The 111,442-nt window shown below is 43.3% G+C and carries 132 protein-coding genes, 1 tRNA gene, 6 pseudogenes and 2 riboswitches (2 of these 141 cut by a window edge); of the genes and pseudogenes, 46 read left to right on the top strand and 93 right to left on the bottom strand.

Going from position 1 to position 111,442, the window contains the following annotated elements; translation table 11 throughout:
* The 27 genes from P3L57_RS06895 to P3L57_RS06765 form a co-directional block, all read right to left on the bottom strand.
* Positions 1–451, bottom strand: partial view of a baseplate J/gp47 family protein gene (locus tag P3L57_RS06895; protein WP_044156236.1) — the start only. Its footprint begins 596 nt before the window's first position; 451 of the gene's 1,047 nt are visible here — the first part of the coding sequence; its start codon is at positions 449–451; the stop codon falls past the left edge of the window.
* Positions 444–869 carry a DUF2634 domain-containing protein gene (locus tag P3L57_RS06890; protein WP_024121077.1) on the bottom strand — a complete coding sequence of 142 codons (426 nt, stop codon included), beginning with the start codon at positions 867–869 and terminating at the stop codon, positions 444–446. Before P3L57_RS06890 ends, P3L57_RS06895 begins: the two co-directional genes overlap by 8 nt.
* A 59-nt stretch (positions 870–928) precedes the next feature.
* Positions 929–1,195: a DUF2577 family protein gene (locus P3L57_RS06885; RefSeq protein WP_024121076.1), complete on the bottom strand. Its 267-nt coding sequence runs from the start codon at positions 1,193–1,195 to the stop codon at positions 929–931.
* Positions 1,195–2,172: an XkdQ/YqbQ family protein gene (locus tag P3L57_RS06880; RefSeq protein ID WP_069486428.1), complete on the bottom strand. Its 978-nt coding sequence runs from the start codon at positions 2,170–2,172 to the stop codon at positions 1,195–1,197. The genes P3L57_RS06885 and P3L57_RS06880 overlap by 1 nt, the downstream gene beginning before the upstream one ends.
* A 15-nt stretch (positions 2,173–2,187) precedes the next feature.
* Positions 2,188–2,847: a LysM peptidoglycan-binding domain-containing protein gene (locus P3L57_RS06875; protein ID WP_044156239.1), complete on the bottom strand. Its 660-nt coding sequence runs from the start codon at positions 2,845–2,847 to the stop codon at positions 2,188–2,190.
* Complete coding sequence (locus tag P3L57_RS06870; protein WP_069486427.1) at positions 2,840–7,153, bottom strand: transglycosylase SLT domain-containing protein; 4,314 nt, start codon at positions 7,151–7,153, stop codon at positions 2,840–2,842. Before P3L57_RS06870 ends, P3L57_RS06875 begins: the two co-directional genes overlap by 8 nt.
* A 10-nt stretch (positions 7,154–7,163) precedes the next feature.
* Positions 7,164–7,301: a hypothetical protein gene (locus P3L57_RS06865; RefSeq protein WP_072566146.1), complete on the bottom strand. Its 138-nt coding sequence runs from the start codon at positions 7,299–7,301 to the stop codon at positions 7,164–7,166.
* A 41-nt stretch (positions 7,302–7,342) separates the two neighbouring features.
* Positions 7,343–7,789, bottom strand: a complete 447-nt coding sequence (locus tag P3L57_RS06860) for a phage tail assembly chaperone (RefSeq protein WP_014663652.1) — start codon at positions 7,787–7,789, stop codon at positions 7,343–7,345.
* Between the two features lie 89 nt (positions 7,790–7,878).
* Positions 7,879–8,322 carry a phage tail tube protein gene (locus tag P3L57_RS06855; protein ID WP_003220592.1) on the bottom strand — a complete coding sequence of 148 codons (444 nt, stop codon included), beginning with the start codon at positions 8,320–8,322 and terminating at the stop codon, positions 7,879–7,881.
* A 1-nt stretch (position 8,323) separates the two neighbouring features.
* A complete protein-coding gene (locus P3L57_RS06850; RefSeq protein WP_069486426.1) occupies positions 8,324–9,724 on the bottom strand; it encodes a phage tail sheath family protein in 1,401 nt (466 codons plus the stop codon).
* The gene (locus tag P3L57_RS06845; RefSeq protein WP_044156764.1) at positions 9,724–9,942 is read right to left on the bottom strand and encodes a YqzN/YkzM domain-containing protein; all 219 of its coding nucleotides are present in this window, start codon (positions 9,940–9,942) and stop codon (positions 9,724–9,726) included. Before P3L57_RS06845 ends, P3L57_RS06850 begins: the two co-directional genes overlap by 1 nt.
* Positions 9,939–10,379 carry a phage tail terminator family protein gene (locus tag P3L57_RS06840; RefSeq protein WP_059292947.1) on the bottom strand — a complete coding sequence of 147 codons (441 nt, stop codon included), beginning with the start codon at positions 10,377–10,379 and terminating at the stop codon, positions 9,939–9,941. Before P3L57_RS06840 ends, P3L57_RS06845 begins: the two co-directional genes overlap by 4 nt.
* A 12-nt stretch (positions 10,380–10,391) precedes the next feature.
* Positions 10,392–10,880, bottom strand: coding sequence for an HK97 gp10 family phage protein (locus tag P3L57_RS06835; protein ID WP_044156244.1), 489 nt, complete (start codon positions 10,878–10,880; stop codon positions 10,392–10,394).
* Entirely contained in the window at positions 10,877–11,233 is a 357-nt protein-coding gene (locus tag P3L57_RS06830) for a YqbH/XkdH family protein (protein ID WP_059336111.1), read from the bottom strand. Before P3L57_RS06830 ends, P3L57_RS06835 begins: the two co-directional genes overlap by 4 nt.
* Positions 11,230–11,613, bottom strand: a complete 384-nt coding sequence (gene yqbG / locus P3L57_RS06825; protein ID WP_059336112.1) for a protein YqbG — start codon at positions 11,611–11,613, stop codon at positions 11,230–11,232. Before yqbG ends, P3L57_RS06830 begins: the two co-directional genes overlap by 4 nt.
* 23 nt (positions 11,614–11,636) lie before the next feature.
* Positions 11,637–12,572, bottom strand: a complete 936-nt coding sequence (locus tag P3L57_RS06820) for a phage major capsid family protein (RefSeq protein WP_059336113.1) — start codon at positions 12,570–12,572, stop codon at positions 11,637–11,639.
* Between the two features lie 24 nt (positions 12,573–12,596).
* Complete coding sequence (locus P3L57_RS06815; protein WP_024121065.1) at positions 12,597–13,424, bottom strand: XkdF-like putative serine protease domain-containing protein; 828 nt, start codon at positions 13,422–13,424, stop codon at positions 12,597–12,599.
* Positions 13,425–13,443: 19 nt separating this feature from the next.
* The gene (locus P3L57_RS06810; protein WP_069486425.1) at positions 13,444–14,934 is read right to left on the bottom strand and encodes a phage portal protein; all 1,491 of its coding nucleotides are present in this window, start codon (positions 14,932–14,934) and stop codon (positions 13,444–13,446) included.
* A complete protein-coding gene (locus P3L57_RS06805; protein ID WP_044156252.1) occupies positions 14,935–16,236 on the bottom strand; it encodes a PBSX family phage terminase large subunit in 1,302 nt (433 codons plus the stop codon).
* Positions 16,233–17,024, bottom strand: a complete 792-nt coding sequence (locus P3L57_RS06800; RefSeq protein ID WP_044156253.1) for a terminase small subunit — start codon at positions 17,022–17,024, stop codon at positions 16,233–16,235. The genes P3L57_RS06805 and P3L57_RS06800 overlap by 4 nt, the downstream gene beginning before the upstream one ends.
* A 117-nt stretch (positions 17,025–17,141) precedes the next feature.
* Positions 17,142–17,651: a sigma-70 family RNA polymerase sigma factor gene (locus tag P3L57_RS06795; RefSeq protein ID WP_069486424.1), complete on the bottom strand. Its 510-nt coding sequence runs from the start codon at positions 17,649–17,651 to the stop codon at positions 17,142–17,144.
* Between the two features lie 116 nt (positions 17,652–17,767).
* Positions 17,768–17,974 carry an XtrA/YqaO family protein gene (locus P3L57_RS06790; protein ID WP_024121060.1) on the bottom strand — a complete coding sequence of 69 codons (207 nt, stop codon included), beginning with the start codon at positions 17,972–17,974 and terminating at the stop codon, positions 17,768–17,770.
* Positions 17,961–18,311: a phage portal protein gene (locus P3L57_RS06785; RefSeq protein WP_233403427.1), complete on the bottom strand. Its 351-nt coding sequence runs from the start codon at positions 18,309–18,311 to the stop codon at positions 17,961–17,963. The genes P3L57_RS06790 and P3L57_RS06785 overlap by 14 nt, the downstream gene beginning before the upstream one ends.
* 93 nt (positions 18,312–18,404) lie before the next feature.
* Positions 18,405–18,572 (bottom strand): hypothetical protein, encoded by a 168-nt coding sequence (locus P3L57_RS06780; RefSeq protein WP_024121058.1) that lies wholly within the window; start codon positions 18,570–18,572, stop codon positions 18,405–18,407.
* Positions 18,572–19,372 (bottom strand): ATP-binding protein, encoded by an 801-nt coding sequence (locus tag P3L57_RS06775; protein ID WP_083244455.1) that lies wholly within the window; start codon positions 19,370–19,372, stop codon positions 18,572–18,574. The genes P3L57_RS06780 and P3L57_RS06775 overlap by 1 nt, the downstream gene beginning before the upstream one ends.
* Positions 19,272–20,108, bottom strand: a complete 837-nt coding sequence (locus tag P3L57_RS06770) for a phage portal protein (protein ID WP_069486422.1) — start codon at positions 20,106–20,108, stop codon at positions 19,272–19,274. Before P3L57_RS06770 ends, P3L57_RS06775 begins: the two co-directional genes overlap by 101 nt.
* Positions 20,095–20,274, bottom strand: coding sequence for a hypothetical protein (locus P3L57_RS06765; protein ID WP_044156262.1), 180 nt, complete (start codon positions 20,272–20,274; stop codon positions 20,095–20,097). Before P3L57_RS06765 ends, P3L57_RS06770 begins: the two co-directional genes overlap by 14 nt.
* A 178-nt stretch (positions 20,275–20,452) precedes the next feature.
* Here P3L57_RS06765 and xre point away from each other — a divergent pair, with 178 nt between their 5' ends.
* Both xre and P3L57_RS06755 read left to right on the top strand, forming a co-directional pair.
* Positions 20,453–20,794 (top strand): HTH-type transcriptional regulator Xre, encoded by a 342-nt coding sequence (gene xre, locus P3L57_RS06760; RefSeq protein ID WP_024121054.1) that lies wholly within the window; start codon positions 20,453–20,455, stop codon positions 20,792–20,794.
* 161 nt (positions 20,795–20,955) lie between these two features.
* Positions 20,956–21,552 (top strand): ImmA/IrrE family metallo-endopeptidase, encoded by a 597-nt coding sequence (locus P3L57_RS06755; RefSeq protein WP_059292958.1) that lies wholly within the window; start codon positions 20,956–20,958, stop codon positions 21,550–21,552.
* 44 nt (positions 21,553–21,596) lie between these two features.
* Here P3L57_RS06755 and P3L57_RS06750 read toward each other — a convergent pair whose 3' ends face one another.
* Together P3L57_RS06750 and P3L57_RS06745 are read right to left on the bottom strand one after the other, a co-directional pair.
* Positions 21,597–22,433, bottom strand: a complete 837-nt coding sequence (locus tag P3L57_RS06750; RefSeq protein ID WP_059292959.1) for a manganese catalase — start codon at positions 22,431–22,433, stop codon at positions 21,597–21,599.
* 66 nt (positions 22,434–22,499) lie between these two features.
* Positions 22,500–23,111 (bottom strand): poly-gamma-glutamate hydrolase family protein, encoded by a 612-nt coding sequence (locus tag P3L57_RS06745; RefSeq protein ID WP_069486421.1) that lies wholly within the window; start codon positions 23,109–23,111, stop codon positions 22,500–22,502.
* A gap of 407 nt (positions 23,112–23,518) precedes the next feature.
* On the opposite strand from P3L57_RS06745, the gene P3L57_RS06740 reads away from it, so the two are divergent.
* Positions 23,519–23,746, top strand: coding sequence for a hypothetical protein (locus P3L57_RS06740; protein WP_024121050.1), 228 nt, complete (start codon positions 23,519–23,521; stop codon positions 23,744–23,746).
* 247 nt (positions 23,747–23,993) lie between these two features.
* On the opposite strand, the gene P3L57_RS06735 is transcribed toward P3L57_RS06740, so the two are convergent.
* Complete coding sequence (locus tag P3L57_RS06735; protein WP_069486419.1) at positions 23,994–24,941, bottom strand: N-acetylmuramoyl-L-alanine amidase; 948 nt, start codon at positions 24,939–24,941, stop codon at positions 23,994–23,996.
* Between the two features lie 109 nt (positions 24,942–25,050).
* Here P3L57_RS06735 and P3L57_RS06730 point away from each other — a divergent pair, with 109 nt between their 5' ends.
* A complete protein-coding gene (locus P3L57_RS06730; RefSeq protein ID WP_044156268.1) occupies positions 25,051–25,305 on the top strand; it encodes a YciI family protein in 255 nt (84 codons plus the stop codon).
* Positions 25,306–25,346: 41 nt separating this feature from the next.
* On the opposite strand, the gene phrA is transcribed toward P3L57_RS06730, so the two are convergent.
* Together phrA and rapA are read right to left on the bottom strand one after the other, a co-directional pair.
* Complete coding sequence (gene phrA / locus P3L57_RS06725) at positions 25,347–25,481, bottom strand: phosphatase RapA inhibitor PhrA (RefSeq protein ID WP_044156269.1); 135 nt, start codon at positions 25,479–25,481, stop codon at positions 25,347–25,349.
* Complete coding sequence (gene rapA / locus P3L57_RS06720) at positions 25,471–26,607, bottom strand: response regulator aspartate phosphatase RapA (protein WP_082687929.1); 1,137 nt, start codon at positions 26,605–26,607, stop codon at positions 25,471–25,473. Before rapA ends, phrA begins: the two co-directional genes overlap by 11 nt.
* 203 nt (positions 26,608–26,810) lie before the next feature.
* On the opposite strand from rapA, the gene P3L57_RS06715 reads away from it, so the two are divergent.
* Both P3L57_RS06715 and P3L57_RS06710 read left to right on the top strand, forming a co-directional pair.
* Positions 26,811–27,275 carry a DinB family protein gene (locus P3L57_RS06715; protein WP_059292963.1) on the top strand — a complete coding sequence of 155 codons (465 nt, stop codon included), beginning with the start codon at positions 26,811–26,813 and terminating at the stop codon, positions 27,273–27,275.
* Positions 27,276–27,612: 337 nt separating this feature from the next.
* The gene (locus P3L57_RS06710; protein WP_059352771.1) at positions 27,613–28,377 is read left to right on the top strand and encodes a sulfite exporter TauE/SafE family protein; all 765 of its coding nucleotides are present in this window, start codon (positions 27,613–27,615) and stop codon (positions 28,375–28,377) included.
* A 38-nt stretch (positions 28,378–28,415) separates the two neighbouring features.
* Here the strand turns inward: P3L57_RS06710 and P3L57_RS06705 are convergent, their stop codons facing one another.
* The 13 genes from P3L57_RS06705 to P3L57_RS06645 form a co-directional block, all read right to left on the bottom strand.
* Positions 28,416–29,909, bottom strand: a complete 1,494-nt coding sequence (locus P3L57_RS06705; protein ID WP_069486418.1) for a UxaA family hydrolase — start codon at positions 29,907–29,909, stop codon at positions 28,416–28,418.
* Complete coding sequence (locus P3L57_RS06700; RefSeq protein ID WP_069486417.1) at positions 29,906–31,345, bottom strand: tagaturonate reductase; 1,440 nt, start codon at positions 31,343–31,345, stop codon at positions 29,906–29,908. The genes P3L57_RS06705 and P3L57_RS06700 overlap by 4 nt, the downstream gene beginning before the upstream one ends.
* Before the next feature lie 78 nt (positions 31,346–31,423).
* Positions 31,424–32,425: a LacI family DNA-binding transcriptional regulator gene (locus tag P3L57_RS06695; RefSeq protein ID WP_069486416.1), complete on the bottom strand. Its 1,002-nt coding sequence runs from the start codon at positions 32,423–32,425 to the stop codon at positions 31,424–31,426.
* Between the two features lie 87 nt (positions 32,426–32,512).
* Entirely contained in the window at positions 32,513–33,781 is a 1,269-nt protein-coding gene (locus tag P3L57_RS06690) for an MFS transporter (protein WP_059292967.1), read from the bottom strand.
* 45 nt (positions 33,782–33,826) lie between these two features.
* Entirely contained in the window at positions 33,827–34,663 is an 837-nt protein-coding gene (locus P3L57_RS06685) for an SDR family oxidoreductase (protein ID WP_069486415.1), read from the bottom strand.
* Positions 34,632–35,738, bottom strand: a complete 1,107-nt coding sequence (gene uxuA, locus P3L57_RS06680; protein ID WP_069486414.1) for a mannonate dehydratase — start codon at positions 35,736–35,738, stop codon at positions 34,632–34,634. The genes P3L57_RS06685 and uxuA overlap by 32 nt, the downstream gene beginning before the upstream one ends.
* A gap of 23 nt (positions 35,739–35,761) precedes the next feature.
* Positions 35,762–36,781: a zinc-binding alcohol dehydrogenase family protein gene (locus tag P3L57_RS06675; RefSeq protein WP_059352764.1), complete on the bottom strand. Its 1,020-nt coding sequence runs from the start codon at positions 36,779–36,781 to the stop codon at positions 35,762–35,764.
* Positions 36,782–36,785: 4 nt separating this feature from the next.
* A complete protein-coding gene (gene allD, locus P3L57_RS06670) occupies positions 36,786–37,799 on the bottom strand; it encodes an ureidoglycolate dehydrogenase (RefSeq protein ID WP_069486413.1) in 1,014 nt (337 codons plus the stop codon).
* A 105-nt stretch (positions 37,800–37,904) separates the two neighbouring features.
* Complete coding sequence (locus tag P3L57_RS06665; RefSeq protein WP_069486412.1) at positions 37,905–39,284, bottom strand: MFS transporter; 1,380 nt, start codon at positions 39,282–39,284, stop codon at positions 37,905–37,907.
* A 72-nt stretch (positions 39,285–39,356) separates the two neighbouring features.
* The gene (uxaC, locus tag P3L57_RS06660; protein WP_059292973.1) at positions 39,357–40,778 is read right to left on the bottom strand and encodes a glucuronate isomerase; all 1,422 of its coding nucleotides are present in this window, start codon (positions 40,776–40,778) and stop codon (positions 39,357–39,359) included.
* A 200-nt stretch (positions 40,779–40,978) separates the two neighbouring features.
* Positions 40,979–42,157 (bottom strand): NAD(P)/FAD-dependent oxidoreductase, encoded by a 1,179-nt coding sequence (locus P3L57_RS06655; RefSeq protein ID WP_044156288.1) that lies wholly within the window; start codon positions 42,155–42,157, stop codon positions 40,979–40,981.
* A 39-nt stretch (positions 42,158–42,196) separates the two neighbouring features.
* Positions 42,197–42,613, bottom strand: a complete 417-nt coding sequence (locus P3L57_RS06650; protein ID WP_010333866.1) for a helical membrane plugin domain-containing protein — start codon at positions 42,611–42,613, stop codon at positions 42,197–42,199.
* A 374-nt stretch (positions 42,614–42,987) separates the two neighbouring features.
* A complete protein-coding gene (locus P3L57_RS06645; protein WP_437434725.1) occupies positions 42,988–43,500 on the bottom strand; it encodes a cupin domain-containing protein in 513 nt (170 codons plus the stop codon).
* Between the two features lie 129 nt (positions 43,501–43,629).
* On the opposite strand from P3L57_RS06645, the gene P3L57_RS06640 reads away from it, so the two are divergent.
* The 3 genes from P3L57_RS06640 (at position 43,630) to P3L57_RS06630 (ending at position 46,227) form a co-directional block, all read left to right on the top strand.
* Positions 43,630–44,601, top strand: coding sequence for a DMT family transporter (locus tag P3L57_RS06640; RefSeq protein WP_069486410.1), 972 nt, complete (start codon positions 43,630–43,632; stop codon positions 44,599–44,601).
* Positions 44,602–44,722: 121 nt separating this feature from the next.
* Complete coding sequence (locus P3L57_RS06635) at positions 44,723–45,475, top strand: ABC transporter ATP-binding protein (RefSeq protein ID WP_069486409.1); 753 nt, start codon at positions 44,723–44,725, stop codon at positions 45,473–45,475.
* On the top strand, positions 45,475–46,227 hold the full coding sequence (locus P3L57_RS06630) for an ABC transporter permease (RefSeq protein WP_044156294.1): 753 nt from the start codon (positions 45,475–45,477) through the stop codon (positions 46,225–46,227). The genes P3L57_RS06635 and P3L57_RS06630 overlap by 1 nt, the downstream gene beginning before the upstream one ends.
* A gap of 78 nt (positions 46,228–46,305) precedes the next feature.
* Here the strand turns inward: P3L57_RS06630 and P3L57_RS06625 are convergent, their stop codons facing one another.
* Positions 46,306–47,124 (bottom strand): uroporphyrinogen-III synthase, encoded by an 819-nt coding sequence (locus P3L57_RS06625; protein WP_044156295.1) that lies wholly within the window; start codon positions 47,122–47,124, stop codon positions 46,306–46,308.
* A gap of 178 nt (positions 47,125–47,302) precedes the next feature.
* Between P3L57_RS06625 and P3L57_RS06620 the strand changes: the two genes are divergently transcribed.
* A complete protein-coding gene (locus P3L57_RS06620) occupies positions 47,303–47,488 on the top strand; it encodes a DUF8096 family protein (protein ID WP_010333860.1) in 186 nt (61 codons plus the stop codon).
* Positions 47,489–47,555: 67 nt separating this feature from the next.
* Here the strand turns inward: P3L57_RS06620 and P3L57_RS06615 are convergent, their stop codons facing one another.
* From P3L57_RS06615 to yjiB, 3 genes are all read right to left on the bottom strand, one after another.
* Positions 47,556–48,095 (bottom strand): AAA family ATPase, encoded by a 540-nt coding sequence (locus tag P3L57_RS06615; protein WP_059336135.1) that lies wholly within the window; start codon positions 48,093–48,095, stop codon positions 47,556–47,558.
* Positions 48,096–48,158: 63 nt separating this feature from the next.
* Entirely contained in the window at positions 48,159–49,337 is a 1,179-nt protein-coding gene (locus P3L57_RS06610; RefSeq protein WP_059292980.1) for a macrolide family glycosyltransferase, read from the bottom strand.
* A 23-nt stretch (positions 49,338–49,360) separates the two neighbouring features.
* Entirely contained in the window at positions 49,361–50,551 is a 1,191-nt protein-coding gene (gene yjiB / locus P3L57_RS06605; protein ID WP_044156299.1) for a monooxygenase YjiB, read from the bottom strand.
* Between the two features lie 389 nt (positions 50,552–50,940).
* Between yjiB and P3L57_RS06600 the strand changes: the two genes are divergently transcribed.
* Complete coding sequence (locus P3L57_RS06600) at positions 50,941–51,219, top strand: hypothetical protein (RefSeq protein ID WP_024121023.1); 279 nt, start codon at positions 50,941–50,943, stop codon at positions 51,217–51,219.
* A gap of 31 nt (positions 51,220–51,250) precedes the next feature.
* On the opposite strand, the gene P3L57_RS06595 is transcribed toward P3L57_RS06600, so the two are convergent.
* The 4 genes from P3L57_RS06595 to fdhF form a co-directional block, all read right to left on the bottom strand.
* Positions 51,251–51,868, bottom strand: coding sequence for an NUDIX hydrolase (locus tag P3L57_RS06595; protein WP_059292982.1), 618 nt, complete (start codon positions 51,866–51,868; stop codon positions 51,251–51,253).
* Between the two features lie 90 nt (positions 51,869–51,958).
* Positions 51,959–52,546: a DUF4352 domain-containing protein gene (locus P3L57_RS06590; RefSeq protein ID WP_044156301.1), complete on the bottom strand. Its 588-nt coding sequence runs from the start codon at positions 52,544–52,546 to the stop codon at positions 51,959–51,961.
* A 289-nt stretch (positions 52,547–52,835) separates the two neighbouring features.
* Complete coding sequence (locus P3L57_RS06585) at positions 52,836–53,396, bottom strand: helical membrane plugin domain-containing protein (RefSeq protein WP_059292983.1); 561 nt, start codon at positions 53,394–53,396, stop codon at positions 52,836–52,838.
* Positions 53,389–56,346, bottom strand: a complete 2,958-nt coding sequence (gene fdhF / locus P3L57_RS06580; protein ID WP_069486408.1) for a formate dehydrogenase subunit alpha — start codon at positions 56,344–56,346, stop codon at positions 53,389–53,391. Before fdhF ends, P3L57_RS06585 begins: the two co-directional genes overlap by 8 nt.
* Before the next feature lie 146 nt (positions 56,347–56,492).
* Here fdhF and P3L57_RS06575 point away from each other — a divergent pair, with 146 nt between their 5' ends.
* On the top strand, positions 56,493–57,059 hold the full coding sequence (locus P3L57_RS06575; RefSeq protein WP_059336140.1) for a YjgB family protein: 567 nt from the start codon (positions 56,493–56,495) through the stop codon (positions 57,057–57,059).
* 101 nt (positions 57,060–57,160) lie between these two features.
* Positions 57,161–57,553 carry a ribosomal maturation YjgA family protein gene (locus P3L57_RS06570; RefSeq protein WP_059292986.1) on the top strand — a complete coding sequence of 131 codons (393 nt, stop codon included), beginning with the start codon at positions 57,161–57,163 and terminating at the stop codon, positions 57,551–57,553.
* 14 nt (positions 57,554–57,567) lie between these two features.
* On the opposite strand, the gene P3L57_RS06565 is transcribed toward P3L57_RS06570, so the two are convergent.
* Positions 57,568–58,467 carry a DUF2268 domain-containing putative Zn-dependent protease gene (locus P3L57_RS06565; protein ID WP_044156308.1) on the bottom strand — a complete coding sequence of 300 codons (900 nt, stop codon included), beginning with the start codon at positions 58,465–58,467 and terminating at the stop codon, positions 57,568–57,570.
* Positions 58,468–58,592: 125 nt separating this feature from the next.
* Here P3L57_RS06565 and P3L57_RS06560 point away from each other — a divergent pair, with 125 nt between their 5' ends.
* The gene (locus P3L57_RS06560; RefSeq protein ID WP_010333849.1) at positions 58,593–58,760 is read left to right on the top strand and encodes a YjfB family protein; all 168 of its coding nucleotides are present in this window, start codon (positions 58,593–58,595) and stop codon (positions 58,758–58,760) included.
* A 127-nt stretch (positions 58,761–58,887) separates the two neighbouring features.
* Positions 58,888–59,361, top strand: coding sequence for a YjfA family protein (locus tag P3L57_RS06555; RefSeq protein WP_044156310.1), 474 nt, complete (start codon positions 58,888–58,890; stop codon positions 59,359–59,361).
* Positions 59,362–59,411: 50 nt separating this feature from the next.
* On the opposite strand, the gene P3L57_RS06550 is transcribed toward P3L57_RS06555, so the two are convergent.
* Entirely contained in the window at positions 59,412–60,812 is a 1,401-nt protein-coding gene (locus P3L57_RS06550) for a polysaccharide deacetylase family protein (RefSeq protein ID WP_059292987.1), read from the bottom strand.
* Between the two features lie 276 nt (positions 60,813–61,088).
* Here P3L57_RS06550 and P3L57_RS06545 point away from each other — a divergent pair, with 276 nt between their 5' ends.
* From P3L57_RS06545 to P3L57_RS06530, 4 genes are all read left to right on the top strand, one after another.
* Positions 61,089–61,313, top strand: a complete 225-nt coding sequence (locus P3L57_RS06545; protein WP_059292988.1) for a hypothetical protein — start codon at positions 61,089–61,091, stop codon at positions 61,311–61,313.
* A 125-nt stretch (positions 61,314–61,438) separates the two neighbouring features.
* Positions 61,439–62,428, top strand: a complete 990-nt coding sequence (cyoE, locus tag P3L57_RS06540; RefSeq protein WP_083244454.1) for a heme o synthase — start codon at positions 61,439–61,441, stop codon at positions 62,426–62,428.
* Positions 62,429–62,890: 462 nt separating this feature from the next.
* On the top strand, positions 62,891–63,199 hold the full coding sequence (locus tag P3L57_RS06535) for a YjdJ family protein (RefSeq protein WP_069486406.1): 309 nt from the start codon (positions 62,891–62,893) through the stop codon (positions 63,197–63,199).
* A gap of 328 nt (positions 63,200–63,527) precedes the next feature.
* Entirely contained in the window at positions 63,528–63,722 is a 195-nt protein-coding gene (locus P3L57_RS06530) for a DUF4177 domain-containing protein (RefSeq protein WP_024121010.1), read from the top strand.
* A gap of 182 nt (positions 63,723–63,904) precedes the next feature.
* Here P3L57_RS06530 and P3L57_RS06525 read toward each other — a convergent pair whose 3' ends face one another.
* Both P3L57_RS06525 and P3L57_RS06520 read right to left on the bottom strand, forming a co-directional pair.
* The gene (locus P3L57_RS06525; RefSeq protein ID WP_044156322.1) at positions 63,905–64,672 is read right to left on the bottom strand and encodes a MerR family transcriptional regulator; all 768 of its coding nucleotides are present in this window, start codon (positions 64,670–64,672) and stop codon (positions 63,905–63,907) included.
* A 125-nt stretch (positions 64,673–64,797) separates the two neighbouring features.
* The gene (locus P3L57_RS06520; RefSeq protein ID WP_254665037.1) at positions 64,798–65,073 is read right to left on the bottom strand and encodes a hypothetical protein; all 276 of its coding nucleotides are present in this window, start codon (positions 65,071–65,073) and stop codon (positions 64,798–64,800) included.
* 157 nt (positions 65,074–65,230) lie between these two features.
* Between P3L57_RS06520 and P3L57_RS06515 the strand changes: the two genes are divergently transcribed.
* The gene (locus P3L57_RS06515) at positions 65,231–65,737 is read left to right on the top strand and encodes a GNAT family N-acetyltransferase (protein ID WP_069486404.1); all 507 of its coding nucleotides are present in this window, start codon (positions 65,231–65,233) and stop codon (positions 65,735–65,737) included.
* Positions 65,738–65,788: 51 nt separating this feature from the next.
* Here P3L57_RS06515 and P3L57_RS06510 read toward each other — a convergent pair whose 3' ends face one another.
* The 4 genes from P3L57_RS06510 to csn form a co-directional block, all read right to left on the bottom strand.
* Entirely contained in the window at positions 65,789–66,202 is a 414-nt protein-coding gene (locus tag P3L57_RS06510) for a YjdF family protein (RefSeq protein WP_069486403.1), read from the bottom strand.
* A gap of 434 nt (positions 66,203–66,636) precedes the next feature.
* The gene (locus tag P3L57_RS06505) at positions 66,637–66,924 is read right to left on the bottom strand and encodes a YozQ family protein (RefSeq protein ID WP_024121001.1); all 288 of its coding nucleotides are present in this window, start codon (positions 66,922–66,924) and stop codon (positions 66,637–66,639) included.
* A gap of 88 nt (positions 66,925–67,012) precedes the next feature.
* Positions 67,013–67,135 (bottom strand): hypothetical protein, encoded by a 123-nt coding sequence (locus P3L57_RS06500; protein WP_059292995.1) that lies wholly within the window; start codon positions 67,133–67,135, stop codon positions 67,013–67,015.
* 515 nt (positions 67,136–67,650) lie between these two features.
* Positions 67,651–68,487, bottom strand: a complete 837-nt coding sequence (gene csn, locus P3L57_RS06495) for a chitosanase (protein WP_069486402.1) — start codon at positions 68,485–68,487, stop codon at positions 67,651–67,653.
* 126 nt (positions 68,488–68,613) lie between these two features.
* Here csn and P3L57_RS06490 point away from each other — a divergent pair.
* Positions 68,614–68,817 (top strand): annotated as a pseudogene (locus tag P3L57_RS06490) (NPP1 family protein); the annotation flags it as partial.
* 427 nt (positions 68,818–69,244) lie between these two features.
* Here the strand turns inward: P3L57_RS06490 and P3L57_RS06485 are convergent.
* Positions 69,245–69,511 (bottom strand): hypothetical protein, encoded by a 267-nt coding sequence (locus tag P3L57_RS06485; RefSeq protein WP_024120997.1) that lies wholly within the window; start codon positions 69,509–69,511, stop codon positions 69,245–69,247.
* Positions 69,512–69,854: 343 nt separating this feature from the next.
* Positions 69,855–70,295 (bottom strand): DUF805 domain-containing protein, encoded by a 441-nt coding sequence (locus P3L57_RS06480; RefSeq protein ID WP_044156329.1) that lies wholly within the window; start codon positions 70,293–70,295, stop codon positions 69,855–69,857.
* Positions 70,296–70,562: 267 nt separating this feature from the next.
* Here P3L57_RS06480 and P3L57_RS06475 point away from each other — a divergent pair, with 267 nt between their 5' ends.
* Both P3L57_RS06475 and cotU read left to right on the top strand, forming a co-directional pair.
* On the top strand, positions 70,563–70,958 hold the full coding sequence (locus P3L57_RS06475) for a hypothetical protein (RefSeq protein WP_044156330.1): 396 nt from the start codon (positions 70,563–70,565) through the stop codon (positions 70,956–70,958).
* Between the two features lie 412 nt (positions 70,959–71,370).
* Positions 71,371–71,643, top strand: coding sequence for a spore coat protein CotU (cotU, locus tag P3L57_RS06470; RefSeq protein WP_044156331.1), 273 nt, complete (start codon positions 71,371–71,373; stop codon positions 71,641–71,643).
* Positions 71,644–71,980: 337 nt separating this feature from the next.
* On the opposite strand, the pseudogene P3L57_RS06465 reads toward cotU, so the two are convergent.
* Positions 71,981–72,300 (bottom strand): annotated as a pseudogene (locus P3L57_RS06465) (putative quinol monooxygenase).
* A gap of 246 nt (positions 72,301–72,546) precedes the next feature.
* Here P3L57_RS06465 and P3L57_RS06460 point away from each other — a divergent pair.
* The 3 genes and pseudogenes from P3L57_RS06460 to P3L57_RS06450 all read left to right on the top strand — a co-directional run bounded on the left by P3L57_RS06460 (position 72,547) and on the right by P3L57_RS06450 (position 74,594).
* Positions 72,547–72,900: a response regulator aspartate phosphatase gene (locus tag P3L57_RS06460; RefSeq protein ID WP_277617513.1), complete on the top strand. Its 354-nt coding sequence runs from the start codon at positions 72,547–72,549 to the stop codon at positions 72,898–72,900.
* Between the two features lie 134 nt (positions 72,901–73,034).
* Complete coding sequence (locus tag P3L57_RS06455) at positions 73,035–73,709, top strand: tetratricopeptide repeat protein (RefSeq protein ID WP_277617512.1); 675 nt, start codon at positions 73,035–73,037, stop codon at positions 73,707–73,709.
* Between the two features lie 561 nt (positions 73,710–74,270).
* Positions 74,271–74,594: pseudogene (locus P3L57_RS06450) on the top strand (YolD-like family protein).
* Between the two features lie 82 nt (positions 74,595–74,676).
* Here P3L57_RS06450 and P3L57_RS06445 read toward each other — a convergent pair.
* The 4 genes from P3L57_RS06445 to P3L57_RS06430 all read right to left on the bottom strand — a co-directional run bounded on the left by P3L57_RS06445 (position 74,677) and on the right by P3L57_RS06430 (position 76,968).
* Positions 74,677–75,159, bottom strand: a complete 483-nt coding sequence (locus P3L57_RS06445; RefSeq protein ID WP_264798409.1) for a hypothetical protein — start codon at positions 75,157–75,159, stop codon at positions 74,677–74,679.
* Positions 75,105–75,497, bottom strand: a complete 393-nt coding sequence (locus P3L57_RS06440; RefSeq protein WP_069486398.1) for a hypothetical protein — start codon at positions 75,495–75,497, stop codon at positions 75,105–75,107. Before P3L57_RS06440 ends, P3L57_RS06445 begins: the two co-directional genes overlap by 55 nt.
* A gap of 19 nt (positions 75,498–75,516) precedes the next feature.
* Complete coding sequence (locus tag P3L57_RS06435) at positions 75,517–76,491, bottom strand: hypothetical protein (protein WP_069486397.1); 975 nt, start codon at positions 76,489–76,491, stop codon at positions 75,517–75,519.
* Between the two features lie 231 nt (positions 76,492–76,722).
* Positions 76,723–76,968, bottom strand: coding sequence for a helix-turn-helix domain-containing protein (locus tag P3L57_RS06430; RefSeq protein WP_069486396.1), 246 nt, complete (start codon positions 76,966–76,968; stop codon positions 76,723–76,725).
* A 484-nt stretch (positions 76,969–77,452) separates the two neighbouring features.
* Here P3L57_RS06430 and P3L57_RS06425 point away from each other — a divergent pair, with 484 nt between their 5' ends.
* A complete protein-coding gene (locus P3L57_RS06425) occupies positions 77,453–77,842 on the top strand; it encodes a hypothetical protein (protein WP_069486395.1) in 390 nt (129 codons plus the stop codon).
* A 55-nt stretch (positions 77,843–77,897) separates the two neighbouring features.
* Here P3L57_RS06425 and P3L57_RS20725 read toward each other — a convergent pair.
* The 3 genes and pseudogenes from P3L57_RS20725 to P3L57_RS06415 form a co-directional block, all read right to left on the bottom strand.
* A pseudogene (locus P3L57_RS20725) lies at positions 77,898–77,978 on the bottom strand (N-acetylmuramoyl-L-alanine amidase); the annotation flags it as partial.
* Positions 77,979–78,527: 549 nt separating this feature from the next.
* Positions 78,528–78,641, bottom strand: a pseudogene (locus P3L57_RS06420) (peptidoglycan-binding domain-containing protein); the annotation flags it as partial.
* 207 nt (positions 78,642–78,848) lie between these two features.
* Complete coding sequence (locus P3L57_RS06415) at positions 78,849–79,976, bottom strand: Rap family tetratricopeptide repeat protein (RefSeq protein WP_003224692.1); 1,128 nt, start codon at positions 79,974–79,976, stop codon at positions 78,849–78,851.
* 238 nt (positions 79,977–80,214) lie between these two features.
* Here P3L57_RS06415 and P3L57_RS06410 point away from each other — a divergent pair, with 238 nt between their 5' ends.
* From P3L57_RS06410 to P3L57_RS06395, 4 genes and pseudogenes are all read left to right on the top strand, one after another.
* Positions 80,215–82,005, top strand: coding sequence for a T7SS effector LXG polymorphic toxin (locus P3L57_RS06410; RefSeq protein ID WP_069486394.1), 1,791 nt, complete (start codon positions 80,215–80,217; stop codon positions 82,003–82,005).
* Positions 82,006–82,016: 11 nt separating this feature from the next.
* Positions 82,017–82,409 (top strand): CDI toxin immunity protein, encoded by a 393-nt coding sequence (locus P3L57_RS06405; protein ID WP_059336153.1) that lies wholly within the window; start codon positions 82,017–82,019, stop codon positions 82,407–82,409.
* A 33-nt stretch (positions 82,410–82,442) separates the two neighbouring features.
* A pseudogene (locus P3L57_RS06400) lies at positions 82,443–82,752 on the top strand (hypothetical protein).
* A gap of 53 nt (positions 82,753–82,805) precedes the next feature.
* Positions 82,806–83,105, top strand: a complete 300-nt coding sequence (locus tag P3L57_RS06395) for a contact-dependent growth inhibition system immunity protein (RefSeq protein WP_059293009.1) — start codon at positions 82,806–82,808, stop codon at positions 83,103–83,105.
* 158 nt (positions 83,106–83,263) lie between these two features.
* Here the strand turns inward: P3L57_RS06395 and P3L57_RS06390 are convergent.
* Positions 83,264–83,336: transfer RNA gene (locus P3L57_RS06390), tRNA-Val, on the bottom strand.
* 173 nt (positions 83,337–83,509) lie between these two features.
* Here P3L57_RS06390 and P3L57_RS06385 point away from each other — a divergent pair.
* Positions 83,510–84,700: a DUF819 family protein gene (locus tag P3L57_RS06385; RefSeq protein ID WP_069486393.1), complete on the top strand. Its 1,191-nt coding sequence runs from the start codon at positions 83,510–83,512 to the stop codon at positions 84,698–84,700.
* Between the two features lie 72 nt (positions 84,701–84,772).
* Positions 84,773–85,318: a GNAT family N-acetyltransferase gene (locus P3L57_RS06380; RefSeq protein WP_069486392.1), complete on the top strand. Its 546-nt coding sequence runs from the start codon at positions 84,773–84,775 to the stop codon at positions 85,316–85,318.
* A gap of 31 nt (positions 85,319–85,349) precedes the next feature.
* On the opposite strand, the gene metC is transcribed toward P3L57_RS06380, so the two are convergent.
* Together metC and metI are read right to left on the bottom strand one after the other, a co-directional pair.
* Positions 85,350–86,522 (bottom strand): cystathionine beta-lyase, encoded by a 1,173-nt coding sequence (gene metC / locus P3L57_RS06375; protein ID WP_059293016.1) that lies wholly within the window; start codon positions 86,520–86,522, stop codon positions 85,350–85,352.
* Positions 86,515–87,636 carry a cystathionine gamma-synthase/O-acetylhomoserine thiolyase gene (gene metI, locus P3L57_RS06370; protein ID WP_069486624.1) on the bottom strand — a complete coding sequence of 374 codons (1,122 nt, stop codon included), beginning with the start codon at positions 87,634–87,636 and terminating at the stop codon, positions 86,515–86,517. The genes metC and metI overlap by 8 nt, the downstream gene beginning before the upstream one ends.
* A gap of 68 nt (positions 87,637–87,704) precedes the next feature.
* Positions 87,705–87,825: riboswitch (SAM riboswitch) on the bottom strand.
* 166 nt (positions 87,826–87,991) lie between these two features.
* Between metI and P3L57_RS06365 the strand changes: the two genes are divergently transcribed.
* Genes P3L57_RS06365 through P3L57_RS06355 form a run of 3 tightly spaced genes read left to right on the top strand, consistent with a single transcriptional unit; the run spans position 87,992 to position 89,685 of the window.
* A complete protein-coding gene (locus P3L57_RS06365) occupies positions 87,992–88,714 on the top strand; it encodes an esterase family protein (protein ID WP_059293017.1) in 723 nt (240 codons plus the stop codon).
* Between the two features lie 28 nt (positions 88,715–88,742).
* Entirely contained in the window at positions 88,743–89,258 is a 516-nt protein-coding gene (locus tag P3L57_RS06360) for a YjcG family protein (RefSeq protein WP_010333788.1), read from the top strand.
* Between the two features lie 4 nt (positions 89,259–89,262).
* Positions 89,263–89,685 carry a GNAT family N-acetyltransferase gene (locus P3L57_RS06355; protein ID WP_059336248.1) on the top strand — a complete coding sequence of 141 codons (423 nt, stop codon included), beginning with the start codon at positions 89,263–89,265 and terminating at the stop codon, positions 89,683–89,685.
* A gap of 71 nt (positions 89,686–89,756) precedes the next feature.
* On the opposite strand, the gene P3L57_RS06350 is transcribed toward P3L57_RS06355, so the two are convergent.
* Positions 89,757–90,011, bottom strand: a complete 255-nt coding sequence (locus P3L57_RS06350) for a hypothetical protein (RefSeq protein ID WP_024120952.1) — start codon at positions 90,009–90,011, stop codon at positions 89,757–89,759.
* A 115-nt stretch (positions 90,012–90,126) separates the two neighbouring features.
* Here P3L57_RS06350 and P3L57_RS06345 point away from each other — a divergent pair, with 115 nt between their 5' ends.
* A complete protein-coding gene (locus tag P3L57_RS06345; protein ID WP_069486391.1) occupies positions 90,127–92,406 on the top strand; it encodes an ATP-dependent helicase in 2,280 nt (759 codons plus the stop codon).
* Positions 92,407–92,471: 65 nt separating this feature from the next.
* Here P3L57_RS06345 and spoVIF read toward each other — a convergent pair whose 3' ends face one another.
* The 4 genes from spoVIF to P3L57_RS06325 form a co-directional block, all read right to left on the bottom strand.
* Positions 92,472–92,726 (bottom strand): sporulation-specific transcription regulator SpoVIF, encoded by a 255-nt coding sequence (spoVIF, locus tag P3L57_RS06340; protein WP_010333784.1) that lies wholly within the window; start codon positions 92,724–92,726, stop codon positions 92,472–92,474.
* A gap of 164 nt (positions 92,727–92,890) precedes the next feature.
* A complete protein-coding gene (locus P3L57_RS06335; protein WP_010333783.1) occupies positions 92,891–93,031 on the bottom strand; it encodes a YjcZ family sporulation protein in 141 nt (46 codons plus the stop codon).
* An 81-nt stretch (positions 93,032–93,112) separates the two neighbouring features.
* Entirely contained in the window at positions 93,113–93,319 is a 207-nt protein-coding gene (locus tag P3L57_RS06330; protein WP_059352740.1) for a hypothetical protein, read from the bottom strand.
* A 284-nt stretch (positions 93,320–93,603) separates the two neighbouring features.
* Complete coding sequence (locus P3L57_RS06325; protein WP_044156358.1) at positions 93,604–93,960, bottom strand: DUF1360 domain-containing protein; 357 nt, start codon at positions 93,958–93,960, stop codon at positions 93,604–93,606.
* A 155-nt stretch (positions 93,961–94,115) separates the two neighbouring features.
* Here P3L57_RS06325 and cotV point away from each other — a divergent pair, with 155 nt between their 5' ends.
* The 5 genes from cotV (at position 94,116) to cotZ (ending at position 96,693) form a co-directional block, all read left to right on the top strand.
* On the top strand, positions 94,116–94,502 hold the full coding sequence (cotV, locus tag P3L57_RS06320) for a spore coat protein CotV (protein WP_014476456.1): 387 nt from the start codon (positions 94,116–94,118) through the stop codon (positions 94,500–94,502).
* A gap of 40 nt (positions 94,503–94,542) precedes the next feature.
* Positions 94,543–94,872, top strand: coding sequence for a spore coat protein CotW (gene cotW / locus P3L57_RS06315; RefSeq protein WP_069486390.1), 330 nt, complete (start codon positions 94,543–94,545; stop codon positions 94,870–94,872).
* An 88-nt stretch (positions 94,873–94,960) separates the two neighbouring features.
* Complete coding sequence (cotX, locus tag P3L57_RS06310) at positions 94,961–95,476, top strand: spore coat protein CotX (RefSeq protein ID WP_069486389.1); 516 nt, start codon at positions 94,961–94,963, stop codon at positions 95,474–95,476.
* Positions 95,477–95,625: 149 nt separating this feature from the next.
* The gene (cotY, locus tag P3L57_RS06305) at positions 95,626–96,114 is read left to right on the top strand and encodes a spore coat protein CotY (protein ID WP_003239243.1); all 489 of its coding nucleotides are present in this window, start codon (positions 95,626–95,628) and stop codon (positions 96,112–96,114) included.
* Between the two features lie 129 nt (positions 96,115–96,243).
* Positions 96,244–96,693 (top strand): spore coat protein CotZ, encoded by a 450-nt coding sequence (gene cotZ, locus P3L57_RS06300; protein ID WP_024120943.1) that lies wholly within the window; start codon positions 96,244–96,246, stop codon positions 96,691–96,693.
* A gap of 86 nt (positions 96,694–96,779) precedes the next feature.
* On the opposite strand, the gene cotO is transcribed toward cotZ, so the two are convergent.
* The 10 genes from cotO to P3L57_RS06250 all read right to left on the bottom strand — a co-directional run bounded on the left by cotO (position 96,780) and on the right by P3L57_RS06250 (position 105,819).
* The gene (cotO, locus tag P3L57_RS06295) at positions 96,780–97,505 is read right to left on the bottom strand and encodes a spore coat protein CotO (protein ID WP_083244453.1); all 726 of its coding nucleotides are present in this window, start codon (positions 97,503–97,505) and stop codon (positions 96,780–96,782) included.
* Between the two features lie 100 nt (positions 97,506–97,605).
* Positions 97,606–98,382, bottom strand: a complete 777-nt coding sequence (fabI, locus tag P3L57_RS06290) for an enoyl-ACP reductase FabI (protein WP_059336253.1) — start codon at positions 98,380–98,382, stop codon at positions 97,606–97,608.
* 136 nt (positions 98,383–98,518) lie between these two features.
* The gene (gene thiD / locus P3L57_RS06285) at positions 98,519–99,334 is read right to left on the bottom strand and encodes a bifunctional hydroxymethylpyrimidine kinase/phosphomethylpyrimidine kinase (protein WP_069486388.1); all 816 of its coding nucleotides are present in this window, start codon (positions 99,332–99,334) and stop codon (positions 98,519–98,521) included.
* An 18-nt stretch (positions 99,335–99,352) separates the two neighbouring features.
* Positions 99,353–100,363, bottom strand: coding sequence for a thiazole biosynthesis adenylyltransferase ThiF (gene thiF, locus P3L57_RS06280; protein ID WP_069486387.1), 1,011 nt, complete (start codon positions 100,361–100,363; stop codon positions 99,353–99,355).
* Positions 100,360–101,130, bottom strand: coding sequence for a thiazole synthase (thiG, locus tag P3L57_RS06275; protein ID WP_083244452.1), 771 nt, complete (start codon positions 101,128–101,130; stop codon positions 100,360–100,362). The genes thiF and thiG overlap by 4 nt, the downstream gene beginning before the upstream one ends.
* Positions 101,127–101,327 carry a sulfur carrier protein ThiS gene (gene thiS / locus P3L57_RS06270; RefSeq protein WP_081638285.1) on the bottom strand — a complete coding sequence of 67 codons (201 nt, stop codon included), beginning with the start codon at positions 101,325–101,327 and terminating at the stop codon, positions 101,127–101,129. Before thiS ends, thiG begins: the two co-directional genes overlap by 4 nt.
* Positions 101,327–102,436 carry a glycine oxidase ThiO gene (gene thiO, locus P3L57_RS06265; protein ID WP_069486385.1) on the bottom strand — a complete coding sequence of 370 codons (1,110 nt, stop codon included), beginning with the start codon at positions 102,434–102,436 and terminating at the stop codon, positions 101,327–101,329. Before thiO ends, thiS begins: the two co-directional genes overlap by 1 nt.
* Complete coding sequence (gene tenI, locus P3L57_RS06260) at positions 102,420–103,037, bottom strand: thiazole tautomerase TenI (RefSeq protein ID WP_044156370.1); 618 nt, start codon at positions 103,035–103,037, stop codon at positions 102,420–102,422. The genes thiO and tenI overlap by 17 nt, the downstream gene beginning before the upstream one ends.
* Positions 103,015–103,722 carry a thiaminase II gene (gene tenA, locus P3L57_RS06255; protein ID WP_069486384.1) on the bottom strand — a complete coding sequence of 236 codons (708 nt, stop codon included), beginning with the start codon at positions 103,720–103,722 and terminating at the stop codon, positions 103,015–103,017. The genes tenI and tenA overlap by 23 nt, the downstream gene beginning before the upstream one ends.
* A gap of 81 nt (positions 103,723–103,803) precedes the next feature.
* A riboswitch (TPP riboswitch) is annotated at positions 103,804–103,912 on the bottom strand.
* Positions 103,913–103,974: 62 nt separating this feature from the next.
* Positions 103,975–105,819, bottom strand: coding sequence for a monovalent cation:proton antiporter family protein (locus tag P3L57_RS06250; protein WP_044156372.1), 1,845 nt, complete (start codon positions 105,817–105,819; stop codon positions 103,975–103,977).
* A 183-nt stretch (positions 105,820–106,002) separates the two neighbouring features.
* Between P3L57_RS06250 and prpE the strand changes: the two genes are divergently transcribed.
* On the top strand, positions 106,003–106,740 hold the full coding sequence (prpE, locus tag P3L57_RS06245) for a bis(5'-nucleosyl)-tetraphosphatase PrpE (protein ID WP_059336261.1): 738 nt from the start codon (positions 106,003–106,005) through the stop codon (positions 106,738–106,740).
* Positions 106,741–106,757: 17 nt separating this feature from the next.
* On the opposite strand, the gene P3L57_RS06240 is transcribed toward prpE, so the two are convergent.
* The 4 genes from P3L57_RS06240 to P3L57_RS06225 are packed head-to-tail and all read right to left on the bottom strand — an operon-like array spanning position 106,758 to position 109,524.
* Positions 106,758–107,657 carry an RluA family pseudouridine synthase gene (locus P3L57_RS06240; RefSeq protein ID WP_069486382.1) on the bottom strand — a complete coding sequence of 300 codons (900 nt, stop codon included), beginning with the start codon at positions 107,655–107,657 and terminating at the stop codon, positions 106,758–106,760.
* Positions 107,658–107,671: 14 nt separating this feature from the next.
* On the bottom strand, positions 107,672–108,472 hold the full coding sequence (locus P3L57_RS06235) for an NAD kinase (RefSeq protein ID WP_010333761.1): 801 nt from the start codon (positions 108,470–108,472) through the stop codon (positions 107,672–107,674).
* A gap of 19 nt (positions 108,473–108,491) precedes the next feature.
* A complete protein-coding gene (gene yjbM, locus P3L57_RS06230; RefSeq protein ID WP_024120930.1) occupies positions 108,492–109,127 on the bottom strand; it encodes a GTP diphosphokinase in 636 nt (211 codons plus the stop codon).
* A 28-nt stretch (positions 109,128–109,155) separates the two neighbouring features.
* A complete protein-coding gene (locus P3L57_RS06225; protein ID WP_024120929.1) occupies positions 109,156–109,524 on the bottom strand; it encodes a UPF0738 family protein in 369 nt (122 codons plus the stop codon).
* A 123-nt stretch (positions 109,525–109,647) separates the two neighbouring features.
* Here P3L57_RS06225 and P3L57_RS06220 point away from each other — a divergent pair, with 123 nt between their 5' ends.
* From P3L57_RS06220 to P3L57_RS06210, 3 genes are all read left to right on the top strand, one after another.
* Positions 109,648–110,220 (top strand): CYTH domain-containing protein, encoded by a 573-nt coding sequence (locus P3L57_RS06220; protein WP_024120928.1) that lies wholly within the window; start codon positions 109,648–109,650, stop codon positions 110,218–110,220.
* A gap of 14 nt (positions 110,221–110,234) precedes the next feature.
* Positions 110,235–110,966, top strand: coding sequence for a bifunctional muramidase/murein lytic transglycosylase (locus P3L57_RS06215; RefSeq protein ID WP_264798362.1), 732 nt, complete (start codon positions 110,235–110,237; stop codon positions 110,964–110,966).
* A gap of 256 nt (positions 110,967–111,222) precedes the next feature.
* Positions 111,223–111,442 carry the 5' portion of a globin domain-containing protein gene (locus P3L57_RS06210; protein WP_010333756.1) on the top strand. 179 nt of this gene lie beyond the right edge of the window, so the window shows 220 of its 399 coding nt (coding positions 1–220); the start codon lies at positions 111,223–111,225; its stop codon lies off the right edge, out of view.

The following is a 111,442-nucleotide window of genomic DNA, read 5'->3' as shown; positions in this document are numbered from 1 at the left end:
GAATCTCTTTGACAATCGCTTTTTCCAATCCCGGGATGGTATCCAGTGACAACAGATTGCGTCCGGTCAGATTGGCGTTTCCTGCTTCTCCCGGCGTTTCACAGACAAGTGTCCCGTCTCCTGTATATTGAAAATAAAGATTGTCCACATAGAAGCGGGAGCCTTCAGGAATTCTGACGCCAGCTGTGAACTCCCCTGCTCTCACGGCCTTTGTGGCAGCTGTCCGTTCAATCCCCGCTTCCGCAGCGCGCCGGTCCAAAAACTCTCCTTGCGCAGTATCAGAAAACACAAGCTCAAGCACGGTATCAAGCCATATATACGACTTCGCAAGCTCGGCTGCCGCCGGGGCTAATGCGTTATAAATAACACTGCCTTCTCTCGTGTCAATATCTGCGGAGATGCTGTTCAGCATACGCTCCATAATATCTTCAAAGGTCTGGTCCTCAAACATCTTCGCCAATCACCTCCTCAATCTCAAGCGATCCTTCATCTGTCTCGACTACAAAGGAAACATGAAATGCATCGCCTTGTTTTTCTATCTCAAAGTCTGTTACAGCGGAAATCCGGTCATCATAAACAAGTGCCTCCTCTATGAGCCTAGGAATCTCCATTTTTTTGTAGGCATCAGTCGTCTCATGATCTGTAAGCACGTCCTGAAGCTCATTTCCGACATTATGGCTGTAAACTGAATACGCATATCGTTCAGTTTGTAAGGCGATATACACAAACTGTCTGATTGCTTCAAGCCCGGTAATCAGCTCATTTGTAATTCTTCCGTTTTCAAAATCTATTTTGTAGGTTTGCGAGGTTTCAATGACTTCGCCGTCATCTTCAATATCCTCAAACTCCACTTCTGGTGTCAGGGCCATGATGCCCACTCCTTTTATACATGCTAAATAAAAAACCACTTCGTCCGAAGCGGTTTTGTTTACAGTTTATCTAAAATAAAAAACGATTGTCCGCCTGTCAGAGCTGCAGTCATGACGCGATCCCCCAGCTCGAGTGCATCATCTCCTCCGGACTGCATCCGTTTTGGAATGATGAGGGCGTCAGCCGGTATAATCAGTTTGCTGTTTTCTTTTAATTTGATTTCAACAGGAGAAACCGAAACCACCTCAGCTGGGAGCAGCTCCACCGGAGATTCAGCATCAACCGCACCGACGGCCAAATGTTTGATGGCTTCACTCAGTCTCATCAGGAAACCCCTTCCGGCATCGTATTCTTTTCGACAACATCAATGGTCATCGTATGTTTCGTTCCTTTAAACTCATGCCGGTCTGTATCTACCCAGTAGATTTTCTTAATCCCTGCCTCCGGAATGGATATATAGACAGGCAAGCCGCTCTGCACTTCTGGAATGCCGATGGCCTGAATATTTTTCAGTTCTTTTTTTACGCCCTTTTTTTCAGCAAGGCGTACGTCAGCCCTCTGCTGAAGCTGCGCCTGGTTAATTTCGTCTGTTACGGTCTCCGTATATTGAAGCACGCCGTATTTGTTTAAGCCTGAACTGTCCTTGGCAGACACTTTATACGTCTTATTATCCTTCTGGCGGCGCAGCACGACTCGTGTAGCGGTATCATTTATAGACGTGCTGTATTGGTAGCCCGTAATATTGACGCCGGTTTCCAGCACCCATACCTCCGACGGATCTGGCCAAGCGCGCAGACCGAGCTTTCCTTTTTCTGAATACAGCTGATAATTCCGTCCCGTCTGGCTCTTTGTCTGTTTTAAAGCCTTCAATATGATGTCGTACAGGCTCGTATCATTTTTAATCACAAGGCTTTTGATCGTATGACTTGTGTTCGCAATAGAGGTTGTCGGAATTTGAAAATCATTGGCGATCCTCCTGATCATCTGGTCAGCACGCTGATTGGAAAACACGTACACATCCTGATTTTTGACCAGATATTGCAGCATATCGTACGCACTGAAGGCAAGCGTATGTTCATCAGGCGTTCGGGCGAAGACGATCCCGCGGAAAAGCTCTTTTCCCTTCCACTTAAACAAAACGGTATCTCCTTCTGTGACGCTGTAATATTTCTGGTCGCCCTGTTTAATGACGATGGTCGCTTCTATGGACCGCGGCGCTTGATATCGGTGCCCCTCCAGCGACACGCTTTCCGCTACCAGCTCAAGCCATTCTGTATCTTTAATGACGAACAATTCTATCATCATACATCACCTGCTTCATTGCGGTATCTTTAATTTTTGACCGGGAAAAATCCAGTGGCCCGGCTGCCTGATATTTCGTTTGCTTCGTTTAATCATTGCTGTTTTATTGGCGTTCCAAATTTTGCGCCATTGCGTACTGTTCCCGTAAAATCGGCCGGCAATGTCCCAAAGCGTGTCTCCCTTTTTCACTGTATAGGTTTTCGGAGAGGCCTTTGACGGACGTTTTGCCTTTGTTTTTTTCTTTTGCTTGATTTTTCGGGGGGAAGCGGTTTTGTATTCTTTTAATTGAATATCAAACGAGCGATCACCGATATCCTGCTGGCCTTCGCTATAGGAAAAACCTTCAACACTGCAAGTCAGGTTCACTTTAGTTCCCGTAATCAAAAACTGGACCGGTTTTTTGGCCTTCATCCATTTTTCAATTTTTGTTATCGCGTTTTCCGGCGACGGGAAGTTTTGATATTCAGCTATCGGGCTGTATTTCTTCGGAAAAAACGAAGAGAACGAAATTTCTTTCGCTCCCTGTTCGTCAATAAATGTAAGGTCACCGAACTTAGCTACTTTAACCGTCTCATTCTGAACCGTATTTGAAATATTCAGCTGGTCGGGAAGTACGGGGAGCCGCAGCTTGTCCTTCCCTTGTGAAATCCAAAATTCATATACGGATTTAGTCAAATGCAACGACTCCCTTCGTTCCAATATTGATATCCTTTTGCAGTTCGTCTATAAGCGCCTGCTTGATTTTCGCTGCAAGACTTTCGGCGTCTTGTCCATTATGGAAGTGCTGGTCACCATTAAATTGAATATAAATTTCTTTTGATCCGGATACCGCTGTCGTTGGCCGGCTTGCCGAAGTAACAGCGGAGACTTGGCCTGAAGAAAGCTCAGACTGCTGGGATTGAGACGGATCTGTCACTTCCATACCCAGAGCTTGCGCTGCTCTCTGAAGGAGGTAGCGGCCGCGTATGCCTCGCTCCTCCGGAATGATCCATTCCCGCTTGTTTCCTTCACCGACACGGGCGATTTGTTCTTTTGTGATCAGTCCGCCGTTGGCATAACCAACATAGGGACCGCCACGTTTCAGGCTTTTAATGCCAGGTACATTATCAATTGAGCCGTATCTGCTTTTGATATAGCCGATAGCGGCAGCAGCGTTGTGAATCGGATTTTTGATGTTACCCATGCCCGGTGCTTTATGAGCATTAAATGTAGTCGGGACTGTCTGCATGAGTCCTTGTGATGGATTTCCCGCCTTCGCGTTGCTATCCCACAGGTTAATAGAGTTCGGGTTGCCTCCTGATTCATACTGAGCAATCGTCATCAATCCTGGAAGCCAGCTTAAAGGTGTCTTTGTGGCCATCATTGCAGCCATAAGCCACTGCTTCACATTTCCCCCTACTGCACCCATTCCGGAATAAGCAGCTGCAAGTGAACCGGCTTGCTTTTCAGCGTATTTTTTCACATCGACAGAATCCAATCCTTTTACTACCCCGACAGATGCAAAGCGACCGAGACTCATCATAACTCGAGAAGGCGAATGGATATCTAATTCTTCACGGAAAGCCGTCTCAACTTTTTTCGCGAGTTCCTTGGCGGCTTCATGGACTTCACTTGCCTTTGAAGTCATGCCTGAAACAAAATTCCCGATCATGCCGGTTCCCCAGCCGTTTGATGATTCTTTAGATCGCAAAAACGGCTTATTCACATGTGTATTTACATATTGATCAGTACCGGTTTGGGAACTATTTTGTCCTGAAGTAAATCCTTTGATTGTACTGCTTCCCCATGAGGAGGATTTGTTTACAGTAGCTTGGAACGGTGTTTTGACTTTTGATTGTAAAAAGCCGTCTGTTCCGGTTGCTGTGCTGTTCTGACCATTAGCATAACCATTGACCACCTGTTTTCCGTAATTCGGAGAGTAGGAAATCAAATTATTCATAGGCTGACCAACGTTTTTCTGTTTCCAAGTGGACATCGAAACAACTTTATCCTCAATACCTTGATCAAAACCCCGAGTGAACTGTTGGCCGAAAGAAGAAGCCTGTTCATTAAGACTCGAAGTATCAACTGTAGGAGATACTGTAGCAGTGACTGATGCTGCGCCGGCTAATGGAGAAACTGCTGATTCTCCGCCTGCGGATGAAGCAGAAGCCATGTCGTCAACAACACTCATCCCCAGTTTTGAAGCTGCCTGAGAAAGAAGCATTTTACCACGGCCTTTGTTGTTATCAACAGGGATCACAAACTCTTTACCCGCTTCACCAATCCATGAAATGGTTGGTTTCGTAATATAGCCGCCCGTCGCGTTCGTTTCAGTTTCAAGAACGCTTTTTTGTTTAGGAAAAATACTTGTTGGCGCTGATGACTGAGACTGGACAAGACCAGCAATTCCTCCTCCACCGCTAGAATTTTTACCAGATGAAGACTTACCGGATTTCTTTGTTGTTAATCCAGTAGCTTCCTCACCTCTCCCTATAAGATTGCCTATGATCTCCCCTCCGGCGTCAGCTAATCCTTTTAGCTTAATGACCCACCAGAAGGTATCTTCAAACTTCGTCTTAATTCCGTCAGCTATTCCCCCTAACGGATCACCCACATTTTTTTGGAACCAATCCTCAATACCTTTCCAAGCGTCTTTAACTGCTGTTATAGCTGACTCAAATTTTTCCGAAATGGATTTTTTGGCATCTTCCACTTTTGAGACAATTGGGTTCCAAACATTTTCACTGAACCATGTCGAAACTGCACTCCACTTGTCAGATATCCACGTCCATGCTTCGTTAAGTTTTGTCCAAATCCAGTTTGCTGCATTAGTGACAGCATCACTTACCGGCGTCCACACATTTTCCATAAACCAAGTTGAGACTGTAGACCATAATTCTGAAATAAAAGTCCATGCTTCGTTGATCTTCGTCCAAATCCAATTTGCTACGTTACTAACAGCTGTACTGATTGGGTTCCAGACATTGTCATAAAACCAAGTTGCCACCTGAAGCCATTTTAATTGGATCCAGATTCGCGCATAATCAATATGTGCTTGGATCCATCCGGCAACAGTTGCCACTGCATTACTAATCGGATTCCAGACATTATCCATGAACCAAGTTGATACAGTGGACCATGTGTCTGAGATCCAAGTCCAGGCGTCATTTATTTTTGTCCAAATCCAATCAGCAGCATCAGTGACACCGTCAACTAATGGATTCCAGACATTATCCATGAACCAAGTTGAAACAATCTTCCAAAGAGCTTGGATACCATCCCAGGCAAATAAAAAGGCACCTACTACTAAATTTATGATCGGAACTGCCGTGTTATAAATAGGTGTCCACACGTTATCCACAAACCAGGATGATACGTCATTCCAGGTATCAGTTAGCCATTTCTTAGCATCCTCGAATTTGTCAGTGATCTTATCAATCTTATCTCCGGCCCAATCACTAACAGGGGTCCAGACATTATCCATAAACCAATCCGAAAAATCAGACCAAGTATCCTCGATCCAATCGACGGCATTTCCTGCACCGTCTACAATTCCATCCCATGCTTTTGAAGCGCCGCCATCATCAAACCATTTGCCAATAGAGGATCCTAAATCAGAACCCCCTATACCGCCTGCAATACTACCGACAACGCCGCCAACAGCAGTGCCGACAACAGGGACAACAGAACCAATAGCGGCTCCCGCGGCTCCGCCTGCCGCAGCTCCACCAAGATTCCCGGCGAAAGAACCAACTTTCTCACCTGCATTTTCTTTGTTCATCCCGAGCAAATCGGTTGCCGCTAATGCTGTTCCCAAAAGGGGGATACCTTTCGCGAATTTCCCCAAACCTTTTAAAGGCTTTAAAACTTTCCCCCATTTTGATGAGTCGGTGGCAGTGGACCTCATGCTTCCGAGCCAGTTTCTGAACTTAGAACCAGAATTCCTTCCGCTTGTGGCATTTTCTCCTGATGCACCGCTCTGACGTCTTCGTAATACCTCGCCTGGAACTCTCAGTGTTCGTCCTGAAGTCCTTGCACTTGTCGGACTTTTTCTTTTTTTATATCTTTTGTTGGTTTTGCTTCCAGAGCTATTACCTCCGCACCCACAGCAGCAGCAACAGCATCTCTGCCCGGTGTTGCGTTTATCAACTTTCTCGTTACTCTGCGTATTCCCAGGCGCATGATTTGGGGTATTTTCTTCATTATCATTTTTTTTAAACCAAGGAATTTTTTCAAATAACGAGTCAAGAATCTTTTCTATCACTTTATCTTTAAAAGCTGTTCCGAAGTCTTCTAATGTTTGCATAAACCAGTTCTTTTTCTCTTCCGGTTTCTTCTCGTTGATCTTATCAGCAGTTAATTTTTCTTTAGCGATAATATTAACTGTATATGTTTTTTCAAAATCTTTTAAAAGGGCTGTAATTCGATTAACGGTTTTTGTTATTTCATCAATCACTTTTAATTTAACTGTATATGTTTTTTCAAAATCTCCTAAAAGGGCTGTAATTCGATTAACGGTTTTTGTTATTTCATCAATCACTTTTAATTTAACTGAATACCCGTTTTTAAGGTTCTTTTGCAAATATCCCAATATTCGTTTTGTAGCTGGGGTGATTTGATTATTGACGAAAAGACCGACTGAAAACTGATTTCCGCTCAACATTTTTCTTATTTTTTTATAAGCATCTGTTACATGTTCAATTAGATTTACAGTAATGTTTCTTTCTTTCGGAAGCCGTTTCAGCTTATGCTCAATAACATTAAGCCCGGCAGTAGCCTGATCATCAAGAACCACTTTAACTTCAAGTGATTTTGCGAATTTCAAAACAATATAGTCATTGATCTTCCTCAATCTGTAAAAGGCTTGGTCCTCTGCCTTAATACTGATTTTGATTTGTCGATTAATGGTTTTCACCTTTTTTTCGACCATTTGGAACCCTTTATGAATTCGTTTTAACTTTTTAGAAACTTTATCTTCCAGGTCAAAACGAGCTGTCAATTTAGCGATATTATGTACCTCCTTTCCTCGATTCTTTTTCCATTAATTCAAGCTTATACCCAATCAGCCCATACAACAGCGCCTTAAAGTTTCTGGGCGCTTCATACAGTTCTAATAAATCTGATGGAGAATAATGAAGCTCGTGCATCGCATAATAGAGATACACGGCTTCTTTATGCCCATCTTTTATTAGTTTTTTGCTTCTTCTTCCAGGTCTTCTAATTCATCTTCGAATCCATTAATCTCAATTGCTTTGTTGAGCCAGTTTGCGTATTCGCCTCCTACAGACAGGACACGTTTCGCTACTTCTACCGGGTCGGCCGTTTTGTAAGCTTCTCGAAGATCTTTTGAACGGAAGTCTGGATAAACTGTCGATTCCACTGCGATTCGGGCATAAAAGCGCTGGCTGTCTAAATCTTTTACACGGCCTCTGCCTTTTACATTTTTATAAGTTGTTGTTTCTTTCTCCAGTTCGTCAATGCGCTCTGTCGTGATCGCTTTGAAAATAAATGGTACGATATTTCCTTTTTTATCAACAAAACGTTTAGAGATCGGCACTTTGATTTCTTCGGCTTCGATTGTTTTTCCCGGCATAAAAAAGGAAAGATCATATACGTTTTCGTTCTTCTCGCTCATGTAAAAAACTCCCTTATCTTTAAATTGATTTCATCATTTAAAAACAGACCTTTCTGAGAAAGGTCTGCTTATGGCTTGTTCAGTTTTGATTAAAACGTGTCAGAAAGCTTTTCAGGCACGTCGAAGTCTTCAAATGTAAACGGAACTTCTTCCTCTAATGCTTCTGAATCGACATCGAGGCTGGCGATTTTTGCGGAGTCGAAGTTTACGTCGTAAAGCGTGACTCTTTCTGTTCCTCTTCCGGAAGATTTATCATCTAACACAGCCTGCAGGGTGAAATAAGGATCGCTGCCTTTTTTGACGTAGTCCATCATAAGGATTACAAATTTTGATGTGACTTTGTAGAACGTCGCTGTGCCTGTTCCGTTTGCGCCTGTTGTTTTATGGCCTGTCATGCGGCGGCCCATAATATTTACTTCAGACTTGTTTTTCTCCACATTTGCTTCAAATGTTTTGATATGCGCCATTTCTTCGCCATCGAGAAATAAGCGTCCTTCTTTACCTGAAATCGTGTTTTGTGCTTTTAATGCCATATTAGTTTACCTCCACATTAAAGTAGAATTTTTCTGCTGCGTCGACAGGCTGTACAGCGAGGTCAATCAAGAAGCCGTCACGGTCTTCATTCATTGAAATGGTGATATCTTGATCAGAATCAAAACCGGTAATGCCGCCCGCATCCTGAAGTGTTGTCATGTATTGCGTAATCATCGTTTTCACATACTGAAGCCCGTCTTCAGAGGCCGGGATGTCGCTTCCGCTTCCCTTTCTTGATTTGATTAATGCTTTCAGCTCGCGTGTTAAATCGTTATTGACGGCGTCGAGTACACGGACGATTTTGTTTTTCGCAAACTTCTTGTTTTTCTCAGCCGTAAACGTGACAAGTGAGTTAATGTCTTTTTCTACGCTTACCGATTTATCGCGGGCGTCAAATGTGAATAAAAATTCGCCTTTGCCTAAGCGTTCCACAATCGCGTCGTGGTCAAGGCGGTTTAAGACATCAACGGCGCCTTCATACTCCACAAATGTCAGCGATTGGTTAAAGGTTGCTCCCGCACTTGCGCCGGCTACCCACGCCGTCGCTTTGTCCGGTGTCACTTCTGTTCCATCTTCCAGCAGCACACCTTCTGTCACGTTGATGATGCCTTCATAGTCACCGCTATAATTGGCTGTTACCCCTTGGACTTTTTGCCCTTGTCCGTCACGCAGACGCTTAATGAATGCGGCAAAGGTCGCCTTCAGCTGATCTCCTTCTGCAACCGGCAAAGCGATGACATCAAAGCTCTCCGTTTCAGCCGCAGCCAAGAAATCAGTATAGTCTGAGTTGACCGGCGCTTTATCCGTACCGCCGGATAAACGGATTCCCGCAGATGCGTTCAGCGTCTCGGCAACCGCGTCTCCCTCTGATCCAGTCAGCGGAATTGAAGAGGAAAGATCTCCTGTTCCGGTAAATGTCACATAGCCGTTTGCTGTTAATTCTTCAGCTTTTTTGACAGTCTGTTTATCCACTTCTGATTCATCCATATACGTTGTGACATCAAATGAGGCTGCATCCAGTACATTTTCATTAATGCGGATGATGATGTCATTCCCTTTTGATCCGCCGTATAGAGCAGTCGCTTTAACACCTTCGGCAATATCGGCAGATGCTCTGACGCCTTCAGTGAGGCGGTACATCAATACCGTTTTCGCGTTTTTCTTCGCTTCACGCAACAGTAATAAAGATGGATCGTCGATGCTGAGACCCACTTTTTTGTTTAAATCCTCCACGCTTGAAATGGAGACGAATGTTTTCGCTTCGCCCCAGCTTGATGCGACCGGAAGTGCGACCGTCCCCCGTTCACCAAGTGACACCCGTTCCTGTGCCGTCGTTTTAAAATTGAAATAAATGCCTGCACGGTCCTTTTCTTTTCCTGCTGTAAATGTTCCGCCATTCATTATTGCATGACCTCCTTAGTTAAAAATGTTTGGATCAATTGACTTGCCTCTGATTTCGTCAGGCGTGTTTTGTCCACGCCAAATAAAGCCCCCTGAAGGATCTCCGGCTTAACGCCGAACAGTTCCTTTGCGTGCTTGATCAAATCCGCTGTATCAAAAAGAGCTTCCCGGCTCTCTGTATGTACAGCCTTCGCTTTTTTCTGCTTTGCCACCGCTATTTCACCCCGCTGTTCATATCGATATCCTGTAAGACAGGCTGTTCTGTTTTGTGATAATAATATCGGCTGCTCCACCTGATCACCATGACCGCCTCGCCCCTGTCTCCCACCCTTGTCTCAATTCGGGTGATGCGAAGCATATCCCCTGTCTTCTCACCGGATTCACTAAGCAGCGGAACTATATTTCTCGCTTCTCTGATGGCATCCGCGAGCCTGTCCGCTTCATCCAGCGCCTGCACGGAGTCAAGATGAAACAGCTTCACATTGAGACTGTAGGTTTTTTTAAACGTGGAGACTGTATCTGTTTCTTCAAAAACAGATGGCGCAGGGACATATAAAGACGGCACTTGAAAATGATCAGGCAGCTCGCTTTCATAAATGGGAACAGACCACTGGCTGTACAAAAAAGCCATGATCGATCCTGTTTCGCTGTTCATCCCGCTCCTCCTTTACATCTTTTTCAGCCACTGGCGCAATTTATGTTCCATTGATTTTGCAAACAGCTGTTCATATAGAAGCAGTGCATGCTCCCAATAGCTCGTGCCGGGTATCCATTTTTTCTTGAGTGCCATGCCTGTGGAAGAAGCCGGATCATAGTTAAACCGTGAGCCTTGAAAATGCCCCGGCACCCATCTCACATCGTCCGCTTTCGACGTCCAGTGGCCGTCATTGAGAAAAGAAGCATATTCAAGCTGGGTCCCGACCTCAAGTGAGAGTCCGCCGCTTTGTATCTTCCAGAGGTTGTCCTCTGAGCCTTTCTGAAAGGAGCTGAGCAGTTTTTCTGTATCTATCGTTTGCGTGCTGATGAGTTCAGATTGTACGATCTCCAGAAAATCTTGCCCGCACTCTTCAAGCCACCGGGACGCCTCGCGGGAAAAACCGCCGGATGCCGCTCCTTTTAACGATGCGTTCAGCTGTTTAAGTCCCGCTATCTTCATAGACTTTCATCTCTGACAGCGATGACTTCCCAATGATGGTGTCTGATCTTTTTTGGCAGCTTCAGAATATAGCTGTTGTGTTGCCAAATGATTTTGTCGTTCATCCGGATATCCGCAGAGCCTGGAAAATGGACAAGAAAGCTGTGATACACGGTTTGATCAGGCTCCTCCTGAATCAGCTGCTGCGTTTTTTCTGTAAAGTAGCAAGGGACATTTTCTTCATCGGGTGTATTCGGATATGAAAATACCGGCTGAAGCTTGTCCGCCGGAATTCCGAATCGTCCCGCCGGCGGCGGCTGCGCTTTTTCATGATAAATATTACAGCGATGAATCAGCATCTGCTGATAACTCATAACGACCGCACCTTCAATCTGGCGGACTCCGGAACATAGTCCGGTGCGATAAACTCTTCCAGCAAATGATATACATCGGGCTTTTGAATGCCGGCTTCACCTGAAACCGTGTAGGAGTAATCCCCCATTTTCTCAGACTGATAGCTTGATGCGGCTGATTCGTCGCTGTTTACTAGCGCAAAGTATTGGGCGAGCTTCAGCAAAGCTAATCTCGCCTTTTCAGGGAGTGGGTCGTAGATGCTGTCTGTAAAGCTGTGCCCTGTAATGAGGGCCGCTTCCGATTCCGCCTCGATGATATCCTGCGCCAGCAGTTCTTCCGGCCTGTTTTTCACCTGGTCATAGACCGAATAGGCGGCAACGTCCGTCGGTTCGATGAGCATATAAGCTGGCCACCCCATTTCAATTATTCTTTTACGTTAATTAATTTAGCGCAGGCATCCTCTTCCTCGAACTTGCTGTCCAGCTTCGCCGTTAAGACAATGATGAACTTACGGGAGCGGATATCCTTGTCGACTTCAATTCGAATATTGCGTGAGAAGCCGAGAATGATATTTTTCGGATGTGTCAGAATGATATCGGACGCATCATATTGCGCGTCTCCCTCTCCGACTGCGTACGGCTGAATATTGGATACCCCTTTTACCGGTACGCCGAATGCTGTGGACAAGCCGCCCTGAACAGCCTGGTCCCCAAGATTTGTCTGACGGTCCGCCACGCGGTCCTTCCATTCAACTTCTAAGCCGTGCGACGTATAGAATCTGAATTCCTGAGGGATGCGCAAATATTTCGGCGGAACAGCCTTTAAACCTTTTTTAAATGTCGCTCTCGACAGTTCTTCACCGTTCATATCGACGATGTGGGACACTGCTTGTTTACGGATGCCGTCCAGCTGCGCCAGGTATGGATCTGCTGATGCAGTATCTCCGTTTACGATCAGCTCTTCAATATCAACTGCCGCGCGCTCTGCTAAAATTTGCATGATCGTTTGCTGCAGTCCGCCTTTTTCAATATTGTTTTCGAGCGTGTCGTACGTAATGTTAATTTCCGCAATGACTTCCTTTGTGTTCAGCTGGACAGTGCTTGTCGTCGGAACCGCCAGCTCGTCTGTTGTCAGCGCCTTTCCTTCTTGAGCCGCGCGCAAAATACGCTGGCCGAAGCCGATTTTCTCAAATTTTTGCGAATCGTTTTCCATTTGAATCACGCGGGATTCACTGAAAATCGTCGGCGTGTTTTGCACCATGCGGATAAAAGCTGATGCTTGTGCAGGGTTCATGAGCCCGCCGCTTTTTAAAGCAGAAAGCGACATTTCCGCTTTCCGAATGATCTCTTGATTTCTCAATTGATTTCCTCCTCTTTGACTGGTTTACAGCAGTCCGCTCCAGATTGATTTTTTGACTTGCTCTGTATTGCCGGCCGCATCGTCCGCCGTCTGTTTAGAGGCTCCCCGAGCTTTTTCCAGAGCCTCAATGCGTTCGATCAGCGGGGCAATCATGTCCTCAACGAGCTTCTTCAGGCGCTCGTCATCTCCCGTCTGCTCCGGTTTTTCCTCTGTTTCTGTGTTTTTTTCAATTGTCTCCAGCCGTTTGAGCAACGGATACAGCGCATGCTCGATTGATTCCCTCATGTCTTCTTTCCTCATTTCTTCAGTCTCCTTTCCTGTTTTGTCGGCCAGCAGCTGCTTGAACACGCTTAGGAATCCGGCTTTTTCAACCGGTTCTTCTTCATATACATCAGCAGTACCCGCCATGCTGTAGCCGGTGATGATGCCGGCTTTGATTTGTTCCCACACCTCATCTGACGCTCTTGTCACAAGCACCCACGAGCCCTTTGTAATCCGTTTTGTTCCGATGATAAAATCATCGGGCGCCACATAGGATTCAACGACCACGCCTGTGCCGCCTTCAAAGCTGTGATTGATATCAATCTCCCGCGCGTCTGCAAGAAAGCCATGCGCTGCTTTTTCAATTTCTTCTGCGGTCATATAGTCGCCGTGGGCATCTGGAACATCAGGCTCATACACAATTCCGTATACGAGCTTTTGTTCATCCTGCTCGCTTTTCGTAAACAGCCGAACCTTTTTTTCAAATGACGGAGGTTCGGCTGACTTTGTAAAGAAAAATTCTGTCTGGTTTGCCGCCTTGTCCACATAGCTGACAAAGCTGATTTTGGCATTTTTCAATTCCCGCGCCACCTGCTTGATTCACCTCCCTTCAGGACGTTTTGATAGCTTCGATGCTGTCCTTCAGCTCCTGCAGAAGTGCTGTCAGATTCGTCTTTTCAGCATCCTGTCCGGCAGGGCGTTTGTAAATGTCCTCCGGCCACTCCTCAAGCGTTTTGCCGAGCACCCGTCCGGCAAGGTCTCGTAAATCATTTGGAGAAACGGCTCCAGCTGTAATAAAAGGACCGAGCACTTTCGCAATCTCAAGCGGATCACGAAAGTCCGGTCCTTTTAATGTCAGCCTCACATCATGAAGATTCAGCTCCGGCAAAAGCAGTGTGTTCAATTTGTTGACAAGCGTTTTCCGCTCTGGCTGAAACACCTGCTCCTCCGTAATTTTTCTCGCTGTATCAGCCGTAGCCCGGTTGTATTCCTGAGCTTCTCCCGTATAAAGCGGCGGCAGACGGAAAGCAGAGCGCAGCTTATTTCTGCTTTTTTCATCATATTCAAGAAACAAGGCGTCGTTTTGCAGGATTTCCGCAAGGGATTTGATTTCCACAGAAACCGGCGTGATATCTTCACCGCCGTGAAGGTCCTTCTCCTTCGCGATGCCTTCCGCCTCAATCAGAAGAAATTTATGGGCGTTTTCCACACCTTCAAGGTCATTCATATACTCCTGCAGTTCCCGGTAAGAAGCTTCAGACAGCATCCCGTTTTCCACCGTAATCGCAGCGGGTACGTGACGCCCCTGCTTAAAATACATAAAATTGAGCTCTTCCGCTTTCCGGGCGCCGTATAAATTGACGATATTGCCTACCCAGCGGGGCACGCCGTATACGCCGCTTCCGATTTTAAGATGGATCACTTCGTTTGCTTGGTGCTTTTCAGCCAGTGTGCTGACATATTCGCCCGTGCGCATGTCCAGTTTTCGAGGATCGCCGTATTCTTTGAAAAATACTTTTTTTCCATTGATCATCTGCACAAATTTCCGAAACCGTTTTTGCCTTTTGATTCTCTTCACTTTTCCGTTTTCTTCATACATAAAAGATACTTCCACAGGCTCGCCGGCTCCGCATACGCGCATATATTTCACATCCAAATATTCAATGCCGGCCGGTTTTCCCATCCCGTCGCGAAGCACTTCCATAAAGCCGTTTCCGGTTTTTTCCCTGTCTTCAATGGCATAGCCTAAAATCATTTCAGCAGATTCATCAAAGTGAAGGCATTTGTAAAAGGCTTCAAGTCTGGCCCAGTCTTTTTCCGCTTTTTTCTTTTTCGCCTGGTCAACATCAGTGGCGTTGACATCAAACGTGTACTCCACATCAAAACCGAAACCGGTAATATTCACTCTGTACGCATCAATGCATTGCTGAAGAATGGTTGAGTATTCAGCAATTGTTTTAAGCTCGGTGATATTGTAGGGCGGAGCGATGATATCCTCTCCATACAAATCAGAAAAGTCGTCTTCATAAATTTGCTTTGTCTGAGGAGCAGATGCATTGGCTTTTAAAACCGTTGCTCTGACTGTTTGATTGTGCGGCATTTATGACCTCCTCCTTTCTCGGTTCGGACGGATTCGTTTTTGCGCTGTTTCCTTCACATCTGCGACCTCATAATCATCAAGCGCATACCAAATAGCAGAAAGCGTATGCGGATCGATCGTGAATTCATCCTCAACCAGCGCACCGTTTTTATCTTTGGCATACGTCAGTGTCTTGAGCTCATAGATGACATTTTCACAGCGGTCCGAACAGAAAATTTTTTTGAAGCGTTTGACCTTTTTGGTGTATTGAAGCCTGGAGCCGGGAAACTTCCTGGCTCCGACCATCCGAAAACCCTGCTGGCGGAAATATTGAATGCTCTTCGGCTCAGCGGAGTCGGCTTTGATCATTTCCTGTGTTTTAGCCAATTCCCGCAGCTCCTCAGCCGTCTTGTCATCTGTCATTTTGTTTTTATAATACTCCCAATAAATGTAGAGATATTTCTTATCAGGATCGACGGCGAGACGGACGACAGCATTGTAGGATTCTTCAAAACCAAAATCCATGCCTGTGCGAAGGATCGGCTGGCTGATGGCCGCAATTCGTTCTTCGATACGGTCGTGCGGAAGCACCTCAAATTGCGGCAGCACCCTGATTCCATTGACGCCGAACCTGCCTTTACGGGCAATTCGGTATAAGTCAGGATCATATTCCTTCAGTCCGTCAAGCTGCTTGATATAGCTTTCGGGGAGGAAGAGGTTGTCGTTTGCCGTGGAATGATGGTAATACGTATCTCTCCTGACAAGTGTCCGCTTTTCGTAAAGCTCGCTGTCATCCAGCACAAACCGCTGATTGCGTTCATCCCGAAAAAAATGCCGGTACGTCCAATTGGAGGTGCCGACGGGATTGGTGGTGCAAATCATGTGCAGCTTCAGCTCAGGGTGGCGAAGACGGCCGATTAATTCCTTAAAGCCTTCATACTTCACCTCAGAGCACTCTTCAATCCATATTAATGAAATGTTGTGTACAGATTTCAGCTTCGCCGGGTTGTCCATCCCTTTGAACATGATCCGGCTGCCGTTTTGAAACCGCAGCTGAAGCGGGGAAGAAAGTGCTGCGGCTGCCTTCGTGAGACCAAGCTCTTCAATCACCTCTTCAAATAAAGCGAAGGTCGAATCCCGGTGGGTATCGAACACCTCGCGTATGACGAGCGCCGTACGCTTTTCCTTCAACAGCTTTAACACGATTTTCAGCGCCGTATGATAGCTTTTTGATGAGCCGTAGCCGCCGACGAGAAACTGGTACGTCTGCTCCCAATTGAACACGTAATCTTCAAAATGAGGATTGATTTCTTTTACAATCATGCCTTGTCCTCTTTTCGTTTGATCATGATTTCAATTGGCTCGCGGCCGTCATCAGTTTTTTCCGCTTTTTGTTTCGCGAGCTTTAACTTCTCATTTTCTATTTTTTGTTTAAATTGATCCGGAAACAAATCAAAGTATAATGACAGCTTTTCAAGTGCTTTCATCTTATCGGCAAGCTTAATGGCGATGCCTTCCTTGCCGAGCTTTGCCTCCGTGACAATCGTGCCGTCAACGAGACCGGAGTCTTTGACGTCGACAAAGCTGATTTCCTTCATGATCGGGTTATCATCTTCATCAAACAGCGGTCCCGACTTTCCGACGGCCTGCACCTCTTTTTTGCCAAAGGTCACATAATCCGTGATATCGGCGAACGCGATTTTGACATATACCTGCAAAACGTCCATCGCTTCAATAAACACTTCATTCACCATTTCTTTTTTTATCCGCCTGATTTCAGCGGCAACCTTTTCATTCTTTAACAGCCTGCAGCCCGTCACATGGGCGCTGTCCGGAGAATAGCCCGCATTGATCGCTGACTGTGTCGCATTGAAGCTTTTTACGTAGTACAGGCAGAACAGCCGCTGCCGTTCATTTAATTCATCGTTTTCTATGCGGCGCTGCTTATGTCCGTTTTCAGAAAACAAGGCTTCTTTCCATCCGTCCTGTTTTTTCCAGATGCCGATTGTTTTCGCCGAAACGCCGATTGTGTCTGCAATGGCCCGGTTTGTGATATTTCCTTGATGGTGCTGATAGATTGCTAATGCTTGTTCTCTCTGTTGTGTTTTCATGCTACGGCATCACCGCCACCTCCAGCATGGATTTCTATTCATAAAAGCGGCCGGTTATGCCGGCCGCTTATGTGTCATGCTCTTTTCACTTATAGGTGGCAAACGTATGACAAGCATTCAGGCAAGCGATCGGTTCATTTCCTCCTGCTGTCTTTGCATCTTTAATAAAGCCCGTTTGATTGTTGTCTGCACAGTTGATTTTTTGACGCCAAGAAGATCGGCAATGCGTTCATAAGAAAAGCACTCCACCTTGTGCAGCAAAAACATTTCTTTCTCCCTATCCGTTAAAAGGGATAAAGCTTCTCGGATTCTCTCTCTGTCTTCCTCAGATACCTGTCCGTCCGGCTCAAACATCATATCGCAAGAAAATGATTCTATGATTCTTGGATCTTTGATCATCAGCCGCTGATACGCATCACGCCGGTCAATCGCCCGTCTGATACCGGGCTGTCTTCCTTTTTCAAGCCATTCTGTTACATATTCAAGGTCTGTGATGATGTTTCTGATAATCTTTTTATCCTTTATGTCCTCAGCTGAGAGCACTGATTCATCTGCTTCAGCGAGCGGTTTATATTGTGTTCTTGTTTGTTTTAATGTGCGTTTATATTCAAATAATAAGTCTAGCATTCTATGATTCCTCCTCATTTGTGCAATAAAAAAGCGGACACCAATCAACGCACAAATGCTGTGCATGTTGATCAGTGTCCGCAGGCTTTCCGTCTTGGACGTATTCTTTTTTCGCTTTAGTTTAATTTGTAGCCGATTTCAAATTCTACTCGGGCAAGGTCTCCCTTTCTCGTTTCAACAAGCGTTTTCCCGTGCTCCGGAGCTTCTGTGATCCAGGCTTCTTGCTTTATGCCGTCGACTATAATAACGCGGATTTTCCCATCCTCAAGCTGGCTGTCGAGCGTGATGGAATCAATATTTACGAGTTTTTTAGGGTTGATCATGTGTCATTTCCTTCCTTTCGGGTTCAGCGCTTTTGTTGGCTTCTTCTAATACCTTTATGATGTGCTCCTTGGAGTGAGCGGAATTCCCGTTTAGAAAATCCAGCGCCGCTTTAGCCGCTTCCTTCAGTTCAGGTGCGGCTGCCATCAAGTTGGCATTGCTTATTTGCGAAAAAGAGCTGAGGTCAAATACAGCGGCGATCAGCCGGCCGTTTGAATATGGGAATCTCTCTTTTTCTTCTTCACTGTAAGCAGAATAGATATAAATTGGCTTCGTATCTCCGCTTGCGACAGCACGCCACGGCGCAGGACTCATTTCAAATTGTTTTGTTTCTTGCATCTGCTTCACTTCCCGTCATCCTTGTACCATTGTTCGATGTTTTTTTCTGTCCGCTTCGCCCGAAACAGCAACGCGAACAGAGCAGCCAGCTGTTTAATCACGGGCATTCAGCCCCGCTTTTCCGGCTGTCAGCATTTGTTCCAGCTTTTGAATAACCGGCGTTAAATCATTGCCGGACCGGCAGTTAGGACATGGATGAAAAACCGCTCCGATCCCGGTATGTTCAACAATTACTTTCTTTGTCTTACAGAGCTTGCACATTATCTGATGCCCTCCAATCTATGATTCAGGTCATACGCTGTTCCTTTGATAATCACTAAGTAATCACTGCACATTTCATAGATTCTCGTGCCGATCGCTTCATCAACCCGGACGAGCGTTTCAATCGTAAGCTCGCTTGAAAGCAGAATCGGTTTATGATTTAAGTAGCGGTAGTTCAAAACGGAATACATTTGTTCCAGCTGCCAATCAGTGGCGCGCGGTTTGCCGTTTACCGGTTTAAAGAGATCATCAATGAACAGCACATCTGCCTGCTTTATTCGATTCAGCTTGGCTTCCAAAAGATCAAAATCATTTTTTAAATCAGTAAAGCCTTCAACGAACGGAAAATAAATGACCGGCACATGGCGCTTTCTCATCAGGTCATTGGCCGCAGCGGTAAGAAGATGTGTTTTCCCGGAACCGGGCTGACCCAAAAGGGCGATGCTGTTTTTCCGGCTGTTCTTGATTTGTTCATAATCCGCCACAAACTCTTTGGCGCATTCAAACGCGTCCTTGACGGCCTGTGGCTTCCCTTGGGTGCGGAATTCATGGAAGCCAAGCTGTCTGAAAGCAGGTGTAATTTCACTTGCGCCAAGCAGCCGTTTCACTTTTCGTTCTGCCATACAGCTGCACATTGTCCACACTTCCAGACCGTCTTGCCGGCTGAGATATCCTCCCTGATCCTTGCATCGCGGACAATCATACCGGCTTGCGTCTGATTCGGCCGGTTTGTCCGCCAGTAATGGACGTCTCCCTTTTCTCAACTCGTCTAAAATCTGCTCGATTGTATGTTTTGTCATTACTTTCATTCCTCTCATGTTGTATTGCGGCGGTCTTTTTGGCTTGCTGCGCGAAAAATCGGTCTTCGATGAATTTCGAACAGTAGCGAAAGGCCTTTATCGTTTCTGAAGCAGCGGTTCGCCGGTTTTCAAAAGCTTGAAAACATTCCTCAAGCCATTTGATTGTTTGCGTTACAGGAACGCCGATGGCGACAATACGGGCGATGGCTTGATAATCTCTGGAGGAAGGATACACGGTGCGTCCTTCTTGAGCCGACCGTAATTGTGTAAACCGCTTCGCAATGTGATCCACTGCATCATCAGCAGCAGTATATGTTTTTGTTTTATCTATATTAGAGTGGTCTTCTTTGTCCTGTGCCAGCGGCGAAAATGACCGCTCATTATCGCTGCGGTGCGCAGTTTTGTCCGATCTGAAGCTGAATTTTTTAGAATGCTTCACAGAAATCATGAGTCCGTATGGCGCGCGGGCAGCCTTTATGTATCCATGGCTTTCAAGAAGCTCCAGCCATCTTCTGACTGTTTTTTCACTTACACCGAATACGGCCGCCATCTCTCTTGCTTTTAATGGCTTATGGCCGAGCACAATTCCCCAGCTCACGCCTTCCTTTTCAATTTCTTTTGTCGTTGAGCTGATAAACCAGAGAAACAGCCACAGGGCCGAGCCTACTTTGTCGTAATGTTCTGAATTCAACAGCCCTGAATACATGGGAAAAGGATAGCTTTTATCCATTTTCATTGCGTTTCACCTCTTCTTTTAACAGCAAATACGCTTGAAATTGTTCTCGATTTTCAAAATGGAATACCGGAAGGCCGCATGCCGTAAAAGAAATGGAGCCGCCGGATTGTGCGAGATGGCGCTGATCTATCGGATGTTCACTAAAAACCATTTGAATCGGATGCATGTAATCACTCCCCCGATTTGTTTTCGATACAATTCGTATCAACTGTTACCAAGTATAAACGATACATTCTGTATCATCAAGTTATTTTTGATACTTTTTTTATCATAACTTTATTTTGATACAGATTGTATCTATAATCATAAGTAACTTAGGGAGTTAAAAAAAGAGAGGTCATAGTATGATAGGCGGCAGATTGAAGAGTCTCAGAGGAAAAAGGACACAGGAAGAAATCGCATCTCACATCGGTGTATCGCGCGCACGATATTCTCATTATGAAAACGGGCGAAGCGAACCTGATTACGACACACTGCAAAAGCTGGCTGATTACTTCCAAGTGACAACGGATTACTTATTAACAGGAAAAGAAAAAAAATCTGATGATGATATGTTTTCTGATCCGGACTTGCAGCTCGCATACCGGGATATGCAGGATTTTTCCCCGGAAAGCAAGCAGCAGGCCATCGAATTTATCAACTATTTAAAAGAAAAAGAGAAAAATCGGAAACCGAAAAACAAATAAATCTTTCTCTGTTCTCTAAAACATATAAAAAATAGACCGATATAAAGAAAAAAGTGTTTATTTTTTAAAGAAAAGGGAAAGATTTCAACACACATTTTAGTCCTAAACGGGCTTTTCTTTCTCGCTATAAACAGAACATATGTTCGAAAGGGAGTATTCAATTGGGCGATTACTTATCACATCTGGAGGAATACGTAAAAAATTTATACAGCCGGCTGGGCATCACCTCTCCCCATCACATTGACATGCTGAAAATTGCAAACGATCTTGATATATGGGTTCATTTCGAGGATATGGGAAGCATGATGGTGAAATACGACGGCATGTACAGTATCATATTGAACCAAAGAAAGTCCCAGGAAGAGCAATGGGAGGATTTTGGTCATGAACTGTGCCACGTATTAAAGCATGCAGGCAATCATTTTCAGATGAACAAGCTCTTCAGGGAGCTGCAGGAATTTCAGGCGAACCAATTTATGTACCACTTCTGTGTGCCAACCTTTATGCTGTTGCAGATGGAACTGCCGCAATGGAGAAGTCAGGCTCTTGCAACCATTGCGGCGGTATTCCGGGTAACAAAGGACTTTGCTGAGAAAAGACTTGAAATGTTTGAACGGCGTAAAGCAGGTATTCAATTTCAGAAGCGGCTTGCTTACTTATTATCACATAAGCGGCCAAATGCGTACGAGGAAGGCGATCAGCAGCACTTGCAGGTCGCTGAAGAAAAAGCGTTGTATCAAATCGGCAAATACAGCTGATCAAAAACAGGCTGAGGACATTTGCCCTCAGCCCGGCATAGATATTAATATTTCGACATCGGAGGCATGGTATTCTGCAGCCACATTGGCGCCGGTTTAAGATGAGGCGCAGATGCGAACGCAATCGGAGCCGGGATATACCTGAACTCGCCCCGGCCGTCAAAGGCTTCGCCATGAGCCCACCTTCCCTCTGAGCTTTCATCTCCTCTGGAAAAGTTAAACAGGTCATAGGATACTTCCTGCTTTTCTAGCTCACGCGGAAATGTCGTGGGAACGACAATATCCCGTTCTCTTTCTTCCAGCTCTTTAATCGCTGCATACCACATATTTTGATGATAAGTATCCCTTGCAATCAAAAATGACAGCATATCTTTTACACCGGGATCATCAGTCATGGCGTAAAGCCGTGTCACCTGAAGGCGCCCCTGGGCTTCCGCATTTAAGTTGGCACGGAAATCCGCCAGCAGATTTCCGCTTGAGATAATGTATTTTGCATTCCACGGATAACCCTCACTATCTGATGCCATCGCACCCAAGCCGGATACAATAGCGTGCTGAGGATTCATCCCTGACATCACTGCTGCAATAGCGGGGTTGCTTTTATAAGCATTCTCCTGTACATCAGCGGGAGCATCATCCAGAAGCCTGGAAATCATCGTAGCCAACATTTCCACATGTCCGATCTCTTCCGTCCCCACATCACATAGCAAATCTTTATACTTGGCATCCGCCCTGCAGTTAAAACCCTGAAACAAATATTGCATCATCACACTAATTTCACCAAATTGGCCGCCCAGCACCTCTTGGAGCTTTTTCGCATAAACAGGATCCGGACGGGAAGGCTTTGCCTGATATTGAAGCTCTTTAATATGATAAAACATCGTTTATTCCTCCCTGCGCATTCAAACAATCACAGCATATGAAGGAATAGGCAGTTATTGCAGGTCCTACTTGCTTCTTTCATAAAAACCAAGCTTAACGGCATTCACATATCGAGAAAAAAGATTGTTTTCTATGTATTGTCCCTTACGGCAGCCAAAATTGTGAAACAGCGCGCTCCGCTGCGCCGTACTCAGTTCCAGCTGCAGCCCCATCTCCCTTTTCGTCCGATTGACGATATTTTGCGGATGAACACCTGCCAGCCGGTCTTTTTCACTGACCAGTTCCGCACTGAAACCTGCCTCATTCAGCAACTCGCAAATGGCTGCTGCTCTTATCCGATCCGCGCCCCCGACCAATGTATGCGGCTTTTTCAGATCACGATAGCCGTGAAATGCCAGCGCGAATCGGTGGGCGTTTACTTTTTCTATGGCAAGCGGTTCATCAAAACGAGTGCTTGTCAGGTGGAGCGAACGGTTGTTGTGCTTCTTCAATCCTTCAAAAATATAAATGGAACTTTGATCAGCAAATGCCCGCACCAGTTCGCTGACGCCCGGCTCAATTCTTCCGCCGTGAGGGCCGAGGACAATATGCTCGCTCCCGCTGTTCTCTTCATAAATAATCCGGTACTCCGATTCAGACGCAGAAAGAGATAAAAAACTGTCATACATATCTTTCATGTTAAGCGCTCTCCTTTATCAGTCAGCACCAGTTTACTCTACTCATCTATGAATGAAAACCTTTTTATCGTATTTCCATAAGGAGATATATGAAGGGATTTATCGATATATTGCTGAAATGTGTCAACTCTTTCAACAGCTGAGGCGATAGAAAAGTAAGCACTTATTTTACTAGAAAGAAAAACTGCGGCGTTTAAATGGGGGCGTTATGCGGTCGATCTACAGGTGGATGAAGTATAAATGTTATAAATCATTCTTTTAAAAGGCTTATGTAAGCTGGCACGCTATCCATTTTTATCAGTTTGTTTTTGAAAACAGCCTTTTTTTGATGACGAATACATTTGACCATACCATCTCTTTTTTAATCCATATAATAAAACTGATCAAACATTAAAGGAGGGGTTAGTATGGGTTATTATAAAAAATATAAAGAAGAGTATTACACTTACAAAAAGAAATACTACAAGAAGTATTACGACCACGATAAAAAGTATTATGATGATCATGAGAAAGATTATGATTGCGACAAAAAGTACTATGACCATGACAAAAAATATTATGACCACGGCAAAAAGTGTTATGACCATGACAAGCATGACTATGATTACAAAGTAGAATATAAAAAGTATTACTAAACCTGTAACTTTCTATTTCTTTTCCCCGGTGATCACCGGGTCTTTTTTTTTCTATTTGATTGCTCGAAGGTTTTTGCTTTTCTAGATTTCTTGTCAACTTCGTGCCTAGCAAATTGTTCATAATTCTTAACATCCTTTTGTGGCGCGGCGCTCTCCTGCTGTGCCAAATCAGTCAAAAGGTTCTCGCTGCCGTTTGTATGTAAGGGAAAAAAGGAAGCTCCATTCAAGTGAAGCTTCCTTTTTATCATTATAGTTTTTGTTCCATTTTAGCTTTCGTTTTCGGTCCGTAAATGCCGTCTGCCGTTAATCCGCTGACAGATTGAAAGCGTTTGACAGCATTTGCTGTTTTTGGCCCAAATACACCATCCACCCCATGATTCTTCGCCCCTTTATCAGGATAAAAATAAAGAGCTGCCAGCGCAGTCTGAACCTGCTTTACTTTTGTGCCTTTTGTCAGCGGGCTCGTTACTTTGATTACCCCCGATGGCAGCGGATAAGAGGATGCGGCATGGCTTTTAGAGGAAGAGGCAGTCCCGGAAAGCTTGATCTCCTGTCCGACTTTAATGTAATTTGGATCAGTGATGTGATTTAAGCTTTGCAGCGTTTTCACACTGACACCGTGTGATGCTGCGATGCCGGACAGCGTGTCTCCTTTTTTCACATGATACACTTGCGCAGAAGGAGAAGCCTTTTTCGCTGAAACGCTGCCGTTTAATTCCGCTTCAATTGCCGCCTTGACTTGCTCCCAGCGCCCCTCTGATAAAATGCGGTGCGGGCAGTATTTTCCGTTCCAGTCTTGGTGCTTTCTGACTCGATCAATTCCCCAGCCCCGCTCCTTCAAAAGCTGTGCCACAAAAGAGATCGCCAATGCCTCGGCTGCCTCGTACTTTGGGCCTCCCGATTTGCTGTAGCAAATTTCAACGCCAATCGACTTGCGGTTGCCTGTACCGTTTGTGCCGTCACCAGTATGCCAAGCGTTACGGTTAAGCGGCAATCCTTGAATCACCTCTTTATCATCAACCGCGAAATGAAAGCTTGTCGAGCTGGTGTTCCCGATCATGTAGCTAATTTCGTTGACAGCGGACGCGTCGTTTGCCGTGTTGTGAATGGTAATATATTCAGCGGACATCGCATTCGGGCATTTCAGGGCGTACTTTGCCTCAGAAACCAAATTTTTCTTCACTTGAATGCTCACCTATCATCTCTCCTTTTTCTTTTTTCATCAATAGGTGGCATTCGTAGGACGAAAAGCACCGCTATATGGATAATTGTGCTAACCTAAAGTTCAAAAGGGGGAGACATTCTTGAATACGTACTTAATGCTGACTACGAGAACAGATCAATTCAATCAGAAGCATGCAGCCGGTCACTATGAATTTTTGGACCGTCTGCAGGCAGAAAAACGCTTAAAAATGTTCGGGCCTTTCAGCGACGCCACAGGCGGAGCATACGTCATCAAAGCGGGTTCACTGGAAGAGGCGCGCGAAATCGGACAAGCTGATCCACTGGTGTTCAGCGGGTCCTCTGAGCTGACCATTAAGGAATGGAAGCTGAAATAAAAAAGACCCTTCCGCAACCGGAGGGTCTTTTCTCGTCATCATCATGTTTGATTGCGTGCCGCAATATGAAATGTTTTTCCCTCTGCATCTGCTGTTTCTCCTGCATGGACCATCACCTGAGTAAAGCTGAACCCGACCGCAACGAGCAACAAACCTGTCATCCATTTAGATTTCATATAAACAATCTCCTCTCTGGATTTGTTTTTGTGCGTGCACCATTTTCTCATAAAAGGAAAGTGCTTTTTCAGGCTGTCCGTTCTCTATATAGTATTGGGCAGCATCATGCGCCAGCTCTTCAATGTAAGGATACAGCATATGTTCTTCAAGAAATTGAAAGGTGTGTGAGACTGATTCTGTGTCAATGTTTTTTCCGTATAACGCATGTAAAAATTGAAAAAGCTCCACGAATAATTCATCACTATACTGACGGGCGATTTCCAATCCTTGACAATATTGCTTTTGCGCTTCGGCATCATTTTTTTGTTTATACAGAACTTGTGTTAATGAGTAGATAGAATGCGGAAGATTATCGAACTTTTCCGACTTGCAAATAGAAACAGATTTCTCAAAGTATTCGGCTGCCTTTTGCAGTTCACCCATTTTCTCGTAACAGTTTCCGAGATTGTAAAGGGCCGAACTGATCAGGCGGGGATTGCCTTCTTTCTTTGCAAGATCTAAAGCGAGTTCTAAATGGGGCAATGCTCTTTCTGGATACTGCATATCATCATAATTACCTGCAATAACGAATTCACATTGGATTCTGCGGACAGTGTACGTTTCATACATCTGATACGTTTCTAACGCCTGAACGGCATAGCTCATAGAGACATAAGTCTGCTTTAAATTGTAAAAGATCTCAGCCATTTTAAAAGCAAATTCAGCTTTTTCAATGTCGTCTGACACAAGGGCAAGGTTCTTTTCTGCCCTCTTATAGTACATCATGGCACTGACAAACATTTTCTGCTTAAATTCATACATCCCGCGAAAAAAGTTAAAGTAGTATTCGAGCAGTCCTGTCAGCTTGTACTGATTCCCCTCGATGTCTTCTAATAATTCTGAAAACTCTAGCTGCGAGGTGTCCTCTCCCAAAGGCTTAATGTAATCCAGCATAACACGGTGCCTAAATTCCATTAAAGAATAATACAGCAGCAAATCTTGATCTTCTTCCATATCCTCGATTTCTCTTTCTACTTCGAGCTTGACCCGTTCGGCTTCAGCTATGTGAAACTGCCGGATATGGGTATACCATTCATTAATTTTAAGCCCGACATAAGAGGACGGAATAGTCTGCTTCATCCTCAATTAATCCCCCCTTTTATATACCCGAGATATGTCATATTTTATCATATTTACAAGAAAAAGAAGAACGCAAAAAGACCGCAATTGTCGAATTTCGGCTAACCGCAAAAAAATACAATCACTTCTCAGCATATTGCTTGTTAATTTATGCCCATTGATATAGGATTTCATTGCACCATTTATTTTTACATATGGAGGAGATTCTATTGAGCCAATCCACTCAAATTGTGAGTCACTTTTTGTCACATCGCAATGTGACGATTGAGCTGACAGAAAAAATCAGCAAAAATCATTACAGCTACAAACCGACGGAAACATCAATGTCAGCAGAAGAGCTGGTCAAGCACATCCTGACGTCTTTCCACCTGTTCGCAAATGTCATTAAAGAAGGCAATGCCTCACCTTTTCAAAACCAGCAGGAAGAAACAGAAACAGATCTCAATGTTTTGGCTAAAACGTATACAGAAAAAACGGCTGCCATCCTTGAGCAGCTGACTGAGGAACACCTTGACAGAGAAATTGACCTGACAGCCTCTTTCGGAAGAAAAGTCACTGGCAGCGCATTGCTTCAGCTTGCGATGGAGCATGAAATTCACCATAAAGGCAACCTGTTTGTTTATGTAAGAGAAATGGGCCATACGGAGCTGCCGTTTTATCAGCAGCGTATGTAACCTAAAAAAAGATACCTGATCTAAAGGTATCTTTTTTTATTGCCTTCAGTTCACTACCGTATCCAACACACCGCGATTCCCAGTGACAGCCGGTATTTGCATATAGCTGACTGGTTGACCTCATTCAGCCAAATACCGCCCCGAATGACCTGTTATTTACCGGTCAAACTCAATCCCATCTCGTCCTGACACTCATTATAGGGCAAATGAATAAAGATATTGAGCATACAAAAATCAAAGAAACATCCGTACAAATATTCAAAACATTTAGTTGATTAAAGCGACCTAATCATATATAATCTGATAAAAATAGTCGGGTTTTCAGGAGGCCTTTATCATGAGTGTTAGCATCATTTTGATGGGTTTGTTAGTCGGTGTCTTAGTCGGATTGACAGGTGTAGGCGGAGCTGCGCTTTTAACTCCTCTTTTAATAGTGCTTGGAATCAATCCTTCCATTGCGGTCGGTACGGACCTTGTCTATAACTCGATCACCAAGCTGTTTGGTGTTGCGTCCCATTGGCGGCAGAAAACAATCAATTTTAAATTGGTAAAATACTTAGCCATCGGCAGTATTCCGAGTGCTTCTATAGCCATTGGCATACTTCATTTGTTCCCCGCCTTCCACCAGCATCAGGAAGAGATTATTAAACACGCTCTTGGTTATGTGTTGACCCTAGTTGCCATTTCGATCATCGTCCGCCTGTTTCTGGACAAAAAACTTCGCCCGAACCGCTGGCAGCTGATGCCGCTCGAAGATAAGCGGATGCTTACGATTCTTATCGGTGTCGTGTTTGGATTTATTGTCGGCTTAACATCGATCGGTTCTGGCTCGTTGTTTGCGATTGCTATGCTGTACTTATTTAAAATGAAAACATCCGACATTGTCGGAACAGATATTGCGCATGCTTTTCTGCTCGTTACTGTGGCAGGTATTTTAAACGCAAGCTTCGGGAGCGTTGATTATTTGTTAGCGGCGAATTTGCTTATCGGGTCCATACCGGGGGTGCTGGTTGGCAGTCATCTCTCACCTAGATTTTCACCCCGTCCGCTGCAATTTATTATGGCATCCATTATCTTAATCAGCGGCTTGAAGCTGATTTAATCAAGAAGGCTATCCTGTACAGGATAGCCTTTCTTGGTTTATAGCGTCACACCCGATTTAAAAATGGCAAGCTCTCTGAAGTCATTTTTTTCGTGATTCACAAGCTCTCCGCTTGCAACCTTCGTGATATAATCGATAAACTCACGAAGCACAAATTCCTCATGAACATCATCCTCTGCTAAGAGGCCTGCGTTAAAATCAATCCAGTGCGGCTTCGTCTCGTACAGCTGTGTATTCGTCGCCACCTTTACAGTTGGAACAAAGGTGCCGAACGGCGTGCCTCGCCCCGTTGTAAACAAAACAATGTGGCAGCCGGCCGTAGCCAATGCGGAGGAGGCGATTAAATCATTGCCGGGCGCGCTCAATAGTGTCAGTCCGTTTGTCTTAAGCACTTCTCCGTATTTTAATACATCCGAGACAGGAGAAATCCCCGCCTTTTGCGTGCAGCCCAGCGATTTATCCTCAAGGGTGGAAATGCCGCCTGCTTTGTTGCCTGGCGAAGGGTTTTCGTACACCGGCTGATCATGCTTTATAAAATATTGTTTAAAATCATTGATTAAATCGACAATCTTATGGAATACCTCTTCATTGGCAGCCCGCTGCATCAGCAGCGTTTCCGCACCGAACATCTCCGGCACCTCCGTCAGCACCGTGCTGCCTCCCTGCGCAATGATATAATCAGAAAATCGTCCGAGCAATGGGTTCGCTGTGATGCCGGAAAAACCGTCAGACCCCCCGCATTTCAACCCTATTTTCAGTTCAGAAAGCGGGATGTCTTCCCGTTTATCCCCTTTGGCCGCTTCATGGATGTCCTTCAGCAATGCGACACCTGCCTCCATTTCGTCTGTCACCGACTGGGATTCGAGAAACTTCACCCGATCCTTGTTGACATCCTGCAGCGCTTTTTTCATTGCTGCCAGCTCGTTATTTTCACAGCCGAGCCCCAGCACCAAGACACCGCCGGCATTTGGATGGCGAATGGCGTTCAGCAGGATTTGCCTAGTATTTTCGTGATCATCGCCAAGCTGTGAGCATCCGTATTGATGTTTTAGCACTAATACGTTGTCAAACGGGGCAATATCCCCCGTTTCTCTGACAAACCGCTGGAGCATTTTTTCGGCTATTCCATTGACACAGCCGACGGTTGGCACGATCCACAATTCATTGCGAACACCGGCATTGCCGTTTTCTCTTCTATATCCTTTAAATGTCCGGTCCTCATGTGTGTATGGATTTTGTTCAAATCTCGGTGTATAACTGTACGTTTGGATATCAGATAAATTTGTTTTTGTATTATGAACATGAATATGCTCCCCAATACAAATATCTTTTAACGCATGACCGATCGGAAACCCGTATTTGATGATGCTGTCGTTTTCCTTTATATGCTGCAGTGCAATCTTATGGCCTCTTTTCATATCATCTTTTACTTCAATCGATATGCCGTCCGCGTTCAGCCGCTCCCCCTTCTGAATATCACGCAGAGCAAGCAAGACATTATCCTGTCTATGAATTTTTATAAATGATTTCACAGCACTTTCCCCCTTTGCAGACAGCATTGTTCAAGAGCCCGCTCCATTCCCAGTTCTTGAATATGATTCAAGTAATCAGCAACTCTCTCAGTCAGCTTCGGAATTTCATTCAGATTTGCTCCCCACAGCGATTGTTCTCCTAATAAGGCTGAAGCGATACAGAGCATATCTCCGGTCTCCTGATTCCAAACCTCTTGGAAAAATTGAAGAACAGCCGGGTCATCCTGCATTTCCTTCTTTCGATAAACATACAGAAGCGCGCTGAATGAAAACACTAAACGTGCAGGAAGCTGTCCCTTTTGTTCAACATATTCCTGGAGGGTCGGCAGGTTTCTCGTTTTGAATTTTGACACTGAATTTAGTCCAATGCTTTCCACATAATGTTTGATGTACGGGTTTTTAAAGCGATTCAGCACATCCTCCGCATATTGAGTAAGCCCTTCCATTTTCAAAACAGGAAGTATTTCATCATGAATCAGCTCCTCAACAAAGCGCCCCACTGCCGGATGTTCAACTGAATCACGCACCGTTTTCAAACCGTATAAAGAAGAAACTGGCGTCATTGCCGTATGCGCGCCATTTAAAATTCTCACTTTTTTCGTCCGATATGGGGTCAGATCGCTGACAATCTTTGTATGAAGACCGGCTGCCGCAAAGGGCAATTCTTCTCCAATCCAATTCGGCCCTTCAATCACCCATAAATAATACTGTTCTCCCACAACAACCAGTTCATCTTGATAGCCTAATTCCGCAATGATCTCATTCATGCTGTCTACAGGAAAACCGGGAACAATGCGGTCTACTAAACTATTACAAAACGTGTTGGCGTTCTGAATCCATTGCGTAAATCCCTCTTCCAGCTCCCATAGATCAGCATAATGCAGAATCGCTTCCTTCAGCTTTTGCCCGTTATTCTCAATCAGCTCACACGGAATCAAGACACACCCTTTTGTCTCGTCTCCGGCAAAAGCCTGGTAGCGAAAGTACAGAAAAGCTGTTAATTTCCCTGGAAATGTTTTTTGCGGCCTATCCTCTAAGCGGTCTTCTTTCTCACAAACAATACCAGCTTCGGTCGTATTAGAAATGATAAAACGCAGTGCTTCGTTTGAAGCCAACTTTTTGAACTCGTCATAGTCGGAAAACAGATCAATCCCGCGGCTGATTGAATTGATAATCATCTTTTCGTTTACCGCTTCTCCATCCTTCATTCCCTGTAAAAAAAGAGTATACAAGCCATCTTGGTCATTTAATCTTTTGATTTTCTCTGAACCTCTCGGCTGTACAACCGCGACACTTCCATTGAAATCAGTATGTCGATTCAATTGTTCAATTTGCCAATCGACAAACGCCCGAAGAAAATTTCCTTCTCCAAACTGGAGAATCCTTTCCGGATACTGTGTATAGCTTTCGTACAATTTTTTATTCAGCTTTTGCACCGTCATTGCCTCCCTTTCAGATTTATGCACACGTTAACATTTTTCTGTATAAAGAATGCCCGCTGGAAAAACGGGGCATCATGTCGTGACATCTTTTACTGAATCACGCACCATAAACTCTGTGTTTTCAAAGATTTTTTCTGCTTTCGTATCCGGTGTGCTGATCAGCGCCAATAATTTTTTTGCACCGAGCACGCTGATTTTTTCAACAGGACGTTTCACTGTAGAAAGCCTTGGCGTGATATATTGCGAAAAACCAATATCATCAAAACCGATGACAGATATATCATCAGGCACGCGCATCCCCTTGGCAAATATGGCATTCATTGCTCCGATCGCCATGTCATCATTCGAACAAAAGACAGCGGTTGGAGTGTTCGGAAGCGCCAGCAGGCGTTCCATCGCCTGAAAGCCGCTCTCCATATCGTATTGCCCTTTTACACTGTATTCATGTATGATCGGTATATGATGGCGAATCAGCGCCGCTAAGTAGCCTTCCTTTCGCTGCTGAGAGGATTTAAATCCTTCGATTCCCTCAATGATGGCGATGTCTTGATGTCCGTTTTTAATCAAGTATTCTACAGCTTCCTGAGAACCTTCCTTGTCATTGGACAATATGTTGGTAATGCCTCTGTCATCGATATCCCGGTTCAGCACGACGAGCGGGATCTTTTTTTCCCGAATATGATAAATAAAAGAATTATCAATATCACTTTGACTCATTAAAATAATGCCGTCATATCTCATTGGTGTTACAGAGTCATAGCTTTTCAGATCATCAATGCCGCGGACATACAGATTGTACTCCTCGCTGATTGCCTGGTTTACGCCTTTTATGGTATCAGCGAAAAAACTGTGTGAGGTTCCGTTTGTGATGCTTGTAAAGAAAAGCCCGATCGTATGGGATTTTTGCATTGCAAGGCTTTTTGCATTCACATTCGGTGTATAGTTGAGCTGTGAGGCGAGCTCCAATATTTTTTTCTTCGTGTGTTCTTTAATATAAGGGCTGTTATTGAGTGCTCTGGATACGGTTGTGTGGGATACGTTTGCAAGTTTTGCGATATCTTTAATGGTTACCATCTATTTCCCTTCCTTATCATACCGGCTGCGATTCGTTATTACATATTGTATCATCAAACACACCCCCTCTCCCACGATATTTCCAGATTAATAAGAAACCGTATCATCAGCATGTGTTCCTGCTGCGCTGCCGATGATTGGCCGCACAAAACGGATGACAGCCAGTGAAGCGAAGACGGCCAGCCCTCCTGCAAGTAAAAATGCGCCAGAAAAAGTACCTGTCCGGTCGACAATAAAGCCGGTTAAAGCGGGACCGATGATGCCTGCGGTGTTGGCGAGAAAATGCATGAATCCGCCAACAGAACCGACATTCTTTTGGTCGACTACATCCTGAATAACAGCCCAGTAGATCGCGCCCGTCAAATATAAAAAGAAGACAGACAGAGCCACGAGTGTAACAGCGCTTACAGTTGTGGTGACAAGCCCAGCTAAACCAATCAATACCGCGGAAGAAAACAAACACGTGACGAGCACGACTTTACGCGAAAACAGCACGCCTTTCCGGACTGTTTTTTTGTATACATAGTCCGAAACAAATCCCCCGGCTGCCAGGCCGATAAATCCTAAAATCCACGGAATGACTGTGATGACACTCATTGACCCAACACTTAATCCCCGCTCCTCGACAAGATAGCTCGGAAACCACGTCAAAAAGAAGAAGAGGATGTAGTTGTAAGCGAAAAAAGCAAACGCCGTGAACAAGACTGTTTTTTGTTTCAGATAAAAGGTCAGCGGAATTTTCTCCTCGGGAGCGGCTTCAACTTTCATCGCAGGCGCATTGCCCATTGGCTCAGCCGGCTTTTCTTTTACGCATTTTAACCAGAGAAATGCCCAAATCAATCCGATGATCATGATGAGAACGAAGGAAACCTTCCAGCTGAATGCAACAGCGATCATGCCGACAATTGGGCCGGAAATGGCTCCGCCAAGGGGCGTTCCGCTATTTGTGACTCCGACAGCTGACGCCCGCTGAGTCGGCGGAAACCAGTTATTGACCATTTTATTGATAGTCGCCGAAAGCGGCCCTTCCCCCATTCCAAACAAAATTCGTATGATCAGCAGGCTGACAAAGCCAAAAGCCAATGCAACTGCTCCGCTGAACAGCGACCAAACGACCATGGCCACAAATAAGGTCAGTTTTGCTCCATAGCGGTCGGATGCCACACCGCCAAGAAAATTGAAAACGGCATATCCAATCGAAAAACTGCTGAAAATCAAGCCCATTTGTGTAGCGGACAGTGTGAGATCATCCTGAATGAATGGAGCTGCAATGGACAATGCCGAACGGTCCAGATAGTTAATCACACCAGCCAGGAACAAAAAAAGGATGACTGGAAGCTTATCTTTTGAAAACATCTCAACCTCACCCCTATGTTGGTTCAGTATCTGTATCTGCTTTCGTCACACTCCTGAATAAGCCATAAAACCTCCATCGACAGGAACGGTGATGCCGGTGACAAAGCCTGAATAGGAATCATCCGCCAGCCAAAGAAGCGTGCCAAGCAAGTCCTCCGGTTTTCCAAATCGCTTCATCGGTGTTCCCGCAATAATCTTTTTAGAGCGGTCTGTAAAGCTTCCATCCTTATTGATCAGCAGATCGTGGTTTTGTTTTGTCAGAAAAAAGCCTGGTGCGATTGCGTTAACCCTCAGTCCGGTTTCCGCAAAATGTACAGCCAGCCACATTGTAAAATTATTGATTGATGCTTTGGCCGCACTGTACGCCGGAACCTTCGTCATAGGTGAATAAGCGCTCATTGATGAGATATTCACAATGGCTGGTGAGTCTGCCTTCAGCAATTCCCTTCCAAATACTTGGGTAGCCAGAAATGCCCCAGTGAAGTTGGTTGAAAAAACAGTTGAAAATCCGTTTTCATCCATGTCAAAGAATGATTGCCCTTCTCCTCCTTCTTCATATGTCTCCACATCAGTAATCGCAGCGGGATGATTTCCTCCTGCTCCATTGATTAGGAGATGAACAGCGCCAAATCGGTCAAGGATATCAGTCTTCGCCTTCTCTAGCGACGTCCTGTCCAGCACATCAGCAGAAATGGAACATGCCGTGCCGCCAGCTTTCGTAATTTCCCTCACAACCTCTTGTCCTGTTTCAGCTGACCGGTTCAGTATCGCCACCTTCATGCCATGGCGGGCAAGCTCCCGGGCCATGGCCGAGCAGAGCACACCGCTGCCGCCCGTGATAACAGCAACTTTACCTGCCAGTCGATGATGAATAGGAATCATCATTCCACCTCTTTTTCGCCATTGATTCGTACGCGTCCCACAGTCCGCTCAAATACATGATGCCTAAAGCGCGATCGTATAAGCCGTAGCCCGGACGGCATTGCTCTCCCCAAATATGGCGACCGTGATCCGGCCTGACATATCCGTTGTAATCCTGCTTGTGCAGTTCTGCCATGACCCCTTGAATATTAATCGAACCGTCCTTTGTCAGATGAGACGTTTCAATAAAATCCCCATTTTCAAAGATCTTCACATTGCGGATGTGTGAAAATGGAGCAAGCCCGGCATATGTTTTGGCAATTTCCACCATGTCATTGGCGGGATTGGCCCCCATGGAACCGGTACATAAGGTGATGCAGTTAGAAGGTGAGTCTGATATGGCCCGCAGCTTCTCATAGCTTGCCTCTCCTGTGATAATACGCGGCAATCCAAAAATCGGCCAAGGCGGGTCATCCGGATGAATGGCCATTTGAATGCCATGCGCTTCAGCAACCGGCAGAATTTCCTTCAAAAAAAATGATAAATTGTTCCACAGCTGTTCTTCGTCGACCGTCCTGTAGGCCTCAAACAGTTCTTTGATCCGAGCCATTTTTTCAGGCTCCCACCCTGGGAGTGTCAGGTCAGACGCGTCTTCCACCGTCCGGATCAGCTCTTGAGGGTCCAGGCTCTCCACTTTGGCTTTTTCAAAAAACAGAGCGGTTGAGCCGTCTTCCAGCGGACGGAACATGTCGGTGCGTGTCCAGTCGAAAATCGGCATAAAATTGTAGCAAATCACTTTCACGCCAAAAGCAGACAGATTGCGGATGGTCTGCTTATAATGTTCAATGTACCGGCCGCGTTCTTCGCTGCCCAGTTTAATCGCTTCATGAACGTTTACGCTCTCGACAACCTCCGCATGAAAACCATGTGATTGTATATATTCCGTCTCAGCTTTGATTTCTTCTATTCCCCACACTTCCCCGGCAGGTTTGTGATGAAGAGCCCAGACGATGCCTTTCACCCCGGGAATTTGTTTCACGTGTTCAAGTGTGACTGTATCGTTGCCTCGTCCATACCATCGAAATGTAATATTCATCCTACACCTCCGGATTGAGCCTTTTAATCAAATGTGATCACTGCCTTCCGCACCTGATCGGGATGCTCCTTGATAAATTGAAACGCGTGATGGACATCATCAACTGAAAACGTATGGGTGACGAGCCCGTTATGCGCTAACCGGCCTTCATTCAGCAGCTTTACAACCTTCGGAAACTGATTTGTCTGGAGTCTTGAGCCGGTAATCGTGACTTCTTTTTTTGTAATGGGGAGCTGAGGAATTTGTGACGCTCTCTCATCAAATCCAAGCACCACCACTCGCCCTGCCGGAGAAACAACATCAACGGAAAGCTCAAAAGTCGCAGGGAGACAGACAGCATCAATGACTACATTGGCTCCTTCATTGCCCGTCCATTCCCGAACCCGCTCAGCCGCATGTTCTGTTTGAACATTCACAACAGCGTCGGCACCGTTTTCTGTAGCAAATGCCAGCCGCTCATGATTTAAGTCGGTTATCATGACGGAAGCACCCGCAAGCTTTGCCATTTTTAACACACAGATGCCGATAGGCCCCGCTCCCTGAATCAGAACGCGATCACCCTTTTCCACCTGTCCCCGCCAAACAGCCTGGGCACCTATTGTATAAGGCTCGGCCATAACTGCCTCCTCCCAAGGCAGCTCTTTTGAAACCGCGTGAAGCTGTTTTTCAGGAAGCACAACATATTCCCGCATCCCGCCGTCTTCATGAACGCCAAACACAGAAAGCTTTGCACAAACATTCGGCCGGCCTTTACGGCAGGCATAACAGTTTCCGCAATAAGAAATCGGTTCAATCACAACATGGTCTCCGGCTTTCAGGCCTTTAACATTCGCACCAACCTCCTCCACTTCTCCCGTTACCTCGTGTCCGATTACTCTCGGAAGGGTCGCAAGCGGATTCGTGCCATGATAAATATGCATGTCAGAACCGCAAATTCCGACTCGTTTTACTTTGACGAGCACTTCATCAGCCTTTGAAAGAACAGGCTTTTCCATGTCTGCTGTCACCAAATCGTACGCTTTTCGCACTTGAACCGCTTTCATTTTCTCACCTGCTTTTTAAAAATTCATACACGCTCCGAGCAATTGAAATTCCGTGTTTCCTGTTTCTTTCCTCGTGCAGCTGCTCCAATTCGCCAGGCACATACACTCGCTCGACTCCTCTAGCCGGAGGTGATTGCTGCAGTTCATCAAGCATGGCGTCCATCTGCTCTAAAAACATATCTTGTCCGGTAAAATAGGACGGATGGATCGCGCAAACATAATGTCCAAGCTTCCTATTTTGATCAAGATCGCCGTACATTTTAACGATATGCGGCCCAAAAGCCGCCCCAGCCAGCAAACCTGAAAACACATCCGCCACAACAGATAGCCCGTAGCCTTTAGGACCCCCGAACGTCGAAAGTGAGACGACCTTATGAGGGTCTGTTACCGTCTCTCCGTTTTCATCGACTCCCCATCCTTCTGGTATTTCTGCGCCCTCTTCACGCGCCTGCAGAATCTTTCCAAATGCCACTTTTGACGTCGCCATATCTAGGATAAACGGTTTTTTATGCTTTGCCGGCACACCGTAAGCAATTGGATTCGTGCCTAAAAAAGGAGACCTCCCGCCAAACGGGACTACAATACTGTCAGTATGAGACATAGCGATTCCGATCAGTTTTTCCTCAGCCGCTTTTTGCACAAAATAACTTAACGCTCCGCAATGGCTGCTGTTTGTCGCGGCGACCATGCCAACACCATTTTTCTTTGCCATTTCAATGGCGTGATCCATCGCCTTATCGGCAATCACATGGCCGAACCCGTCATCACCGTCCAGCACTCCTGTCACCGGCCCCGTTTCTTTAAAAATGGGACACGCTTTTGGATTGATGCCTCCAGCCCTCAGCCTGTTCACATAATGTTCTGTTCGCAAAACACCATGAGAATTCACATTGCGTAAATCGGCGTGTATGAGCACGTCTGCTACTTTTTCGGCATCTCGTTCATTCAAATTGGCGCCGATCAGCTTTTGCTGAACCAGTTCCTTCGCTTCTTCAGCGGAAATCGTTACCGTATTCAATTCAATAAAGAGCCTCCTTTCTTTCAGTTTCATCACTTAGTGAAAACCCTTACAAATTATTATTACTTGCGAACTATTCAAAATATTCTTTATATGATTGTTTGATCAGTTTCTATGCTGAAGCTCTTCGACAATCTGTGCATGCTGCTGATCTGTCAGTTTATAAAGAAAACCGATAATGACCATAGCTAATGCCAAAGCAATAGCGGGATACAGAAGAAGAAGCGCTTTAATGCCGAGCAGCGCCTGTGCCGTCTGGGCTACGTTCGGCATATATCCGACAAGCCCCAATCCGATCCCAGAGAGAAATCCAGACAATGACTGAGCAAGCTTCCGCGAGAAGTTAAAGAGGGAATATGTCGTTGCTTCTTTCCGCTCACCGGATTTCCACTCGCCGTAGTCAATGATATCTGAGACAAGCGCCCACGTAATGCCATTGGGAATACTGATCCCAATAAACGCGATGCTTGCAAGGATGGTAAACACATATACATTTGAAGGAAGCATAAAGTTGATCAGATCCGCGGCAACGCTGATGCCGAAACCGATCATTGCGGTTTGTTTCTTTCCAAACATCTTGACGAGCTTTGGCAGAAACACGACGCCCAAAAAGGAAGATCCAATAATGATAAAGTTCATATAAGCCATCAGTTCGACATTGCCTAGGTTATATTGTGCGAAGTATACGAGCATTGCGGATTTAATGTTGTATGCGGAAATCGAAAAAATGGTCATCAGGACAAGGGTTAACAGCGGTTTGTTCGTTATAAACGTTTTGACGACAGATGAAAATGTTAATTTCTCTTTTGGCGCTTCCGCAATAACAATACGTTCCTTGCAGTTGCGATAGCAAATATAAAACCAAAGCACACCAAGAACAGCAAACAATCCCATGACCACCGGATAGCCTACCTTCGGGTTATCAAACTTGACGAGCAGCGGCATGACGGCCACGCTCGTGATAAACAAAGCCCCGAGTGAGCCGATTTGGCGAAAAGTAGAGATAGAAGTCCGATCTTCGGTATTTTGAGTCATCGACGCTCCTAATGAGCCGTACGGAATGTTTACAAATGAATAGCCCACGCCCCACAGCATATAGGAAGCATACGCATAAATCAGCTTGCCTGTCGTTGATACATTCGGGGACAGAAAAATAAGAACAGTAAGCACCGCAAGAACAATGCTGCCGATTAATAAATAAGGCCTGAATTTCCCCCGCCTGCCGATGTTTTTGCGATAATCAATTGATGAGCCGACAATGGGGTCTGTTACAGCCGCAAAGAGCTTGCTGACTAAAAAAATACTTCCCGCCATTGCAGCCGGAATTCCCGCCACATCAGTAAAATACTTTAATAAATAGATTTGGCCTAAATCAAACATAAAACCGTTCCCAAAATCACCAAAACCATAGGACATTTTCTCTTTCAGCGAAAGCCTCTTCCCCGTTTCAATCGACACAACCTTATTTTCCAGTTCTGCTCGCATCTTCCACCTCTGTGTCTTAAGAATTTTCGATGAGATGTCCGCTCAGTATGACGTATCTGAGCGGAACTTATTTTATACGTTTGCCTTTTCTTCTTGAAATTGAAAATATTGTTTCGCATTGTGATAGCAAATGCCTTGTACGATGCCGCCAAGAAGCTCCATATCTTTCGGCACTTCGCCGTTTTCAGCCCATTCGCCGATCAGATTGCAAACAATCCGTCTGAAGTATTCATGGCGTGTATACGACAAAAAGCTTCTGGAATCAGTCAGCATGCCGATAAAACGGCTGAATAGCCCGACGTTTGATAACGCTTTCATTTGATCGAGCATCCCATCCTTGCAATCGTTAAACCACCACGCTGTGCCAAATTGTATTTTCCCAGGCGTGATGCCGTCTTGAAAGCTATTTATCATGCTGGCAATGACATAGTTATCATTTGGGTTGAGCGAATATAAAATCGTTTTCGGCAGCTGGTTTTTCATTTCTACTGAATTCAGCAGCCTGTACAAAGGCTTCGCAATTTCTTCGTCATTCATAGAATCATAGCCTGTATCCGGACCCAATTTCTTCATCATTTTCGTATTCGTATTTCTGAGTGCATTGATATGAAACTGCATCGCCCAGTCAAGCTCAGCATACAATCCGCAAAGAAATTGAAGCGTATATGTCTTGAATTTCTTCTCGTCTTCGTGAGAAACCTGTTCCCCGTTTAATCTTGCGGTAAAAATGAGGCCCGCTTCCTCTTTGTCCGTTTCGGCAAACACCATTGAATCAATCGCATGATCAGATACTCTCCCGCCGACTGAATGGAAGAAACGCACTCGTTCTTCAAGAGCCTTCAAAAACTCATCATAGGTTGTAATCGAAAGTGACGCAGCCTTTTCAAGCGCCTGCACCCAATCCGGGAAGCCTTCGCGATTGATTTCCAGCCCTTTATCCGGCCGAAATCCCGGCAGCACACTGACAGGAAAATCTTTGTCCTCTTTTAATAATAGGTGGTACTCGAGGGAATCGACAGGGTCATCGGTTGTGCATACTACTCTTACATTTGATTTCACAATGAAATCCCTTGCCCCGAAGCCTTCTCCTTGCAGCAGTTCATTCGTCCGTTTCCAAATATTTGGCGCCGATTGCTCATTTAATATCTCGTAAATCCCAAAAAATCGCTGCAGCTCTAAATGGGTCCAATTGTAGAGCGGATTGCCAATCGCCATCGGCACTGTTCTCGCCCATGCCATGAACTTCTCCTCATCAGCTGCATCGCCTGTAATGTATGTTTCTTCAATTCCATTGGCTCTCATAATGCGCCATTTGTAATGGTCTCCATACAGCCAGGCTTCTGTCATGTTTTGAAATCTCTTATTTTCATAGATTTCTTTCGGACTCAAATGGCAGTGATAATCAATAATCGGCATGTCTTTCGCATAATTGTGATAGAGGTTGACAGCGGTTTCATTTTTCAGCAAAAAGTTTTCTCCCATAAAGGGTTCCATGTCCTCACCGTCTTTCATTCTATTTCAAAATGTTAACGTTAACATTTTGATTTGTTTTTATTTTACCTTTATATTCCTCTGGGATCAATCTCTTTTTAAAATTTAAATGTTAACGTTAGCAAATAAGCGCAAAAAAGACATTGCCGTAAAGCTGTCTGAAAAGACCTCTTTTTGGCAATGTCCGATTTTACAAGAAAGGATTAGTAAGCCAGGCTGAATAGTCCTTTAATGTGTGTTAAGTAGCGTACGTTACTTGCTTCTTTCATCAAGGAAGCAGGAAGACCTTTAAGCGGTGTAGAATTAGCACCAATGATGGCTACCGCATCTTTGCGTCCAAGACTTGCAAGTGTACCAGAGTTTACTGGCTGGAATGTTTCAAGTGTTTTTCCTTCTAAGTAAGCGAATAGGTTGTAACCGATCAGCTCACCCATTTGCCATGCGATTTGTGCAGTTGGCGGGTATGGACGGCCGTCTGCCGCAAAGTAAACAGCGCTGTCACCGGCAACAAATACATCTTCATGAGATGTAGATTGAAGGAAATCGTTAACTGTCGCACGGCCGCGGTTCACTTCAAGACCTGATTCGCCGACTAAAGGATTTCCTTGTACGCCGCCAGTCCAAACAAATGTGTTGGCAACAACTTTTGATCCGTCTTTCAGATCAATCACGTTTCCTTCTACATTTGTAACAGGAAGGCCTGTTAAGAACTCAACGCCGCGTTTTTCAAGGCTTTTAGTCGCGCGTTCGATAAGATCATCCGGAAGAACAGGAAGGATTTTCGGACCTGCTTCAACCAATTTTAATTTGATTTCTTTGTGGTCTACGCCGTATTTTTTCGCAAGGTTCGGCATGATGTCAGCAAGCTCACCGACAAGCTCAACGCCTGTTAAGCCGCCTCCGCCGATAAGGATTGTTGCATCCGCTTCGTTTTTCGTTTTAGAGTACTCGCGCACACGGTCTTCAACGTGGCTGAAAACTTTGTTAGCATCAGCAGCAGATTTAAGAACCATGCTGTTTTCTTCAAGTCCTGGGATGCCGAAGTAAGCAGTGACAGAACCAAGGCCTACTACTAGCGCATCGTAAGTTAATGCAGAACCGTCAGCAAGCGCAATCTCTTTTTTATCAACAGAGAAAGAGCTGACTTCCGCGATTTTAAGATCAATGTCTTTGCCTTTGAAAAGTTTTTCTAACGGCATTGCAACCGCTTTTTCAGACACGTTGCCTGCTGCAAGACGGTGTAATTCCGTAATGATTTGGTGAGTTGGGTATTTGTTTACCACTGTCACGCGTGCTTGTTCTTTTGTGTAATGTTTGCGAACTGTTAAAGCAGAAAGAACACCGCCATAACCAGCGCCTAAAATGACAATATGTTTTGACATCGTATATCCTCCGTCCTTTATATCAATTTGAATATGAGATTATTTTTGTTTTTCGTTCATGATTTCAAGGTAGCTGTTAGCAAAACGGAACAGCTTTTGAGCTTGAGGATCTTTCAGCATGCGCAACAGGCCGAAAAGTCCAATCGTTTCGTTGCTAGCATCCGCGCGGTCTTTCGCTTCGATTGCAGTCGCAGCCACTTCTTTTGCTGTTTCTTTTACAGGCTCGAGAATTTCAGTGATTGCACCGACTGTATCGCTTTTCAATACTTCGTCAGTCGCAACAGACTGAGCGAAATCATAAGACTTCGTTAAAATATTCACTAACTCAGTCAGCTTTGGAAGCTGGTCAACTAAAACAGTCAGTGATTCTTGAACTTCTGGCTTTAACAGCTGATCAATAAGATCTTGCTGGCTTTGGCTGACAGACGCATTTGTTTGATCGATTGTTTCTGGCATATCCAATTCTCCTTTACTATAAGCAGTATGCTGATTTTTTGGAAAGGGTAGTGCCTCTCCCTGATCTCATGTTTGAAAGCATGAGAAGAAGGATTGTGAATTCGTGCACAATCATTCGCAAAAATAAATGTTTACTACCCAGTTTTTCATCTTGCCATATTCAGTATTATTTTTATCTCAAAAATAAACCATTGAATAAGTCAAAATCCTTTACTCTCTCTGAAAATAGCAAACATAAAAAACTCCAATTTGATTACCTTCTATATGATAACACTTTTTGAACAAAATTTGAACGTGAATTGCTTCGATTATGAAATTAATTTATATGGTGCCCGTGTCATAACATTTCTTCAGCACTAGTTATTGACAATCCATCAATTTTCTCCCCTACGCGTTACCCATATGTCCAATAGAGGTTCTCTTTTTCCTGTAACTGGATCCAATGCCGGAAGTACTGCTTTCTCTATATTCTCTAGCGCAGCCGCTCTTTCATCCGGCTTTCCCGTCTTCATATCATACCGAGAACCATCTGGATAAGCGCCGATCACGGTAAAATCGGGGCTCGCGCTTAGCTTTTTATGGCCGACACCGGCTGGAATGACCGCTGCGTCGCCCGTTTTGATAGGAACAGCAGCTCCTTTTTCTCCCCCAAATTGAATAACAGCCTCCCCTCGGACTGCGATTAGGACTTCATGCGTGTTGCTGTGATAATGATGGTACGGAAAAACACTGCCCGACCAGCTGTTTAGCCAGCCATGCCGGTTGACGATCCGCTCTGTCTGTTCAGCACGTCCCATAAAAACTTTTTTATAGATAACGAGCGGAAAATCAGGGTGATTTGGAATCCTGCCGTCATCCTGAAAAAAGTACGTTTCTGTTTCCATCATTTTCACCTCCCTATTTCTGTCTTCCACTTATATTGATCCGTAAAACATCATTATTTTCTCACAATTCCGTTGATCTGTATCATCCCGGGTAGTATAGTATAAAAAAATAATGCCAGAATGAGGGATTTGATGAAAGCGATTGTAATCGGAATATTGGCTTCTCTCTTTTTCGCCGTTACCTTTATTTTAAACAGGGCGATGGAATTATCCGGAGGCAGCTGGCTTTGGAGCGCCTCGTTACGCTTTATTTTTATGGTTCCGTTTTTATGTCTGATTGTCATAATGAAAGGGAAGTTCGTTCCTCTTTTACAAGAGATGCGGAAAAAGCCGTTTTTTTGGATAAAGTGGAGCTTCGTCGGTTTTGTTCTTTTTTATGCGCCGATCACGTTTGCCGCCGCATTCGGGCCGGGCTGGCTCGTAGCCGGAACATGGCAAATTACCATTGTAGCCGGTGTGCTGCTGTCTCCATTTTTCTATGAGAAAAAAAACACGCCTGGAGGCACTTTACTCGTTCGGCAAAAGATTCCCCTTGCTTCGCTGGGCACTTCCGTCGTCATTCTGATTGGGGCAGCGCTGATTCAGCTCCAGCATGCAGAATCGCTTTCCGGAAAAATGCTGCTCTTCAGCGTGTTGCCGGTTGTCATTGCTGCTTTCGCCTATCCGCTGGGAAACCGGAGAATGCTTGAGCAATACGGAGGCAGGCTTGATACGTTCCAGCGTGTGCTGGGAATGACCCTTGCAAGCCTTCCATTCTGGCTTGTATTGGCAGCTTACGGCTGGTGGTCAGATGGCCTTCCGACCGCGGGGCAAACCGTTCAATCCTTTATCGTTGCCGTCAGCTCAGGCATCATTGCGACCGTTTTATTTTTCTGGGCAACGGATATGGTAAGAGATCATCCGCAAAAGCTTGCTGCTGTTGAAGCAACACAATCCGGAGAAGTGATATTCGCTTTGCTTGGTGAAATAATCCTGCTGTCAGGTGTTTTCCCTTCCATTTTATCGTTTGCAGGCTTAATGATCATTATTGCCGGAATGGTGTTACATACCTTCGCTTCCCAACAAAAACCCAAAGAGAAAACTCAGTCAAATCTGACTGCTTAGCAGCTTCTGGAGAATGGGCGAAAGCCCGTTCTCCTTTCTTTTTAACGCCTTCCAAAAGAGACCTGTTTCACGTTATATTTATGTATAGTCTAAGCCCACTTAACTGAAAGGTGATATTTTAATGGAAGCAAACAATCAAAAAGACGATATACCAGCAATCTCATTCACATCTGTGCGAAAAAGCTATGAACAAGAGGGACAAACCTATGATGTATTAAAGGATGTCACCGGAGACATTAAACAGGGTGCAATCGTGGCCGTTTTGGGCCCTTCCGGTTCAGGAAAAAGCACACTGCTGTCAATGTGTAATTTGATGAAAACACCGGATCACGGTGAAGTGAAGATTTACGGAAAGGAAGTCAGAGACTGGAATGTGAATGAACTGAGGCGGACGGCCTCCCTTGCTTTTCAATCCGCCCCCGTCCTTGACGGAACGGTGCGTGACAATCTGAATCTGGTACAAAAGCTCCACCAAACCCAGCTTTATTCTCCTGAAGAGCTCGCTTCACTGACAGGCCTGTCTCCAGAGCTGTTAGACAGAAGCGCCAAGGATTTATCAGGCGGACAGCGGCAAAGGCTTTCACTTGCCAGAACACTCGCAAACCCTTCCTCCATCCTATTATTGGACGAAATTACATCTGCGCTGGACCCTGTTTCTGCTCTGGAGATTGAAGAACTGATCAAAAGGCATCATCAAGAGAAAGAACTGACGGTGATGTGGGTGACCCATAACATGGAACAGGCGAAACGCGTAGCCGATACCATTTGGTTTATGGCTGATGGCCGGCTGTTGGAAATCGCGGAGACAGACACATTTTTCTCGCGTCCTCAGCATGAAGCAGTCCGTGAATTTTTGAAGGGGGGCACACGGTAATGGATTACCTTTCTCTCTCATTCACCATGATCTTTGTGCTGATCGCCTTGTTTTTATCAAAATCCTTTAAAGCCGGCGTTGAAAAAGATATGATCATTGCCACCATCCGGGCCGCGTTACAGCTGCTTGTGATCGGTTATGTGCTGTCGCTGATATTTCATGGGGATCACCCTGTTTTTATCCTGCTGATGGTGCTGTTAATGCTGGCGGTGGCGGCGCAAAACGTCGTCAAACGAAAGAAAATGAAAATCGGTTCTTTTTGGAGGGTGTTTGTGGCGTTAGCGATTGTAGAAATCGTCACCCAAGGCATTCTTCTGGCGCTTCACATCATCCCGCTTACCGCACGGTATGTCATCCCCATCAGCGGAATGGTCATCGGAAATTCAATGGTGCTCGCGAGCCTGTTTTTAAACCGGCTCAGCTCCGAGATCGGGGTGCGCAAGGAAGAAATTCAATTGATTTTGTCGCTTGGCGGCACACCAAAACAATCCATACAGCATATCCTGACTTCCGCCATGAAAATGAGTATGATCCCAACGCTAGAAAGCCAGAAGACATTGGGGCTCGTCCAGCTTCCCGGCATGATGACCGGCCAGATCTTAGCCGGCGCCGATCCGATTCAGGCGGTACGCTTTCAGCTTTTGATTGTTTTTACAACGATGGCGTCCGCCGCGCTGACTTGTGTCATACTCAGCGTGCTGACATACCCGTCATTATTTACCGCGCATCAGCAGCTGAAGCAAAATGGTTAACATGATGACAGCGATTTCGAGGATTTGCAGATTACAAAAAAAAGCCGCTTCTCAACAGAAAAGCGGCTTTTGTGCTGGTTATTCCCCAGCCATTTCTTCATAATACCGTGAAAGTTCAATAATCATCGCGCCCATCCGCTCAATCTCCGGAGCAAGCAGCCTTGTGATGCCTTCTTCCCGCAGCGCTTCAGCAGTCACTTTTCCGACAGCCGCTGCGATGGCACGCTCTTCGAATACAGCCTTCACTTCATTGATAAAGCTGCGCTCCTTGGCAAAATGAAACAGAGAACGAACCTGAATGGCCGTGGTAAAACAAACGGCATCCAATTCACCATTCAGCAGTTCCCGGCATAACTGTTCCACCGTTTCCTCCTCTGGCGGGATATGCTGATAAGGGAGAATCGGCAAAACTGAAGCTCCTTTTTCCTCCAAAAATGCTATGAGGGCAGGTGCATTTTCTCCGTGAAGCTGCACCATTACTTTTTTTCCTGAAAAGTCGTAAGGCTCCAAGGACCGGATCAATCCGCTGGTTGTCCCATCTTCATCAGAAGCCTCTGCGGTGATGCCAAGCTTTTTTAACGCAGACAATGTTTTGTACCCTCGGCACGCCGCTTTAGCCTGGCGAATCGCCAGCAGAAACTCGTCCTTTACTCCGATTTTCTCTGCCATCTTCACAAGCGTCTCCGTACCGATGCCTGTCGTAAAGATCACCCAGTCGGCTTTTTCTTCAGCAAATTTGCGCAGCTCCGGCTCCACCTGCTCCTCTGCCAAGTACACCGTTCCTTGGAGAGGCCGAACGACAGGAATTCCGCCCTGTTTTTCAATGATTGTGCTGATTTCTTCCGTTTTCCGAGAACCGCCGATCGCAACGCGTTTTCCATGTAAACCTTTACCCATATCCGTTCCTCTCCTCTTTGCCAGCTTAGGCTTTATATGTATATAACCTTTATTAAAGCTATTGTGTCGCAAACCAAGGGAGAAATCAAGATGAACCAAATGCCTCTCATTACCCGTTGAATACACCGGATGCATGCTGTAATATAAACAACAGACACGTTTTAACGGAGGATCGACCATGGAAACAAAAGAAGAATACGAAACAAAAGGCTACGACACATCAGTTATTTATGAATTTAACGAATATCCTGACGTTCATAGCGGACGCTGTGATAATTGTGACTATACGCTTTTTAAAAGCTCCGTAAAAGGCGGAAAGTTTTTGAGAGAATGCCGGAGATGCGGGATGAAAAAGAATATTTAATAGAAGATGTTCGCGGGGCGGGGGTTAGCCTCTGCACCCTAGAACAAGCTGGAGAAAGCAGGATTCATTATTTTATTTTCGCTGCAGTCTCCAGCCCTTTGTATATCATTCCCACCGTCTCTTCCGGCGTCATCTCTGACGAATCTAGCCACAGGCCTAGACGCGGTGTTTCTGACTGCAAGACGGCATCGAGAGATTCAATGCTGATATCCCCATATCCTTTTTTCTTGCGTGCTGATTCCCTTGCGGCTATTATGTCTACTCGGGGTGCCAATACGATCACATACAATGGACGATAACTGATCAACTTCACCATTTCTTCTAACATAGGTCCGATGATCACATCCTGCACCACCGTATGAAACCCCGCTTCAGCATACATATCCGATACGTTAGCAGCCAGCCGGTAGCGAAGACGCAACTGTTCCAGCGCCTCAGCTGAAAGAGTGCCTGACATTTGCATTTCGCCATTTACGATCATTTTTCTAAATACATCTCCCCTGACATGAACGCTCTTGTCGAAACGCTCAGAAAGAAGCTGGGCAACTGTGGACTTCCCCGCTGCCATCACCCCTGTAATCAGATAGACGGCGTTTTCTTTACTCATTGCATCCCATCCTTTTTAAAAGAAGAAAAACCGAAATCTCAGCAGATTTCGGGTGCAAATGTGTTATTGCGGAACGACAGACTTTTTTATGAAGGCTTCAATTTCCGCGGCTGCCTTCTCCGCTCCGCCTGCTTCTTTTACGTCTTTCTGCATATCTTTTACGCGGTTGAGCATTTCTTTATCTCGGGATACGTCCTGAACCGCCTTCTGCAAACGGGAGACGCTGACCTCTTCTTTCGGCAAATAGACGCCGAGGCCTAATTCATCAACACGCCGGGCAGTGAGCTCCTGCTCATACATTTGCGGAATCACAACAAGCGGTACCCCCGCATTCATTGCCTCCATCGTACTGTTCATTCCCCCGTGAGAAACAAACAGATCGGCTTTCGCTAAGATATCCAACTGCGGAACGCGCTGGCGAACCGTAAAGTTGTCAGGAATGTCACCTAGACTGTCAGGTTCAATTGATATCCCTGTTGACATCACAACATGCCAGTCGGAATTCCGAAATGCATCTATGCACATGCGATAAAATTCCGGCCATGCGTTAAAAGCGGTTCCCAATGAAATCAGCATGAGCGGGCGATTGCCTGTTTCCGGCAGCAGGCTCTCTTGTTCACCTCGTTTTCCAAGTGAAGGACCGACAAAGCAGAATCGCTCATCAAAGGTTTCGTTTTTAATCTGAAAAGACCGCGGCATAAAGACAATATTTAACGCTTCCGGTATAGCTAAGTGTTCAAATGAGACAGCCGGTAAGTTTTCTTTCTCAAGGTAAACCTGAAAATCGGCCTCCGCTTGTTTGAGTTGCTTGAGCATCTCTTCACTTCCAAGCTGAAAGGATTCATTTTGCGCATAGGAAGAACAAAGCCTGATGGCCGGCACATTCAGCTTATCAGCAAACAATTTTCCCGCAAATGCGATAAAATCATAAACGATAAGATCAGGCTGGTCATTTTGATATAAATCTTCAAGCTGAGGCAAGATTTCGAACGATTCTTTTAAAATGCTAATCGGTGTTTCATTTTTCTCTATCATTTCCCTAATGCGTTCCGGTTCCACGTTAATCGTAGTTTGATATAAAAGCGGGCTTGCCCCGGCTTGCTTTACCGCAGGCGCGAATTCCTCAGTCGTCGCATAAGTGACACGATACCCTTTTTCACAAAGCTTCTCCACTAACGCAAGAGTTGGATTCACATGTCCGTATGCCGGGATATTAATAATTGAGATATGATGCTGTCTCATCATTTCAGCCTCCAATTTTCATATTATATGTTGACGCGAAAACTCTTTAGTCCGTATATCACGCTATTTTCAATCGGGGTAATACTGACTGGCTCCATATGAGAAAACGTTTGAGTCAATGCCGTTAACGCGATGGCTGCTTCAAGCCGTGCAAGGGGAGCCCCAAGACAAAAATGAATGCCGTGGCCAAACGCAATATGCGGATTGGGGTGGCGGTGAATATCAAACTTGTGCGCCCTGTCAAACTTCGCTTCATCACGATTTGCTGACGCCACAAACGCCAACACCATGTCGCCTTCTTTTATCTGATGGCCACCAATCTCTGTATCCCGTTTGGCAATTCGCCGCAAAACAGGTGCAGGCGCCCTGAAACGCAGAGCTTCTTCCACCGCCTGAGGCACCAGCTCTGGATTCCGCTGCAATTCGTCATAAGCGCCCGGCGTGTCTAAAATGCTGTACATCGCGTTTGAAATTAAGTTCGTTGTCGTTTCGTTTCCCGCCACCAGCAGCAATGTACAAAACGGAATCAGCTCTTCTCCGGAAAGCTTCTCGCCGGTTTCTTCTGCTTTAATTAAAATGGAGATGATGTCCTGTTCCGGTTTCTTCCGTTTTTCTTCTATGATGCCGGCAAAAAACGCGGCTAGCTCTTCCTCGCACTTGTTCCGCTCTTTCAGAAAGGCTTTCTCCGCTTCCTCACTTCCATCTCTTGGTGTGCTCACCAAAATATCAGACCATGTCTTAAACGCATCCATATGCTCTGAAGGAACGCCTAAAAGCTCAGATATCACAATGACAGGAAGCGGATATGAGAAATCCTGAACCAAATCAAACTCGCTTCGTCCATGAAAACGATGTATCAGATCATCTGCGATGTCTTGAATTCTTGGTTCCCACTGCTTCATGACACGCGGTGTAAACGCTCTATTGACAACAGAACGGATTTGCGTGTGTCTTGGCGGGTCCATATTAATGATCGAATTCCCGATAGAACTTGTCTGCTCCGGCATATAACTGGAGAAAAGCTCTTTATCCCCAATCACTTTTTTGACATCATCATAAAGAAAAACACTCCATACTTGATTGTCTTCATCATAGGTAACAGGAGCTTCCTTTCTCATCGATTCATACCACGGAAACGGATGATAAGCATCCTGTTTATTTTTTCCGTTCATCAGTGCACGCTGCAAAGCTTGTCGCCGATTTACCACATTCATGCTTTTCCCCTCCCCATGAAAGAAAAGATTCAGCAATTGACGAACTTCACCACCTCCTGCTATCGAAAAAGAGAGGGACATCCATTTTGTCGTCTGAAACAGCAGGCAGGTCTTCAAGATGCCGGTGCAGGCATCATATAATCCCCCTCGAATGTTGTTCATCTTACCATAATCTTTCAATTTTTTTCTATTACGCACACCCGATTTGGTTCACAACGTGACCTTAGGCATGCTCATCGATTTTAGAAACGCAATCAATAGCTTATAAAAATCTTACACGTCGCCCTCATCCGCAACGTAAGCACTACTCTAAAAGATGACTTTTCCATTATGTAAAGTAAGCTGAAGATATGATTAAATAGAAAGTAAAATGGTGAAGGAGAGAACAAATGACAGCACAGATCAACCGTAAAAAACTAGTTGTCGGCATCGTACTTTCACTTGCATTTGTATTGTTTGTGTTCTCTTTTTCTGAGAGACATTCAAAACCGCTCGTTGAGGGAAAAAAACAGGAAAACTGGCATACTGTCGTCGATAAAGCCTCTGTCGACATATATGGAAGCCGTTTAGTTGAAGAAAGCAAACTAAAACAAAAGCTCGGCCATAAACAAGCCGATTCGGTACTGACCCTTTTGAAGCTAGCCAGCGAAAAACATATTGCCCTTTAAAAACAAAAAAGAGCCTCGGGCTCTTTTTTGTTTAATCCAATACAGTTTTTTTATCCGTATGACGCTGAAAATCAAAAAGCATGCTGAGCTGTGACTGTGTGTTTCGTTTTGGAGAAAGCGGAGGGAGCCTGTCTTCCGGAAAAAAAGCGGCATGGTTCGTCTCAATCCCGGTTTTCTGCTGCCCGCCCGTTATGCTGCATTCAATGAAGATCTTATAGTAATGATAAGGCTGAGGGGGGTGAGGATGCTTATGGCTGTCCAGCACGGCCAGTAATCGGGAAGGCACTGTATCGTACCCCGACTCTTCTTTGATTTCCTTGATCACATTTTCAGCGGGTGATAAACCAATTTCACAAAACCCGCCTGGGAGTGACCACAGCTCGTCATGCTTCTCCCGGACAAGCAATATGCGATTCTCTCGAAATACCGCGCCGCGAACATCCGCCTTCGGTGTCGGATAGCCTTTCTCGCCCTTCCATAAATCAGTGATGACTTCAATGTCCTTCTCCGAGTAATCCGCCATCATCTCTGCGCTGAGCTTCAACAGCTCTTCGTACCTTTCCCTGTCATACACATCCTTGGAAAAAGCAAGCCCCGCCTGTGCGATCGCCTGAATTCGCTGTGCCCGTTCCAGCCATTTGGTTTGCATAATTGATCACCTCACTACTATTTTATACTATCAATCTCTTTTTAAAAAAAAGCATGCTCCGATTTTCCGGTGACATGCTCAAAAGATACCTTAATTCAGTTTTACGAAATATGTAATATCCTCTGTTTCAAAATTTAAAAATGATGGACTATATGACAAATTAAGGTTTTTTTCTCCTTTTGGAATCACGAAACTGACTGTGCCTGTTACCTTTTTACCCGAGGCTAACTTTCCTGATTTAAGGCTTGTTTTCAGGTCAGCAGTAGATACTATGTTTGCTCTGATTGATTGATCTTTGCCATCTTTCAATTCAAAACCGCCACTCGTATAATTGAAAGACTTGTCGCTTGTATTTTCGATCGTTACCTCAGCTATTAAAAATTCTTCATTATTATTTATTGTTTTTTCTTTCTCTCCAATTTTTGTCTTATACTCGCCTTGTTCTGCCGTCGTATATACTTTATTGACCGAGAAATTTGTGCTGGAAGCTTTAAAAGTTTCGCCTACTTTATGCACCTTTTCATCCGTTTTGGTTTCTTTTTCCTCTGTTTTCTTTTCCGTTGCTGTTACTTCTTTCTTTTCTGTCTTTTGCTCAGCTGACGCATCACTGGACTGGCTGCACGCAGAAAGCGCAAATCCAATCGTTAGCACAAACAAAATGAATAATGCTTTTTTCATTGCTGTTCCTCCATCTAAAGTAATCGTTTTCTATTATAATCACGCTTTTCCTTTTCTTAACAGGGAACAAAGTAACAAATTACTCTATCATATTCATTCATAGTATAGGTCAGCCAATGACATAGATATTTATCCTTTACTGGAAAAAATACTGGACAGGCCGATGATGGCTTATCCTCTTCTAAAACAAAAGCTTCTTTGTCTTGTTTCTATTTTAGATATTTTCTCCTAGTTCCCAAGACTCATCTCACAAAAAACCCGAGCTGGCATTAGCCGGCTCGGGCGGGTGTTAATCTCGCTTATCCATTCCCCTTTTCTCTCGGGGTTCCTGATGATGTTTTTGATGTTCCGGAGGCTGAGTTGTGCGTTCCAGCTCCTTTGTATCTTGTCCCATTCCTTTTAAAAAGGAGAACAGCAGCGTAACCGCTTTGTTGATTTCCGGGTCTTTAAGCGAACGGATGATATCAAAATAACCTGTTTTCTCTTCGCTGTTCTTCTGTTCTACCGCGTTCGCCACACCGGCATTCACTTTCAAAATGAGCGGCTCCAGCTGTTTGACATCCAGCATGCCGAGTGTTCCAAACAGGAGAAGCAGGTTTTTAAGCATATTGGCTGTTTCCTCTGTATCTGCCTTTTTCACTAGGATGTCAAGGACTTTATCACCTTGGCCAAAAAGGCCGCGGAGCAAAGGCAGTACGCCCCGATCGTTCATGTGCCCAAGCATTTGCAGCGTCTCCAGGATGGCTTCTTTGTTGTCGACTAAGGCATCTTCGATTTCTTCCAAATCACGTTTGCGCTGATCTTCTTCGGTCACCTGTACTTTCTGAATGCGTTTAATCGCTTTAGCCATTGTGCCCAATCCCCCTTTTCACAGCATCGCCAGGGAAGATGTAATCCTTCCGCGCCCATTTTTTATGAACCTGCACACCGATTTGCGGCTGCGGATTTCCGTTGCGGTGATTGATTTTAGGCAGCGGATTGATTCCATCCTGCTTCAAGATTTCCATCTTCGCTGATGTTTCTTTGTACGCAGGCGTGTCAGTATCCTTGTCTGCGTGGCTGCCTGTTAACAGGTTGATCGCCGCTTCCCCAGAATCGTTCATTGGCAGATACACTTCCTTCCCTTTGACACGATCAGTGATCAGGCATTTCACCTTCACATTTCCAAAAGGCGACGTGAGTCTGACAAGGGTCCCGTCTTGGATCCCCCGTTCTGCCGCAAGCTCTGGAGAAATTTCTAAGAATACATGCGGCGTTTTTTCAGAAATACCTTTTGATTTATACGTCAGGTTTCCTTCATGGAAGTGCTCCAAGAGTCTGCCGTTATTTACATGGATGTCATATTCCTCACCGAACTCCTCAGGCTCAGCCCATTGAACCGGATAAAGAATCGCTTTGCCGTCCGGAAAAGGAAAGCGTTCTGTAAAGAGTAAAGGTGAATCCTTCCCATCAGCACTTACAGGCCATTGCAGGGAGTTGTAGCCCTCAAGACGTTCATAAGTTACTCCTGCATAAATTGGTGACAGCATTGCAGCTTCTTCCATAATGTCGGAAGGATGCTCATAATTCCAATTAGCCCCAAGCTTATTCGCTACCTCCATAATAATCTGCCAGTCCGGCTTTGATTCACCCATAGGTTCAAATACCTGGTATAAACGCTGAATACGGCGTTCAGTGTTTGTAAAGGTTCCTTCTTTTTCAAGGCTCGGGCTCGCAGGAAGAACAACATCTGCAAATTCTGCCGTCCGAGATAGGAAAATGTCCTGCACAACAAAGAAATCAAGTTTTTCATATGCGGCGTGTACATGATTGATATTAGAATCGACAAGGCCCATTTCTTCCCCTTTTACATACATCGCTTTCAGCTGGCCGGAATGGATTTTTTCAATCATTTCATGGTTGGTCATGCCCGGCTCCTTCGGCAGCTGTACACCCCAGGCTTGTTCGTATTTCTTGCGGACTTGTTCATCCTTCACTTTTTCATAGCCCGGCAGGCTGTCTGGCATGCTTCCGAAGTCACTTGCTCCCTGCACGTTGTTATGGCCGCGTAATGGATAAGAACCCGCACCTGGTTTTCCGTAGTTTCCTGTGACAAGCAGCAAATTTGAAATCGCAGTGCTTGTATCGCTGCCTCCAATGTGCTGTGTCACGCCCATGGCCCACAACGCGCACACACTGTCAGCCTCATGAATCATTTCAGCCATTTGAATCAGGGTTTGTTTATCAATTCCGGTTTTCTCCTCTGCATATTCAAGTGTGTACGGCGCCAGGCTTTTCACGTATTTATCCCGGCCGTTGACCCTTTCCTGCAAAAAGCGTTCATCGGCCTTGCCGTTTTCAATCAGATATTTGGCGATGGCATTCAGCCAGACGATATCTGATCCGGCACGCGGCTGAACAAATAGATCAGAACGCTCAGCCATTTCGTGTTTTCTGATATCAGCCACGATAACCTTCTGCCCTCTCAGCTTGTGAGCCCGTTTAATGCGTGTAGACAATACCGGATGCGACTCTGATGTGTTCGAACCGATAATTAAAACAAGATCTGCCTGGGCGATATCTGTAATCGATCCTGAGTCACCGCCGTATCCGACTGTTCGGAACAGGCCGGCAGTAGCCGGAGACTGGCAATAGCGCGAGCAGTTATCCACATTATTTGTGCCGATAACCCCTCTGGCCAGCTTTTGCATCAGGTAGGATTCTTCATTCGTACATTTAGACGACGTGATAAAAGCAAGTGAGTCAGGGCCACATTCTTCCTTCAATTCAGTGAACTTGCTTGCGATCAGCGTTAAGGCTTCCTCCCACTCTGCTTCCCGGAAATGGTCGCCTTCGCGGATGAGCGGTTTTGTCAGACGCTCCTCGCTGTTTACAAAATCCCAGCCGAACTTGCCTTTTACACAAGTGGAAATGCCATTGGCAGGCGCCTCCTCCTGAGGCTCCACTTTCAGAATATCTCTGCCCTTAGTCCAAACATCAAAACTGCAGCCGACACCGCAATAGGTGCAGACGGTTTTTGTTTTTTTGATTCGTTCATCACGCATGGCAGATTCCATGTCAGAAATGGCGAGAATCGAGCCGTATCCTGTCTCTACGCCTTTCGTGATCTCGATCATCGGGCGCAGTGATTCGTTATTGATGCCTGTTAAATATCCGGCTTCCCCTTCCATTCCTTTTTCCATCATCGCGTTGCACGGACATACGGTTGAGCAATGGCCGCACGACACACATGACGACTCGTTAATCGGCACGTCATTATCCCAAATGACGCGCGGGCGTTCCCGCTCCCAGTCAATCGTCAGTGTTTCTGTCACCTGTACGTCTTGGCATGCTTCGACACAGCGGCCGCACAAAATACATTGATCAGGATCATACCGGTAAAACGGATGGGATTCATCCTTATGATAAGGCTTTTGATCAAACGGGATGCTTTGGTGATTGATTTTCATTTCCTTCACCGTATTATGTATTTCGCATCCTCCATTGTTGTAATCGCAAACTGTACAGTAAAGCTCATGATTATATAAGATTTTATCCATCCCGATGACCTGTGCCTTTTTCACGTCAGACGCAAGCGTATCAATGACATCGCCATCCTTTATTTCAGCTGAGCACGATCTCTTCAGCTCACCATTGATGCTGACGATACACGTATCACATGTTTCTATCGGCCCAAGGCTCGGATGATAGCATACTTGCGGCACTTCGATTGAACTGTTATTCAAAAGCTGCAGCACCGTCTGGTCTCCGGCTGTCTCCATCTCAACGCCGTTGATTGTTACTTTTTTTGTGTCCGCCATCTCCATTCCCCTTTCTTGCGTTTATATACCGAATTACCCATTTCAGTTCCCTTACACGTGCTGATTAAAACATACAGAGCGCATACAAATGTTTTAATGCACAAACACCGGGAAACGTCATGATAGACATAAAGGGAGGGATAACCATGAAGAAAACCATTTCCGCATTAACAGCAGCGGCAGCACTGTCAGGCACTGTTTTTGGCTTTGGGACGGCAATTCCGGCAAAAGCTGCCGCTCAGACAAATCCTCCTGCTGAAGAAACAACCTCATCATCCGCTGAGCTTGTAAAAAATCTTTATAACACCGCTTTTACAGGTGAAATGCCGCAGCAGGTAGAAGGTCTTACGATTAACAAAAGCACAAAAGGGGATGTCCATGCCAAGATGGGAGAACCGGAAAGACCGGCTGGAGAAAACAATATGTTTGATCTATACAGCTGGAATATGGGAAATCCCGGCTACGGCTTTTCCTATAACAAGGACATGACCATTTCAGAAATCCGTTACTTTGGAACCGGAGTAGAACGCCGTCTGAATCTAGGAGGGGTTACACCGGATGTGCTGAGCGATCAAATTGGCCCCGCCGACCGAATTTTAACCGTCCCATTCACGGATGAAATCGACTATATCTATGATACAGGCCGTTATGAGCTCCATTTCGTCATTGGAAAAGATCAGACAGCCGACCATGTCAATCTAAGAGCAAGATAAAAGTACCTGCGGCTGTTCAGCCGCTTTTTTTATGGACAAAGTGAGGATGGATTCCTTACAATACATGGGAGGGAAAATGCGGGAAGAGGTATCAATCATTCATGAGAAGGAACCGGTTCATATATGCGGCCTTTACAATCCTCATCATTGGGTTGGGACTGGGGTCAAGAGCATTCTCCAGTTTTCTCCCGGATATCGTCAATGCCTATCTCGGAGATGCACTGTGGGCCGCAATGATTTTTACGGGCTGCGGCTTTCTGTTTCATACGATGAAAACCATCACAACAGGCATTATCAGCCTTTCATTTTGCGTTATTATCGAATGCAGCCAGCTGTACCATGCTGAGTGGATCGACCGGATCAGGGACACTTCGCTCGGCGGCCTCGTGCTGGGGTACGGATTTTTATGGAGCGATATCTTAGCTTATACGATGGGAATTGTCACCTGCACACTCATAGAGCTGATCCATCAAAACATCAAAAAGCGCCGCTGACGTGACGCTTTTTCTTATGTCGAGAACAGCCCGCACTGAGACAGAATCGTCTCTGTATCCAAGAGTGTGGCCTCCTTTATATCGACCCGGTGTTTATTCATAAAAGACTGAACAGCGTGATATCCAACCGCATATCCGGCAAAAGCAGATAATCCCGCCGGCTCGAAGCCTTGCGCTTTCGCTATTTGATCTCCAAACATGTAACGGCTCACCTCCGAAAAGCCTTTTTCGTCAATCACCTCTTTTATAACTTCAATGGAATATTGCAAATCGTCCCGATCAAAGCGAGTAACCCAAGGGCCTAATTGTTCTTCGCCAAAGAGCTCCCGCGCAAATGACTCAGCCAGCCCTTCAATGACAAGATAATCCCCGACTGACACAGAACCTCGGTGAAAATCAAAATACGAAAACCGCAGATTATGGTGAAATTCATGGGCAATAATCGATGAAATCCTAAGAAGGTTATAGCTGTTCGGATACATCCAAACGTGAATAAAGCCTGGAATTCCCCCAAACCCGCAATACCCTTTTTGCAGCTTCAGCTTGCTTGGATCAGCAATGTAAAGCCCGAACCTCATTTCTTCCGCATTTACTCGCAGCTTTTCACGCTCGGCAAAATGTATACACTGCTGCAGCGCAGATTCAGCAGTCTCCGCAATATGCAACTGCTGCAGTTTTCTTAATGCTTTCTGTCCGGTTTCAGCATCACACACATCCAAATAACCAAGCATCTTTACAGCCATGATTACATCATATCCATTCGGTGTCTTCGCTTTTAGGGGAACCTGTATGGCGCTCCACATTTTTTCAAACGGTCCCATCATCGTATACCGAAATTCGTCCGCTCTTTCGTGTTCTTCCATCGAAAACAGCTTTTCATATTGCTGAAAGGTCTGTTCTATTACGATATTCATCCTAATCCCTCCTTACAAAAAATATACGGTATGCCGCAGCGTAAGGGTCAACAGAAAAAATTAAGCCTTTCTGCCCTATAAAATCAAAGCCGCCCGCCGATAGGTAAGGCATAGGAGGTGTAGCAATGGATATTCCTGCATTATCAGTTGCCATGCATCAAGCAAATCTGGCCCAAAATGTTGATATCGCTTTAACGAAAAAGATGCTGGACACTGCCCAGCAAAATGCTGATCAAACCCTTAAGCTGATTCAGCATCCGACGCTCGGACAAAAAATTGACCTGAAAGCTTAGCTTCACACCCCAGGCGGCCAAGTACTCCATCCTCCCGGCCGCCTTTATTTTTCCAAAAAAAGCATGCATGTTTTGGCCTTTCCTCCGTATGATTTATTGTTTGTCATTTTAAGGAGGTCAGGAAGAAATGAAAAGAATCGTTAAAAAGGTGTCTTTGGTGTTGTTCGCATTCGTATTTATTTTTGCCATCAAGGGAGCACCCGCTCATGCGGAAACGCATGCCTACGATGGAAAAAGCCCTTATTACAATGATTGTGCGTCCAGCGCCGCCACAAAAAAATCTTCTAACTTAGTGAACGCAAACAATCAAGTCATCGGAGTCGTCGAGCTCAAGTTCAGCAGTACATGCAAAACGGCATGGGCAAAAATAACGATGAACAACACCTTGACAACAGGCTATGAAGCAAATGCGGAAATAACCCGGAACACAGACAAAAAGAGATATAACTGTGACTCTGCAGGCGGCAATGGCAAAGCGGTGGCAGGCCAAAAATCTTGTTATACGCCTATGGTCTATGACTTAGACCCGAGAACCTCCTACGCTTTCGGTAAATATTCAGGCCCCAACCTGAATGTATGGGCAACCACAGGCTCTTATTAAAAAGAAAAAAGGCTGTCCAACGGGCATTTCCCGCGACAGCCTTTCCACATTTATTTAGCTTCCCTTTGTTTTTTTACCTCTTCCAGCTGAGTGACCGTCACCAATTGATAGCCTTGATCGGTCAGTCTTTTGATAATCTCATCGGCCGCATCAGCAGAAGTGCCGTAAATATCATGAATTAAAATCGTCTTTCCGTCAGCCGCGTGGCTCATGACTCGGTTGACAATTGTATTTTTATTTCGGTCTTTCCAATCTTCCGGATCAATGTCCCATAACGCGACATCCATTTTCAGCTTGCTGCGCAGTTCATCATTAATGCCGCCATATGGAGGACGCACAAGCGTCGGACGATACCCGCTTATTTTTTCAATCATGTCCTGCGTGTCATTGATCTGCTTTACAGCCTCTTTCACTGAAAGCCTTGTGAGAAGCGGATGGCTCCATGAGTGGTTCCCCACTTCATTTCCTTCTTTCAGCATTCTTTTTAACGTTTCCGGATAATATTGAACCCTGCTGCCCAGCACAAAAAACGTTGCATGCCCTTCATATTTCTTCAAGGAGTCCAGAATCTGATTTGTTGTCGCAGGATTCGGACCGTCGTCGAAAGTAAGCGCAATGACTTTTTTATTCGGATCAACTGTTTCTTCTTTGGGTAATGAAATGACTTCGTGCTTCGGTTTTTGTTCTTTGATTTTATTTTTGTTTTTCGCTTTATCAATATATTGTTCTTTCAATATATCTTTTAAAAGATGTTTCTTAATCGCAATCGACTGCTCTCCAAGATAGCCCGCAGCGACTTGATATGTATCAAAATAAAACTCGATATAATCTTCCTTGACGGCAAAACGGCTGAAATTTTCTTTTGCCGGTGCAGTTCCTTCTTTTAACAATTCGTCGTCCGCTGCAATGTCCTTATTCTTTTTAAGCTCATGATAAGCGATCAGCGAAAGCTTTTGTAAATAATCAGAGTCCTTTTTGAAAATATCATTAATAGAAAGAAAGGCTTCCTTGCTAAAATCAAAGTTAAATGTTTTTTTTACGGTTTGTCCATGCGCGCCGCCTATGTATTTATATTCATTAAAGACCACTGCCGCTGTCTGCTTGGCATAATGAACAATTTCATAATCGATGTTGAGTTCATTGCGCTTCTTTGTATGCTCCTGGTCAGCATCTTTCGTTTCCTTCTGAAATTGGCGAACCTCTTTCTCTGCGTAACTCTTTAATGCCGCGTCCATTTTTTTATTTTTAAAAACAGGGTAGTTGACCGCGTAATTGAATGTTTTCCCGTCATTCACAAGTGTTGCGATCTCTACATCTCCATACTGAGAATCGGTTTTTACCTGATTCATGACCGTTTCTTTTTTTGATGTATTATGGCAAAAGCCTATAAGCCCTGCCGCACAAACAACTGCTAATAATACTTGAAACCATTTGATTCTTCTCGCCAACAACACAAACTCCTTCTTTCGTAATCACTTCGATTTATATCCCATCAAAAGATTCAGATGATGTTCTTTATGCTCATTCGTACTCAATTAGAAATATTTTTGTAACATTAAAGTAACATTTATTTCACTTTTGTAATAATAGGAGATTTAGAAGTTCTTGTCAATCCCTTTCTGAGGATTTACTCAATTTAAAAAAACAATTTGGTCGATGGACATACACCCATTTCTCATATCAGGAATAAAGTAAACAGAATAAAAAATGCTAGGGAGGTAACCCTCTTGGAATTTCCTGTTAATTACGATCAATTTGAGCAAGTTTCACCTTATGATGAAAGACAGCCATATTACTACCCGCGTCCGCGCCCTAGACCGCCATTTTATCCGCCTTATTATTACCCAAGACCGTTTTATCCGTTTTATCCGCGTCCGCCTTACTACTATCCGCGCCCTCCTTACTACCCTTGGTACGGATACGGCGGCGGATATGGAGGATACAACAGATAGCAGGCGGTGTTTACCGAAAATGGGGGCAGTCCAGCTCCCCTTTTTTTGTATAAAAATTGACAATTTCATGACAAATACAGGAAATAATTGTGATCTGACTGGCCTCTTGGTACGATAACTAAAGCATGCAGTTTTGGGGGAGGCGTCTATTTTTGGAGAATTCAAGAGTTTCTGCTCCGATTTCTGAAACAAAATACATAAAAGCCTCGAACCGGGTATCCGTTTACGATTTTATAAAGCTTGCAAAACCCGGCATTATCGTATCAAACTCGATAGCAGCCTTCGGCGGATTTTGGATCGCATTTGTGAGCTCAGAAATACCATTAACAGGACTCGCTTTTTTCATGACAATGATAAAGGCAATGCTTGGAACCGCGTTCGTCATGGCCTCCGGCACTGTCTACAACAACTATTTTGATCGGCATATGGATGCAAAAATGGAGCGCACCCGCAGCAGGGCCTCAGTCACAGGAAAAATGCCGCCGGCTTTGATCTTAACGTATGGCTCTGTTTTAGGAATAGCAGGTCTTGCCATGCTGTATTCCCTCAACCCTTTAACTGCAATTCTCGGACTGGCCGCCTTTATTTTTTATGCCATCATCTATACAGTATGGGTGAAACGGGCCTCAGTATGGAGCACATTTGTCGGAAGCTTTCCGGGAGCTGCTCCGCCGCTGATGGGTTATTGTGCCGTCACAGGAGAAATCAGTGTAACCGCCGTCATGTTATATGCCATTATGTTTCTGTGGCAGCCCCCGCACTTTTGGGCGATTGGGATAAGACGCAAAGAGGAATATCGGGCGGCTGGTGTCCCTCTCTTGCCTGTTGTAAAAGGAAATCATGTAACGAAAGTAAAAATGATTCAATATATTGCGGTCCTGGTGCCGATTACGCTATTATTTCCTTTTTCTCTCGGCACCGGCCATATAAGCCCATTTTATTCTTTTACTGCCTTGGTTCTCGGAGGTATATGGATCAAAAAAAGCATGCAAGGATTCAAAACAGACGATGACGTAAAGTGGGCAAAGGATATGTTTGTCTACTCACTCATTTATTTTTGCTTGCTGTTTTTTGTCATGATGATTGATTCATTTGTAATGATGTTATTAATCTGATAATTTTATGCAAAAAGAGCCACACATTAATGTGACTCTTTTTTGTTTGGAAAAACAGTCTCTAATAGAAATGTCAGGATAATAAACACAGCCGCGCAAATCAAAAATCGGACGATTTCAGTCAAAATCCAGCTATGGGCAATACTTATATCATCGGTTTCCTGGAGGACTGCACATATTGAAAAAATAGTGAGTATGTATTTTAGGATTTCTTTGTTCATGGACACCATCACTTTCTCGATATGATCACCAATATCCAAAATAACACATAGCTGAGAGCGGCAAAAGCCGAAAGAGCAAAAAAGTACCGGCCCAGGCTGAACTAAATTTCCAACCAAATACATAATGGCTCTCCATTCTAAGATATGAATATATCAGGAAATATAGAAAAATTGCCCAACCGCCTACATTATGGTAATATATAATTTGCTTTTCTCATGTTCATTGATTTGGAGGCGTACGATGAAAGGGATTGTTTTAGTTGTTCAGCTTGGATTTTCATTCATGGCTTTTCTGTTTTTAGCCGCTGTCAATTGGTATCAAGGAAGCGAGCTTGTTTCAGATCAATTCGATTGGAATTACACAGCCACATTTTCAAAGCTTCTTAACGGTATTGACACCATCACCAGCCCCAAACAAATTTCACAGCTGGACTTTTTCATATACTCTGCGAAACACTATCCGGTCATAAGTATAGTGATGATCTGTTCGTTTTTATCTGTGTTATTATCACTTTTTCTGCTGATTCGCAATTGCCACACGGCTCGATAAAGAATATGTCATTTCCACATGCCCCATTGAAATACCATATAAGGAGCACCGTTATGATCCTCCCCCTCTTTTTTTCTTTAATCGCCAGTTCATCTAAAGGATATGGCAAGGCACAGCTCGCTCCGCGTACTTGATTTCTAAGCATTCCATGATTAGGTGCGCGATTTACATCTTCTCTATATTTGTATGGTTAATCAGACCTGCGTTTATATGATCCGATCTTGAATGTTCTTGCCTCATTGGTTATTTTCGGTTTCACCTTTTGTTTTTCCATCTTTCGGAACTTTTCTCTCGCTCTTTCGTATAACCTTACAGGAGGTATCACATGATGAAAGAGTATGAATTCGTTAGAGTCGAACTCAGTACCATGAGAAGAAGACCCAAAGAAGACTACCAACAAATCATTCGTGACTATGCTCAAAGAGGATGGAAGTTTATTCAGATTTTCGCCCCTAGTATAGACGGGTATGGAGCAGCTGCTTATTTTGAAATGATATTTGAAAGAGATGTGGAAGATGCTTAGTCTTTATGGCTAAGCATTCTTACCATTGAGTAACTTATATTTATAAATGACAAATCATAAAAAGCTTACAATGAGTAAGCTTTTTTGACCCTTCATGACAAAGAAATACTCTAGTTTTTTCAATCGTGCTTCAAACTTCGCTTTCGTTTTCGCTCGATAAAGTCCATGCATCAGTTCAATGCTTAATCATTAACTTTCCCAGTATACGCATAGATCACCTGTCTTAGAAATTCAGCTAATCCCTCACCATGTTGATCGTAATATCGCTTAAAGCGCTCATCTGATACATACATCTCCCCTAGACCTGCATGAGCTTCTTTGCTGTAGTCGCTCCAATGATAAAGAAGCCATTTTTTGTGTAATTCCGCCGCTTTCAAGGCATCTTCACTTTTTGGATCTCCTTCTTCAAATGCTTTTTTAAGTTTTTCAAACAATTCTTTTTCTGTAGCGGTCAGCTCTTCATATTGCTCCTTTGTCATATTCAATACTTTTTGGTTAGTTTCTTCCACCGCTTCTTCTCCATACTTTTGGCGTATTTCGGCTCCGTATTTCCGCTCGTTTTCTTCCACAAGCTCTTTTTTAAATCCTTTAAATTTCTCTTCATCTCTCATCTTTTCGTTTCTCTCCTCTGCATGAATTGTTTTCTCTACATTTTGTATAAGACTATCAATCCGGGCTCTTTCTTCTAGAAGCTCTGCATGATGATCCTTTAATGCTTTATAACGATTAAAAGATGGGGAAAAGATTAATTTTTTTATCTCCTCTAATTGGAAACCTAACTCTCGATAAAATAAAATGTGCTGTAATTCGTTGATTTCTTTTTCCCCATAAATTCGGTATCCTGATGAATTAATCCGTGCTGGCTTTAAAAGGTTAATCTCATCATAATACCTAAGCGTTCTTGTGCTGACTCCCGCTAATTTGGCTAACTTCTGAACGGTATATTCCATTTCTTCTCCCTCCTTATACATTAACCGTACACTTTGACGTAACGTGAATGTCAAAGCTTTTTTAAAAAAGATCTCCTTGAATTTTCAAGGAGATGATTTATCTGCAACATGTCATATACCGAAACTTATTTGATGTCTCTATTAAGAAGTTCTTTTAAAAGTTGATTGAACTCCTCCTGCTGTTTTATACTTTTGCGAAGGGAGTCTGCTACTGCTTTGTTCTCACCGCCAGACTTATGCATATTCCTGTTAGCTGCAAATATCTTTTCATAATAAAGAGCAGGCACCATCTCTGATCCCCCTTTACTCCTTATCATCCGTTTATTTAGCCCCAGACGGTTATTCTTACCATTTGAAATCATACTGATTTCTTTATCGTTTTTTTCTGTTATCAAATCCATGAATTTTTCTGTTACGGATACGTTATAGAGAGAGAAAATAATGAATATGCATTGTAACAAACTTGTTATAGAGGAAACAATTAATTCTCGATTCATGAGATAAATGAACATAAAAGAATCACATGTATAGATATCAAATAGAAGAGGGGCTAAAGAGATGGTTCTCCTTGAAACGGATCGGTTACTATTAAAAACGATTGATGTTAATCTTCTAGACGCTGCATCTAAACTGGATCATCAGGCTATTATAGACCTGGGTTATAAAACAAATGGGGAATGGCCAAACTCAGATTTTTTTGAAGCAATTCCTTATTTCCGCGAGATTTTAATCGAAAATAAAGGAACAAGAGGATTTGATTCATGGATCATTTTAAAGAAGAATGATTATGAAATTGTCGGAGGAACTGGGTTTTTAGGCGACCCTGATACGGATGGCATGGTTGAAATCGGTTTTGCAACAAATAAAAGTCACCGCCGTAAAGGTTATTGTTTTGAGGCTGCTCAAAAGTTAATAAACTGGGCATTAAGCAAAGAGAATGTTAACTGTATTGCGGCAAGATGTGAACATGGCAATATGGGTTCACAGCATATTTTGAAGAAGTTAGGGTTTAAACTGGACCGTGAAGAAAAAGACTTTATCCATTGGAGATACGCTAAAGTGTAAAAACATATTCTTCACTTATAAGAAAGCAGGCTCTATGCCTGCTTTTTCAAGCTATTTTCCTCTATGCTTTTTTTTAGCTTTTTGCTTTCTGATGAGATACTTTTGTTCTTTTATTTTTTCTCTTTGTTCTTTCGTTATTTGTTTTTTCTTTTGCTTCTTCGCTTCCAACTCTTGTTTCATCGCATCCTGTGCCTTTAAGGATGCTCCGGCACGTTTCAATTCCTTCGAAACCTGACGTTGCAATCTTTTCGGATTTATCTTTTTCTGATCTTGGGCTTTTACACTAACTCCTTCCTGCTCAGACTGGGACAGAGTCTTTAAGAGTTGTCTATTAACAAAATCTAATACTTCAGAATTCTTCGGCTCTTTTCCAAACAAATGCTGAGAGGCCTTTAGTTTTCCGTTTTTCACAACCTCAATAACTCCTACCCAAAACTGACCATTGTAGTAAATCGTTAATTTCATAACGATTCCCCCCTCTTTTAAATGATGAAAGAATGATGGACATCCCGAGGAGGGGAAGGTTACTGACATAATAAAAATGCATTCGGACTACCAACCGAATCGTGTTTTTTCATTCTTTTGCTTAAATTTTATCAATTTTTCTCTTTAGAGAAAAGATATTGAGAGCATACTTCAAGAATAAGTCATGCATCAGCTTGACCCTTTTTTTCTCTATTCAAAAATCAAGGAATCCAAAGAAGACTGAAAAAATTAAATAGAATTGCATTCTCTTCTTTCAATAGAATATCAAGCTACGGTTTCCTTTTGTTTCGCAAAAGCGTGGATCCCATTATTTGCATGCCCCTTTATGAAAGCAGCCTCAGCCGAACCAGTTTCATCTTTGTACGAAAAACGGAACTAACTCAAGTTCATTCGAGTCAGCTCCGCTTGATTATTTAGTCCAAGTTTTGGTCGATGGTTCCCTCAAAATAGTCATCACTGACTTGTTCATGCGTTTCAGCCAAACCCTGTTCCAATTGTGTGGTTCCTTTGTAATCTGACGGTTCAAAATATCTTCCTGCGACATCCATATTTTCATTTGCTTCTTCTTTGTTATTGGTTTGTTCGTTCTTGCCTAATGTCTCTGACTTAGGATCGCCATTTTGATTAAAATCAAAGTCCTTGTCGATTTCAGAAAATCTTTTATAATCATCAGGTCTGTCTGCTCCATTTTTTTGAGTCACATCATCCACTCCATTCCTTATCAATCAATATGACAGGCCAAAAACAATTGGCCCAGATCTTGATATTAGGCTTTCATTGAAACAAAACTTATTTGGTCCTTTTTGAACCTGTGCCATGTTTTTTAGGGTCATCTGCTTTGAATGCTGTTTCAGTCTCATGATCATTTCTTATTTGTTCAATACTAGAATTTTGAATCCCTTTTTTAGTCATGCTTTCACCTCTTTTCTGAAAACATTGGAATATCAGCTCACCCTTATTCTGTCTTTTGTGCAGGCATTCATTCACCCCTTTTGACCAATAACAAAAAAACTCTTAAGAGGGGCCATTCGTCATGAGTACTAGTTCTGTATCTGCCAAAGCATAATTTATCTTTCAGCAAACACAATAAGTTTAAAGAATGTCATATGCCAGAAACTGTTCCGTTTACTGTAAGAAAAACACTCTTTATTTAGAGAATCACCCAGTATAAAAACAAGTCTAGAATTATGTATTAAGCCTAATTGCTGAAGTGACTGCCGTTGGATCGGATACATTCATGCTAGTGAATCTGGTTTTTTTCATTGAATCGGAAAAGCAGATTAGATTGAAAAAAGCCCTTCTCTCTGAGAAGGGCTAAGTAATCGTAATGACATTTACACAATCGGTTCATACCTTAAACCGCGCCATATTATGAGGGCAGCGGGTGTATTCGCAAAGGGTGCAGTCGGTTTCTTTACACTTGCTGCTTATTTGATTACGAAATCACCGTATTCTGCTGAATGGATATTGATCGGTCCGTTCAGATTGTAGTTGTTCGACTTGGCGACAGAGCGAAGCACGTCCACACGGGCAACCGATTCTCTCCACTCATCACGGGTATCCGGATCTGCTGGATTCATCAGGTCGTCATAGCGCACGTCCAGAAATTTATTTAACCATTTCTTCTCATCTATTCCGTCTTTAGGTGAGCCCCCTGCCTTTTTGTTCGTGCGTTTGATCAAGGCATAAAAAGAGTCAGGGTCATCACCATCGCCATGCTGAATAACTGTATCGTACATCACAGCTTTTGCCAGTGCCGTTTTCAAGCCGGCATTCTCTGATCGTTTCATGGCAGGCTGATAATACAAGCGATCATTTACCTTGTCTTGGGCAGTACGGAAATCTTTATCATTTCCAAGCGAACGCCAGGCAGAAGCAAATCCCTTGAGGTTGCTTATGTCATCGCTTTCTTCTTCGGCCAGACGGCGCAATTCAGGCAGATACTTTTTCAGTTTGTTATTCGGTACTGCCTTTGTGTATACTTCAACTACTTCCAATGCATCCCCGGTAGCCGTTGTAAAGCCTGCCCGTCCGCATGTATAGCCTCTTCCATCACCCAAGGGTTCCACATATCCGTATTGGATTTCCGTCGTGCCATTTTCAAAGATACTGGTCAGCTGTTCCGCCCGGCGCTTCTGATCCTTGTTCAGTCCGGCCGCAAAAACCGTATCACTCATCATCAGGGTAAAAAACATGGTGAAAATAAATGATGAAATCGCTGCCTTCTTCCAGAAACCTGCTTTTTTCTCCAAACTGATTTTCATTCTATTACCCCTTTCTACATATTGTAATTACGGACTCAGTATACATGAAGGGGCTGACCTTTTGTTGAAAATACATTAATTTGTCAATATTTTGAATCTTAATTACTACTCTTAATGGTAATATCCATTGCATATGAAAGCACTTCGCCGCTGAACCATGAATTACTTATGAGCGATGATGTAGTAGGCGGAACTCAACCGTTAATCGGATGGGATGATTTAACTCCTGCCGCAAGGAATGCATTACATACAACAGATTTCGGTAAAACAAATGTTCCTGTTAATGATAATAACTTTACCAGCAATTTAAAGAAAGCATGGTTTAAATAAAAACATCTTGGTATTGGGAAGATCCTTACAAAGAAGGATTCTTTTTTTGACTTACATGAATTTCCTATTAGTTACAGTTTCTACGAGAGCTGATTGGCAATGATTACTTTTAAAAATGGAACGAATGATAATAAGAGAAGTCCTTGTCGGAAAGCTTTTCTCTCAAGAATCTCTCTGTGGTGTAAATGATGTCTGTCTTTTACATGAGACCCGCAATCTATTACTGCATATAGTATTCATTTCAAAAACGTGTCACAAACACACAATAAGCCCCATCCACTAAGGACAGAGCTTTTTGTCATTTTAGAGCCTTTCAAGCACGTTTTTCGTCTGTAGCACCGCCAGCAGAAAGCATCAGAAAAGAATACTAAAACTTCTCTGCACGAAGTGTCGGTTCTTCTGCAAACAATGATGATGTGCTGTTTCCTTACTCATCTTTTTTATCTTTATCGGCATCTTCATTATCCTCAACCGGATCTTCGGGATCAGTCTCATTATCTTTTTCATCATCTTTATTGATCGTATCGTCCTCATCAACACCCGGTGCATTGTTACCGTTATTATCCTGATCGTTCTCCTCAACATCTGGAGTATTGTTATCTTGATCATTATTATTTTGATCATTATTACAGCCCATTAATATAAAAGTGGATAGACATAACGCAGTTATTATTTGCAACCATTTTTTACTCATTTCCACCCTCCTCTCTTCTTTTTAATCCATATAAGTTTGTCCATTAAGTTCACTTTGATTCGTTCCATTCTAAATGTCTTCTTGATCAGCATATTAATTTAATCCTTTGTGAAAACTAAACAAAGGTGCTTAGAAAGTGGTTAAGAAGAAAAAAAATTAACTATTCAAAATGCAGTTAATCATTTTAAACCAAATAATGTAAGATTATTCATGCCATTATCCTGCAGCACAAAATTCTTTAAAAGTTGTTCTCTATCTTGAATATGTAGTTACCTTATGAGTTCTTCAGGCTATAAAAAACACCCCAATCGCTAAACTCATTGTCTAACAATTGGGGCGCAATTTACGATTCATTTATAATCTTAGGATTTGCTCCATATTGATTCTCTATTGTTTCACTATCTTGGCAGTTAAAGATCAGCATCATAATAGGACCGACCACCGGAATAAAGCCTATAAATATCCACCAGCCACTTTTGCCGATATCATGCAATCTGCGGATACTGAGAGCAAGAGACGGAAGAAAAACAGCTAACTGATAAAGAAAGATCAGAATATATGCCAGTAATCCCCCGCCATATCCAATTACATATCCTACTTGTGAACTGGCATATCCTTCTGCCGCCAATGGGCCTGATGTAAATAATCCAACTAGTATTAATGATAGCAGTAATAAAATAAAACAAATGATGCCATTAAAGAGATGAAACATCCAATATTCCTTTCGCCGAGCTCTCCCTTCAAAATTGACATAGTTCTTTAAGCCATTCCAATACCATTTCATATAGTTTCCTCCATTACCAACACTACAGATTACTGCAAAACATATCCATTATATCATAAAAATGATTTGGCTATAAAACTAGTCAATGGCAAAAAGACCTCACAGAACTTGCTATACAAAAAAATGAAGGCAGTCGTAAAACAAATATGGACAAGCTGATTGTCCTCACTCCTTTAGTTCCATTCTTAGTCAACTGACAATAAAACAGGAATTAACGAAATACGCCAACATACACTTTGTATGAATGTAAACGAAGGAGTGGTTACTTTGTATCATTACTTTTATGTTCCTGTGTTAATTCCTCACTTACCACCTGCTCATCACACGCAAAGAAATCAAGACTTTTCAGAAAGACAGCGAAGAAGAGAAATCACATTGAATGTAGATGGCTTTATACCGCCATCTTCCACCGAGGATCTCGGAGACGGCTTTTATTCTTACGCATGGACTAACCAACAGGTCATAGATCCCGGTGAATACCTTGTTTGTTATCTTGAAGGAAGAGATATAAAGGTAATCAATGGCGGGTTTACTCCACGTGATTATGCTCCAATGTATGCAATAGGCAGCTTTCCAAGGAGAAGAAACCAGTGGGTAATTACGCTTCATAATCCTCTTCAAACCCAAAGAGCCATATCACTTTATCTCATTGCGAAAAGATAACACAAAACAAAAACGGCAGGAACGCCTTTATCAGCGTTTCCTGCCGTTTTTGTTTTGTGTAATTCCGCCTGGGTTCGAACCAGTGGCCTCTGCCTTGTCAAGGTAGGGACTATATGCCATTACGAACTGACGTTTTATTTTATAGGGTTTTCTGACAAGAATTTCTGATAAAAAACCTTTTGTTTTGACTAAAAGTTTGCCCCCTATTCGTCCCCATCTGTTCCCAAATGGCATTACAACATACTTCGTCTATTCACTGTGATCGAATCCTTTCACCTAACCTATCTTCATAAACAGTTTATCATTTGGCTATCAGAAACAGCCCTATTACTAAATTATTAGTAAATGTGGCCATACCATATCATATAAACTTCATATATTAATATTGATTAAAATAATAGGAGGGCTTAAATTGGGTTATTATAAAAAATATAAAGAAGAGTATTACACTTGGAAAAAAACTTATTACAAAAAGTATTATGACCACGATAAGAAGCATTATGATTGTGACAAAAAGTATCATGACTGCGATAAGAAGCACTATGATTGCGACAAAAAGTATTATGATTGTGATCATGACAAGAAGTATGATGATGATGATCACGATTATCATTACGATAAAAAGTATTATGATGACGATGATCATTATTATGATTTTGTCGAATCGTATAAAAAACATCACTAAATCTCTTAATCATCTAAAAAAGTTCTGCTTTATTTCAAGTGATGTGAAAATAGAAAAGCTCCCTATTATGTGGGAGCTTTTCTTAGAAAATTGAGATTTTATGTTCCAAATAACTTTTCAATGATTTTGACCCTAAAAAGAGACAGGATCAATGAATTTCTAAGCTGAAAAATCAAGTTTCCCCTTTTATTTCAAAGCCTATTAATTGTACATCTGATGACTTCTGAATGAAAATGATGATTGTTGGCAGAGTTGGACAACAATCCGCCAACATTTTACTACTTAATTACAGGTGGTTCATTCTTAGCCATTGAATGTCTCTTTTTTAAGGAACCTTTTACTCATTCACATTGCTTTTCATTAACCATTCTACTTCCGTTAATTCTTGTTTTTGAACGTCTTTTGTGTGTTTTTTCGTGAAATGTTCTTTAACAGCTTCTTCGTTTTCCCAAATCTCCCAAAGCATTATTTTGCGTTCTGATGGTTCAAGCGGATAAGCATGGAATTGAATACACCCTTCTTCTTTGTTTGTTTCTTCCTCAAGTTTTTTAAATTCCTTCATTATTTCATTAAGGTCTTTATCACTGATGATTTTTAAGCATGCAGTTATGTAATGCATCGTAATCCCCCTCTTTACATTATTTCATGGCTTTTCATTATAGCATTTTCTTGAGAAATGCAGATGTCATTTATACATCATTAAACGACATCGATAGCCTTTTAGACCAATTTTCTATAAATTCTAAAGCAAGCTAAAGGGTCGATATCAGACGATATGGTCCTTATTTATGTTTATTCCGACCCTTTTTAGTCTAAATAGAGAGACTTTTCAAAAAACACTCTATTAGAGGGGGTCCTTAGTGGTATAATATTAAATATATGTAAAGAAAAGGAGGTATTTGATTGTCTGTTTCGGATTTAATCCCATATCATTATGTAACTACAGACATTAATCATTGGTATGTTGTCATAAAGCAGGGTCGAGTTGAGAAAGCAAAAGAAATGAAAAGAAAAGTTGAAAAAGAATTCGATATGATGGAGAAAAATGAAAAGGTTGCAGTCTATCTTCAGCTACTAAAGCTACGGCACGAAATAATGCTGTCGTATCTCGAACCTGACTCTGTTAAAAATATAGATGGTGTTTATTCTGCTCTTAAAAAGACAAGGGAGAATATGGCCCCTGAATCCCTTACGAATACAATAGAGTTCTATTATCATTTTTTACCGGTATGTATCATTTCAGAACAAGAGATTTAGTTATTGCCTTAACATATTATCGCGAAGCCGAAAAATATCTTGATTTATTAGATAAAAACGCAAATACAGATAAGGCCGAGTTCTATTTTAAAGTATCAGAGGTCTATTACTATATGAAAGAGACTCATTTCTCAATGAATTATGCTCAGCAAGCATATTCTATATTTAAAGAGCAAAAAGATGCTCAGGGTAACCTTACATATGGCAAAGAAATGGTCCAATGTCAGTTTGTTATCTTTGGGAATTGGCTAGATAAAATGTGTTATGAGGATGCTTTAGAAACAGCTGAAAAAGCCTTACATGATGCTATAAAAATAGGGGAGCAACATTTAATTGGTTCAGCTCATTTTAACGTGGGATTATGTTATAATAACCTTGAAGAACTTGACAATGCTGAGAAACATTTTCAAATTGCCTATGAAATTCATAAAGATCGAAAACACATGTATGAGTCCAAAGCGATTTTTAATCTGGCATATGTCAAAGCAAAGAAAAATGATTTAAAGACTGCATTAGAATTATACCAGGAAGGTCAGAAGGTTGCTGCCCGACACAACAACCAGGAAGTAACCAAGAAATTAAAACTGGTTAAAGGTCTTTATTTATCATTCGACTTACAAACACTTAGAGAAGTGTTCAAGTTCTTCGAAGAGAAAAACCTTTACGGTGATATGGAAGAATACGCTGTTGCTGTTGCTGATTTTTTGACCAACAAAGAAGACAGACATGATGCAGTCGATTTTTATCAAATGGCAATTGAAGCACGCAAACAAATTCAAAGGGGGAAACATTTAAATGAAAAAATGTAAAATTGCAATTTGTTTAGCGCTCTTGCTTGGCGTTGTTGGAGTATCTAGCGCTTCATACGCTCTTTCTGAGCAGTCCACTTATAAGGTCGCAGATAGAGCAGCAACTTAATATGAAATTAAGAAATAACCCCATTTTGGACTTTACAAATGGGGTTTTTATTTTATCTTCTCAACTCAACTTTTATTCTTGGGTTTTCATTTAAATCATATACTGCATTAATAATACCGACAACCCCTATAAAAAGTAAAAAACCCTTGCTGCGCAAGGGTTTAAGCTATGATTCCGACTGGGCTCGAACCAGCGACCTCTACCCTGTCAAGGTAGTGATTACCTTCTGAGCTGTTATTTTTATTCCTGACAAATACTTATCCATCAAGGGATTTCAAATTAGATGTCTGATCCCTTCTGAATAAAAATATTAATTGTTGGCAGGTTTGGGCAACAACTCGCCAACAATTTCCCATTTAAAACCAATGAGTTTATACGTAGGCTTACCAATATTTTCTCCGTTGATAAAAGAACGTTTGTTTGCATATAATTTAGTCAAGGAGATGATCGGAATGAGTCAAGGAATTTACGACAAGAGATGGGAACAAAAATTCATATTACCTGAGTAAAGGGCTGCCCTTTTAAGCCGAAAGAGAGAAGTTCAGAAAATCGAAAAACCCTCTCTTGATGAATACCAACTGGAGGAAATGGCACGAACTATTTGCGAAGCCATGGAATTCAACTCGGTTCTGGTCATCGGTGTATACAAAGACGGCTTTATTGAAGATGTAACAGGGCATGTGCATTACATAAACGAAGTGAAACAGAAACTACATGTGAAGGATTTAAAAGGAGATACATGGTTTATTATATTTGATTCTCTTTTAACGTTGTAGCGAATGAGTGAGTTGATGTGGAATAAAAAAAGTGGAAAAACGGTAATATATAAGCTCACTTTATAAAGTGAGCTTCTTTGTATTATGAGAAAAAAGACTTCCATTTTTCAAATGCAGAAATTAAATTTACTGAGGTAGTAGCCGTCTTAATAATAGAATCAGCTGAATCTAGGAAACTTTTTATTAAAACTTTCTTAGGCTTCTCTGTGTTAGCTTCGCTTGTTGTAGCTTGTACCAGATGGTTTAATTTTTCTTCTTCCTCGCTATCTAAATTTGAATCTTTGATTTCTGTTAATAGTGCCTGCGTTAACTCTGCTAACTCATTATTACTGCTATTATGATTCATAACCACATTTGAAGAATTAGATCCAAAGCTAAATGCGCTTCCACTATTATTTGAAATATTATATTGCCTGTTATCCTCCATGTAAACGTACACCCCCTTTTTAGGCTCGCTAAATAGCCCTTCATTAATTAAATCCTTAAAAGTCTTACCATCAGCAATAGAACCTAAACTAACATAGGTATTTTTAGCGGGTTCCAGTATTTCTTTTTTTTTTGACATTGAGACTTAAAAAAATCAGTAAACTCGAACACTAACAAAAAATTTTCAGGGGAAAAATCATTCTCCCCGCAATAACAATCAAATAACTCATCTTCTATATCCTCATGTAATCCAAATGACTGGATTTTATGATTGGATGGACAAAGTAACATTTTTTTAGGGATTAACTCATAACCATCTTTAGTCATGAGATATTTTAAAACAGATTGATAATAATTCTCACTCAAACCTATAGCGTATAATACATTTTCTACAGTGAAATCCTCAATAGGAGGGTCATTAGCAGCCCAATTCAATAAGACTTCATTAATCTCCAAAAAATTTATTGCTTGTTCCACGTAACTCCCCTCCTAATAATCATTCTTCTGTATTTATGGCAGCCTCTTGATCTACTTTTTTTCTATCTTCCATATCAACTAGTATCAATATATCTAAAACATGATCTACTATTGTTTCAGGTACTTCTTTAGTAAATTTAAAATAACCCTTTTGAAAATTAACTTCAAATATTGTTTCTAATTCTATTGATGTTTTTGGATCGGTATATACAAAGATACACTTCTCTTCCATTGTATGATCAGTTGGTAAACCCAGACCTTTTATCGCGTTGGTGATTTTATCAAAAGTTCCATCATTACTTAAATCAATACCCTTTTTTCCATTGAACTGAACACTTCCAACATTAGTAGGAAGTGAAATATGTCTTGAAGATACTCCCGCCGATAATAGTTCACACATTTTAACAGCATTATCCCTTGTTAATTTAGGGACTGTAAAGTAATTACAAGGTTTTTTGTAACCAATAAAATCCATGGTGAATTCAATATATTTTTTTATATCTTTAAATGGACACCTCATTTGAATCAAAGGGTCCTCTCCAAAGATTAACACGACAGAAGTAAACTGTGCATATGATGATACGGAGGAGGAATATCCACTTTTCCTAACAGTTAATTTCTCTTCAACAAACTTTAAATAAACTGCGGACCCTTCATGTTTAATAGCACAGAGTTGTAAAGTTTGTTTTAATGGTGGTTGCCATTCAGTATCAATGTTATTAGGGTTAACATTACGATTTTTCACTAGGTAAGACAGTAATTTTTCAGGTGAGTCTATATTTTCAGGCCAAGCTTCTTCTAGTTCACATAGAGTTAAGTTTGTACTTGAAAATTTAAATTGCTCATCTAAATAATCTAACTTTTCTTTATGCCCTTCTTTGATTAAATCTTGGATTATATCTTCTTCAGAACGACCATAATAAGTTATTTTATTATTCTTTGCAAGTTGATTAAGGAATTTTTTTCTCTTAATTATATTGGTGTATTTTATCATATGACCCTGCCCTTTATAAAAAAATAAACTTAAAGAGCACAAAACTGCAAAATAACAAATAAAATGTTAAAATATTAATGAGTTTGAGTTTAGCGCTCCAAAACGTTCCTTAATAGGAACGTTTTTCTTTTATAATAACAGTATTCTATGTCATCATCCACATTTTTACACCATTTTTTTATAGCTGGCAAACGTATGACAAACAAAACCCTCCTCATCTCGAGAAGGGCTTCATTCATCATACGGTCTGTACTTCTTCCGGCCAGCCTCTAATTCTTTTTTCTTTTCCTCTAAATCGGTTCGAAGAAACAAACTGGTGCCGCTCAACTTTTTAACCGGAATAAGCTTCCCGCTGCTTATAAGCTGGCTTATACGTGCCCGTTTAACCCCGAGTAACTCTTCTGCCTCATTAGTGGTGAGGACTTCACGCCTAATGAAGTCCTCGACCTCCTGACGGCTTTTAAGATGATATTCCATGTTATCTTCTCCTTAAATCCTTAATGATCATGTAAATGGTTAATGCTAAGACAAAGATCATAACGCCTGTTGTAAATGGGTTTGTCCAAAACGAGCGCAGACCAATGGATGCAACACTAAGCAGTATCATGGAAAAAATGAATGTTTGTTTTCTCTTCATATTGTATGCTAGACTGTTTATAATTATATTGAGAAGCGAGCGACCAAGTCGCTTCCCTTTACACTTAGTCCTTCTTATTATTTTTCTTTGCATCGTGTGATTGTTGGGCAATCCATGCGATTGATGCAACATAGAAGATAATTTGAAGGACTTTTAACATATTGTCTAGCATTTCCTCACCTCCTTATGCTCTTATTATACAATATCTATAAACAATTGTATATAGGTTTATTAAAAATATTTGAATATTCGCGAAATAAGAGGATTAATTTAACAATATATGCTATTATCTTACTGAAAAAAATAATGCTAGGAGGTTGTTAAATGAAAAAGCTTTTTGCAATAGCGCTCGCCGTTATTATGTCAATGGTATTTATTAATTCTGCATCTGCCGCTAATACGTACGGAAGTGTAAATGTTAGTCCTTGGGATAGAGGTTATACTCAAACTGTTGATGGTTCAGGTCAATATGGAAGAATCACATTAGAAGGTACTGCAGGATCATACGCTGATGCATATGTAGAGGTATACTCTGATGGTCAATGGAGATCTCCAACTATCAACGACCCTGATTTGGGTTATCTTCTTTTAAATACGGGAGTAAGTAGAGATACTACTAATTATTTTTTTGAAAAAGGAAAAAAATACAGATTATATGTCAGCACTATCGGCTCTGATTACAGTGCAAAAGGTTACATCAGAACATATGATTGAGATATGTATATTAAAGACCCCACTTGTAAGTGGGGTTCTTTGTTTAACTCTCCTATTATTTTAATAGTGCTTCGAGTTTTGCTTTAGTCTTTAGTCCGTAAATATTGTCCTGCCTAAGCCCCTGTATAGAATAGAAAACTGCACTCATTTTGTTTTAAAATGAAGTATGGAACACATATAGTAGTTATTGCTGGCTGTATGTGCAACTTAATGTCTTTTTACTTTGGAGAAGCATTACGTTCATGTTGAATAGTTCGATCAAAGTTCAAATGAAAATTCTCAAATTAAGTCCTTTGTTGTATATATTAATTTTGAGAAAAGGAGGGATTTGTGATTTTTTATTATGAAGTAATTTGTATAAGTTGCAGGAAAAGATTTAGAGTATATGAAGGCACATTGAAATATAAGCAAGTTAAAGAAAACATAAAAGGAAAATATACTTGTGAAGAATGTAGTCATAACATACGTTTAGAGGCTATAAAAAACTTTTTTAGATAACATTTTTTAAGATTTTCTTATAGTATGTTAACTAGAAAACTGCAAAAGTCTGATCTAATAGGCTTCTTTTTTTGCATAAAAAAACCCCCGGTTTATTCATCGAGGGTTGATTTTTATGCTTAAATCGTCCTTTTTATTCTTATTGCTACAAAAATACGAGATTTTTCAACCTCGTCAATTCACAAACTTATTTTAAAAGCTTTTCAATTTCCGCCTTTGTTTTCGGCCCATAAATACCGTCAGCTTTTAATCCATTCATTAGCTGAAACCGTCTGACGGCGTCGGCGGTTTTCGGTCCGTAATATTTTATTTCAATCGATTCGTTTTTGTCTGTTTACTTAACACATAAATAAAAGCCCCCTCTTATTTAGAAGGGCTTTCTGATGCTTATGTTTGAAGACGATCCGACGTAACTTGGAATGAATTTTGAGTTTGACTTTCTGTTAAGCTGGATCCAAACCCACATACTAAAACGAATGACAACCCTAGGATAAGGCATACCTTCTTTTTAAAAGTCATACTGGCATTCTCCCCTTTGAATTTGTGTTTGAGTTTCAATCATTTTCTGATGATAAACATAAGATGTTTCAAATTCTTTAGAGTTTGCGTAAGCAGCTGCAGTCTCACAGGCAATGTCTTCTACATACGAATAGTTCTTGTTTCTTTCTAAGTATTCTATTGTTTTATTAACACCTTGTTGGTCCACTGCATCGACATAAAGAGCTTTTAAATAACCCTGTAATTTCGTGAAAAGCTCATCGCCTTGATAAATAGCTGCCGACAACCCTTTCTTACTTACTTGGATGGCTTCATTCATTTTTCCTTGTTTGAAAAGGATTTTTGCATAAGAAAATAAAGAATGTGGCAAATTCGTCAACTTTTCTTTTTCAGTAATCTCCACAGCTTGCTTCATGAAAACTTCTGCTTGCTGATAATCCCCTCTGTCCGCAAAATTTGTACCTAAGTTATAAAGTGCGGAACTAATGAGCCTTTTATTATTTAATTCTCTGGATAACTCTAGCGCTTTTTCAAGATGTGGCTGACTTTTTTCATAACGCTTAAAATCAATATAATTCCCTGAAATAACAAAGAGACATTGAACTTTCCGTACCTTATACAATTCATATTGATTGTAAACGTCTAATGCTTGTTTAACGTGGTGCATAGATACATGACTTTGCTTCATTCCATAATATGCTTCGGCTAACTTAAAATGAAACTCTGCTCTTTCGATTTCATCAGGAACGTGGATAAGTTCTTTCTCCGCCTCCCTATAATAGGCGATTGCTTTCACATATTGTTTTTGATCAAATTCATACATCCCCCGAAAAAACAGGGAGTAGTAAGACAATAAACCGGATATCCCTTTATTTGACGCCTCTATTTTTTCGAGTAACTCGTCAATAGTTGGTCTTATGCGTGTAGTTACTGGTTCTAAATAGTCTAGCATAAGCTGATGACGGAATTTCATTAATGAGAAATAAATCAGCAAATATTCATCCTCTTCCATCTGATTGATCTCTTGTTCCACCTCAGCTTTTAAAATCTCTGCATCTGGGACACTGAATTGACGAATCATCTTATACCATTCATTGATCTTTACGCCAACTTTAGACGACGGTAAAACTGGATTCACGGGACCCCTCCTTAAACACCTTTTATGTAATATTCTAACATTTCCAAAAATATGTATGTCCGCAAAAAAACCGCAAACTTTTGTCGCTGCTAAAGTTCTGTTGTCCTAAATCACACTTAGGTATTTACACCTAATCCTAAAGTTTCATTTTCCATATAAAGAGATTCCTTTCGAATTTTGTCTTATGTCATGTGGTAAAATTTTGTTGCTAATTCCGTATGAATGAAAGGATATGAACATGAAAGTATTTGAAGCCAAATCACTGCTTTCCGAAGCAGATAAACGTGCAAAAGAATACAAAGAATTAAGAAGTCAGATGATCAATCTAAAAAAAGCCTTCAAAGACGTAGCTGACTTAGATGACAGTGAGTTTTCGGGAAAAGGTGCCGACAACATAAAAGCATTTTATCAAGATCATGCGGGGGTGGCTGACAATTGGATTGATCTAATTGATATGAAAATTGCCTTTTTGACAAGCATTTCAGGCGCTTTAGAGGACGCCAGATTATCTGATGCTTACATAGAAGAATCATTCTTAGAACACGAGCTGGCTAACGCCTATACAAAATCAAAATCCATTATGTCTGAACAAAAGAAAGCCATGAAAGATATCTTAAATGATATTGACGACATTCTTCCGCTTGATCTATTTTCGACTGAAGACTTTAAAGACGAACTCGCCGATGCGGAGGACAAACGCAAAAAAACAGTCGATAAACTAGGCAGCGTGGACGAAGCACTTGTTACTGAATATGCCCAATCAGAGCCAAACGAGCAATTCATCAAGAAGGACTTCCAAAAGCTTGAGGAATCAACAGGTAAAGGCAAGAATGCTACCCCCATCCATTACAATGCCAAGGCGTACCGTGACAGTGACATACATAAGAAAAAAGGCGATATTGAGAAGCGAACGGATGCTTATTTGACGATTAAGAAAGAGGAAGCTAAAGAGCGAGAAATCAAAGAGCTGAAGAAGAAGCTAACTGACGGAGTGACGGATCCGGATGAATACTTAGAAATTGCCAAGAAGGTCGGCTATGAAAATCTTACCCCTGAACAGCTTGAATTTGTTTCATTTCTTGAACAGCGCAAAGCTTTCATGGATAACGGAAAAGAAGTGTTGCAAATCATAGGCGATGGCGCCAAAGGTGCAATTGTTGGTGTATACGATCTTGCCAAAGATGCCGGTGAAGGAGCCATTCAATTCGGGTGGAATATCGGTTGGACAATTGACAACTTAAACAAGGATCCTCAAAAAGTGTTGGATACAGTTCTGGAATACGACTATCAAGCTGCCTTTCAAAGTATGATTGACACATTGAAGGATGATTGGGACAAAAAAATGATTCACGGGGATGCATATACACGGATGCACTATGTTACTTATTTGGGCGGAAGTCTTCTGTTATTGAAAGGTGGAAAGTCCTCTGTCTCAACAGGATCGAAGGATCTTGCTAAAGTTGGGAAAGCAGCTAGTGGCCCAATTAAGAAAGGCGGAAAGTCTGTAAAACAGTTTGTCAAATCTCCTGTAAATCGGTATACTCCAGCATTAGAAGGAATCCTTCAAGATGCTGAGAAAACCATTAACGTGAAAAATACGCCACTCCTAAAAAGAATAGCCGATTCCACTAAAGATAGTGTACTCTTTAAATCAATCAATGGTAAGTCATCAAAAAACAAGACAGTTAAAAAGGGCCTTTCCAAAAAATCAAGAGAAGTTGCGCTTCCAAAGGTAGATACATATGAACAAGCTAGAAATGAGGCGCTAAATCTAATTGGTGATTTAGGAATAGATTCAAAGCCTTTTATAGGTACTTTATCTAAAAGCGCAGGCTTTGGTAAAGTTACTGGCCGAATGTCTGGAGATAATAAAGTCCTTTGGAGATTAGATTATGACCCCGAAAAGGGACCTCATATAAATGTTGAGGATTATAGAAATGGAAAAGGAGATAAAGCAAAGAAATATTATATACCTTTTAACGGAAACGAAGATACTTATAAATCCCTTTTAAAACATTTAAATAAATAGGAAGTGTTAATATGACTTTATACGAAGAATGTCTAGAAGCTCTTGGAGATAACAAAGAAGTCCTCACTATTTCTGAGACACGCAAATATCATGAACAACTTGGCGAAAGTTTCCCCTTCACATCATGGGGTAGAATTAAATGGGATGAAGTAACTACTCACAGATCTATTGATTATGCTGAAGATATCGACGAATGGTTAATTGAGAATAAAATAGATGATAAAACTGTTATTCTCCTTTGGGCTTACGGTGATTATCCAGCTGTAAAAACCAGCTTAGACAACGCCTTAAACGTAATTGATGATGTAACTGCTGTAGGTTCAGATACTTTCATGTTCAGCGAATCTGGTTATGTTATTGAATTTTTCCATGATGGAGATGTAACAATAGGAAAGGCAATTTGAAAATAATAGCCCTTCTTAGTAAAGAGGATCAATATGAACTTAGAGAAAAAAATGGAAGCTATATTAATTAAAAGAAAAAAACTTAATCCTAATGATGACTATGGAATTCAAAAAAGTTGGGATGAAATAATTGAAGTACTCTCAGAAAATGAGGAAAATACAATTAGCTATCTAGAAAATTGTAATAAAGAAGATTTATATTGGATCAGTGAAGTATTTGAAGACTTAGCTGAAAGTTTACCAAAGTAAAGAACTTATTAATTGTTTAAGAAAATTAGATGAAAAATACCCTGACTTAGAAATGACAAATGATATTGATATAGCAGAAAGTTATTTAGAATAAGATACGTACCATTTCTCAGATTTGAAGTTAACATTTCTTGGTGGTGATAAGTAATGATCGAAATCGAAATTTATGAACCTGTATTTCAATTTCTAGGAGGTATTTTTCATCAAGATATAGAAACTCCAGAATCAGCACTGGCCGAATACTTAGAAGAGATACCAAAAGAAGAGCAAAAAACTGATATAGTAGCATTAAAAGATTTTATTAACAGCGATTACTCGGATGAAGAAAAGAATGATTTTATCGATGAAGCTGCTGACGGAGTGGACATTCTTAGTTACGACGTATCTCCAATCATATGGCTCGAACAAGTTATTCAAAAAATCGAAAAGAATATTGAAACCTTATAATCCATTAAACCTAGCATAGAAACAGGGCTGATTTTGACTTCACTTCTTAATCAGCCCCAAAGAAATTTCGTCCTCAATTCGTCCCCATGTAGGAACAAAGCTAACAAATATAACTAAATACAAAGTAAAAAACCCTTGCTGCGCAAGGGTTTAAGATATGATTCCGACTGGGCTCGAACCAGCGACCTCTACCCTGTCAAGGTAGCGCTCTCCCAGCTGAGCTACGGAATCATGATATGTATGTGTTGCTGGGTATGTTGTTGTCTTTCTGACAAGTTCTATTATATAACCTTCCCTTCTATTCGTCAACTGCTTTTTTAGAAAAACTTTTTTTCGGACTTGCTGTTATGTCTATCGGCTATTATAATATGTCTTAATTTTCTAACAATAGGAGTGATGGGGTTTTGCATTCTTTGATTTCTTCTGATGATGTATGGGTATTATGGGGATTTATTGCGGTGTGGGCGGCAGTGAGCATCGGGCTGGAGCAGCGGTTTAAGTGGGCTTCCGCTGTGTCAGGCGCTATTCTGGCGCTCGCCGGTGCAATGGTGTTTACGAATATTGGAGTGCTTCCTGTTGAATCGCCTGTATACGATACCGTATGGTCATATGTGGTGCCCCTTGCGATTCCTCTTTTGCTGTTTCAGATCAATGTGCGGCAGATTTTTAAGGAAAGCAGGCGTTTGCTGTTTATTTTTCTTATGAGCTCCTTAGGGACAGTGGTTGGCAGCATCATCGCTTTTTTTCTATTAAAACAGTATATTCCCTATCTAGATAAGATCGGCGGGATGATCAGTGCCTCCTATATTGGCGGCGGAATTAATTTTGCGGCGATGGCTGCGAAATTTGAGACACCGGGCGAATACGTGTCGGCAACGGTTGTGGCAGATAACTTCATGATGGCGCTGTTGTTTTTTATTTTAATCAGTATTCCCGCACTCAAATGGTTTCGCCGGCATTATGCGATGCCGTTTGAAGATCAGGCAAAAGCGGAAGGAAACAGTGGTAACAGCGCGGAAAGCTATTGGAAGCGGAAGGACATTTCATTAAAGGATATTGCCTTTAACGCTGGAGCTGCTTTTGCTCTTGTTGCGGTAAGCGGTAAGATTTCCGGCTATTTCAAAATTACGTTTTCTCATCCCCTTTTGACCGGGACGCTTGGCGATCAGTACCTTGTGCTTACGTCTTTAACCGTTCTTATCATCTTTCTGTTCCCTCGTTTTTTTGAAAGGCTCAATGGATCTCAGGAGCTTGGCACCTACTTGATTTTTTTGTTTTTTGTGGTGATTGGCATTCCTGCAGATCTCCGGTTAATCATCACAAATGCGCCTCTTATTCTCTTATTTGTCTTTATCATCGCCATCAGCAATTTAGCGGTTTCCTTAGCTGTCGGTAAATTGTTCCGCGTGCGCCTTGAGGAAATTCTGCTTGCCGTAAACGCCACAGTCGGCGGCCCTACAACAGCAGCTGCGATGGCGATTGCCAAAGGGTGGCGGGAGCTTGTTGCACCGATTATGCTGGTCGGCACACTCGGCTACTTGATCGGCAATTATGTTGGCACCTTTATGGGAAATTGGTTTTCTTCCTTTTTATAAAAAGGATGTTCACACTTACCTCAGAATACTATGTAAGAGAAATTGCTGACGAGAGAACGGAGAGATCACTGTATGTTAAAGGGACATACCATTTATATAAGACCTTTAGAAACAGAAGATGCTGAAGAGAATCTTCGGCTGCAAAGCGAAAACCGGGCATTTTTTGAACAGTTCTCCATGATTCGCGCAGACGATTACTATACGGCTGAAGGACAGAGAAAAAGGATCGAACAATATCAGCAAAGGCTGGACAATGATCAAGAGTATCACTTCGGCATCTTCACAAATAAAGACCATACATTAATCGGGACGGTTTCCCTTTTCCAAATCATCCGCGGAGCGCTGCAATGCGCGTTTATTGGATACTTTTTAGATAAAGCCCATAACGGAAAGGGCCTTATGACAGAGGCGGTCAGACTGATTGTTGATTATGCGTTTTACGATCTGAAGCTGCATCGTATTGAAGCTGGTGTCATGCCTCGCAATCTGGGGTCCATGCGCGTATTAGAAAAAGCGGGATTTCATAAAGAGGGCATTGCCCGAAAAAACGTGAAAATCAACGGGAAATGGGAGGATCATCAAGTACTGGCGATTCTGAATCCTGATGATGAAAAATAAAAAGAAGCCGGGATATCGTCCGGCTTCTTTTTTAACGTGCAGCTACAGGCGCAATTTCTTTCAGCGCTTGTTCGAAATCGTGTTCTAAATCGTCTGCATGTTCGACTCCCACACTAAGACGGAGCAGGCCGTCTGTGATGCCGCGTTTTTCACGTTCTTCCTTAGGCATTGCTGCGTGAGACATCGTTGCCGGATAAGACAAAATCGATTCCACGGCGCCAAGGCTCACAGCAAAGACCGGAAGTGATACATTCTCTACTAATTTCTTAACGGCCTCCTTGCTTTCTAGCTCAAAGGAAAGCACGGCTCCCGCTCCCATCGACTGACTTTTATGGGTTTCGGCTCCCGGATGATCAGACAGCCCCGGATAATACACGCGTTTCACCGCCGGATGCTTCTGGAAAAATTCCGCAAGCCGCTGCGCTGTTTGGCTCGCTTTTTCTAAACGGACCTGCAACGTTTTTAAGCCGCGCAGCACGAGCCAGCAATCTTGCACGCCAAGGACGGCGCCGAACGAGTTTTGCAGCTTATACAGCTGCTTCCCAAGCTCTTCATCCTTGACAGCAGCCAGGCCTGACAGCACATCGCTGTGTCCGCTCAGGAATTTTGTTGCGCTGTGAAGCACAATATCCACGCCGAGATCAAGCGGACGCTGCAGTGCCGGTGTCATGAATGTATTATCCAGAAAGGTCAGACAGCTGTTTTCTTTTGCAAGCTGGACAACCGCTTTAATATCAGTAATTCCAAGTGTCGGATTTGACGGTGTCTCCATATAAATGACCTTTGTGTTTGGCTGGATATTCCGCGCCACTTCGTTGATATCCGTCATATCAACAAACGTGTGCTCAATGCCAAAACGGGTCAAAACCTCTGTCACCATGCGGAAGGTTCCGCCGTATACATCTTCTGTCACAAGAACGTGATCGCCCTGTGAAAGAAGTAAAAATGCTGTTGAGATCGCAGCCATGCCTGAACTGAAAGCAAAACCTCTCGTTCCGCCTTCCAGTGCGGCAATTGTTTCTTCGAGAGCCGTTCTTGTCGGCGTGCCTGAGCGGCTGTAATCATATGCGCCAAATTCTTCAAATGAAGATTGATGGAAGGTCGATGCGTGCTGGATCGGTACACTGACCGCCCCGGTTGCACCGTCTGTTTTAAATGGATTGTGCACGAGCTGGGTTTCCAGCGTCCAATTGTGATTACTCAAATGAAACAGCTCCCTCTTTGACCTGACTTAACGCCTGTTTTAGGTCCTCTTTTAAATCTTCCGCATGTTCAATTCCGACTGAAAAACGCAGAAGACGGTTACAGACCCCGTTTGCGATACGGATTTCTTCAGGAATATCCATGTGCGTCTGTGTGGCAGGGTATGTAATAAAGCTCTCCACCCCGCCGAGGCTTTCAGCAAAACAAATGGTCTTCAGTGCTTTTAAAAACGGGTTGACCCATTCTTCTTTTTGCAGACGGAAGGACAGCATGCCTCCTTTTCCCGGGTAAAGCACATCCTTGATTTCTTCTTGCTTCTCTAAAAAGGCCGCAAGCTCTTGCGCGTTCGCCTGATGCTGGCGCATTCTGAGACTGAGCGTCTTCATTCCTCTCATCAAAAGCCATGAGTCAAACGGAGGCAGGACCGCGCCGATGGCGTTTTGATGCTGAAACATTTCTTCTCCAAGCTGTTCATCCTTTACAACAACAAGGCCTGCGAGCAAATCATTATGGCCGCCTAAATATTTGGTTGCGCTGTGAATGACAATGTCAGCTCCGATCTCAAGCGGACGCTGCAAAACCGGTGTATAAAATGTGTTATCAACAATCACCAGAAGACCGTGCTCTTTTGAGATCCGGGCGATCTTTTCAATGTCCGCCTCCTGCATCAGCGGATTTGTCGGTGTTTCCACAAACACCGCTTTTGTATTTGGTGTAATCTTGGAGCGTAAACAGTCCTCATCGCTGAAATCATCATAATAAAAGGTCAAGCCGTATTTTTTCCATTCATTTTCAAACAGACGGTACGTGCCGCCATACAAATCCGATGAAACGATCAGTTCATCCCCGCTTTTAAACAGCGCCATAATCGTTTGAATCGCTGCCATTCCCGAACTGAAGGCAAGCCCTCTCGCTCCATTTTCTAAACTGGCAATCGCGTCCTCCACAAGCTGGCGTGTCGGGTTTTTTGTCCGAACATAATCAAATCCGGTCGATTCGCCGATCCCTCTGTGGCGGTATGCTGTTGATAAATAAATAGGAGGACTCACTGTTCCCGTTACATCGTCGCTTCGGTTTCCGATTTGGGCTAATTTCGTTTCAACGTGCTGTGACATATAGCTGACACCTTCCCTTTTCATAATAAAAAACCCCTTCTTCATAAGAAGAAGGGGTTTAACGCTTCTTCTTATCTTCCAAGCATAGTACGCTTGCTGGATTTAGCACCTTGGCGCTTTGCACGTATGCAAAACAAGCCGGTTGCTGAGGTTTCTAAGGGCCAGTCCCTCCACCTCTCACGATAAGAAATATCGATTTCAATTTTCTGATTGTTTTATATTAGCGCAATTTGCAGTTTATTTCAATACTTTTTTCTTCGGGCACCGAACTGTTTAAAGAGAGAAATTTCTAATAATTCATGGTACAATAATTTCAAACGCAAGAAAGTCTAGTGATGTCCTGGAGGAATGTATTATGGCACCGAAAAACGGCACAGTTCAAGAAATGAAGCTCTTTTCAAAAGAGCTTAACGAGGAAATGACAGTACTCGTTTATCTGCCGTCAAACTACTCCCCTCTTTATAAATATCATCTTATTATCGCGCAGGACGGCCACGATTATTTCAGGCTGGGGAGAATCGGCAGACAAGTGGAGGAATTGCTGTCCAAAAGAGAAATAGACCGATGCATTATTATCGGTGTTCCTTACAAGGATGTAAAAGAACGCAGAAAAACCTATCATCCGGAAGGTTCTAAGTTTTCGGCATATAAACGATTTATTGCCCACGAGCTAGTTCCTTTTGCGGACCATGAATTTCCGACGTACCAAGTCGGCTACGGGCGGACACTGATCGGTGATTCTCTCGGAGCGACAGTTTCTCTTATGACAGCGCTTGATTATCCGAATATGTTTGGTAACATCATCATGCAGTCTCCCTATGTAGATCAACATGTATTAGAAGCCGTGAAACAGTCAGACGACATCAAACACCTCTCTCTTTATCACCAAATCGGAACAAAAGAAACAGACGTCCATACGACAGACGGCAATATTTTGGACTTCACAGAACCGAATCAGGAGCTGAAAAAGCTCTTGGAGGAGAAGCTTTCCGATTATTATTTTGAGCCGTTTGACGGAGACCACAAGTGGACATACTGGCAGCCGCTCATTACGCCGGCTCTCAAAAAAATGCTCTAACATACTTTATTTTCAGGAGGGACATACTATGAAATACGGAATTGTTTTATTTCCATCAAAAAAACTGCAAGATCTCGCGAACTCTTACAGAAAGCGCTATGATCCGAGCTATTCCCTGATCCCGCCTCATTTGACGCTGAGATCTTCATTTGAATTTACGGAAGAGGAAGCCGGTGAATTGGTATCACAATTGAGAGAAATCGCTAAAGAATCTCATCCGATTGTTCTCAAAATGACCAAATACAGTTCTTTTGCGCCTGTCAATAATGTCATTTACATTAAAGCAGAACCGACGGAAGAATTAAAAACACTGAATGAAAAACTTTACACCGGTGTATTAGCCGGTAATCAGGAATACAATTTTGTTCCGCATGTGACGGTCGGCCAAAACCTTTCCGACGATGAGCATTCGGATGTATTAGGGCAGTTAAAAATGCAGGAAGTATCTCATGAAGAAATTGTTGACCGTTTTCATCTGCTGTATCAATTGGAAAACGGTTCGTGGACGGTATATGAAACGTTCCTGTTAGGCGGAGGAGAATAAACAATTGGAAGCAGTTATCGCAAAAAATGAAAAACAAATGAAAGATGCATTTTATGTAAGAAAAGAAGTCTTTGTCAAAGAACAGAACGTACCAGTTGAAGAAGAAATTGATGAGCTCGAAAACGAATCAGAGCATATTGTGGTATATGACGGAGATCAGCCGGTCGGCGCCGGAAGATGGCGGCTAAAGAACGGATACGGCAAATTAGAGCGAATTTGCGTCTTAAAAAGCCACCGCTCAGCCGGTGTCGGCGGCATCATTATGAAAGCGCTGGAAAAAGCGGCATCAGACGGCGGTGCTTCAGGTTTTATGTTAAATGCGCAAACACAAGCGGTGCCATTTTACAAAAAACATGGATATCGGGTGCTGTCTGAAGAGGAATTTCTCGATGCCGGCATTCCCCATTTGCAAATGATTAAGGATTAAACACCATCCGGGTCTTCTGAGATCCGGATTTTTTCGCATATAAAAAACCGCTCTCTCATGTGAACGGTTTTTTATACATATCGATTAATAGATGTGCCTATCCCTTTTTCTCGCAATCTTTTATAAAGAGAGCGCTTACGTTTTGCCTCGTTTACTTTCCTTTCAGCAGCCGTTAGATTCTCCTGCTGCTTTTCAAGTTCCTTGTATACCCGCTGAAACGGGACATAGCTGATCTTCTCTGTTCCGGCATAATCCTGTTTATGGCCTATTGTGCGATTGGCATATTGAGCGTATTGCTGGTTCTGAATCTGACCTGCATATATCATACGATACCCACCCTTCTGCTGTTCTTTTCCCTTAAACTTACTTTTTGAAACACGTTTCTTTTGATATGATAGTCTTTGTCTGTAATGAACACCTTTTTATTGGGAGGACCCCTTTTTGAAATGCGCCCGACTGAATGATCGAACCATACATTTACATACATATTCGAGAGAACATTATCAATTCCTCTATGAAGAAGGAATAAAAGGGAATTTATTTTGTTCTCATTGCGGAAAGCCTGTTTTGTTAAGGCTCAACATCGCTGAACCGCCTGCATTTATTCATCGGCAGCCTGGTGATTTCCCGGCGTGTGAGGAAGCCTGCGAACCGAAACCGGCGAAAGAAGAGAGAAAAGAAGACTTTCAGGAATCCGGCGTCTTTCGTTTGCCTAAAGGAAAAACAATATCAGCTGATCCGGCACCCGGTGTCACGGATTGGCAGACTCCAAGACATATTAAACCCGGTACACCTTTTATAAAAAGACCGGAAACACCTGATATGAGCCTTTTTCCGACTGTCGGCTTAAACACAGATCAGCTGAAAGCTGTCACGGAAACGGAAGGCCCTTTATTGGTGCTTGCCGGTGCAGGAAGCGGAAAAACACGTGTGCTGACCGCGCGCGCTGCCCACATGATCGAACACTTAGACATACCGCCGGAACAGATGCTGCTTGTCACCTTTACAACAAAAGCCGTCGCGGAAATGAAAGATCGCATGGCGAAGCAGTACGGATTACAGCCGTCAAAAGTCAGAAGACTTGTCACCGGAACATTCCACAGCTTGTTTTATAAAATCCTGTATCACTATGATTCTGCCAAATGGAATGGCGAGCATTTGCTGAAAATGGAGTGGCAAAAGGAACAATATATGAAAAAAGCACTCTATGAAGAAGGCGTAGATGAGAAAGAGTTCCCTGTCGATCAGGCTTTGCAGCAAATCGGCTTCTGGAAGAACACTTATTTGCCGAATGAACGTATTCCTTTAAAGGATGAGTGGGAAAAACAAGTCTACCGCCTATACGAATATTATGAGCGCCAGAAAAAAGAACACCGCCAGTTTGATTTTGATGATATGGCGTCAGCCTGCTATGAACTGTTTATAGAACGGCCTGACCTTCTGGAGCAATATCAATCTAGGTTTACGTATATTTTAATCGATGAGTTTCAGGACATTAATCCGGTTCAATATAAAATCATGCAAATGCTGGCGAGTCCGGAACAAAACCTGTGCTGTGTCGGTGACGATGATCAGTCAATCTATGCGTTTCGCGGCAGCAGCCCTTCTTTTATTCTGGATTTTCAAAAGGATTATCCCGGTGCCAAAACAATCTATTTAACAGCGAACTACCGTTCAACACATCCGATCGTTTCCAGTGCTGATATTGTCGTGAAAAAGAACAAAAACAGGTATGCCAAGATGCTGGAAGCCGCTCGTGACGACGCACAGGTCCCTGTGCTGTTTTATCCTTATGACGAAGAGGAAGAAGCAACAATGGTCGTTTCCGATATCAAAGAAAAAATTCAAAACGGCGCAAAACCTGAAGATTTTGCGGTTCTCTACCGCACAAACAGCGCCGGCCGCGCCATTTATGAAAGGCTTCATCAATCATCCATTCCGTATACCGCAGATCGCGGCGTCCAGTCCTTTTACAGCAGAAGGATCGTCCGCCAGATACTCGCATACTTGTACGCAAGCCAAAACGAGGATGATACTGAAGCGATTAAGCACTTGCTGCCTGCCTTATTTCTAAAACAGTCTGCTTTAAACACGCTGAAGGCGCTCTCGATTACCGAGGACTGCTCTATGATCAAAGCGCTGGCCAAATTGCCGGATCTGAAGCCGTTCCAGCTGGATAAAATCAAAAAAATCGTGCCCTTTTTCGCAAGCATCCGCACCATGAAGCCGGTGGAAGCCATTACCTTTGCCGAAGGAAAAATGGGCTTCTCCGAATACTTAAAAAAACGGGGCAACGAAGGAAATAAGCTGGAAAAAGGTTCTGATGACCTGCGTGACGTCAAGGTTGTCGCCAAAAAATTCAAAACCATCCCTGACTTTCTCGCCCATGTCGATCACATGCGGGCTGCTGAAAAAAACAAAACGGATGAAAACGGCGTGCAGCTGATGACCATTCACCGGTCAAAGGGTCTCGAATTCAAAACCGTCTATGTATTAGGCACGGTAGACGGCTCCATCCCGCATGATTTCTCACTAGAAACAGCGAGAAAGGGAGACGAAGCTCCGCTTGAGGAAGAAAGACGCCTTCTGTATGTTGCAATGACACGGGCCAAACAGCATTTATATTTGTCTTGTCCCGCAAACAGGCGCGGCAAAACAGCCCACCGTTCAAGGTTTTTGTATCCTCTTTTGCAGCAAACGAAACAGCCTTTGCCCAAATAAACAGCCCGGCAGTGATCCTGCCGGGTTTTTCACTGTAAAAAAGGCCCGCTGCCCAGGCCATCCGCTTATTTATTATCCAACATTTTAGAAATCGTTCCAAAATCAAGCTTTTCTTTTCCGCTTGTAATGGACTGGACAATCTTATCTTCCATTTCTTTCGGCACGCGTCTGTTTGCCAGCTGCGCCACGCGTTTAATGACACTGCGGACTGTGTTTTCATCTTTAAAATTGGCGTTTTGAAGTGATCCTGCAAGATTCATGACATCCTGCATGTTCACGCCTGTTTTCTTTTCAATGTTCTTAAAAAATTGATTATCCATGATACGCCTCCTTTTGGCGGAGTAATACAGTATTGTATGAACGCTTTACGCATAATGTGATGATTTGCAATCAAAAATAAGTTACTGATTTAAAAAGCAGCAAAGGGTACACAATGTAAGGAAGAAGCACGGAAATCATCCGTACTTCCTCCTTCATTCATTTCTTAGTAGTTAAAAAAAGATGCACCTACGATGATGAGAAGAATGAACAGTACGACCACAAGAACGAATGTTGAACCGTAACCGCCTGAATATCCTCCAGCATAACCGCCGCCGTAGCAGCCGCCTCCGTAACCAAATCCCATAACTAAGCACCTCCTTTACTCTCTATACACTATGTGAGACATCATGATCGGCTTGGATATCCGCATAGGGCGTTTGCGGATTTATGATGGATCATGCTGAGCCTGCCGTTTTTTCAGTAAGTCTTCCGTCTTTTCAGCCAATTCTTCAATTTCTTGTTCAAACGACAGGCCGGCTTCATCAAATAAAGCCAGTTCCTTTTCAATATGTTTGATTGTCTTGTCATGTTTGTTTTGCTTTTGATCGTGCGGTCCATACCTGCCCTCTATGAATTTTTCAAACTCGTTCATGAGATCCCCCCTCTCATGACATATGCTGAGCGAATCAGCATTGTTAAAAAAACAAAAAACCGGACATCTCCGGTCTCTTGTCAGTGTCAGGCTATTGAGGTTTTTTCTTTTTACTGCCGCACCCGCAGCCTTTCTTTTTGATCTTTTTTGTTTGATACGATGAATCTGTATATGGAGTTTTTTGGGAAGGTTTGTTAAATTGATTCACTTTGATCCCTTCCTTTCCTTATGTCATATATGCTACTTTATGCGGATACTGACGGAAAGTTGCTGGTGGGAATGCCTCATTCCTGCAGCCATTTTGATACAAGGGTTTCAATAATACCGGCCAGCCCTGCGATCGCCAGCAGTAAAACCAGCCACTGGGCCGCCACTGGAATAAAGGCCTGGCATAAAATCAAAAAGCCGGCGCACCACACGCCTGTGCACCAATAGCAGCTCAGCAATTCACCGATAAACGCCCTCACACCCGTTCCCTTTATGACAATATACGTTTCAATGTTCCCGTCCGCATCCTTTTCCTCCTTCTCTTCATGAAACAGACTGCGAAGCGGCGCCATAATCGTGTCAAACACGAAAAGACGCGCGAGCCGGAAGACCGCAAGCGAAAGAAGGAAAAGAGACAGCCAATTGATAACCACTGGTTCACTCCTTTCATCATCCCCTTCACATATATGCAGAAACCCTAGCTTTCATGAATTTGTATCTTGTCCTGTTGAAAATTGGTTATTTTTCTTATTCCGCTCTGCACTTGTTCTGCATTATATACAGTATGGATAAGAAAGGAGTGAAGGTTATGTCATTTGAAGAAAAAGTTGAATCCCTGCATCCTGAAATATTTGAGCAATTATCTAGCGAATTCGAGCAGCAGATCGAAGTCATTGATTGCGAAAATATCACAATAGATACGTCACATATAACAGCTGCCCTTTCTATACAAGCCTTGGTGACAACAATGATTATCCTGGCAACACAGCTCGTCATCGCCGACGAGGATTTAGCTGACGCAGTAGCAAGCGAAATACTCATTCTCGATAATTCCCAAATCAAAAAAAGAACCATCATTAAAATTATCAATAGCCGAAATATCAAAATTACTTTATCTGCCGACGAAATAATAACCTTTGTACAAATTTTGCTTCAGGTGCTTAACAGCATTCTCCTTGAAATCGACGTCCTTTAACCCTTTCTTTTCATAAACTTAAAAGCCGAGGTGAAAACAAATGTCAGATAACGATAAAATCAAAGAAGAGCTTGAAAAGCTTCCGGAAGCTGATCCAATGACGAAAATGCTTGTTCAAAACATCTTTCTTAAACACGGTGTCACGAAAGACAAAATGAAAAAGGTATCAGATGAAGAAAAAGAAATGCTCTTGAATCTGGTAAAAGACTTGCAGGCTAAATCAGCTGCATTAGTTGAAAATCAAAAGAAGAAAAAAGAAGAAGCCGCCGCGCAAGAGAAAAAGACCGAAAAACCGCTAAGCCGCAGAGAGCAATTAATTGAACAGCTCAGACAAAGACGGCAAAACAATAACAATTCAAACCAATCATAAAAAATAGGGTTTTTCATCAAGATATATGCCTCAGTCAAAGTATGAGGCTCGCTCATTTAATAACAGTAAAAGAAAAGGAGGAATAGATATGGAAAGCAGACCATACTCTTGGGTTGCACTTGATCCTGACTGTGACCATCCGTTAGACGAAAAAGAAAAAGATAAAAAAGAAGAAAGAAAATGTCATTGCGATGTTTGCTGTAATGATAATGGGTTTTTTGGCAACGACAACGCCTTCATTGACCAAAATCTGGCTCAGGCAAATCTCAATAAACAAGTCTCCGATGAAACAATTATTATCAGAGACTCTTGTGATATCAACGTTTCATCTACAGACGTTCAAGCCGTAACATCAGTTGTAACGGCGGTTAATGCAGCTGTCCTAACAGTAGCTCTCACATCCATTGCAGACGGAGTAATCGCCGAATTAGTCGCACAAGATTTATTGCAGCTTTCAGCTAACAAACAAGTAAACCGCCAAAAACTTCTCATCGAATGCTCCCGGGGCGTAAATATCACAACAGTAGATGCTGATATAGCAACATTGGTTTCCACAGCTACTAACACACTTGTGGCACTCTTAGCCATCACACTCGTCCTCTAACTCTAAAAGCAGAGCTAAAAACGCTCTGCTTTTTCTTATTTTCCCAGCATATGATGAATATATAGACGTTCACCCACACCAAGTGAGGCACGAGTACATATGTTGTTAAGGACTAAAGTCAAATACCCTATAAGAAGGAGCTGAAATCAATGAGCTGCGGAAAAACCCATGGCCGGCATGAGAACTGTGTATGCGATGCAGTGGAAAAGATTTTAGCAGAGCAGGAGGCAGTTGAAGAACAGTGTCCGACTGGCTGCTATACCAACCTTTTAAACCCGACGATTGCTGGAAAAGACACAATTCCGTTTCTCGTTTTTGATAAAAAAGGCGGATTGTTCTCCACATTCGGAAACGTGGGGGGATTTGTGGATGATATGCAATGCTTTGAGTCCATTTTCTTCCGCGTTGAAAAATTATGCGATTGCTGTGCAACACTCTCTATTTTACGCCCGGTCGATGTCAAAGGCGATACCTTAAGTGTTTGCCACCCTTGTGACCCAGATTTCTTCGGGCTCGAAAAAACAGATTTTTGCATCGAAGTGGATCTCGGATGCTTCTGTGCGATTCAATGCCTGTCACCAGAATTAGTTGACAGAACTTCGCCTCATAAGGATAAAAAGCATCATCACAATGGATAAACACTTGTAAAGAGGAATCCCCTTCCAAGCTCTATTACAAGTGCAAATCATTCAGCTGCTTCGAAAGTGAGGCAGCTGACTCTCCATCATTTCGCCAGTCTCAAAATCACAAGGCAGGAGGGATAATATATGAGCCAGAAAACATCAAGCTGCGTGCGTGAAGCGGTAGAACAAATTGAAGATCTGCAAAATGCGGTTGAAGAGGATTGCCCGGCCGGCTGCCACTCCAAGCTTTTGTCTGTAAGCCATTCATTAGGCGATACAGTGCCTTTTGCAATATTTACATCAAAATCAAAGCCTTTAGTCGCCTTCGGTAATGTCGGCGAGCTGGATAACGGACCTTGCTTTAATACAGTATTTTTTAGAGTGGAAAAAGTTCATGGCAGCTGCGCAACGCTATCCTTATTAATCGCTTTTGACGAACATAAACACATTTTGGACTTCACCGATAAAGACACGATTTGTGAAGTGTTCCGACTTGAAAAAACGCACTACTGCATTGAAGTGGATTTAGACTGCTTCTGCGCGATCAATTGCTTAAATCCCCGTTTAATCAATCGTACACATCATCATTCATGATAAGGCGGAAAAGCTTGCAGATTTGCAGGCTTTTCTCTATGTAAAAAAGCTGCCGGAACGATCTGCCGGGCAGCTTTTTGCTTTCATTAAAAACCTAACGGGTGCAGAGATGTGATATCATCGATCGCCAGCTCAGTCGGAGCGCCGTTTCCGGTCGTCCGAAGCAGAACGGAATCATTTCTTCTTCCGACAATCACGCCTCTGTACGTTTTCCCATTGGCTTCAATCAGACAAAGCGCTCTCGGCATGTTATGCGGCAGTTTTGTTAAAAAGTCGATTTTTTCATGGATGGACATCTTGCTCATCGGTTTTTTCACTTTTCTGGCCGGCGGTGTCTTTTCTTCAGCTTTAGCTGCATTATGAACGGCCTCCGGTTCCTTTTCAGGCTTACGGGCTTCAGGTGCAGGCTCTTCCTTTTTTTCCGCTTCCTGAGGATGCTGTTTGGCGGTGTCTTCAATTGCCTGCGGCTCTTCTAACGGTTCCTGCTGCTTATTCTGGTTCTCCGGCTCTCTCGCCTCTTGTTTTTGCTGACTCACTTGTTCCTCTGCCTGTTTTTTCTCTGTTTGCTGAGCATCTTTTGCCTGAATGTCTTCCCGCTCTTTTTCCTCTGTTTCAATGGCACCTTTTACCTGAATGTCTTCCCGCTCTTTTTCATGATAAACCGGCTGTTCCTCTGCTTTTGTCGGAGCCGGTTTGGCTTTTCTTTTAATGACGATCTCCTGCATGGACGAGCGTGTTTCCATATAATCCGGCTGAACAATATACATGAGCGGTTTTTTTTCCGCGTTTCTTTTCTTATTAGACATCTTCATCCCTCCGATTCTGTCATATTCTATCTATATGACAGAATGCTGAAAATCAGAAGAAATAAAAAAGCAATCCCTATTTGGGACTGCTTGATGGTGAATCTGCTTAGCGGGCAGTGATATGGAAACCTGAATCAACATGAAGATTTTCACCTGTGATGCCTCGGGACATATCGCTAAATAAAAATGCTGCTGTATCTCCCACCTCTTCAGGTGTAGTCGTGCGGCGTAGCGGCGCACGCTCTTCGATGTCTTTTAAGATGGAGTTGAAGTCACTGATGCCTTTAGCAGACAATGTTCTGATCGGACCGGCAGAAATGCTGTTAACGCGGATATTTTCTTTTCCTAAGTCAGCAGCTAAGTACTTCACACTTGCGTCAAGAGAAGCTTTCGCTACACCCATCACGTTGTAGTTCGGCATAACGAGCTCTCCGCCAAGGTAAGTCAGCGTTACGATGCTTCCGCCTTCAGTCATCATCGGACGCGCCGCTTTTGTGACAGCGGTCAGTGAGTATGAGCTGATGTTGTGAGCTAGAAGGAAGCCCTCACGATTTGTGTTTAAGTATTCGCCGACAAGCTCTTCTTTGTTGGCAAACGCGATACAATGGGCGATACCGTGGATCACACCGACCTGCTCCTTAATGCTTGCGAAACAAGTTTCGATTTCCGCGTCGTTTGTCACGTCGCAAGGAAGGATAATGGAATCGTTTCGCTCCAAAGTTCCAGCGAGTTCATGAACAGATTTCTCCAGACGTTCACCTGCATATGTGAAAATCAAACGTGCGCCCGCTTCATGTAAAGAGCGCGCAATTCCCCAAGCGATACTGCGTTTGTTAGCTACTCCCATAACAACAATGTTGCGGCCTTCAAGTGAAAAATTCATATGTATAAAGCCTCCTATATTTGTTAAAGACATAGTATTAGTACCTGATCTTAATACCTATCATATCATAACCTTGTCCAGATGAAAAGCGCATACCAAAGTCAAACATGAAAGAGACCACCATAAGCAGGTGGTCTCATCGGTTTATTTTTATACTGTTTCGTTTAAAAGCGAAATGATTTGTCGGTCCGTGGCCCGATCCGATGCCGAGCGTATTTTCCACAGCTTCGCGGACAAAGTTGGCAGCAATCTCGAATGCCTGATGGATGCTGTCTCCCTTAGCGGTTTGAGCTGTTAAAGCCGCAGCAAAGGTGCACCCTGTGCCATGCGTATGCTTCGTATCGATATAAGGATGGCTGATTTGCATAAACATGTTTCCATCAAAAAGAAGGTCAGTAATGTGATGGTCCTCAGGCTGGTGCCCGCCTTTGATAATCACATGCTGCGCACCCATCTTCACCAGCTGTTCCGCAGCTTTCTTCCGGTCATCAAGCGAACGGATCACCATACCCGTCAGCGCTTCTGCTTCCGGCACATTCGGCGTGATCGCATAGCTTCTTGGAATCAGCAGCTCCTTCAGCGTAACGATTGATTCATCGCGCAGCAAGGACGCCCCTCCCTTTGCGATCATAACCGGATCAACGATCACCCGGCTTAATTCGTATTGATCAATTTTCCTTGCCACTTCTTCAATCATTTCTGCATTCCAAAGCATTCCTGTTTTTACCGCGTCCGGTCTCAAATCCTCCGCCACAGCGTCAATTTGCTCTCTCAATGCCTCTGCAGTCAGCGGATACACGCCGTGGACGCCAAGTGTATTTTGAGCAGTTACCGCCGTAATGGCAGACATTCCGAATACACCAAGCTCCTGAAAGGTTTTAATATCTGCCTGTATCCCCGCGCCGCCGCCTGAGTCAGAGCCGGCGATCGTCAAAGCTTTATATATACTCATCAAACTACACTCCTTTTATTACCCGATCCATTTATGATAGATGGATTTTGCCCTGACAATATCATTTGTTCCATGGATCAATGCTCTGCCGTCCCTAAACAGCACCATTTTCATGTCATCCGAGCGGCAGGATATTAAATACGGATTCGCTGCTACTTCTAGCCCCGCCTGCCTCAGCTGTCCCGCCATCACGTCAAGATCTGCTTCTTTTGTGAAAGAGGATCTGATTTGCACCGTGTTTCTGCCGCACAATACTGCTGCTTTCGTTTGGTTTTCGTATGATAAAAACGGAAAATCCTTTGTCCCGCAGCTTGGACACGAGTCATCTTTAAGTCCCGCTGCTCTTACCTCTGACCGCTCATTTTTCCACAGATCAAAGGAGCGCAGCACGGGCTCGCCTTCCTCTCCCGTCAGCAGTTTCAGGGCGTCTGTCACCTGAAAGACAGCAACCTGCAGAACAGCCGGGCTGATAATGCCGGCTGTGTCGCATGTCGCACCGCCAATCGGAAGAGTATCGAGTAAACAATGAAGGCAGGGTGTTACTCCCGGCAATACAGTAAACGCGAGACCGTAGCTCCCCACACAAGCGCCGTAAAGAAACGGAATGCCTTCTTTCACCGCAGCATCGTTAACAATGAGCCGGGTTTCAAAATTATCGGCGGCATCTACAATGATTGATGCGCCGCGAATCAGCTCCGATACGTTTTCTGCTGTGACATCCATGACAAGTCCGGTCACATCCACATCACTGTTAATGGAACGAAGACGCTGCTCAGCAGCTGCTGCTTTCGGCAGTTCCTTTTTGACATCATTTTCTGTGTAAAGCTGCTGGCGCTGCAGATTGCTCCATTCGACGTAATCTCTATCGGCGATTTTCACCGATCCGACTCCCGCTCTCACCAGCATCTCTGCGCTGGCTGTTCCCAGTGCGCCGGCGCCGATGATCACAACGCGCGCCTCTCTCAGTTTCTTCTGGCCTTCGCGGCCGATTGGAGCAAATAGCTCCTGTCTGGAATACCTGTCCGTCATACAGGAAGACCTTCTCCCGGACTGCTTGCCGTCCCATATGACTTGGCTGGAATGCGGCCTGCTTCATAAGATAGACGTCCTGCTTCTACTGCGAGCTTCATGGCGTGTGCCATTTTCACCGGATCGTTCGCGCCTGATACGGCTGTATTCAGCAGTACGCCGTCCGCTCCAAGCTCCATTGCATATGCCGCATCTTTTGGCGATCCGATTCCGGCATCCACGATGACCGGCACTTTCGCCTGTTCAATGATAAATGACAGATTCAGAGGATTTAAAATCCCCTGTCCCGATCCAATCGGAGAAGCCCCCGGCATAATGGCATGAACACCAAGCTCTTCAAGCTTTCTCGCCAGCACCACATCATCCGAGGTGTACGGCAGTACAATGAATCCTTCTTCAAGAAGCTGTTCAGACGCTTTTAACGTTTCCACAGGATCGGGCAGCAAGGAACGGCTGCACCCAATGACTTCAACTTTAATCATGTCACAAAGCCCGGATGCCTTCGCGAGCCGTGCAATTCGAACTGCTTCTTCCGCCGTGCTGGCGCCTGCTGTATTTGGCAGAAGCGTATATTTGGATAAATCAAGCTGCTCCAGAAAATTAGGCTGAGACGCTTCAAAGATATTCATTCTCCGCACAGCAAAAGTTAAAATATCAGACTCTGAAACAGCCACCGCTTCCTTTTGAACGTCAAACGATGGATATTTTCCCGTGCCCAGCAGCAACCTTGATTGAAACTGTTTCCCGCCAATTGTTAACATTCTCATCCGCCTCCTACAAAATGGACAATTTCGATGACATCACGATCAGAAAGCTCTACCTCGTGATATTGTTCTTTGCCGATAATTTCTTTATTTCTTTCAACGATCACGATTTTATTTTCAAGCTGATAAGACGCAAGCAGATCCTGAATCGTACCTGTGTCTCTATCCCACTCAACTTGTTTACCGTTCAGCTGAAGCATCATATCTGAACCGCCTCCTTGCGATCAATTCGAAAGGCGTGCAGCCAGTCTGCCTTGACCTCTTTATTCATCATGAGATCACCGATTAAAGCACCCGTTGCAGGAGCAAGCAGAATCCCGTTTCTGAAATGGCCCGCCGCAAATAAAATGCGGCTGTCCTCAGGGTGTCTGCCAATGTATGGTTTTCCGTCCTTTGTCCCCGGACGCAGACCCGCCCAAAAACGATCAACCTTCATATTCTGAATCGCCGGCAGCATCGTTTTCGCTTTTTCCATAACCGACTGAAGTCCGCCAAGATCCGGCTTATCGCTCCAATTACCAGGCTTCATCGTCGCGCCGACAACCAGTCTGCCGCTTTTTCTCGGTACGATATAGCAATGATCATGATAAAGTGTTTTTGTCAGCGGAATATCATCATTCCAAACAGACAAGCACTCTCCTTTTACAGGAAAAAATGACTGGTTCAACCCGAGCTGTTTAAAAAACATCCCGCTCCAGACCCCGCTGGCAACCACGACATGGTCTGCATGCACGTCACCGGACGCTGTTTTGACCAAAATGGATTCACCGCCACGTGTCACATCGAGAACAGGATTATGCTCAAAAATTTCCGTACCAAGCGCTTTAGCCGATTTAGCGTATGCCTTGCATACAAAATAAGGCTCAACATGAACATCGTCCTGAATAAAGCTCGCCCCGTAAATCTCACCGGCCGTATACGGCTCTTTTTCCAGCACTTCTTCTTTTGTATGCCAGCTGACAGAATCCAAATCGTCCATACGTCTCAGGCGTGACACGTCTTCTTCTGAGAATGCAAGCTTAAACATACCGCCATCATGCCTTCTGATATCAATGCCGGATAAGGCAAACAGCTCCTCTCCAAGAGCCTGATACAAACGCTGACTGTGCATGGCGAAATCAAAAAACGCATCCCGCTCCTCGCACTCAGCATGGGCGCCAAGCATCCCTGCCGCGGCGCTTGTTGTTCTGCCGCCGATTGTTCCGCTTTCAAGCAATGCGGTGTTTTTCTTTTCTTTTGCCAACTGATAAGCTATCGCGGAACCAATGATTCCGCCTCCAATGACAACTGCATCATAATGCCTTTTCATACTGAATCTCCTTTAGCTTGCGGGAATATCGTCTGGCAGCTTCCAAAGGATCATCGGAAGAAAAAATTCCAGACATGACAGCGATACCGTCTGAACCTGCTTGTTTCACTTCTCTTAATCTGGCAGGTGTCATTCCGCCAATTGCAATAACCGGAATCGAGATCCTCTGTTTGATTTCTGAAAGCAAAGACACGCCTCTGCCCTCAAGTCCTTGTTTGCAATCCGTTTCAAACACATGGCCGAACAAAACATAATCAGCGTCTTCCTTTTCTGCCTGAAGCGCTTCCTCCAGTGAATGCACCGATCGCCCAATGTGCAGGTGAGGAAATCTGGCTCTTACTTGTTTCGGCGAAAAGCTGCTGCTCGGCAGCTGAACGCGGTGAATATTTGAAAAAAGCGCAATATCAACCCGGCCATTCATCACCAGCTTTTGCTTATCAACACCGCCTTCAGAAATAAGCTCCAGCAGTTTCAAAATGTCAGCCGCCGATTTAGACCGTTCACGAATATGGATGAAATCAACCTCATCCTGAATAGCTATAATTGATCTCACTAGATCTTCAACCGGCTTGCGGTCATCAGTTATGGCGTGCAGCTCCAAGCCCTTCCACCTCTTTTACGCCGCTGTCTGACCAGCCTTCTTTTCGATAAGCCATACCCCAGAACTGATATTCATAATAGCTCGAAATAACGAAATTCTCTTTCATCTTGGTGCGCACTTCCTCCGTGCTGTTTTCCGCCAGCTCATCCAGGCGGTTAATTTGTTCTTCCACCTGCTGTCTGAACCAGTCACCGCCGTATGTGCTAATCCACTTCTGGTAAATCGGATGCCCCGGATCACATGTCAGCAATTTCTCACCAACCTCATAATAAAGCCAATAGCACGGGAGAAGAGCTGCCAAGATTTCTGCAAAGTTCCCGCTCAAAACCGAACGGTACATATGGGATGTATAGGAGTAAGCGGTAGGAGATGGCTTAAATGACTTCCGTTCTTCCTCACTGATTTCCAAAAGCTCCGTAAACTCGCGATGAAGCGCCATCTCCGCTTCATATGTACCTTGAGCATGGCTGGCCATACGTCCCGTTGTATAAAGGTCCTTCGCATAAGCGGCTCCGAACGATTGCACCTTTGCAAAATGAGTTAAATAGTAAGAATCCTGAAGCACGTAATATTTAAAGCGGTCGATCGGAAGCGTTCCGTCACCGATCCCCTGAACGAACGGATGGACAAAGCTGCCTTCCCACCATTCTGCGGCTGCACTGCGGCATTCTTCTGAAAACTTCACACGTCATTCCCCCTGTCTGAAAAATAAAAAAACCACTTTCCCGCAAGGAAAAGTGGTTTGGAATTGGCATAGTTATATAACACAAATACCGCTCCACTTCCCTACGCAGGTCTGAACCTGTTCAAGTTATGAGGGTCTAAAAGTCACACTTTTATCTCAGCCCTTATAAAGGACACCCCTAGTGGTTTTACGAATACATATTGAATTGTTCTGCACCTCTATATTAACACGAATCCTTATTTGGTCAAGATATTATCCTTCCAATGTTTTCTTAAGATCCGTTACGTACCCGCGTGATCCGGTGACAATTAAGCGGTCTCCGATTTTCAGTCTTGTATCGCCGTGAGGAACGATGCTGTCCACACCCCGGAAAATCCTGACAAAAATCACGTCGCCTGTTAAAGGGAATTCACGGAGAATCACGCCATCGTATTTGCTGTTTTCCATATTAATTTGATACAGCGAAGACTCCTGGTTCGTGAGCAGTTTCATGACGCCAGGCGCTTCTATCAGCGCGCGAAGCAGCGTTTTGGTCGACAGCAAGATGGAAAAGATGCTGATGCCCTGCTCTTTCAATTTCGCTTCGTTCTCCGGTGATCCGGTGCTGGCAATGACTCTTTCTGTTCCTTTTTCTTTGGCGTATAATGCGATGTCCGTATTCATGTCTTCATCCCCTGTCGCCACTACAAGGATTTCTGTATCAAATATACCGAGTGATTCAAGGGTTTGATGCTCATAATCAGAAATCGTTTCGACGGAAAATACTGAGTCTGACAGCTTTTCCTCAGCGTTTTCTTGATAAACGTGCACGACACGCACTTCATACTCGCTCTCAGGCAATTCAAGTGTCACAGGCAGTGTCATTTGATTAGCGCCGATAAATGTGATCTTCTTTTTCTCCTCCGGCTGCTCCTGTTTTTTGTACAGCTTTTTAAAACCGACTGGGGTAAAAATACTTGCAATAACCGCCACCAGCGTAAGCGCTCCTGACATATTCGCGCTGATGACATGAAGCTGCTGGCCGATTGTCGCAGCGGCAATCACAAGAGAGAGCGTTGATGTCAGCAGGAAACCAGACGCCAATATTGTGCGGTTATCATACCATTTCTTCAAGTACAGGACAGGAAGAATCTTGCTTACTAACAGCGCCATAAGCAGCAGCGGAATCATCACTAAAATTTTCGGGTCCTGAAAAAGTGTCCAAATATCCAATTTTACACCGACCATCACAAAGAAAATCGGTATTAAGAACCCGTAGCCGAAGGAATCAAGCTGCTGAACCAATTCCTTGTTCGGCGAGAGCAGGGAAACAAGCACGCCCGCTAAGAAAGCGCCGAGAATATTTTCTGCCCCCAGTGATTCAGACAGAGCCACCAGTACGATAATTAAGGTGAAAATAGCACGAGTCCCGATCTGGATCGTCCCTTTTGACATGGACTGAACAAAAGAACGGTGTTTGAAGACCCGGCCGAAGAAGTAGAGCACTACTCCGGCTGCGAACAGGATCATCAAGAGCCACATGTTTCCGCTGTCCTCTCCGTATAGAGAAGAAAATACAGCAAGAAGAATCATAGTGACCAAGTCAGCAATCACAGCAACAAGCAGGATAATCTGCCCGATGTTTGAATCCATGATCCGTTCTTCCTTTAAGGTTGGAACAACAACACCTAACGAAATCGTAGAAATAATAAGCGTCATTAAAAAAGCATTTTGGATAAATCCGGCCAAGACGAACCCATAGGACAGCAGCAATGATAAAATAAAAATACCGATAAAAATAATGGATGCTGTGGCAAATGTATTGGGTGCTTCCTTGCCGTTTTGCAGAAACTGCTTTTTCTTTCCTCTCTCAAAGGATGAAAAATCAATTTCAAGCCCGCTTAAAAACATTAAAAAGATAAATCCGAGCATAGAGAGCGTCTGCAGCCAAGTATCACCCTCCACAACTAAATTAAGACCGCTTTTTCCTATAATCAATCCCATAATAATTTCAGCAACTACAACAGGGATGCTGAGTTTAAACCGATGCAAAAGGATGGGAGTTAGAAATGCAACGATAAGTACGACAACTAATGATGCGACAGATGTATGCGCCATAATCTGAACCTCCTTTTAAAAAAACATAACGCGATTTTAACAAGGGTAATGATGAAAAATAAAGTAATAAGGTCTCATTTTTTTTTAGAAAATGATTCTTCTATAATTTGCACATAAAAGCTGGTGATGACTCACAGCAATTTGCTTCATAATAAATAAAATCATGAGTAAGGAGGATGCTGCATGGCTTACTACGATATTATCAGCGATATTCATGGCTGCTACGATGAAATGACAGCCCTGATAGAAAGACTTGGATACACAATAAAAAATGGATTGCCTGTACATGATGAAGGCAGGATGCTTGTTTTTGCCGGGGATTTGACAGACCGAGGCCCTAAATCAATTGAAGTCATCCGCTTTGTAGCCGGCGCTTATGAACAAGGAGCAGTGCGTTATGTCCCGGGAAATCATTGCAACAAGCTGTACCGCTACTTAAAAGGAAATCCCGTTAAAGTGATGCACGGTCTTGAAACAACTGCGGCAGAGCTTAAAGCACTTTCTGAAGAAGAAAGAAGAAAAGTCAGCGAACAATTTATGAAGCTTTATGAAACTGCGCCGCTTTACGACATCTTACATAATGGAGAATTGGTTGTCGCCCATGCTGGCATAAAGGCTGACGATATCGGCAAAAACACGAGGAGAGTAAAGGACTTTGTGCTTTACGGCGATGTGACGGGTGAAACGTATCCGGACGGCAGACCCGTCAGGAGGGATTGGGCCGCCGCCTATAACGGGAAAGCATGGGTTGTATACGGACACACACCTGTTAAAGAGCCCCGCATCATAAATCGCACCATTAACATTGATACGGGCTGTGTGTTTGGGAATGAACTGACGGCCTTGCGTTTTCCCGAACTGGAGACAGTCTCCGTTCCAAGCTCTATGCCCTATGACGAATCTAGATTTCGCCCCATATAAAAAAGGAGAGAATCGTTTTAATGATTATCTCCTTTAACTAATTCTTGCATATCGTACGGCAGAGCCGCATGAAACGTCATTTTCTCCTGCATCAGCGGGTGGATAAACGACAGCTGTTCACTGTGCAGCGCCTGCCTGTCAATCTTTTGTCTCGTTCCGCCGTACAACGTATCGCCGCACAGCGGATGTCCGAGATAGCTCATATGGACGCGAATCTGGTGGGTTCGCCCTGTCTCAAGCTGCAATGCCACCGAGGTTAAGTCATCTGTTATACGTGTGACACGAAAGTGAGTAACAGCCTTCTGACCGCCCGGTGTCACCATCCGTTCAATGATACTGTCAGGATGTCTGCCAATCGGGGCGTCTATCTTTCCCTCTGTCTTTGTCATATGTCCATGCACAACCGCAACATATCTGCGTTTCACAAGGCCGTTTTTTTGCGCCGACGATAAAATGGAGTGGGCAAAGCGATGCTTGGCAATCAGCATGACACCTGACGTGTCCCGGTCTAGCCGGGTGACAAGGTGAACCGTGGCCCGCACTCCGTTTTTTTGGTAGTGATGGATGATGCCATTTGCGATGCTTCCCGCCGGGTGCTCTCGCGACGGAATAGATGACACATACGGCTGTTTGTTTATCACAAGCACGTGTTCATCCTCATACAGAATATCGAGCGGAACAGGCTCGGCCAAAAGCGTCTCGCTCACCTGTTCCTCAGGAAACTTTACAACAAGAAGGTCTCCCTCTCTCAATACGTATTTAACAGTCACATGCTCACCATCAATGAGAAGATCTCCTCCGCTAAACTTGATGTCGGTCAGCAGGCGTTTCGAAATCCCCAGCTCGCCTGCATATTCCTTTAAGGTCATTCCGTCTTCAGCGGAAGTGATGTTCTTTTCAATAATAAATTGCTCCACGATACGTCCTCTTTCTACTCACCTTTTCCGATAAATGAATCCTGGACTCTTTTCCAAAACGGAAACGGACGGAATCTTGCAAATCTTACATTTTCGGATGCAACCTGGCAGCGGATGGACTTTACATCCTTATGAAGCAGGGTTAAATGGTCAATTGTTACTTGAAAGTCAACTTCGTTTCTCGGTTTAATCATGCAATCATGATGGGAAGGGAGAAGGAGCGGTGATCCGACCGTCCGGAATACGCGGTTATTGATAGATGCCATTTCCGCAAGCTGAATCGCTCTGATGGATGGGTGGATAATCGCTCCGCCCAGCGCTTTATTATAGGCTGTGCTCCCGGAAGGCGTTGACAGGCAAAGGCCGTCGCCTCGGAACGTTTCAAAGAGCTGCCCTTTGATTTCCACATCCGCCACAAGGCTTCCTTCTATGCTTTTAATCGTACATTCATTTAACGCCAAATATCTTTCCTCTCGCTCATTTTCATGATAGGTCACTATCACTTCAAGGAGCGGATATTCCACAGTATGATACGGTGTTTTCGCAATTGCGAGCACTAGTTTTTCAATTTCATGAGGAACCCAGTCCGCATAAAACCCAAGATGACCCGTGTGAACGCCGACAAAAGCTGTTTTATCTAACCTGTCGCTGTATCTGTGAAAAGCGTATAAAAGCGTCCCGTCGCCCCCGACTGAAATGACGATTTCCGGTTCATTTTCATCCAGTTCCATGTCAAAATCCAATAAATACGCCTGTATTTTGCTTTTCAGCGTATCAGAAACATTATCTCCTTTTGACGATACGGCAAATTTCATGCTTTTTCTTCCCCTTTACCTATTGATGCTCGCTTCCTTTTTTCTTTCTAGAAAAGGCAGCTTGAGCTTCCTGTATTTCACCCTTGATCTCCGACATCTCTTCATCAAGCCGCGAAGCCGCTTCAGAAGCGCGCTGGAGCCTCAGTTTTACTTTTTCAGGAATGTTTCCGCTGTATTTATAATTTAATGAATGCTCAATGGTCGCCCAAAAATTCATCGCCAGTGTACGGATCTGTATTTCAACAAGAACATGTTTCTCTCCGGATATCGTCTGCAAAGGATACATCACGACAAGGTGATATGACCGATACCCGCTCTCTTTATGTTCTGCAATATAATCTCTCTGATCCACAACGGTGAAATCTTTTCGGGCAAACAGCATTTCCTTTACAAATTGGATGTCATCGACAAATTGGCACATGATCCTAAGGCCTGCGATATCCTGCATGGTTTCAATTTCATGTAACGGTATGCTTTTCCGTCTGGCTTTTTCGAGTATACTCGCCACAGGCTTGACGCGTCCTGTCACAAACTCAATCGGTGAATGGTCATCCTCATATTCATAAAGCGTGCGGATCCCCTTGAGCTTCACTTTTAATTCTTCAACAGCCTGGCGGTACGGCACTAAAAAACGCTCCCATTGCTTGTCATCCATCATACATCCCCCAATTCAGCACCAGTTTCTATAGAAATACGCGTTTCACTTTTTCTTCCATTTCTTCTCCGTAGTTCGCATTATCTTTAATATTTTCTAAAAGATACTCCAGCTCCTCATAGAGGCCTGACAGCTCAATGCTTTCCTTCCCTGCCTCTAAAACAATCGGTTTTCTTTGATCATGGGCCTGCTTCAGTTCAGGCCATATATGTTCCTTTATCATGACATATTCAAAAGAATCAGCTAATTCAAGTATGTATACAAAAGCAATGTTGTCAGAATCAACAAGCATTTGACCTGACGGCTTGCGTTCTGCTTCGTTCCCTTCTGTCTCACAGGTAAGGCGAAGCTCATCGTCCGATAGTGTTGCATTTAAGATTTCGATTCTGTTTTGCATAATGCTCTCCTTTATAAACAAAGTACAGATTCATTTTATCATATCAAGCTCGATATTGATAAACCAAACATCTAAAGAGATAATAGTAAAAATGAGATTTACAGAGCTGAAAGGAAGACAATCATGAGCCAAGAAATTGAAATTGAATTTAAAAATCTGCTGACAAAACATGAATTTGAAAACATAGCTGCAGCACTGCACTTGACAGAAAAAGAATTTACAAATCAAGAGAATCACTATTTTGATACAAACAGCTTCGCACTGAAACAAAAACATGCGGCGCTTCGAATACGCAAGAAAAATGGCGAGTATGTGCTGACGTTAAAAGAACCGGCTGAAGTCGGACTTCTGGAAACCCACCAGAAACTTTCCGGCGTATCCGACTTTACACGTTTCACGATTCCGAAAGGCCCTGTCGAGGACCAGCTGAAGAAGCTTCACATCGATACAGACGCCATTCATTATTTTGGATCTTTAGCAACAAATCGTGCAGAAAAAGAAACAGAAAAAGGTTTAATAGTTTTAGATCACAGCCGATATTTAAATAAAGAGGATTATGAAATCGAATTTGAGGCGGCTGACTGGCATGAAGGCAAACTGGCCTTTGAAAAGCTGCTTCAGCAATTCAGTATTCCTCTGCGCGAAACCAAAAATAAAATTCAGCGTTTTTATGAAGAAAAACGAAAGTCTATATAAGGTGGAATGACATAGTGAACGTAACGAATTGGGCGGCTCTCCTTCAGCTTCAGGCATTACAGTCTATATCAAATGCAAGCAGCACGGGCGGTCAAAGTGCCGAAAGCCCGCTTTCAAGCTTCAGCTCCTTGCTCAGCCAATATACAAATGGACTGTCCCAGCAAACAACAGCGTCAGCAGCATCTTCAAGCCCGCTCAGCCAGCTGAACAGCGTTTACGGGACATCGCCGTCACTGCTTTCAGCTTACGGGCTTACCTCCTATTCAAACGGTAATGTCGGCCAAATGACAAAAGCGAGTGAAAGCACTGAAACAGCCGCTGTTGATGTCTCCTCAAACAAACAAGAGAATAAAAACATCAGTTCGGGTGACTTCTCAATCGACAGCGCTATAAAAAAAGCCTCTGACAAATACGGAGTCGATGAAAAATTAATCCGCGCTGTCATCAAACAGGAATCAGGCTTTAATGCAAAAGCCGTCAGCGGTGCAGGCGCAATGGGCTTAATGCAGCTGATGCCGTCAACAGCAACCTCACTTGGCGTTTCCAATCCGCTTAATCCGCAGCAAAACGTTGAGGGCGGAACGAAGTATTTAAAACAAATGCTGGATAAATATGATGGCAATGTATCCATGGCGTTAGCAGCTTATAACGCCGGACCGGGAAACGTTGATCGATACGGAGGCATTCCGCCTTTCAGAGAAACTCAAAACTATGTAAAAAAAATAACAGCAACCTATTACGCGTAACCGGAGCGGCTCTTGCCCTCCGGTTTTTTTGCGGAGTGAAATCTTACACATTCATGATTTGTATGTGATATGATATGAAATACAAACCCGGCTCTAAAGCCGAACCCTGTCTTCAAGCACATAAAAGGCAGTTTGTTTGTAGAAATGATGCCTTGTTGCTAAAATAAATCATAGATGAATTGAAATAAATACAGAAAATAACTTTTTGCAATAGGAATTATGATTCCTATTAGCCATATTTAAAGGAGTAGTCAACATGGGACAATCGTTTAACGCACCTTATGAAGCGATTGGAGAAGAACTTCTATCGCAACTTGTTGATACTTTTTATGAGCGTGTCGCGTCTCATCCTTTGCTTAAGCCCATATTTCCGAGCGATTTAACAGAAACGGCCAGGAAACAGAAGCAATTTTTGACACAGTATTTAGGCGGGCCTCCCCTTTATACTGAGGAACACGGCCATCCCATGCTCAGGG

It is taken from the genome of Bacillus sp. B28 (assembly GCF_029536185.1).
In the GTDB taxonomy this organism is placed as follows: domain Bacteria; phylum Bacillota; class Bacilli; order Bacillales; family Bacillaceae; genus Bacillus; species Bacillus halotolerans.
Note: the sequence above shows the minus strand (reverse complement) of the source record. Positions and strands in the feature narration are given on the sequence as shown.

Excerpts from the sequence above, each read along its gene's own strand:
- P3L57_RS06890 (WP_024121077.1), bottom strand. The coding sequence starts at position 869 with ATGGCCCTGACACCAGAAGTGGAGTTTGAGGATATTGAAGATGACGGC.
- P3L57_RS06885 (WP_024121076.1), bottom strand. The coding sequence starts at position 1,195 with ATGAGACTGAGTGAAGCCATCAAACATTTGGCCGTCGGTGCGGTTGAT.
- P3L57_RS06880 (WP_069486428.1), bottom strand. The coding sequence starts at position 2,172 with ATGATAGAATTGTTCGTCATTAAAGATACAGAATGGCTTGAGCTGGTA.
- P3L57_RS06865 (WP_072566146.1), bottom strand. The coding sequence starts at position 7,301 with ATGCACGAGCTTCATTATTCTCCATCAGATTTATTAGAACTGTATGAA.
- P3L57_RS06860 (WP_014663652.1), bottom strand. The coding sequence starts at position 7,789 with ATGAGCGAGAAGAACGAAAACGTATATGATCTTTCCTTTTTTATGCCG.
- P3L57_RS06855 (WP_003220592.1), bottom strand. The coding sequence starts at position 8,322 with ATGGCATTAAAAGCACAAAACACGATTTCAGGTAAAGAAGGACGCTTA.
- P3L57_RS06850 (WP_069486426.1), bottom strand. The coding sequence starts at position 9,724 with ATGAATGGCGGAACATTTACAGCAGGAAAAGAAAAGGACCGTGCAGGC.
- P3L57_RS06840 (WP_059292947.1), bottom strand. The coding sequence starts at position 10,379 with ATGAACAGCGAAACAGGATCGATCATGGCTTTTTTGTACAGCCAGTGG.
- P3L57_RS06835 (WP_044156244.1), bottom strand. The coding sequence starts at position 10,880 with ATGAAGATAGCGGGACTTAAACAGCTGAACGCATCGTTAAAAGGAGCG.
- P3L57_RS06830 (WP_059336111.1), bottom strand. The coding sequence starts at position 11,233 with ATGAGTTATCAGCAGATGCTGATTCATCGCTGTAATATTTATCATGAA.
- yqbG (WP_059336112.1), bottom strand. The coding sequence starts at position 11,613 with ATGCTCATCGAACCGACGGACGTTGCCGCCTATTCGGTCTATGACCAG.
- P3L57_RS06810 (WP_069486425.1), bottom strand. The coding sequence starts at position 14,934 with ATGCCGCACAATCAAACAGTCAGAGCAACGGTTTTAAAAGCCAATGCA.
- P3L57_RS06805 (WP_044156252.1), bottom strand. The coding sequence starts at position 16,236 with ATGATTGTAAAAGAAATCAATCCTCATTTTGAAGATTACGTGTTCAAT.
- P3L57_RS06800 (WP_044156253.1), bottom strand. The coding sequence starts at position 17,024 with ATGAAAACACAACAGAGAGAACAAGCATTAGCAATCTATCAGCACCAT.
- P3L57_RS06795 (WP_069486424.1), bottom strand. The coding sequence starts at position 17,651 with ATGCTAGACTTATTATTTGAATATAAACGCACATTAAAACAAACAAGA.
- P3L57_RS06790 (WP_024121060.1), bottom strand. The coding sequence starts at position 17,974 with ATGATCAACCCTAAAAAACTCGTAAATATTGATTCCATCACGCTCGAC.
- P3L57_RS06785 (WP_233403427.1), bottom strand. The coding sequence starts at position 18,311 with ATGCAAGAAACAAAACAATTTGAAATGAGTCCTGCGCCGTGGCGTGCT.
- P3L57_RS06780 (WP_024121058.1), bottom strand. The coding sequence starts at position 18,572 with ATGTGCAAGCTCTGTAAGACAAAGAAAGTAATTGTTGAACATACCGGG.
- P3L57_RS06775 (WP_083244455.1), bottom strand. The coding sequence starts at position 19,372 with ATGACAAAACATACAATCGAGCAGATTTTAGACGAGTTGAGAAAAGGG.
- P3L57_RS06770 (WP_069486422.1), bottom strand. The coding sequence starts at position 20,108 with ATGAAAATGGATAAAAGCTATCCTTTTCCCATGTATTCAGGGCTGTTG.
- P3L57_RS06765 (WP_044156262.1), bottom strand. The coding sequence starts at position 20,274 with ATGCATCCGATTCAAATGGTTTTTAGTGAACATCCGATAGATCAGCGC.
- xre (WP_024121054.1), top strand. The coding sequence starts at position 20,453 with ATGATAGGCGGCAGATTGAAGAGTCTCAGAGGAAAAAGGACACAGGAA.
- P3L57_RS06750 (WP_059292959.1), bottom strand. The coding sequence starts at position 22,433 with ATGTTTTATCATATTAAAGAGCTTCAATATCAGGCAAAGCCTTCCCGT.
- P3L57_RS06745 (WP_069486421.1), bottom strand. The coding sequence starts at position 23,111 with ATGAAAGATATGTATGACAGTTTTTTATCTCTTTCTGCGTCTGAATCG.
- P3L57_RS06740 (WP_024121050.1), top strand. The coding sequence starts at position 23,519 with ATGGGTTATTATAAAAAATATAAAGAAGAGTATTACACTTACAAAAAG.
- phrA (WP_044156269.1), bottom strand. The coding sequence starts at position 25,481 with ATGAAATCTAAATGGATGACAGGTTTGTTGCTCGTTGCGGTCGGGTTC.
- P3L57_RS06710 (WP_059352771.1), top strand. The coding sequence starts at position 27,613 with ATGAGTGTTAGCATCATTTTGATGGGTTTGTTAGTCGGTGTCTTAGTC.
- P3L57_RS06695 (WP_069486416.1), bottom strand. The coding sequence starts at position 32,425 with ATGGTAACCATTAAAGATATCGCAAAACTTGCAAACGTATCCCACACA.
- P3L57_RS06690 (WP_059292967.1), bottom strand. The coding sequence starts at position 33,781 with ATGTTTTCAAAAGATAAGCTTCCAGTCATCCTTTTTTTGTTCCTGGCT.
- P3L57_RS06685 (WP_069486415.1), bottom strand. The coding sequence starts at position 34,663 with ATGATTCCTATTCATCATCGACTGGCAGGTAAAGTTGCTGTTATCACG.
- uxuA (WP_069486414.1), bottom strand. The coding sequence starts at position 35,738 with ATGAATATTACATTTCGATGGTATGGACGAGGCAACGATACAGTCACA.
- P3L57_RS06675 (WP_059352764.1), bottom strand. The coding sequence starts at position 36,781 with ATGAAAGCGGTTCAAGTGCGAAAAGCGTACGATTTGGTGACAGCAGAC.
- P3L57_RS06665 (WP_069486412.1), bottom strand. The coding sequence starts at position 39,284 with ATGCGAGCAGAACTGGAAAATAAGGTTGTGTCGATTGAAACGGGGAAG.
- uxaC (WP_059292973.1), bottom strand. The coding sequence starts at position 40,778 with ATGGAACCCTTTATGGGAGAAAACTTTTTGCTGAAAAATGAAACCGCT.
- P3L57_RS06655 (WP_044156288.1), bottom strand. The coding sequence starts at position 42,157 with ATGTCAAAACATATTGTCATTTTAGGCGCTGGTTATGGCGGTGTTCTT.
- P3L57_RS06650 (WP_010333866.1), bottom strand. The coding sequence starts at position 42,613 with ATGCCAGAAACAATCGATCAAACAAATGCGTCTGTCAGCCAAAGCCAG.
- P3L57_RS06645 (WP_437434725.1), bottom strand. The coding sequence starts at position 43,500 with ATGATGGAAACAGAAACGTACTTTTTTCAGGATGACGGCAGGATTCCA.
- P3L57_RS06640 (WP_069486410.1), top strand. The coding sequence starts at position 43,630 with ATGAAAGCGATTGTAATCGGAATATTGGCTTCTCTCTTTTTCGCCGTT.
- P3L57_RS06635 (WP_069486409.1), top strand. The coding sequence starts at position 44,723 with ATGGAAGCAAACAATCAAAAAGACGATATACCAGCAATCTCATTCACA.
- P3L57_RS06630 (WP_044156294.1), top strand. The coding sequence starts at position 45,475 with ATGGATTACCTTTCTCTCTCATTCACCATGATCTTTGTGCTGATCGCC.
- P3L57_RS06625 (WP_044156295.1), bottom strand. The coding sequence starts at position 47,124 with ATGGGTAAAGGTTTACATGGAAAACGCGTTGCGATCGGCGGTTCTCGG.
- P3L57_RS06620 (WP_010333860.1), top strand. The coding sequence starts at position 47,303 with ATGGAAACAAAAGAAGAATACGAAACAAAAGGCTACGACACATCAGTT.
- P3L57_RS06615 (WP_059336135.1), bottom strand. The coding sequence starts at position 48,095 with ATGAGTAAAGAAAACGCCGTCTATCTGATTACAGGGGTGATGGCAGCG.
- P3L57_RS06610 (WP_059292980.1), bottom strand. The coding sequence starts at position 49,337 with ATGAGACAGCATCATATCTCAATTATTAATATCCCGGCATACGGACAT.
- yjiB (WP_044156299.1), bottom strand. The coding sequence starts at position 50,551 with ATGAATGTGGTAAATCGGCGACAAGCTTTGCAGCGTGCACTGATGAAC.
- P3L57_RS06600 (WP_024121023.1), top strand. The coding sequence starts at position 50,941 with ATGACAGCACAGATCAACCGTAAAAAACTAGTTGTCGGCATCGTACTT.
- P3L57_RS06595 (WP_059292982.1), bottom strand. The coding sequence starts at position 51,868 with ATGCAAACCAAATGGCTGGAACGGGCACAGCGAATTCAGGCGATCGCA.
- P3L57_RS06590 (WP_044156301.1), bottom strand. The coding sequence starts at position 52,546 with ATGAAAAAAGCATTATTCATTTTGTTTGTGCTAACGATTGGATTTGCG.
- P3L57_RS06585 (WP_059292983.1), bottom strand. The coding sequence starts at position 53,396 with ATGGCTAAAGCGATTAAACGCATTCAGAAAGTACAGGTGACCGAAGAA.
- fdhF (WP_069486408.1), bottom strand. The coding sequence starts at position 56,346 with ATGGCGGACACAAAAAAAGTAACAATCAACGGCGTTGAGATGGAGACA.
- P3L57_RS06575 (WP_059336140.1), top strand. The coding sequence starts at position 56,493 with ATGAAGAAAACCATTTCCGCATTAACAGCAGCGGCAGCACTGTCAGGC.
- P3L57_RS06570 (WP_059292986.1), top strand. The coding sequence starts at position 57,161 with ATGAGAAGGAACCGGTTCATATATGCGGCCTTTACAATCCTCATCATT.
- P3L57_RS06565 (WP_044156308.1), bottom strand. The coding sequence starts at position 58,467 with ATGAATATCGTAATAGAACAGACCTTTCAGCAATATGAAAAGCTGTTT.
- P3L57_RS06560 (WP_010333849.1), top strand. The coding sequence starts at position 58,593 with ATGGATATTCCTGCATTATCAGTTGCCATGCATCAAGCAAATCTGGCC.
- P3L57_RS06555 (WP_044156310.1), top strand. The coding sequence starts at position 58,888 with ATGAAAAGAATCGTTAAAAAGGTGTCTTTGGTGTTGTTCGCATTCGTA.
- cyoE (WP_083244454.1), top strand. The coding sequence starts at position 61,439 with ATGCAGTTTTGGGGGAGGCGTCTATTTTTGGAGAATTCAAGAGTTTCT.
- P3L57_RS06535 (WP_069486406.1), top strand. The coding sequence starts at position 62,891 with ATGAAAGGGATTGTTTTAGTTGTTCAGCTTGGATTTTCATTCATGGCT.
- P3L57_RS06530 (WP_024121010.1), top strand. The coding sequence starts at position 63,528 with ATGAAAGAGTATGAATTCGTTAGAGTCGAACTCAGTACCATGAGAAGA.
- P3L57_RS06525 (WP_044156322.1), bottom strand. The coding sequence starts at position 64,672 with ATGGAATATACCGTTCAGAAGTTAGCCAAATTAGCGGGAGTCAGCACA.
- P3L57_RS06520 (WP_254665037.1), bottom strand. The coding sequence starts at position 65,073 with ATGGATTTGATAACAGAAAAAAACGATAAAGAAATCAGTATGATTTCA.
- P3L57_RS06515 (WP_069486404.1), top strand. The coding sequence starts at position 65,231 with ATGGTTCTCCTTGAAACGGATCGGTTACTATTAAAAACGATTGATGTT.
- P3L57_RS06510 (WP_069486403.1), bottom strand. The coding sequence starts at position 66,202 with ATGAAATTAACGATTTACTACAATGGTCAGTTTTGGGTAGGAGTTATT.
- P3L57_RS06500 (WP_059292995.1), bottom strand. The coding sequence starts at position 67,135 with ATGACTAAAAAAGGGATTCAAAATTCTAGTATTGAACAAATAAGAAAT.
- csn (WP_069486402.1), bottom strand. The coding sequence starts at position 68,487 with ATGAAAATCAGTTTGGAGAAAAAAGCAGGTTTCTGGAAGAAGGCAGCG.
- P3L57_RS06485 (WP_024120997.1), bottom strand. The coding sequence starts at position 69,511 with ATGAGTAAAAAATGGTTGCAAATAATAACTGCGTTATGTCTATCCACT.
- P3L57_RS06480 (WP_044156329.1), bottom strand. The coding sequence starts at position 70,295 with ATGAAATGGTATTGGAATGGCTTAAAGAACTATGTCAATTTTGAAGGG.
- P3L57_RS06455 (WP_277617512.1), top strand. The coding sequence starts at position 73,035 with ATGAATTATGCTCAGCAAGCATATTCTATATTTAAAGAGCAAAAAGAT.
- P3L57_RS06445 (WP_264798409.1), bottom strand. The coding sequence starts at position 75,159 with ATGTCAAAAAAAAAAGAAATACTGGAACCCGCTAAAAATACCTATGTT.
- P3L57_RS06435 (WP_069486397.1), bottom strand. The coding sequence starts at position 76,491 with ATGATAAAATACACCAATATAATTAAGAGAAAAAAATTCCTTAATCAA.
- P3L57_RS06430 (WP_069486396.1), bottom strand. The coding sequence starts at position 76,968 with ATGGAATATCATCTTAAAAGCCGTCAGGAGGTCGAGGACTTCATTAGG.
- P3L57_RS06425 (WP_069486395.1), top strand. The coding sequence starts at position 77,453 with ATGAAAAAGCTTTTTGCAATAGCGCTCGCCGTTATTATGTCAATGGTA.
- P3L57_RS06410 (WP_069486394.1), top strand. The coding sequence starts at position 80,215 with ATGAAAGTATTTGAAGCCAAATCACTGCTTTCCGAAGCAGATAAACGT.
- P3L57_RS06405 (WP_059336153.1), top strand. The coding sequence starts at position 82,017 with ATGACTTTATACGAAGAATGTCTAGAAGCTCTTGGAGATAACAAAGAA.
- P3L57_RS06395 (WP_059293009.1), top strand. The coding sequence starts at position 82,806 with ATGATCGAAATCGAAATTTATGAACCTGTATTTCAATTTCTAGGAGGT.
- P3L57_RS06380 (WP_069486392.1), top strand. The coding sequence starts at position 84,773 with ATGTTAAAGGGACATACCATTTATATAAGACCTTTAGAAACAGAAGAT.
- metI (WP_069486624.1), bottom strand. The coding sequence starts at position 87,636 with ATGTCACAGCACGTTGAAACGAAATTAGCCCAAATCGGAAACCGAAGC.
- P3L57_RS06365 (WP_059293017.1), top strand. The coding sequence starts at position 87,992 with ATGGCACCGAAAAACGGCACAGTTCAAGAAATGAAGCTCTTTTCAAAA.
- P3L57_RS06360 (WP_010333788.1), top strand. The coding sequence starts at position 88,743 with ATGAAATACGGAATTGTTTTATTTCCATCAAAAAAACTGCAAGATCTC.
- P3L57_RS06350 (WP_024120952.1), bottom strand. The coding sequence starts at position 90,011 with ATGATATATGCAGGTCAGATTCAGAACCAGCAATACGCTCAATATGCC.
- spoVIF (WP_010333784.1), bottom strand. The coding sequence starts at position 92,726 with ATGGATAATCAATTTTTTAAGAACATTGAAAAGAAAACAGGCGTGAAC.
- P3L57_RS06335 (WP_010333783.1), bottom strand. The coding sequence starts at position 93,031 with ATGGGATTTGGTTACGGAGGCGGCTGCTACGGCGGCGGTTATGCTGGA.
- P3L57_RS06330 (WP_059352740.1), bottom strand. The coding sequence starts at position 93,319 with ATGAACGAGTTTGAAAAATTCATAGAGGGCAGGTATGGACCGCACGAT.
- cotV (WP_014476456.1), top strand. The coding sequence starts at position 94,116 with ATGTCATTTGAAGAAAAAGTTGAATCCCTGCATCCTGAAATATTTGAG.
- cotW (WP_069486390.1), top strand. The coding sequence starts at position 94,543 with ATGTCAGATAACGATAAAATCAAAGAAGAGCTTGAAAAGCTTCCGGAA.
- cotX (WP_069486389.1), top strand. The coding sequence starts at position 94,961 with ATGGAAAGCAGACCATACTCTTGGGTTGCACTTGATCCTGACTGTGAC.
- cotY (WP_003239243.1), top strand. The coding sequence starts at position 95,626 with ATGAGCTGCGGAAAAACCCATGGCCGGCATGAGAACTGTGTATGCGAT.
- cotZ (WP_024120943.1), top strand. The coding sequence starts at position 96,244 with ATGAGCCAGAAAACATCAAGCTGCGTGCGTGAAGCGGTAGAACAAATT.
- cotO (WP_083244453.1), bottom strand. The coding sequence starts at position 97,505 with ATGAAGATGTCTAATAAGAAAAGAAACGCGGAAAAAAAACCGCTCATG.
- fabI (WP_059336253.1), bottom strand. The coding sequence starts at position 98,382 with ATGAATTTTTCACTTGAAGGCCGCAACATTGTTGTTATGGGAGTAGCT.
- thiD (WP_069486388.1), bottom strand. The coding sequence starts at position 99,334 with ATGAGTATATATAAAGCTTTGACGATCGCCGGCTCTGACTCAGGCGGC.
- thiF (WP_069486387.1), bottom strand. The coding sequence starts at position 100,363 with ATGACGGACAGGTATTCCAGACAGGAGCTATTTGCTCCAATCGGCCGC.
- thiG (WP_083244452.1), bottom strand. The coding sequence starts at position 101,130 with ATGAGAATGTTAACAATTGGCGGGAAACAGTTTCAATCAAGGTTGCTG.
- thiS (WP_081638285.1), bottom strand. The coding sequence starts at position 101,327 with ATGCTTCAGCTGAACGGTAAACAAGTTGAGTGGGATAGAGACACAGGT.
- thiO (WP_069486385.1), bottom strand. The coding sequence starts at position 102,436 with ATGAAAAGGCATTATGATGCAGTTGTCATTGGAGGCGGAATCATTGGT.
- P3L57_RS06250 (WP_044156372.1), bottom strand. The coding sequence starts at position 105,819 with ATGGCGCATACATCTGTCGCATCATTAGTTGTCGTACTTATCGTTGCA.
- prpE (WP_059336261.1), top strand. The coding sequence starts at position 106,003 with ATGGCTTACTACGATATTATCAGCGATATTCATGGCTGCTACGATGAA.
- P3L57_RS06235 (WP_010333761.1), bottom strand. The coding sequence starts at position 108,472 with ATGAAATTTGCCGTATCGTCAAAAGGAGATAATGTTTCTGATACGCTG.
- yjbM (WP_024120930.1), bottom strand. The coding sequence starts at position 109,127 with ATGGATGACAAGCAATGGGAGCGTTTTTTAGTGCCGTACCGCCAGGCT.
- P3L57_RS06225 (WP_024120929.1), bottom strand. The coding sequence starts at position 109,524 with ATGCAAAACAGAATCGAAATCTTAAATGCAACACTATCGGACGATGAG.
- P3L57_RS06220 (WP_024120928.1), top strand. The coding sequence starts at position 109,648 with ATGAGCCAAGAAATTGAAATTGAATTTAAAAATCTGCTGACAAAACAT.